A 115,343-nucleotide genomic window follows, 5' to 3' on the forward strand; every position below is an offset into this window, starting at 1 on the left:
CTTCGGCTGAAAGAGCCTCCTCGCAATGACGACAAGTGGTATCGTCATTGCGAACTGAGGAAATGGATTGAGTGTTGGAGTGAAGCAATCTATGCTGCAAGGCATTAATGATTTAAAATGAATAAATAGCAAAAAAGATTGCTTCGTTGGCTGAAGAAGCCTCCTCGCAATGACGAAAAGTGGAATCGTCATTGCGAACTGAGGAAATGGATTGAGTGTTGGAGTGAAGCAATCTATGCTGCAAGGCATTAATGATTTAAAATGAATAAATAGCAAAAAAGATTGCTTCGTTGGCTGAAGAAGCCTCCTCGCAATGACGACAAGTGGTATCGTCATTGCGAACTGAAGGGTTGGGATTGAGTGTTGGAGTGAAGCAATCTATCCTGCAAGACGTTGATATTTTAAAAATGAATAATAGCGAAAAAGATTGCTTCGTTTGCTGAAAAAGCCTCCTCGCAATGATGATAAGTGGAATCGTCATTGCGAACCGAAGGTTGGGATTAATTGCTAGCGTGAAGCAATCTATCCTGCAAGACGATAACTGATTAAAAGTATATAATAGCAAAAAAGATTGCTTTCCCGAAATTCGGGACGGGCTGTCGTGCCGCCTCGCAATGACGGACAATAATAAGTATGATAAACCGCGAAACGATAGATAAGATAATGGATACCGCCCGGATAGAGGAGGTAGTAGGGGATTTTGTGCACTTAAAAAAACGCGGAACCAGTTTAATTGGTAACTGTCCTTTTCATGGCGAAAAAACACCTTCCTTTCACGTATCCGTAACCAAAGGCATTTATAAGTGTTTCGGTTGTGGCAAGGGTGGCGATTCGGTGCGTTTTATCATGGATCATGAGAAATACTCTTATCCGGAAGCACTTAAATTTTTAGCCAACAAATATAATATAGAAGTAGAGGAGGCTGAACTTTCTCCGGAGGCAGCGGAAGCGCAAAGTGCAAAAGAAAGTCTTTACATCGTATCTCAGTACGCTGCGGCTTTTTTTGTGAAACAACTTTGGGAAACGGATGAAGGTAAAGGGATTGGTTTAAGTTACTTTAAGGAACGCGGATTCAGGGAAGACATCCTGAAGAAGTTTGAAGTCGGTTATTCTCCCGATGTTTGGGATGCTTTAACACAAAACGCAACCCACGCCGGCCATAAACTGGAATTTTTGGAATCAACCGGTTTATCCATTAAAAATGATAACGGGAAAATTTACGATCGTTTTCGCGGCCGGGTGATGTTCCCCATTCATAATTTTACCGGTAGAATTATTGGCTTTGGCGGCAGAACGTTAAAAACCGATAAAAATGTTCCGAAATATCTAAACTCGCCTGAAAGCGAGATCTACCATAAATCGAATGTTTTATATGGCTTGTTTCATGCCAAGAAAGCCATTCGCGATTCAGACAACTGTTACCTGGCAGAGGGTTATGCCGATGTGCTCTCCGTTCACCAGGCCGGAATAGAAAATGTGGTAGCCTCTTCGGGTACCTCCTTAACGGTAGAACAGATCAAGCTGATTGGTCGTTTTACGCAAAACATTACCATCCTGTTTGACGGGGATGCTGCCGGAATAAAGGCCTCACTTCGTGGTCTGGACATGATTTTGGAAGAGGGGCTCAATGTTAAAATTGTTTCCTTTCCCGATGGGCACGATCCCGATTCCTATATGCATCATGTGGGGGCGGGCGCATTTAAAACTTACCTCGAAAATAACCGGAAGGATTTTATCCTGTACAAGGCAAATGTTCTCCTGAAAGACGCTGGTGACGACCCGATTAAACGCGCCGGGATTATTCGCGACATCGTAGAAAGTATTGCTAAAATTCCCGATCAGATTAAGGCTTCTGTTTTTATTAGAGAGAGCAGCAGTTTACTCGAGATTGAAGAAAGCGTATTGCTTTCAGAATTAAATAAAATCCGTTCCGGGAAGGTTAAAAAGAATTTTGAGAGCAACCAAAGGGCTCATGCACAAAGCAGTCAGCCGCAATCCTATTCATCAGGTGCACCAGAACCGCTTGGGCCACCAGATGATTTATGGGATGATAATGCCGGGCCTTCCGGATATGGAGAACCCAAGGTTGATACTGATGAGATCCAGGAGAAAGAAATAGTAAGGTTGCTGCTGGCCTACGGACATGAGTTTGTGAACTGGGACAGTATTGATGATATGTACATTGGCTCTTTCGTCATGCAAAATCTGGCCGATGTTGAATTTGAAAATCAACTTTGTAAAAGCATTATCGATTACTATAAGTCGGAAATTGATAATGGCAGATTACCTACGGCCAATCATTTTATCAAACATGAAGATCGCGATATTGCTGATTTAGCGATTACTTTATCCACATCTGAATATGCATTAAGTGAAAATTGGCTCAATAAGCACTTAATTTATGTAAAGGATGAGTCCATGAATCTCAAAGCCACTATTCTGGGAGGAATCTTCCACCTGAAGAAAAGGAAAGTCGATAGGATTTTAACCAACCTTTTAAAAGAAATTAAAGAGGAAAAAGATGCAGATAATCAAATGATCCTGATGCAAAGATATAGTGTAATTAAGGGCGTGGAAAGAGAGATTAACAAATTTTTAGGTTCGGTAATTGTAAAGTAAGGATTGAATAAAAGAAGGATTAAATTATTGAATGATAGAATAAAAGAAGGATTGAATTATCGAATGATTGGATAAATGAATGATAGAATGTAGAATCGGGATACACGAACATCCAATATTTATCATTTTTATTATACATTTGAAATAAACATTCACTCACTCATTCAATAATTCAATCATTCAAAATTCACTCACTCACTCATTCAAAATTCACTCAATCAATAGTTCCTTATGGCTGTTCACAACGACTTAGGCAAACATGGTGAAGCTATTGCTAAGGACTACCTGGAAGCCAATGATTATGAGATCCTCGATGAAAACTGGACATATGGAAAGGCTGAAATCGATTTAATTGCCTACAAAAATAAAATTATGGTTTTTGTGGAAGTAAAAGCCAGAACTTCTGTTGCGTTTGGTGAACCCGAAGATTTTGTAGACACCGCCAAACAAAAGCAGCTGGAACTGGCCTCTGCAGAATACATCGAAATCATGAATCATCAAAATGATATTCGTTTTGACATTATTGCCATTACCTTTACAAAAAATAATACGTACACATTAAACCATATTGAAGATGCTTTTTGGCCTGAAGACTAAACAAATCTGCACATTTATCCTTTTTGGAATTATCCTTGCCTTTTTAGGCTCTTGTAAAGACGATGCGCCGAAAACTTATCGGTCTTTGATTTCTCCCATGATGGGACTTAACGTTGCATCGGGAAATGATTTTGAGGTTAAAGCCCTGTTTGGTAAAGAAGGAAAAGTAGATTCCGTAATTTACCTGATGGATAGTACCAAGGTTACCGCCAAAACCGATACCATGGCCATAAAAATGAAAACTGCTGGTTTAAAATTGGGTAATCACTTAATTACGGCTAGAATTTATGGTGATGGAAAATCAGAAGATCTTACCTCTAATGTGAACATACTGGCTGCCCAGGCACCGGTAGAATACAGCTATAAAATAATCAAAACACTTCCTCATGATACGTCTTCATATGTAGAAGGCTTGGAATATCATGATGGATTTTTCTATGAAAGTGCTGGCGATTATGGTCATTCCAGTTTACGCAAGGTAGAACCCGCTACAGGAAAGGTTGTGTTAAAGGCAGACCTTGATCAGCGGTATTTTGGAGAAGGAATGACGGTGGTAGGCGATAAAATCATCCAGTTAACCTATCGTGAAAAAACCGGATTTGTTTACGATAAAAAGACTTTTAAAAAATTATCAGAATTTACCTATAATGAAGGCACGCAGGAAGGTTGGGGATTAAATTTTGACGGTGAAAAAATACTGAAAACAGATGGTTCCAATACCATATTCTTTTTAGATAAAAACAACTATAAAACCATTGGCGTGATTGATGTTTTTGACAATAAGGGAGCGATTCAACAACTCAACGAATTGGAATATATTGACGGGAAAATTTATGCCAATGTTTATACAACAAATCATATCCTCATCATTAACCCGGAAACTGGTGCAGTTGAAGGTAAAATCAACCTCAGCGGCTTACTGGCAGATGATTATTTCAAAACAGATGATGCAAGGGCTAATAATGTGCTGAATGGAATCGCTTACGATAAAGCTTCTAAAAGACTATTTGTAACAGGCAAAAAATGGCCGCACATTTTTGAAATTAAAATATCAAAGCAATAAAATATTTCAGTGTACGATTCAATAAAAAAGCCAGAGTCATCTGGCTTTTTCATTATTTGTCCTTTTTCTTTGATTCAATTAAATAACCATTAAAGTTAATGGGCTGTTTATTGTTTCCGCTGGCAATTAAGTTTGCATAGCCATTTTCGGTTACGTTCAAAGTAAGCCTGAAATTCTCCCGTGAAACATCCTTCGTGTTAATCTGTATAGTGTATGCCCCCTTTTTGTTTTTCGATTCCTTATAGCTGAAATCCTTTGAGGTAAACTTAATGCCGCCTTCATTCGGATTCATCGGCGCGCTGAAGGAGCGGCCATAATAAGGTAAATAAGCAACTACGCTATCCTTGGTTACTTTTAAATCATACTGACTACCGGTTAAATTGATGGTTGCGCCGCCCTGATTCCCAGGCATGCTGGATAAAATCCTGGAAACATCCATATTGGCCAAAGGCATGGCTGAATTGGCTACGAAGGTGTAATTTTTTTCACTCAATATTTTTACAGTAGTTTCTTTATTTGTTTGTGCAAATAACTGTAAGGCAGATGCAGTTAAGGCAATGCTCAAAATCAGTTTTAAAAGTTTCATATTGCTGTTTCTTAATGATATAACAATTTAAAGATGTATGGGTTTGAAAGATTCCATAAACAGGGTACCAAATAAAAAAGCCATCGCATTTTACAATGCGACGGCTGTATATGAAATCATCAATGGAAATGATATGATTATCTCCAGGCTTTATACTGATTGATTAAGCCATTGGTTGAACTATCATGACTTTCTACTTTTTCACTGCCGTCTAATTCAGGAAGAATCTTCTTCGCCAGTTGTTTTCCTAGTTCAACTCCCCACTGGTCGAAACTAAAAATATTCCAGATTACCCCCTGAACGAAGATTTTGTGTTCATAAATAGCGACCAAACTGCCTAATGTATATGGTGTCACTTTCTTCAAGAGAATAGAATTGGTAGGACGGTTGCCTTCAAAAACTTTGAATGGGGCAATTTTCGCAATTTCTGCTTCTGATTTACCATCTTTTTTCAGCTCCTCCACTACCTCTTCTTCCGTTTTACCATTCATTAAGGCTTCTGTTTGGGCAAAGAAGTTTGAAAGTAAAATCGGGTGATGGTCACCCAATGGATTTAAGCTTTGTGCAGGCGCGATAAAATCAGCAGGAATAATCCGAGTGCCCTGGTGAATCAATTGATAAAAAGCATGCTGGCCATTTGTTCCCGGCTCACCCCAGATAATGGGGCCAGTTTCATAATCCACCTCATGGCCATTTCTATCTACATGTTTACCATTGCTTTCCATATCTCCCTGCTGGAAATAAGCTGCAAAACGATGCATGTATTGATCATATGGTAAAATTACCTGCGTTTCTGCATTGTAGAAATTGATGTACCAAATACCCAATAAGCCTAAAATTACAGGCAAGTTGTTTTCAAATTCTGCAGTTTTAAAGTGATTGTCAGTGGCGTGTGCACCAGCAAGTAATTCTTTAAAATTGTCAAAGCCGATACTTAATGAAATGGATAGACCAATGGCGCTCCATAAAGAATAACGACCGCCAACCCAATCCCAAAATTCAAACATATTTTCAGTATCAATCCCGAAAGCAGATACATCTTTGGCATTGGTTGATAATGCTGCAAAATGTTTCGCAATGTCGCCTTCTTTACCACCTTTTTCTAAAAACCATGATCTGGCAGAGTGTGCATTTGTCATGGTTTCTTGTGTGGTGAAAGTTTTGGAGGCCACTAAAAATAACGTGGTTTCAGCATCTAATCCGGATAAGGTTTCCGCAATATGTGTTCCATCAATATTGGAAACGAAATGTATATTTAAATGATTCTTATAGTGCTTCAAAGCTTCAGTCACCATTACCGGGCCTAAATCTGACCCGCCAATACCAATATTTACTACATCTGTAATGGCTTTGCCGGTGTAACCCTTCCATTCGCCACTGATAATGCCGTTGCTGAACTTTTCCATCTTGGCCAATACCGCATTTACATCCGGCATCACATCTTTACCATCCACCAGGATAGGGGTGTTACTTAAATTTCGCAAGGCGATATGAAGAACCGAACGATCTTCAGTTTCGTTAATTTTATCACCAGCATACATTGATTTTATAGCTTCATCCAGTTTGCATTCACGTGCCAGTTGCATCAGCAAAGCTAAAGTTTCATCGCTAATGCGGTTCTTGCTGTAGTCTAATAAAATATCTTCAAAAAAAACAGAAAACTTGTTGAAACGATCTGCATCTTCAGCGAAAAGATCTTTAATGCTTTTCTGGTTAATATCAATAAAATGATCGGCTAAATACTTATAGGCCGCTGTTTCTGTAAAATTTATTTTTGGTAACATAATCTTTGTTTTTTGTAAAAGTAATAAAGCAAAAATTTAAAATGGTCTTTTTAATGTTCAAAAATCATTATGATTAACTCCCCTGCGCTCATTTGTAGCAGTAAGCGAGTAAGGGAGGTTGATTATTGTAATTTCGGGCAAAAATGTATAGCTTAGGTTATCTTAAACTAAACTGCAGTTCCGCTCATGAAATACATCTATCTCGCCGGCTTGTCATTCCTTTCGCTCAACTTATTTGCTCAGAAATCACCTTTAAAAGAAGAGGTTGCTAAAAAAGCTAACGCGATTGAACAAAAAGTGATTACCTGGCGGAGAGATTTTCATGAACATCCCGAATTGGGCAATACAGAGGTCAGAACCGCTGGTATTATCGCTAAACACCTGGAGTCATTGGGCATTCAGGTGACTACCGGTGTGGCCAAAACAGGTGTGGTTGGGGTGTTAAAAGGTGGTAAACCCGGGCCCGTGGTGGCCTTGCGTGCAGATATGGATGGGTTACCCGTAGTGGAAAGGGTTGATCTGCCTTTTGCTTCAAAAGTTAAAACACAATATAACGGGCAGGAAGTTGGCGTAATGCATGCCTGTGGTCATGACAGCCATGTGGCCATACTGATGGGGGTTGCAGAAGTATTGAGTACCATAAAAAAAGATATTCCCGGAACGGTGAAGTTTATTTTTCAGCCTGCTGAGGAAGGCGTACCTGCCGGTGAAGAAGGCGGGGCAGCTTTAATGATTAAAGAAGGTGTTTTAGAAAATCCAAAAGTTGATGTGATTTTTGGCTTGCACATCAATTCTCAAACTGAAGTTGGAAATGTCACTTATCGTCCGGGCGGAACAATGGCTGCCGTGAATGATATGAAGATTACAGTCACTGGTCGTCAGGCACATGGCGCATACCCATGGAGTAGCATTGATCCTATTGTGACTTCAGCTCAGATTATCAATAACCTTCAAACCATTGTCAGCCGAAACCTCAATGTAACCGAAAATCCTGGTGTAGTGACTATTGGTGCTATAAATGGAGGTATCCGTTCTAATATCATTCCGGAAAAAGTGGAAATGCTGGGCACGGTTCGTAATTTCAGTCAGGAAGATGAAGCCATGTTTATCGCGCGCATTAAAACCATTGCCACCAAAACAGCAGAAGCAAATGGTGCAACTGCAGAAGTAAAGATCCCTTACAGCAACCACTATCCGGTTACTTTTAATAATGTCGCCCTCACGGAAAAAATGCTGCCGAGTATGCAGGCGACTGCCGGCAAAGATCATGTATTATTGAGGCCACCGGTTACCGGAGCCGAAGATTTTTCATTCTTCCAGGAAAAAATTCCTGGACTATTTGTGTTTTTAGGTGGTATGCCCAAAGGTAAAGATCCTTTAAAAGCCCCTTCGCACCATACACCCGATTTTTACCTGGATGAAAGTGGTTTTGTATTGGGCGTTAAATTACTTTCCAACCTTACGCTTGATTATTTGGCGATGAAAAAATAAAAAAGTTTAATTCTGCATCACTTTAACTGATTTTACCGTAACGTTTCGCTTTGATCCTCATCTGGCTATGCCTGATGCTCAATCCGATTTTATATATTTGCCACTATGACAAAAGAAAACTTGCAGGATTTAAGGGACAGAGTAACGTCCCTGAGGAGGCATCTTTGACGTTGATGAGCTCCTTTACGCCATTCGCGAAGAAGAAAAATTAACCATGGCACCCGATTTCTGGGATGATCCAAAAAAAGCAGAAAAAATTCTGGCTGAAATCAGTTCCAAGAAAAAATGGACAGATGGTTTCAATGATACCCATAATGCTGTGGAAGATGCGGCGGTGATGCTGGAGTTTTTCCAGGCTGGCGATGCTTCAGAAGCAGAAATGAAAGAACAGTTTGAAGCCAGTACCAGGGCCGTTGAAGAACTGGAACTGAAAAACATGTTGCGCAACAAGGAAGATCAGCTTTCTGCAGTGATGCAGATTACCGCTGGTGCAGGTGGAACAGAAAGTTGCGACTGGGCTTATATGCTCATGCGGATGTACATCATGTGGGGTGAGAAAAACGGATATAAAATAACGGAACAGGATAGTCAGGAAGGGGAGATTGCCGGGATTAAATCGGTTACCCTCCAGTTCGACGGTGATTTTTCTTACGGATACCTGAAAGGTGAAAACGGCGTTCACCGTTTGGTGAGGATTTCACCATTTGATTCGAATGCCAGAAGACACACTTCTTTTGCTTCGGTATATGTTTATCCTCTGGTAGATGATACGATTCAGATCGACATTAATCCGGCTGATATTGAATTTGAAACCTTTAGGGCGGGTGGTGCCGGCGGACAAAACGTAAACAAGGTGGAAACAGCCGTTCGTTTATACCACAAACCTTCAGGCATTATTATTAAAAACCAGGAGTCGAGATCGCAATTGCAGAATAAAGAAAACGCCATTCGTTTATTAAAATCTCAGTTATATGAGGTAGAGGAACGTAAACGGAATGAAGCCATTGCAGCGGTAGAAGGATCGAAGAAAAAGATAGAATGGGGTTCGCAGATCAGGAGTTATGTTTTGGACGACAGGCGCGTGAAGGACCACCGTACCAATTACCAGACCTCTAATCCTGATGCGGTTTTAAACGGTGATATCAACGACTTTTTGAAAGCTTATTTAATGGAATTTTAATCCTGGAGATTTGATTAGCTAAATTTAAATCTTTGTATATTTGATTAGCAAGTATTAATATTAATTAAATCATTATGAATACATTAACGATAGAATTAACCAATCAAAAAGCCTATAAACTTTTAAAGGAATTAGAAGAGTTACATCTTATTAAGGTAATCAATGATTCAACTAAAATATCCACTCTTCGAAATCAAATTAAAAGTCCGATGAATACTGAATCTATTGATGCGCAATTAAATCATTTACGTGAGGAATGGCACAGAGATATTTAATTGATACATCTGCTGCCATAAAATATTTAAATGGAACATTCCCATTAAAAGGTTTAATCTTTATGGATGATGTTTTAGATGTTGAATCTGTATTGTCATTTATCTCAGAAATAGAATTGCAGGTATGGAATCCTATTAATCCGGATGATATCAATATTTACAGGCAATTTGTTTCCAACTCCATTATCTTATTTCTGGAAAATGGGATTATTGCCGAGACGATAAGAGTTAGAAAAACTTATCATCTTAAATTACCTGATGCATTGATTGCTGCTACCTGTTTAATTAATAATCTAACGCTAATAGCTGACAATGATAAGGATTTTGCTAAAGTTGAATCTCTAATATGTATTAATCCAAATAATTTATAAAACAGTGAATAGACTATTCTTAATTTTGATCATTTCTCATTGTATTATTATCACAAAAGCCCAGGAAGTTATTCCCCTTTACGCAGGAAATATTCCTGGTGCAAAACCAACCCCGTCAGATTATATAGAAAATACTGAAGTCCGTGCCAATGGTACTTTAAGTATTACGAAAGTCTCAATACCAACATTAACGGCTTTTGAAGCACCAAAAGATATTGCTACGGGTACAGCGGTAATCATTTGTCCGGGTGGTGGTTATGGCGCTTTAGCTTTTAGTCATGAAGGCATTGATGTGGCCAAACGTTTTAATGCCATTGGTATTACCGCTTTTGTCTTGAAATACCGTTTGCCAAGTGATCAGATCATGGCGGAGAAAACCTATGGCCCCTTGCAGGATGCGCAGCAAGCCATTTATCTGGTGCGGAAAAAGGCCAGGAAATATGGCATTAAAAAGAATAAAATCGGCATCATGGGCTTTTCAGCCGGTGGGCATTTTGCTTCAACCCTGATTACGCATTATCATGATATAAAAATTGCCGACCCTGAAAAAATTGATCTCCGGCCAGATTTTGGCATATTGGTTTATCCGGTAATTAGTTTTGAAGAATCTGTTCATACCGGAACAATGAAAAACTTACTGGGCGATTACCCGACAGATAGTTTGAAACATTATTTCTCAGCAAATAAAAACATCAATAGGAAATCTCCGCCGGTGTTTTTCGTTCATGCAAAGGATGACAACGCGGTTCCTTATGCTAATAGTATTTTAATGCATGATGCTTTGAAGAGCCATGGTATATCTTCTGAAGTTTATCTTTATGAAAAAGGTGGTCATGGCTTTGGCCTCATCAATAAAACCTCAGATGTGGATTGGTTTAATTTAATGGCAAGTTGGCTTAAAAAACAAAAGTATTGACATTTGGCAATTGATAAAGCTTTGAATTTATGATTGCGATGTATGCAGGTGATTATTTGTGTTAATTTTTAATATATTTGCGGCCAGTCGTTTACGCCTCAGTTTATAAAAATGAATAACCAAATTAAATACATCATGGTGGCTTTCGTTGCCATTATTTCAATTGCAAGTTGTAAAAAAGAAATTGATTGGGACGGTTTAGGGCCGAACACAAGTCCTGAAAGTAGTAATGGTGGAGCTACCTCTGAATATTTCATTACTTTTAAGGCAGATGGTATTGCTATAACTGAAAAGGAAGTTTCAGCAGTGAGAAATACAAGTTCAACACCTAGATCATTAACCATTTTAGGTACTATGGCTAATGGCACAGCGCCAAGACTTAAATTCTTTAGTAATGAGTCAGTTATCGGATTTTCGCCGGGATTAAATACAGGGAATAGCGATTACACCTATCCATTTTCATATGTAGAATATACAAATGCATCAAACGCTTTATATTCGACTATTAATGATAGCGAAGGTATTTATTTCTTTTATTCTGATGTGGCATACACTAATGGTGGTATAATAAAGGGATCGTTTAGTGGTCAGGTAAAAGGAACAAATGGTGCTATCATTAAAATTACTGAGGGCAAATTTAATTTAAAATTCAGCAATTAGATTTATTATTGATGGGGTAACGCTTCATGAATTGTCTGAAGTAAGCCACCACTATAAGGGTCATCATTCAATTCCCAGAACATAATCCCGTTCAGTTTTCGATCGATAACGTATCTGGTTTTTAGTGATATAGATTTCTCATCATCAAATGTAACCAAACGTTTGGCGGTGGCATTGTAATAATATGGTGCTTTAGCCACATCATCCCAATAGTACTGATAGCCACTGTCTTTACTGAAAAAGGTTTTGTAATCTCTGGATGAAACACCATCCAGAAATTTAGTAGGCTGATATAAGCCATGATTCGCATCCGTGGTATTCTCAAATATTCTTCCATAGAATGCCGCACCTAAGGCAATTTTATCTGGCGGAACACCATATTTGATCATTTCTTTAATGGCATAATCTGCTGATGACTGTTGCTGCGGCGTAGAATAAAGTGGCGTATGGTGACCGCTGATTTTGGCATAACCGCCTACCAGATCGTAGCTCATTAAATTAACACGATCAACCAATGGCATCACTTTTTTCCATTCAAAGCATGAATCCAGACAGTTTTTATTGCCACCGGCAGCAAAGCTGATTTCGGCTTTCCTGCCCAGTTCATCTCTTAAAGCCTTAATCAGCAAGGTGAAATTTTGTTTATCTGCTGCCATGTATTTGTGCCCTGGATAACCTTCAACTGCCGGGTATTCCCAGTCGATATCAATTCCATCAGCTTTGAAATAATTCAATAAGGCTTTTGTAGTTTGGGCAAAAGTTTTCCGGCCACTGGCCCGGCTAAAAACTTCGGAGCAATTCGGGCAGGCACTCCAGCCGCCCATGGCAATCATCACTTTTAAATCGGGATTTCTTTTTTTTAAATGTACCATTCTGTCAATTAAAGCAGAATCTTTAGCAGAACTGATGTAAAGGCTATCACCTTTTAAGTGACCAAAACTATAAATCAGGTGACTGATCTTTTCAACCGGAAAACTATCGATCACTGTTCCATTACCCGTATAGTAGGCAATCACATTCGGTTTAAGAGGTTTTTGAGCAAAAAGACTGGTGCTGAAAAATATTGCTGTAAAACTAAAAAAGGTTAAAAAAAGTGATTTAGACTGCATCCTGAAAATTTTAATGGGTATTTGGCTCTTCTTTTAAAATATCTTGTAATTCATTTAGTTCTGCTGCTTTTTCTGTTGCACCGGCATTTTCATAAGCAGAAATCAGGTTTCTGATCACCCTGCGAATGATATCTGTATTGCTGCAGGGCTTATAATATTCTGGCAACGGCTCTAAATTGAGCTGACGCAGAAACTGGTCTACATCATGCTTGCCAAAAATATTGCCCCGGTTAAAGGCATTAATATAGAATAAAACACTATAATCCGTTCCTTCCTGTTTGCTGTCGTCAATATAACCTAAAATAAAATGTTGAGGCAAATTGATACCATAAACAGGTAAATCCAATTTCTGGGCAAGGGTAGAATAAATGATGGCCAGTGAAATCTGGTTGCCTTTTTTACTTTCTAAAACCTGGTTTAAATAAGAGTTTTGTGGATCATGGTGGTTTTTCGTATTGCCGCCAAAGCCATATTGCTGGTACAATACATGGTTGATGAGTTTAACCTTTTCTACAGAACTCATCTCATATTGCAAACCCAGCCAGATATCGCGTTTGATTTCTTCCATCTGGATGATGATTTTTTGTTCATCCAGATCAGGATATTGATAGCGGTTAATAATCATGGCACCTTGAAGCAGATCAAATGCACCGCTCAGATACCATAAATTTAAATCTTCTTTAACCGTACTAAACTGAATCTGGTGAACGATATTTTCGATGCGCTCCTGTAAAAGCCCATCAAAAGACTGCTCCCAGGCATTTTCCAGATAGTGGATCACTTCACCACCATATTCCAGTAATTTTTTTTCTACATGATGATAAACTTCTTCATCAGGATCATCAAGTAATTTAACTAAAGCACTTATCTCTGTGATATTTTCCATAAAACATATAACCTGTATGCGGCGATTAATTACTTTTGCAATATGCTATTTCAATTTATTACCGATTATCTTAAACACCAATTAACAGCTAAAACCAGACACGGTACACACTCACCCTTTGTGTACAAGCTTGCAGATGAGGTAATTTACGATTTTACCGACAAATCTGAATACAAAACAATAGAAGCGCAAAGAAAAAAACTTTTTTCTGACGAATCCACTATAACCGTTACTGACTTGGGGGCCGGTTCTCATCTCAATAAAAATCGTACAAAGAAAGTCAATCAGATTGCACAGAACGCACTTAAGAGTCCGCGTTTAGCCAAATTGATATATCGTTTGGCAAAAGATACCGGGCCTAAAACAGCCATTGAACTGGGCACCTGTTTAGGTATCACTACTTCCTATTTATCCAAAGCCTGTCCGGAGGCTGAAATTATCACGATTGAAGGTTGTCCGCAAACTGCTGAAGTTGCCCATCAAAACTTTAAAGATCTTGACCTGCAAAATGTCGAACTTCATGTAGGAAACTTTGACCTTATCCTGCCAGATATTATCGCGAGGCAACCGAGTCTGGATTTCGTTTACATTGATGGCAACCATAGAAAAGATGCCACTTTGAATTACTTTAAATGGTGCCTGCCGAAAGTAACTGAACATTCATTGCTTATTTTTGATGATATTTACTGGAGCAAGGGCATGAAAGAAGCCTGGGAAGAGATTAAAAGCCATCCGGATGTGACCGTAACGATCGATTTATTCTGGATTGGTTTGGTTTATTTTAAGAAAGGTCAGGCAAAAGAACATTTTAAATTAAAATTTAAACAGTGAACATCGAACCGAAATTAAAGGGCATTCAAAAGTTATCTGCTTTATATATACTGCTGATTAGTTTGCTGGCAGGTATTGCTGGCTATTTTATTGCGTTGCCGCTTCAATTCGGAACTTTAACCCAGATGATGTTTGGCTGGGATCTTTTTTGCCTGGTTTTAATCAGCCTGCACTGGTACATGTTTTTTCATACTTCTGTAGCGCAAACCCATTTAAAAGCCGTTAAGCAGGATGAAACCCGGGGCGAGATCTTTGCCGTTGTGGTGGTTTCTACCTTCGCAGGCTTGCTTGCCGTGGTTTTATTATTAATTGATCAGGATATCAAGCCATTTGACCTCATCATCGCCATATCAGGCATGTTCTTATCCTGGTTTTTGGTGCATACTACCTTCAGTATGCGTTATGCCCATCTTTATTACGAAACCATTGATCAGGGCGATGCCCTGAAAAAAGGCTCCGGATTGGATTTCCCCGGGAATGAAGCACCAGATTTCATTGATTTCGCTTATTTTTCTTTTGTTCTCGGCATGACTTTTCAGGTTTCTGATGTGGAAATTTCTTCCCGGAGAATCCGCCGGCTTTCGTTACTTCACAGTTTAATTGCTTTTGTATTTAATACAGTTATTGTGGCATTGACTATAAATGCATTGGCCGGGTTAGGAAAGTAAATGTTTGTTGTATGGTTATAGGCATTGCAGCTTTTCTGGTTTGATGATGCAAAATTCTTTATTTTATTGGCCTTTCTATACAGATGATCTGAAAATAGTGGCATCCTTTATGACCTGTTCTTCACCATTTCTGGTCTGGTTGATTACCTTTTGGGTAACCGATGGGTTAACAAAGGGTAAGCAAGGGGTTAACAAAGGGTAAGCTAAGGGTTAACCAAGGGTACAGAAAAGGTTAACAAAAGGTAATGCAATGTCGAACAAATGGTAATAACAGATTCATGCAGCTGATATCTAAGGGAACCCTTACTGAAATACAGGATAGATGCTTGTTTTTCGGTTTGACATAAATGTCTTAGATTTTTCAGCGTAAATCGATTTCATCTGCGAGAGACGTCTTGCTAATATTAAAATGAATCCCTCTTAGCAAACTATGTTTACTAGTTTTTAACCTCTATGGTCACTTTTAAAAACCTTTGATAAAACTATATAGCTTATAATTTGAGTTCGATGATGAAATGCGCTTTAGTGAGATTTGAAAAGGTTTTTTGGGTCAAAGCGAAAGTCGCCTTGTACTAAAATTTGCTGGCTTTCGCTGCCAGACAGTTTAAATGGGTATTATCCTATACTTTATAGTGGCTTAAAATGTTCATTTGCTGGCAGAGTTGAAGAGTAGCTAAAGTTAAGCTTATCTCAAAAAATGTAATGAATTCTTTCGTGATATCAACCTTCCTCTACAAATGGATACTTTTCCTACACTTTAATTAAACCACTACAATTTAGCTAAGGAATAAATTTCGTAGACCTTAATTTTTAAAAAAACTGATTTACGTTCGTCACTCCAAAACAGTAGAATATCACTTCATATTGCACGTTCGTCAAAAAGATCAGACCATAATTATTCTTTTTTACCTTCTTTGTTTTTGATTGTCAGGCTTGCTGAATGATAATTATGGTTCGAAGAACGTAGAAAACATTATATAAACTTTTATGAAATCTAAATTTATTTTCTTTTTTCTGTTTGTACCCTTTTTAGCTTTTAGTCTAACACGGGATAATGCGGGTTCACAAGGTAATGCTGGTGCCGTATCCGGATTTTTTGAAACGTATAATCCAATTAATTATCCTGCTGGTGCTGGAAGTTGGTGGCATTTGTTAGATGTTAGGCATAGCAACGCAGAAAATAATTATGCCATGCAATTTTCTGGCAGCTTCTTCGATCAGAACCTATTTTTTCGGAAAACGAATAATAATGCCGGTCAGCCCTGGTCTAAAATACTATTGCAAACGGATGGTAAATCAATAGTGGACGGACAGGCATCATTTTCTTACGGTAATACCAATATGGGTGGTTACAGCTGGACCAATGCGGTTCTCAATACAAACAGCATCGAGATCGTAAATAATAACAGCACGGTTAATCATTCTTCACCTACGCTTGCCTTTCACCGTTATGGCAGCGGTGGGCCACAATTCAGGCTTGCTGCCGATGGATCAAATGTACTTTACCTGGAAAGTTCTGGCGAAAACTCGGCAAGATCACCTGCGCCTTACGGCGGTGGTCCGAACAACTATTTCAGCAGACTTTATGTAGATGGTGGCATGGTTACGGCCGGAAATATAGGCATCGGAACCTCAAGCCTTACCGAAAAGTTAAATGTGGAAGGTAAAATCCAGGCACGGGAAATTAAAGTGGAAGCGACCAACTGGCCGGATTATGTATTTCTACAAGATTATCAATTGCCTACACTTACTCAGATAGCTAAACAAATCAAGCTTAATGGCCACTTTCCGGATATACCATCCGCAAAAGAAGTGGAAGCCAATGGGATTGCGCTGGGTGAAATGGTGATTTTACAGCAAAAGAAAATAGAAGAATTAACCATTTATCTTATTGAATTAAATAAGAAAGTAATCAGCTTAGAATCGGCAAAAAGAAAGATAATAATGATGTCCACAAAAGATTTAAGGTTACTAAAGTAGATTACTTTACTATCTAATACTTTTTCGAGAATTGAATAACATTAGAAAATAAAACATACAACGTTAAATGAAAATTATGAAATTGCATCTTATTTTATTATTTCTTTCAACTCAGCTTTTCTTAAACGAAATTTGTATCGCTCAGGTTGATCTTCCAAAGATTATTCCTCCATCTCCAGATGTAGCGAGCTTGCTTAGATATGCTGAAATTCCTGTAGCACATAGTACGGGTGTTCCAGAGATAAACATTCCTATATATACGGTTAATGCTGGCAAAATTTCCTTACCAATAAGTTTATCATATCATGCAAGTGGTATAAAAGTTAGAGATATAGCGAGCATTGTTGGTTTGGGATGGTCTCTTAATGCCGGTGGAACTATTGCCAGGACAGTTCTTGGCAGAAGAGATGAGAGCGAAGATTATGTTGCACCATATAAAACCACCGATGAGTTACAAACAGCGAGAAGCCTTGTAAATGGTTATAGCGACGCTATAGATCTGATTAACAAATATCAAAACATGAATAAAGGCAATTTCGAAACTCAAAGTGATAGGTATGCTTATAATTTTAATGGAAAGAGTGGTATTTTTAGATTTGACTGGCTTAATGGAGATGTTCACCTTATTCCTTATGCACCATTAAAAATTACTAAAGAGTACATCAATAATGTTGTTTCGCCAACAAATTTATATTATGTTATCATAGATGAAAATGGAACTAAATATTTCTTCCAAAGCGGTGAAGTTACCTCTCAGGCTGGAATGAATCCAACAACTGCATGGAATCTTACAAAAATTTTGTCCGTAGATGGTAAGGATGAAATAAGACTTTATTATTCTACTGGTGAAGCTATTGTCCAGGTTTCAGAGTCCGTATCTGTTATTAAAAATCCAGGGAATAATGGATCACAAGGGCGACGTGTTGATCCTTCAACTAGCTTTTTAAGAACTCCAATAACCAGTCAGTATTTTCCCCAAAGATTGGATAGTATTGCCACAAACAATGCTCTAGTAAAATTTACTTATCAAGCAGATCGGCAGGATGGACGAGAGATGCGTCTTATCAGTATTTCAGTTAATGATAGAATATCTGGATCGCCTATAAAAAGCGCAAATTTTGGTCAAAGTTATTTCGGTACTAAGGAAGAACATACATTGAGATTGCGTATGGATCAATTACAGTTGCAGGGTGAGGCCAATACTGCTCCGGAAAATTATGCTTTTAGCTATAACAATAATGTTCCTCCAGGTTATTATTTCACCAGCGGCTATTTATATCCAGGAGGAAGCTCATTCCCTCCGTATATATTAGAAGATTATTGGGGCTACAGCGGTAGCGGTAGTGGTATACCAAGTGAGTTTTTAGGTTTTTTGAATTCATCTGAATTATCTCTTTATGGTGGGAATAGAAATCCCAGTACTATAAATATGCAAGATTGCATTCTTCAACAAATTACCTATCCATCTGGTGGACATACAGTATTTGAATTTGAATCTAACCGGACTAATAATCAGATGTTTTATAATTATCCTAATCAAGTTAACGCAAATGGTGGCATCGTAGGTGGTTTGAGGATAAAGCGGATTAAAAATTATTCTGATGCGACTTCATTAGCATTTCAAAAATCATATACTTATGACGCAATAGGCTCAGAACAAACGATTTCATCTATCCAGTTCTCTTATAAACAACCTGTTACGTACTATAGGTCAGATATGTCTCAAGGTGATTTTTATGGAGTTGATTATATTGGAGTAATTGTAAATGATGTTGCAATTTCTTCCAGTTTTTATCCACTTTCCATAATGGGATCTTCACCGCTTATTTATAATCAAGTTTCCGAATATCAAGGAACGGTTGATGATAATATTGGTAAAACTATATATACTTACACTATTCCGCCAGCGACAACACTTCAGTCATCAAATTTACTTAGCAGTCCGAGGTTTGTTAATGAGTTTACATTGGATAGGGGAATAAATAATCCTTTATTACAGACGAAAACAACTTTTAAAAAGGTTAATGGAGATTTTGTAAAAATTAACCAGTTGGAGAATAAATATTCTTTTAAAAGGACAAATGAATTTTTGACGGGAATCAGGGTTGATAAAGAAATGCAATTCACGGATTTAACTGGATATTATAGTCCTGATAGTTATGATACTTCTTATTTTTGGGATTATTTAAATTCCTATACATGGGAGGCTACTAAAGGATATGAAGATGTACCTGTACTCGATTCGACAATCACAAGTGATTTCTCTGATATATCGAATCCTATAATTCAGAAAACCAGCTTCAAGTATGAAAACCTGACACATTTACAGGTGACTCAAAAAGAAGTTTATGATGGTAAAGGTGGTAAGATTATTACTTTATTTCGATATCCTCATAATTTTTCTGACCAACAACCATATTCTGATATGGTGAATAACTATCATAATTGGTCTCAGCTCATAGAAAAATCTGATTATAGAAATAGTACGGATCCGGCAAATCTCATTGAAGCTACCAAAACAAACTTTATTGATTGGGGCAATTTGATTATTTCCCCAGGTTCTGTCGAAACTATGGGGAGAGGTGAGGATTACAAAACAAGGCTGTCATTTCAAGGATATTTCTCAAATGATAAGATCAAGGGATTTTCAATTCATGGGGGGGCTAGAACAAGTTATCTATATAGTTACAATTCCCAATACCCGATAGCAGAGATTAAGAATGCTGATTATGCAGTTATTGAAAGTCTTTTAACCACAACCTCTATTGAACTATTCAGCAATAAGGTTAACCCTGACAAGGTGGCTATTGATTCTTTCTTGGCACCATTGAAAGCAAACCTACCTAACGCTTTTATTACCACCTACACCTACAAACCTTTAATTGGCATGACCAGCATGACGGATCCGAAAGGGATGACGACAACCTATGAATACGATGATTTTGGTCGTTTGAAATGGGTAAAGGATCAGCATGGTAATATTGTAAAGGAAAATACTTATCACTATAAAAATTAAGGCCTCATGAACATACAGATTAAACAGTTGATTACGGGTTTTTTCCTGCTCATCTGCATGCAACAGGTGAGTGCCCAGTTGGTAGTTAGCCAATATAACAATGAGTCGCAAATCAGTGCGCCAAGCAGCGTTACGCTGGTGAATGGTTTTCATGCCACCGGAAATGTCCGCATCTTCACGACAGGGATTACTTATCAGAATTGCGATGCGCAGGTTTCAAACCCAAGTAATGACCAGAACTATATCCTGACGCGTACTTTTCGCGAACCAAATGTGAACAATAATAATGTAGGCACTATCCGCGGAATCTGCGGGGAAAACCAGACGATCCAGTATTTTGACGGTCTGGGCCGGCCTTTGCAAACGGTTCAGTTAAATGGGACTTTAGCAGGACATGATTTGGTTCAGCCATTCGCTTATGATGCTTTTGGCCGTGAAACAATCAAATACCAGGCCTATTCGGTATGGCAGAACAAAGGTGCTTATCGTTCAGACGCAATCAGCGGTGGTGGCCAGGCTGGTTATTATACGAGTCCCCCTTCTGGCATCAAGGCTACTGGTACACCTTTTTCACAGACAGTTTTTGAGGCCAGTCCGCTGAACCGGGTACTGGAGCAGGGCACCCCGGGTGATGCCTGGCAGCCTGTGGCAAACAGCAATGCCGGGCATACCCTAAAAATGGAATATGGAACGAATACATATAATGATGTAAAACTCTGGCAAATTAATAGCACCGGTAACGGAGCGGTTGCCTCGGTTTATTTACCAGGAAAATTGTATAAAACCATCAGTAAAGATGAAAACTGGACCTCAGGCAATGCCGGTATTACCGAAGAGTTTAAAGATTTTGAGGGTCGTGTGGTATTGAAACGGGTATGGGAAAGCAATGATAAAAGCCTGAGTACCTATTATGTTTATGACGACCTTGGTAACCTGCGGTATGTGCTTCCGCCTGCAGTAAATGCAGGCAGTGACCGTTCGGCTGAGATCACCAGCTTTGATGAAGGAGGGGATGCTTTTAATGATTTCATTTATGGTTATCATTATGATGGCAGAAAAAGGGTGATCAGGAAAAAAGTGCCTGGCAAAGGATGGGAAGAACTAATTTATAACCCACTTGACCAGGTGGTATTTACCCAGGATGCGATTCAGGCCGGAAGCCAGGAGCGTTCATTTACTAAATATGATGCTTTAGGTAGAGTAACAATGAATGGAGTAGAAAGTGGCCATGGAAGAACACGTGAGAGCATCCAGGAAGAAATCAACAATTACCAGGGTGTTTATTATGATTCGAGAAGTACAGCCAATCCTGAGGGTCATGGCTATGATTATGCCAGTACGCCGGCTTACTGGCCAAAGATGCGGGTAGATGTGGTTAACTATTATGATAATTATGAAAATATACCCAATCTTCCAAACAATGAATCTGGCAGTTATAGCGGTATGACTAAAGGATTATTAACTGCGCAAAAGGTTAGGGTTTTGGGGACAGATGATTTCCTCTGGACGGTAAACTATTACGATAATGAAGGCAGGGTGGTTAAGGTCTATAAACAGCATTACCTTTCAGGAAGCATTAGCGCATCGAACTATGATGATATTACCAATAGCTATAGTTTTGTTGGCGAGCTTAATTCAAGTACCCGGGTTCACCATGCCAATGGTGCTGCCACTACGATTACAGACCGTTATGAATATGATCACACCGGGCGCCAATTAGCTACCTTTCAAAAGATCAACGATCAGGCAGAGGTTGTTTTAGCACACCAGGTTTACAATGAATTAGGGCAGTTGAAAGAAAAGAAACTACATAACGACCATCAGTCAACAGCATTTGCCTATAATGAACGCGGCTGGATGACGGGAAGCAGTAGCAATGAATTCAGTATGGAACTGCGGTACAATGAGAATATCACAGGTGAGGCAGATGCGCAGTTCAATGGCAACATTGCCAACCAGCTTTGGGGGCAGGGAAACAGTCTTCCTTACAGTTTCAGCTACAGGTATGATAAACTGAACAGGCTTAAAAAAGGGATTACGGCAGGCCTTACCAACGTGATGAGTGAGCAGATGGAATATGATGTGATGGGGAACTTCAAATGGCTATCACGAGATGGTGGCAATGCAAATCACTATGATTATCCACATGGGAACCAGTTATGGTATGTGGCCTACGTTACCAATGGTTATGCCTATGATGCGAATGGCAACGCCACCACCGATGGACGATCTGGTTATTCTATTCAATATAATCACCTGAACCTGCCAAAGTATATACCTGATGTCAAACTTACGTATACCTACGATGCTACGGGTAGGAAGCTAAGTAAAAACAGCAATGGCTCGTTTCGGAACTATATTGATGGAATTGAGTATAAACCTGACGGTACTATTGATTTTATTCAGACAGCTGAAGGCTTAGCTCAGAATAATGGAGGAACCTATACCTACCATTACAATCTTTCCGATCACCTTGGAAATGTGAGATATAGTTTTGATGTTGCTAATGGAGTGATGGGAAAATTAGAGCAAACTGATTATTATCCTTTTGGCATGAAGAGAAATACATTTGCAAGTGGTGCAAACAATAAATATCTTTACAATGGTAAAGAGATGCAGGATGAGCTGGGCCCTCCCGGACAGGAAGGTCATTATGATTACGGTGCAAGGTTCTATGATCCGGTAATTGGAAGGTGGAATGTTGTAGACCCACTTTCTGAAAAAATGAGGAGGTATAGTCCTTACGTTTATGGGTTTAATAATCCTATTAGGTTCGTTGACCCCGATGGGATGATGCCTAATGATTGGGTAAGGGGTAAAAATGGTATTTACTGGGACAAGAATGCGACATCGCAATTTACTACAAAATCGGGAGAAGAGTACATCGGTTCTAAATGGTCGGATGTTCAAAATTATATCGCTAGTAATACACCACAGCAGGATGGACCGAGGCTAAGTGCAGGAAAACCAGTTTCTAAGGCAGAAATGGTTCGAAGAGAGCTGGCTTATAATCAATCTCAACAGGTAATCGACTATCAGGATATGTCTCAGCCGACCACGAGTTTGGCCATTGGTAAAAATGTAGTGGAGTTCTTTGCTGTTGAATATGCTGGTGCTAAAATTTTAAGCGGAGCAAGCAAACTGTATGAAACATTTAGGGGCTCATCTGGAGTTTTGGACGGGTCATTTTCTGTTTCTAATTGGGCAGGTTATCCAGCTGGCGGAATACAGCCTTCTGGGCCATTCAGATTGTTAGAGGGTGCAGAATATACAACAGCAAGGGAATTGGCAAATTCCACGAATAGGGCAATGCGCAAAGCTAATCCAGAAATGTTCAAAGGTTTACAGATACACGAAATACAGCCTGTGAAATTTGGAGGAAGCCCAACCGATATCTCAAACAAAATATTCTTAACACCTGCTCAACACGCTCAATATACAAATTATTGGAATTCGATGATGAGGAGTATTAAATAAATAAGATATGGGAATAGTAGACAAAAACAATCCACCTTTGGATAGTGAGATAAGTTCTTTTTTAAGCAAAATAGACTTTCAATTACCAAGTGGGTTTATAGATTTTTTTAAAGATGCCAATGGTGCAGATGTAAGTACAGATGATAAATTCGTAGCCTTGTGGGCTTTGACAGATATGGTGCAGTTAAATAAAGAATATAATGTTGAAGAATATGCTCCTGAATTTTTTGTGTTTGGTTCTGATGGCGGGGATACTGCATATGCAATAGAAAAAAGCACAGGAGATATTTATGAGATGCCGTTTATAGGTATGTCAAAAGAAGAAGCAAAATATATTAGTAAAACATTTACTGCTTTCATTGAAGAATTATAGTTGATTTGAAGATTGAATAACACAAAAGCCACTTTCGGGTGGCTTTTGTGTTAAAGTACTATTTAGCGAATGCCTTTTTTGTCTTGAAGTTCTGTATGTAGGTATCGATTACGTTGAAGAGAACTGACTGTGTATCTGCATCCATTTTCTGTATATCGTTGATGCGTTCCACGGTTTCCTTTTCGTAGGATGCGTTCTCGCCCTCTCCAATCAAAAAATCCACCGTTACCTCGAATGCTTTGGCCATCTTTGCCACCATCTCTATGGATGGCAGGTTCTCGTTTCGCTCGTACTTTCCGATGATTTCACGAGATGCCCCAATCTGCTGTGCAAGGTCGCCCTGCGACCAGTCCCTGGTCTTTCTGAGCGTGATTATCTTGCTTCCGATGTTTAATGTATTACTCATATCCAACCGTTGTTACAATGAAAATGTAAATATAAGAGAACTTTATTGCATAAAAAAGTAAGGTGTTAGTTGCGTAAATGAGAAATAGTTTATTGTTTTGTGAAACAAGTTACACATCAAAATCTTTTTAAACTTTTTTTTGTACGATGGTCAAACTCATTTCAGAAAATCCGGAGCTGTTAATCTACATCGATGGAAAAATCCATATCACGGTACTTGGCGGAATAAAACTAACTGGATTGGACAGGTTAAAAGTGACTTTGAAACTGAGCCTAACAGGAAAGTCAAACACGGCCTACCGCCACAACCTCGACCTGTACAACGGCATCCAGACAGAGCAGTTGATTGAGAAAGCCTCTGAAATGTTGGATGTGAGCACAAGTGAAACCAGCCAAATCATCAACAGGTTGATAACCGAACTGGAAAACTACCGGGCGCAACGATTGGAGGAAATGAAGCCCAAACAGCCCGAAAAAAGGGAGCTATCAGAAGCGGAACGGAGACAAGCAATAACCTTTCTAAAATCAGCAAATCTTTTACAGCGTACAAAGGAAGCGATAAAATTGAGCGGACTGATTGGCGAGGAAACCAACAGCATGATTGCCTACCTGACCTATACGAGCAGGAAACGCCACGTACCATTGCACCTGATGTGCCTTGGCGCAAGTGGAACAGGTAAAACTTGGCTACAGGAAAAAGTATCTGAACTGATGCCGGAGGAAGATAAACTAGAAATTACCACGCTCAGTAGCAACGCTTTTTATTACTTCGGACGTGAGGAACTGAAACACAAACTGCTATTAATTGAAGACCTGGACGGAGCAGAAAGCGTACTCTATCCGTTAAGAGAGCTACAGAGCAAACGAAAAATAAGCAAGACCGTTACACTTAAAGACAACAAAGGTAACCTTAAAACGGTTACGCTAAATGTTGAGGGTCCAGTCTGCGTGAGCGGTTGTACCACCCCTAGCTGGCGCACGCGTATCGCGTGTGAGAGATGAATAAAGTTGTAGCAAAAATGTCGGGCTTTACTATTTACTTTGCGAAAGCTCAAATCTGCCTATGAGAGAAGTAAGATGAACCATAAACTATGCTATTTTTTAAAAAGCCTCCGCTATACTAATATAAAATCCACTCTGGCGTTTTTCATTGGCCCTTTTTTCACCAATACCATAATCTAAACGGATACTGATACCTTTTTCCGGATCAAAGAAATACCTCAAACCTGCACCGTAATTAGGTTTAAATGAACGGATAGAAAAATGATCAATGCCCCAAACTGTTCCGGTTCCTCCGAAGGCTGTCGCACCAAAACGGTTACTGTACCGGTACCGCAATTCGGCCTGAAAGGCCAGGAGGTTTTCATCACGGTAACGTCCGCCATAATAGCCGCGCATCATTTCATCATTGCCCATTTGCGGAAGAAGGTAAACAGGTGTGTTTTTACCCATAACGGTATTGTATAAGCCCTGCATCCCAATGGCAAAACTTTTATTTAATTTCCAGAAGTTCCGTGCATCAATTTTGATCTGGCTGCCGGTAAAGTTGTCTGTTGAGAAAACAGCGGGCGCATATTGGTACGTACCCCTTATAAAGAAGCCTTTTGTGGTGTAATTATTATTGTTTCTCGAATCATAACTTTGTGATACGCCTACATAAAAAACACTTCCTGATCTGTTATTATAATACGCATCACGACTAAAAATGCCATCAGCTACCAAATCGCGGTATTTATAATTCTCAAAACCTAAAGAAACGCCCGTATAGGCTTTCGGTAACAGTTGTTTCTCGGCCTGAAGCAATATTTTAATCTGTTGCTGGATGAGTTTGTCTTCATTCGTTTCTTCGGTGCTGTTTCCAATACCATAAAAATTAAAGGGCATCCGTTTGAAACGTAACTCTCCTATATAATGTAGCGTATTACCTTTGCCCCAGATGTCAATCATGGAACTCATGTTATAGGCTTTCAAAGTAGAATAGTTCAGGTTAAGTGTAATTGATGAAGGGCGGTTAAGCGTATCCTGCCGGTCAGCATAAAAGCCAACAATAGCACCCACGCCAAACTGAAATCCAGTTTCCTGGGCATAACCAAATGAAGGGATGGGTAAAAAACTCGCTTTTCTCAGCGTATCTTTCTCGTTAGAAAGCATTTTTTTTATCAGTTTCATTTGAGCCAATGCGCTTCCACACAGGATTACAAATACTAAGAGGAAATAAATTTTTTTCATCGCCGCAAATTAACTGAATTTTTATTTAAGATTTATTGATTCGTGGGTCAATGGTTCATTAGTCCTTGTTCTTTATTCCTTACTCTTTGCTCTTTCTTCCTTGCTCCTTACTCTCTGTTCCTTACTCTTTGTCGCATAAGATGATTTACTTTGCCTGCCTTGCGAAAAACTTTGCAGCCTTTGCGGTTAAATTTCAAGCTAAATGCCTATTTTTGCGCCAAATAAGACAAAACAAAATGAGCAATACAAGAGGACCGATATCTCAGTTTATGGAGCGCAATTACCTCCATTTTAATGCTGCTGCTATGATGGATGCGGCTAAAGGTTATGAAACGCATTTGGATGAAGGTGGTAAAATGATGATCACGCTCGCTGGTGCGATGAGTACTGCAGAATTGGGTATTTCCCTTGCGGAGATGATCCGCCAGGATAAAGTAGCCATCATTTCTTGTACAGGTGCCAATCTGGAAGAAGATATTATGAACCTGGTTGCCCACTCACACTATAAACGCGTACCCAACTATCGTGATTTAAGTCCGCAGGATGAATGGGATCTTTTAGAAAACCATTACAACCGGGTTACGGATACTTGTATTCCGGAAGAAGAAGCCTTCCGTCGCCTGCAAAAACATATTCATAAAATCTGGAAAGATGCAGATACGGCTGGAGAAAGATATTTTCCGCACGAGTTTATGTACAAAATGCTTTTAAGTGACGATTTGGAGCAGTATTATGAAATTGATCCGAAAAATTCATGGATGCTGGCTGCAGCAGAGAAGAACTTGCCGATTGTTGTTCCGGGATGGGAAGATTCTACCATGGGTAACATTTTCGCCTCTTATGTGATGAAAAAAGAGTTACAGGCTACAACCATGAAAAGTGGTATTGAATATATGGGCTGGCTGGCCGATTGGTACATTGCAAACAGTGGCGGCAAGGGCATCGGATTTTTCCAGATTGGTGGCGGTATAGCCGGTGATTTCCCTATCTGTGTGGTGCCGATGTTATATCAGGATATGGAAATGGAGAATATTCCTTTCTGGAGCTACTTCTGCCAGATCTCAGATTCTACTACCTCATACGGATCTTATTCAGGTGCGGTACCAAATGAAAAAATAACCTGGGGTAAATTGGATATCCATACGCCAAAATTCATTGTAGAAAGTGATGCGACGATTGTTGCACCACTAATGTTTGCCTGGATATTAAAACAATAAGAAGTAAAACTGAATAATACAAATTGATTCGGTGATGCCCATTTATGATCATGATCAAAATGGGCATTTTTATTGCCTGAATGGCTAGAATCGACATTTGTTTAGAATGATTATAAATTGTATTTCCGGTCACTATTATGTCATGGGATTTATTAATAAGTTATACTTTTGTTCAAGTTTTGATGGGGCTATCTTGGTTCAGGCATCAATTTCACAACAAAAAGTAAATTAAATAAGTATAAAGTGTTCATTATGAGAGATATCTCGATGATTTTAAAAAGCGTTTGGAAGTCGTTATTCGTATTTTCAGCAGTTTCTGTAATAGCGGTTTCGACTGTTAACGCGCAGGATGCTAAAGAGGGGAGAACGCTTTTCAAGGCTAAATGTTCGTCATGCCACGCCTTAGATGCGAAATTAGTCGGTCCGGCCTTAACCGGAGTAACCGATCGCCATTCAGAAGAATTCCTTTTAAAATGGATTCCTAATTCTCAGGCGTTAATCGCATCCGGTAATCCGGAAGCTGTTAAATTGTACAATGAAAACGGAAAAGTTGCCATGACTTCTTTCCCTGAATTAGACGAAGCTAAAGTAAAAGATATCTTAGCCTATATTCAGGAAGGTGAGCCGAAACCGGTTCCTGGTACTGGAGATGCTGCAGGTGCTTCAGCTAAAGATGAAGGTACTTCAGGTTTATCTATCGCAGGTATTGTGGCCATTGTGGTTATCGCCATCGTGATTTTGGTGATTTTAGGTCGTGCCAGCAAATTATTGGAGCGCTTAATTCTTCAGAAACAAGGCATTGAGATTGAAGAGGATGTACCCTTGAAAGTGGGCGTTCGTAAAATGTTTAAAAACAAGAAGTTCGTGATGTTCTTCATCTTGTGTTTAATCATTGCATTAGGTTCATTCGGTTGGATGGGGATGTGGAATACAGGTGTTCACACCGGTTATCAGCCAGTACAACCCATTAAATTCTCTCATGAATTGCATGCCGGAGTTAACCAGATTGATTGTCAGTATTGTCACAATGGTGCCTTTAAATCTAAAAATGCAACCATTCCGTCATTAAACGTTTGTATGAACTGCCATAAAGCGGTACAGGCAAGAGATAAATATGATGGTGAGATTTCTCCGGAGATTAAAAAAATCTACAATGCTTTGGGTTATGATCCTGAAACGCAGAAATACGATGAAAGTAAATCAAAACCAATGGAGTGGGTGCGTGTGCACAACCTGCCTGATTTTGCTTACTTCAATCACTCTCAGCACGTAGTGGTTGCAGAGGATGCCATTCGTAAAGCAAAAGGTTTACAACCAACTGAACCAGTATGTTTTGCTTGTCACGGTCCGGTTAATACTATGGAAGAGATTTATCAATACTCTCCGTTAACCATGAAATGGTGTATTAACTGCCATAAGGAAACTGATATTTCCGGACAGAAAAATAATGCTTTCTATGTGAAGGTAATCGAAGCGCACGAGAAAATTAAAAAAGGCGAAAAAGTTACCCCGGCATTATTGGGTGGTTTAGAGTGTGGTAAATGCCACTATTAATAGATAGAGTTTAGTAAGAACGTTCGAATAAACAGTAATATAGCTTAAATGGAAAGCAACAAAAAATACTGGAAAGGCTTAGAGGAGTATAACAATACACCCGATTTTGTTAAGAATAACAAAAACGAATTTGCCGAGCCACTTCCAATAGAAGATGTTTTAAATGAAGCAGGGTTGAGTACCGTTACCCCACGCCGCGACTTTTTAAAGGCGTTAGGTTTTGGTTTGGGTGCAGTTACTTTGGCTGCATGTCAAACAGCCCCGATTCATAAATCTATTCCTTATCTGGTAAAGCCTGAGGAGGTTACGCCAGGTATTCCCAACTATTATACCTCAAGCTTTAATGGCCAGAGTATCTTAGTGAAAACAAGAGAAGGCCGTCCGATCAAAATTGAACCAAATCCTAATGCAGGTGAGTTCAATTGCGGAACAGACGCCAGAGCACAGGCTTCAGTTTTAGATTTATATGATGTATCTAAACTTAAGGCACCGGTGCTTAAAAATGAAGAAACCACCTGGGCTAAATTAGATGGTTTTGTTAAAACAGAACTGGCTAAAGCACAGGCTTCAGGTAAAAAGATTCGTATTGTAGCGTCAACTGTAAACAGTCCTTCTACCAATGCAGTTATTGCACAATTCATTACGAAATATCCTGCTGCCAAACTGGTTCAGTATGATGCGGTTTCTTATACCGGGATCATTCAGGCCAATCAAAACAGTTTCGGAAAAGCGGTTTTACCAAAATACAATTTTAATCAGGCAGATTTAATTGTGAGCTTTGGTGCAGATTTTCTGGGCACATGGATCAGTGGTGAAGAGTATACTGCGCAATACACTTCAAACCGTAACTATAAATCTCTAGCAGGTAAAAAAATGAGCCGCCACATTCAGATTGAAAGTGGTATGAGCTTAACAGGTACCAATGCAGATACCCGGGTTCCGGTAAAATTATCTGAAGAGGGACCTGCTTTAATTGCTTTATATAATGCCATCACCGGTCAGTCACTGCCAGGTGGTACGTTAGGAAACAATACCACTGCTGATAAAGTAATTAAGTTAGCTGCAAAAGAATTAACTCAAAATAAAGGTAAAGGCCTTGTGGTTTGTGGTTCGAACGATGTTTCTACTCAAATCCTTGTTAATGCCATTAATGCTGCAATCGGCAGTTATGGTACGACTATCGATTTAGATAATCCTTGCTATTTATATGCAGGTAATGATGCTGAATTTAATGGTTTAGTGGCCGAAATGAGTCGTGGTGAAGTTGGTGCAGTTTTATTCTTAAACAGCAACCCGGCTTATGACTACCTGGATACAAAGAAATTTGAGGCTGCATTGAAAAATGTTCCGGCTAAGATTTCTTTTGCAGACAGGGCTGATGAAACGGCTTCACTTTGTGATGCCATCGCCATCAACCACAATTATTTAGAATCCTGGGGTGATGCAAATGCTTACGAAGGATATTATTCGATCGTTCAGCCAACCATCAACCCGGTTTTCAACAGCCGCCAGGCAGAAGAAAGTTTACTGGTATGGGCTGATGCTTCGGTAAAAGATTACTATCAGTTTGTGCGTAGCAACTGGGAAACTAAAATGCTGCCTGCACTTGGTTTAAAATGGAACGATGTACTGGAAAAAGGTGTGATCAATGTGGCACCAAAAACTGCTGCAGCGTATTCATTCACACAATCTGTAGCACCTGTTGCAGCTTCAATTTTAAACAGAAGCAAATCTTTAGCGAAAGACATCGAGTTACAGGTGTATGAAAATATCCCAATGCGCGATGGTAAAAATGCCAATAATGCATTCTTACAGGAGTTACCTGATCCGGTTTCTAAAGTAACCTGGGATAACTATGTGGCCATTGCACCAAAATACGCTGAGAAATTAAAAGTTAAAGAATTTGACGTGGTTACTGTAAAAGGTACAAACGGATATTCAATAGATTTACCTGTATTGATCCAACCCGGACAAGCACAGGGAACTGCATCCATCGCATTGGGTTATGGCCGTACTAAAGTCGGTAAAGCTGGTAACGAAGTGGGTAAAAATGCTTTCCCTTTTGTTTCTTTTGTAAACGGTACCATGCAGTATGCTACTTCAGTAACCATTACGCCAACAGGCGGTTACTATGAGTTGGCGCAAACACAAACACACCACTCTTTCGAAGGTCGTGCAGTAATTAAAGAGGCTACTTTCAAAGAATACTTAAAAGATCCTGCTGCCGGTAACGAAAAAGGAGAGCACAAAGATTATGATCTTTGGGATCAGTATGAGAAACCAGGAAATAACTGGGTAATGGCCATTGATCTGAATGCCTGTACGGGTTGCGGATCATGTGTAGTGGCTTGTAATGTTGAAAATAATATTCCTGTTGTAGGTCGTGACGAGGTTCGCCGCCGCCGTGAAATGCACTGGATTCGTATTGACCGTTATTACAGTTACGAAACAAAAGATGGTGATGTAACCAGGGAAAAAGAAATTGCAAAACTGGAAGACCTGGATCATGTTTCTGTTGTTCACCAACCGATGTTGTGTCAACATTGTGACCACGCACCTTGTGAAACGGTTTGCCCGGTATTGGCAACAGTACACTCTTCTGATGGTTTAAACCAAATGGCGTATAACCGTTGTGTAGGTACCCGTTACTGTGCAAATAACTGTCCGTACAAAGTTCGTCGCTTCAACTGGTTCAACTACTGGAATGATTCACGTTTTGATAACTATTTAAATAACGAGTTTACACAATTGGTTTTAAACCCTGATGTCACTACACGTTCACGTGGGGTAATGGAAAAATGCTCGATGTGTATTCAGCGTATCCAGGCAGGTAAACTAACAGCCAAATTACAGAAACGTCCGTTAAAGGATGGTGATATTAAAATGGCTTGTCAAGAAGCATGTTCAGCAAATGCAATTGTGTTTGGTGATGCAAACGATCCTAATTCAGAAGTTTCAAAAGCTTTACGTTCTGAGCGTATCTATTACGTATTGGAAGAAATCAACGTGAAACCAGGTATCGGATATATGACTAAAATTAGAAATACAGATCCATCAGTACAAGCGTAAGCTTTAGCATAAAGAAAATACAAATTATGTCAGGACATAACGAATCAATACTTAGAGAACCATTAATTACCGGCGATAATATCACGTATGCTAAAATTACGGATGATATTTTAGGACCGGTAGAAAATAAGCCAAATAAAGCCTGGTGGATTGGGTTCATTTTTGCCTCATTAGGTGCTTTACTTTGGGTAGTAGCAGTAAGCTATACTTTCTGGAATGGTATCGGTGCATGGGGTTTAAATAAAACTGTTGGATGGGCTTGGGATATCACCGGTTTCGTGTGGTGGGTTGGTATCGGTCACGCTGGAACATTAATTTCAGCAGTACTATTACTTTTCCGTCAAAACTGGCGTAACTCCATTAACCGTTCTGCAGAGGCGATGACGATCTTCGCCGTTATTTGTGCCGCTACTTATGTGGTATCACACATGGGCCGTCCGTGGTTAGCATACTGGGTTTTACCTTTACCCAACCAATTCGGTTCACTTTGGGTAAACTTTAACTCCCCATTGGTTTGGGATATGTTTGCCATCTCCACTTATTTCTCTGTATCCTTATTATTCTGGTATACAGGTTTGTTGCCGGATATTGCAACCATTCGCGACCGTGCAGTGGGTACACGCAGAAAAATCTATTCTATCTTCTCTTTCGGATGGAGTGGAAGTGTTAAGACATGGCAACGTTTCGAAGCGGTATCATTAATTTTAGCCGGTATCTCTACACCACTGGTACTTTCGGTACACACGATTGTATCCATGGACTTTGCAACATCCGTAATTCCCGGATGGCACACCACGATCTTCCCTCCGTACTTCGTAGCTGGGGCCATTTTCTCCGGATTTGCGATGGTGTTAACTTTATTGTTGGTTGCCCGTAAGGTATTAGGCCTTGAAAACTACATCACCATGTTCCACATTGAGTCGATGAATAAGATCATCATCCTAACCGGATCTATCGTTGGTGTGGCATACTTAACAGAATTTTTTATTGCCTGGTATTCTGGTTCAGAATATGAGCAATATGCCTTCATCAACAGATCTACCGGTCCTTACTGGTGGGCATACTGGATGATGATGACCTGTAACGTTATTTCACCGCAATTACTTTGGTTCAAGAAGATCCGTTTAAGCATCCGTGCCACCTGGATTTTATCGATCGTGGTAAACATCGGTATGTGGTTTGAACGTTTCGTAATTATCGTCACCTCATTACACCGTGATTATATTCCTTCAAGCTGGGCCATGTTCTATCCAACCTGGGTTGATGTAAGTGTATTTGTGGGTTCAATCGGCTTATTCTTTACATTGTTCTTATTATTCTTAAGGGTATTGCCTTCAATTGCTATCGCGGAGGTTAAATTGTTATTGAAATCTGCAAGTGAGCAGGCCAAAATGAAGCAGATTAAAGAAGGTCATGAGAATAAAGAATACGTTGCTGAATACGTAGAGTCTTTACAGAAATTTGATAGTGTTAAACAAGAAGATTACGCAAAAATATAACAATGAGTAATATCAAATATATTTTAGGCAGTTTTGGCGATCCTGATGAAATGATGCATGGCATCGAAAAGCTTCAGGAAAATAACATCAGCATTCATGATGTATACACCCCAATGCCTATCCACGGAATAGAAGCCAAATTGGGAATTAAAAGATCCAGAATTGATATCGCAGCATTTTGCTTTGGTATTACCGGAACCTGCGCAGCATTTGCATTGATTTATTTCTGTGCGGTGATTGATTGGAAAGTTAATATTGGTGGTAAACCATCCTTTGCCTTACCGGATTTTATTCCGATAATGTTCGAGTTGACGGTACTATTCTGTGCTTTCGGTATGGTATTAACCTATTATGCATCTACGCATTTGTTTCCGGGAAGAGCACCAAGGGTAATGGATCTTCGTGCAACTGATGATCGTTTTGTGATCGCAATTGATGCAAAAGACAATGCAGCACATACAGTTATTGATGGATTATTAAAAGATGCAGGTGCTTTAGAAGTAAAGTATAATGAAAGGAAGTACATTAGCTATGAATAAGAATAAATTTGTTTATACGGCGTTTTTAGCTATTGCTTTTGCAACTACTTTCACCGCTTGTAAAGATAAACGCAGTACTGGTTTGGAATATGCCAGAAATATGTATGATCCGATTGCTTTAAATCCGGATCAGCCAGTTGATACGGCTCACGTACCTAGTTTTAAAGGTCATGCTGCCCAGTTGCCACCGGCAAATACAAAACCTGTAGGTTTTACAGAGTATGATGAATATCCGAATACTAAAGAAGGATATGAGGCCGCAGGTGTGAGCATGGTAAATCCACTACCGGTTGATACCCTGAATCTTGCAGCGGGTAAACATTTGTTTACTGTATTTTGCAGCCCTTGCCACGGTGAAAAAGGAGATGGACAAGGCCACCTGGTTAAGATTGAGAAATTCAGCGGTGTTCCTGCTTATCAAACAGGCGCTTCATCAAGAGGGGGTAACATGGTAGATCTTACCGCCGGTAAAATTTATCACACCATCACTTACGGTGTAAATAACATGGGCTCGCATGCTTCACAAATTACACCAACAGACCGTTGGAAAGTAGTGATGTATGTTCAACAATTACAAAAAGGACAATAGTAAAGCAGAATATAAATGGGAACTCACAATATTAATTTTAGTGAACAATTTGAGTTTACAGGGAAAGTAAAAACTTTAAGTATAGTTGGTATCGCTTTAGGTATCGCTGCTGTTGCTTATGGTTTTATTGCCGGCGATAAAGTGATGCATGAGCGTACTTTTGCCAACCTGTTGCTTATGGGATACTACTTTGCATGCGTTTGTATGTCGGGTATGTTTTTCCTGGCTGTTCAATACGTCGCACAGGCTGGTTGGTCTGCATCTATTTTACGTGTACCACAAGCAATGGCTAAAACTTTGCCAATTGCAGCTGTAATACTGGTTGTAATTATTTCAGCAGGTTTATATACACATAACTTATATCATCATTGGCATGCTGATGGATTAACCGATCCAAATAGCCCTAATTATGATTCATTGATTGCCGGCAAAGCCGTTTTCTTAAATGTACCATTCTTTTTAGGTCGCCAGGTTGTGTTTTTAGGTGTATACAGCATCTTTGCCATGCTTTTTGTTAAGTTATCATACAATGAAGATTTAGCAGGAGGTTTGGAATCATACAGAAAAGGATTTAAGAATGCCTGTATCTTTTTAGTGATTTACGGATTTACCACACCGATCTTCGCTTTCGATACCATCATGTCTTTAGAGGCACACTGGTTCTCTACCATGTTCGGCTGGTATAACTTTGCAGCGATGTGGGTGAGTAGTTTAGCCACTATCGCCATCATCCTGATCTTATTAAGAAGAGCGGGATACATGCAATGGGTAAACAATAGCCACTTACATAACTTAGGTCAGTTTATTTTTGGTTTCTCTATCTTCTGGACTTACGTTTGGTTTGCACAGTTCTTATTGATCTATTATGCCAATATGCCTGAAGAAACCGTTTATTTCTATAAACGTTTTGAATACTACAAATTTTGGTTCTTCTTAAACCTGGCGATGAACTTTTTAGCTCCTGTTTTATTGTTAATGGACAGGGATAACAAAAGAACAGATGTGAAATTATTGTTCGTATCTATTGTTGTGCTGTTGGGCCACTGGGTTGATTATTATCAAATGATTATGCCAGGTGCAGTTGAGGATGGACACAATGGATTTGGCGTGGTTGAAATCGGAACTGCAATTGGTTTCGTAGGATTGTTTACCTTTACGGTTTTAACATCATTGAGTAAAAAGCCTTTGATTGCGAAAAACCACCCATTATTACAGGAAAGTTTGCATCACCAACTTTAGCAGGTGATATTATAAGGGCAAATATTTATATTATTATTATAATTAGCAGTACAGCGTACTACTTTTAAGAAAATGAGTTTAAGAAAGTTTATCACGAATAAAACGACCGCAGCTTTGGCAGTACTACTTACTGTTTTTGCGAACACGAGCGCATTTGCGCAGGAGGCATCAGTAGCAGGTGCAGCAGCGGCACCGAAAGTTGATATGGGTGAGGTTTATAAATCAGTAATTTTTTATATTCTGATTTTCCTGGCCGTATGTTTATTCATTGCAATTATTGGTAAATCAATAAAAGTATATGAATTAAGCCGCGAAGCACAAGGTAAACCGGTAGGCATCAACTGGAACAGGGTACATGCCAGTTTATTTGCCTTGTTTCTGGTTTTAGGTTTATACGGTGTGTATTGGGAATATACCGTACATGGTTCAATGTTATTACCGGCTGCAGCTTCTGAGCATGGTAAGAAAATTGATGAAATGTTTAATTTAACTTTAATCATTACAACCATTGTATTTATCGCTACGCACATCCTGTTATTCGGATTTTCTTATATCTACAGGTATTCTGCTAAAAGAAAAGCTTACTACTACCCACATAATAACACCATTGAAAAAATCTGGACAATTGTTCCGGCTTTAGTGTTAACGGTATTGGTGCTGATGGGTTTCTTAACCTGGAGATCAATCTTCTTTAAAACTGAAGATCCAAACCATAAGCCTTTGCAAATTGAAGTTACTTCAGAGCAGTTCAAATGGTCTATCCGTTATCCGGGTGCTGACGGAATTGTTGGAGATAAGAACTATAAACTGACTACAGCAACAAATCAGTTGGGAATTGATTTTAAAGATATTCACTCCCGTGATGATGAGATGGCAGATGAAATGGTTATTCCAGTTGGAAAACCGGTTAAACTGATCTTAACCAGTAAGGATGTGATTCACAGTTTTTATATGCCACACTTCAGGGTACAATTGAATACTGTACCGGGTATGAAAACCTTCTTTGAGTTTACGCCAACCAAAACTACTGCTCAGATGCAGCAGGAAACAAATGATCCGAACTTTAAGTTTCTTTTCCTTTGTGCGAAAATCTGTGGATCTGGTCACTACAACATGCAGAAAGTTGTACGCGTAGTTTCGGATGCAGAATACAAAACGTGGATAGCTGAACAGAAAACATACTTAAATGATGATTTGAGAAAACAATTTAATTTGCCGGTTGCTCCTGCTGCCCCTAAAGCAGCATCAGATTCAACAGCTAAAGATTCAGCAGCTGTGAAACCAAACCAAATGGCTTTAAATAAATAATATACCGCAGAGCGAAAGAATTATGTCAACAATAGCATTACACGACGAACACAATCACGATCACGCTGATCATGGACACCACAAGGAAACGTTGATTTCCAAGTATATCTTCAGCATGGATCATAAAATGATTGCTAAGCAATTCCTAATCACGGGTATAATCATGGCAGTGATTGCGATGGGCTTATCAATATTATTCCGTATTCAACTGGCCTGGCCAGATCAAAGCTTCCCCTTCCTGGAAACATTTTTAGGAAAATGGGCTGAAGGCGGACGTATCAAGTCTGATTTTTATTTAGCCCTGGTTACCATTCACGGTACCATTATGGTATTCTTTGTGTTAACCGCTGGTTTAAGTGGTACCTTCAGTAACTTATTGATTCCATTACAAATCGGCGCCAGGGATATGGCTTCGCCATTCTTAAACATGCTTTCATACTGGTTCTTCTTTATGGCTTGTGTGATCATGATGTCTTCATTCTTCATTCAAACTGGTCCGGCATCAGGTGGATGGACAGTGTATCCGCCATTATCCGTAGTGGCTAAAGCCATGCCGGGATCTGGTATGGGTATGACTTTATGGTTGATCAGTATGGTACTTTTCGTTGCTTCATCTTTAATGGGTGGTATCAACTATGTCAGTACCATTTTAAATATGCGTACCAAAGGTATGGATCTTTGGAAAATGCCATTACCGATCTGGGCTTTCTTCTTAACCGCTATTTTAGGTATCTTATCATTCCCTGTACTTGTAGCCGGGGTGGTTTTAATGGTATTCGATCGTAGTTTCGGAACGAGTTTCTATTTATCAGACATCGTAATGGGTACTGATATTTTACCGAATGAAGGTGGTTCTCCAATTTTATGGCAACACTTATTCTGGTTCTTAGGTCACCCTGAGGTTTATATCGTAATTATGCCTGCTTTAGGTATTTCATCGGAGGTCATCTCAGTAAATTCCCGCAAGCCTATTTTTGGTTACCATGCCATGGTTTACTCCTTAATTGGTATTACCGTATTATCATTCATTGTATGGGGACACCATATGTTTGTAACCGGTATGAACCCATTATTAGGTGGTGTATTTATGATTACCACATTGATCATTGCGGTACCTTCAGCGGTAAAGACTTTTAATTATTTAGCAACGTTATGGCGTGGTAATATCCGTTTCACACCGGCCATGTTATTTGCCATTGGTTTGGTATCATTCTTTATCTCTGGTGGCTTAACCGGTATTTTCTTAGGAAATGCCTCTTTAGATATTAACTTACATGATACTTATTTTGTGGTTGCCCACTTCCACCTGGTAATGGGGTCTGCTGCGATCTTTGGTATGCTTGCTGGTGTTTATCACTGGTTCCCAAGAATGTTCGGTAGAATGATGAATGCTAAATTAGGTTACCTGCATTTCTGGTTAACCTTCATTGCTGCCTACCTGGTATTCTTCCCGCTTCACTTTTTGGGTTTAGATGGTGTACCGCGCCGTTATTATGCTTTCACTGAATTTGAATTCATGAAGAAATGGTTAACAGTAAACATATTTGTAACCTGGGCTGCTATTATGGCTGCACTTGCACAGGTAGCATTCCTATTTAACTTCTTCTACTCGATATTTAAAGGTAAAGTAGCTCCTCAGAACCCTTGGGAAGCCAATACTTTAGAGTGGACTGCTCCGGTAAAACACATTCACGGAAACTGGCCTGGAGAAATTCCAACGGTTTACAGATGGCCTTATGACTATAGCAAACCTGGTCATGATGCAGACTTTATTCCGCAAACGGTTCCTTTTTCTCAAACCATGAGCTCTAATTTACCTCATGATTTTGAAGGAAATGCAGAAGCCGAAAAAATACAGCAGGACTGGGAATTGGCTAATCCTGTTGAAGAAAACAAGGGCTAGTTAATTAGTCTTCAATACAATTTAAAAAGGGGTATCTGACTAAGTTTCTGCTTATCCGGATACCCTTTTCACATAAAAAGGTATATGATCAGCAGATCAGAGCAAAATTTTATCAGGATTAACTTTATAACCATTATTGTTACATTATTGGTTATACTGGCGGGCGGTATTGTCAGAAGTACAGGTTCTGGTATGGGCTGTCCTGACTGGCCAAAGTGTTTTGATCGGTACATTCCACCTACTGACATTTCGCAGCTTCCGGCAAATTACCAGCAGAAGTATGTTGAGGGAAGATTAAAGAAGAATGAAAAGTTTGCCAGGTACCTGGAAAGCATGGGTAAAACCGAATTGGCTGATCGCATCAGGCATGACAAAAGTATCACCATCCCTGAAGAGTTTAATCCAACCAAAACATGGGTAGAATATGTAAACAGGTTGGTCGGTGTAATGGCGGGTTTATTTTTGTTGCTGACACTGGTTTTTTCGTTTACTTACCGGAAGCGTGCCAAGCGCATCATTGTCTTAAGTATACTCAATATTTTTGTGGTAGGGTATCAGGCCTGGTTAGGCTCAATTGTAGTTTCCACTAATCTGGCACAATGGGTGGTAACGGTACACATGCTTCTGGCGCTGGTTATTTTAGCGATATCGATTTATACTTATAGTTATGCCAAGCAACTAAACAAAACACCTTCGGTAATTATGTACCGGATACTATGGTTGAAAGGATTTTTATTGTTTACAGTGGTATTAAGCATTCTTCAGATCGTGTTGGGTACAGAGGTTAGAGAATCTGTTGACGTTGTGGCTAAGTCACTATCAGGCGGATTAAGAAGCAGCTGGATATCCAGGTTGGGAGACATATTTTCTCACCACCGCGATTTAGCGATTCTGGTGATCGTCGCCAATGCCATCGTATATAAAATGGTGATCGATCGTTTTAGTGGTAAGGCGGCACCGTTGTTAACCGCACGATTTATTTTAGTAACGCTTCTTATTCAATTATTAAGTGGATTTGCACTGGCATATTTAGCTTTTCCACCGGCAGCGCAGGCCATACATATTTTGTTTTCTACGTTGTTATTCAGTTTACAGTTTTATCTCTACCTGTTGGTTTACCGGACAAGTACATATAAGCAATAATATTTAAGGAAGTTGAAACAATTTTTTTCAGATTTTTCTAAGCTCATTAAATTCAGGCTATCGTTTACGGTAGTGTTTTCTGCATCGATCTCATTTTTAATCGGACAGAAAATGCAGGTTGGCAGGGGACACATTCCGTCAATTGACTGGGCAAATTGGGGGATATTGATTGCCGGCGGGTTTTTGGTTACCGCAGCGGCCAATTGCTTTAATGAAATTATTGAGAAGGATTTGGATAAACTGATGACCAGAACAAAAGACCGCCCGATGCCTGCCGGCAGAATGACCACCGGACAGGGATTAATAATGGGGGTATTTATGGCTTTTCTAGGTACCTGGTTATTGGGTAAGCTGAACCTGGAAACCGGTTTGTTATCTGTGTTTTCCATTTTGTTATATGCATTTGTTTATACGCCTTTAAAGCGGAAATCGCCGATAGCCGTTTTTGTTGGTGCTATTCCGGGCGCTTTGCCACCATTGATTGGTTACCTGGCTGCTTTCGGAAGCCTGAAAGCAGAGATGTTTCATGAGGTTGATTACTGGGTTGCTGTTGTGTTATTCATGATTCAGTTTGTTTGGCAATTCCCTCACTTCTGGGCCATTGCCTGGGTATTGGATGACGATTATAAAAAGGCGGGTTTCCGGTTGTTACCCACCAAGAAAAGGGATAAGACATCGGCTTTGCTTACCTTCATCAGTACATTAATTTTGATTCCGGTAAGTTTACTGCCAACTATTATGGGTTTCGGTGGTTATTATGTGGCTGGTTTATCCTTAATTGCAGGCCTGATATTTAGCTGGCTCGCTTTTAAACTGTTAATGAACAGGGAACTGGCAGACGCCAGAAAAGTGATGTTCTGTTCATTTTTTTACATTCCAGCTGTACAGCTGGCTTTATTATTAAATTTTATAGCACAATAATTTTATGGTTCTAACAATGGAAAAGATCCAAGATACATTTGATCCAAAACCCCGGAAATTTATCGTCTGGCTTTTTGTGGTATCATCTACCATCATGTTTGGTGGCTTTACCAGCTATTACCTGGTATTTGCTGCATCAAAAGGTAAAGGCCATGGCTTGGTGTTACCTGATGCATTTATTTACAGCACGCTGGTGATTATTGCGAGCAGCATTACACTCGTGCTGGCTTCAAAAGCCATGCGAAAGCTAAACTTCAGCCTTCAGCGCAACATGCTGTGGTTAACGGTTATTCTGGCTGTTGTATTTGGCGTGATGCAGTTTAACGCCTGGAGCAGTATGGTTAGAACCGGTGCAACACTGGTAGGCAATAATGCCGCTATATCCTTTATCTATGTGGTATCGGGTTTACACTTGCTGCATATTATCGGCGGTGTTGGATTAATCATTAATGCATTGGTGGGCAGCTACAGAAATATTTCTCCGGCCAAAAGCAATTACCGGATGGAAATCGCTTCTATTTTTTGGCATTTTATAGATATCTTATGGATATATCTGTATGTTTTTTTACTTTTGAACCGTTAAATTTGTTAACAAACTATTATACTATTTCCAAATGAATTCAGTATCACAATTAGATCAAGTTAAAACCGGGCCATGGAATGGTGGCCGTTCTCCGTGGTCGGTAGAATATGGCAAAATCATGATGTGGTTTTTCCTTTTGTCAGATGCTTTTACCTTTTCTTCTTTATTAATTTATTATGGCGCACAACGCTTTTCTAAATTAACATGGCCTGATCCTGATTTGGTTTTCCAATCAATTCCAGGTATTAAAGATACTGGTGCACCATTGGTATTTGTGGGTATCATGACTTTCATCCTGATCATGAGTTCGGTAACAATGGTTTTAGCGGTTGAAGCTGGTCATCGCCGTGCAAAGAAGGAAGTGATCTGGTGGATGGTGGCTACCATTATTGGTGGTTTCATGTTCCTGGGTTGCCAGGCACTGGAATGGACACACTTACACCACGAAGGTTTCTGGTGGGGTCAAATTCCAACAGCTGAAGAATTGAAACACTTATTTACCGGTGATGTATCTTTAGTGGCGGCACAACAGTTTGCTAACTTATTTTTCACCATTACAGGTTTCCACGGTTTTCACGTATTCAGTGGTGTGGTCATCAACATCATTATTCTGATCATGACCATTAACGGTACTTTTGAAAGAAGAGGCCATTACTTAATGGTAGAAAAAGTGGGTTTATACTGGCACTTTGTTGATTTAGTATGGGTGTTTGTATTTACATTCTTCTATTTGGTTTAATTTATCATTTCTAAACATATTATCATGTCAGAACATCACGCACATACAGAAGGACACGAAGAGCATGCAGGTTTATCCAAAGGTAAAATCTGGCAGGTTTTCGGTATCCTTTTATTAATTACGATTATTGAATTTATCGTAGCCCTTTGGGTTTTGCCTAATGGCTACTTGTCTCACGCTATTGGGAACTTTGTTTATATCGCTTTAACCTTAGTTAAAGCTTTCTACATCGTTGCATACTTTATGCACTTAAAGTATGAAAAATTAGGATTACAGCTTTCCTTAACCGTATCATTCATTTTCATTATTTACTTTATTGTTTTAATGTTAATTGAAGGTGGATTTTTAAATATCCACATGATGAATCATTAATGAAAGGTAACACCATCAAAAAACTTTTAATCCTGGTAAGCATTCTGGCTGTACCGGGATTTTTATTTTTTTACTTATTGCCACACTTTGCGAAGAACCGCTACAAAAGTCTTCCTATTTACGGGGAGAAAAGCGTTGCATCCAGTTTTCATACGGTAAGAGGTGAAAAAATACCAGATACCATTTATCACCAGGTACCAGATTTTAAACTGATCAATCAGGATCAGGACACGGTTTCATGGTCGGCCTTTAAAAATAAGATTATCGTATTAAACCTATTTTATACCGGCTCCAATAATACCAGTGTCGTTCAGTACATTAAAAAGTTATCTGATGGTTATGAAGAGAAACCACTGGTACGCTTTATCAGTCTTTCGGTTGATCCATCTGACCAGACAAAAAACAAGGCATATGCTGCTACATTTCATGCTAAAGCGGATAAGTGGAGTTTTTTGGCAGGAGATAGCAGTGTGACTTATCCACTGATCAGAAAGGGTTTATTACTTGATGTGATTGAGGATGACAGAAAAGATAAGCCCAGTTTTATTTTTGGAAATAAGATCATACTGATTGATGTTCAACACCGCATCAGGGGAATGTATGAAAGTGACAGCCCTGAGGCTACATCCCGTTTGGAGGATGAAATAAAAGTACTCATTGCCGAATACTTACGGAATGTTAAAGACGGCAGGTAGGGGGCTTTAGTTAAAAGTCCAAAGTTCATAGTCCAAAGTCTTTAGTCAAAAGTCTAAAGTTGGTGATGGCATATAGCAACAAATAATAAAAAGATTTATATACGCATGGAAAATAGCCCAATTGAAAAAAAGTATAGCAAGTGGATCATCATTTTATCCATCTTCATACCTGTTGCAGTGGCCTTTTTATTTGTGGTGAAGCTTAAGGATTTAGGTATAGATGCGCCAACTCTTCCTTTTTTACCACCCATCTATGCCACCATTAACGGCATAACCGCCGTGTTACTGGTTATTGCTGTTTGGGCTATTAAAAACGGTAAAGTTAACCTGCACCAAAACTTAATGAAATCGGCTATCGCCTGTTCCTTATTATTCCTGGTGATGTACATTGCTTACCATATGACAACACCTTCTACTAAGTTCGGAGGGGATGGAACGATAAAATATATTTATTTCTTTATTTTATTAACTCATATTCTGTTATCTATCGCCATTATACCTTTGGTATTGGTGACCTATGTAAGGGCACTGGCCGAAAGATTTGACCGGCACCGCAAAATTGCCAGAATCACCTTTCCATTATGGCTTTATGTGGCCATTACTGGTGTAGTGGTATATTTAATGATTTCGCCATATTATCAATATTGATACGATTTTAATTTTTAGCTTATTTTTAGTGAAACATTAGCCAATATTATGTATTATTGGCTAATGTTTATGCCATCCTGATAGGGATGAATAAATATATCTCTTTTGATATCCCTCGTGATTTAATTAACTAAAACGAATGATGACCAATTGATATATGGCCTTTAAGGATAGTGAAAAAGAACGGGAACTGCTTATGGCAATTGTTGGAGGAAGCGAGAAAGCATTTTCTATTCTATTTTTTAATTATCTCTCTGTTTTACAGTCTTTTGCGTTTAAGTTTACTAAATCTGAGCATGCTGCAGAAGAGGTTATTCAAGATGCCTTTTTGCGTATATGGCTAAACCGTGATAAACTGGAACACGTTGATAATGTAAAAGCCTATCTCTATAAATATGTATCAAATGAATGCTTAAGCTTTCTCAGAAAAAAAATCAAGGAAGAGAAAGCCATAGGTTTTTTAAAAATTCGTCATGCCGATCAGGACAATGTGACCCTTGACGCCATCCACCTCAATGAAATAAATCATATTATTACTGCAACAGTATCTAAATTACCAAACCAACGCAGAAAAATTTATGAATTAAGTAGGGTGGAAGGTAAAAGTATTCCTGAAATAGCCGAAATTTTAGGCCTATCTGCCAGTACTGTTAAAAATGCACTTGTTATTGCTTTAAGAAGTATTCGGGAAAGCTTAGTTAAACATGGAATATCTCTTTTTTTAATTTATTTAATCAAGGGGATTCATTAAAATACAAAAAAAATAATTTTTCGATAGTCCTGATTTGTCCTTTGTGCTTCTTAGTATCAGATCTATGGAAGAAAGAGTATTATTTCTGATAAATAAGTTTCAGTCTGGCCAAATGTTGGAAGCTGAAAAGACTGAATTACTTCTCTTTATAGAAGATCATCCAGACGCCGTAAGTGAAGAAATATTTAATTTACTCATGGCCCATGATCTGGTGCATACCAATGATGATGAAATAAATATTAGTCATCATAAATGGGATTCAATCCTTCAGAAAATTGTATCTGTAGATCAATTAAAATACCAGCAGAAACCTCCTATCTCACTTTATTACAAATGGGCGGCAGCAGCTGTCTTAATTCTGGCTTTAACATCCATATTCATTTATAAAATACGAGAAAAGTCACCTGTTTTTACTACTGACATTGCGCCTGGTGGAAACAAGGCAATACTTACCCTGGCTAGCGGAAAAAAAATCTCATTAAGTGATGTTGCTAATGGAGATGTGATTAAAGAAGCTGGCCTTTCCATTTCAAAAACAGCTGATGGTCATTTGGTTTACCATGTGATGAATGAGGATCAGTCTACAGGCGGCAATGAAACCAATACCATTACAACACCAAACGGAGGTGAATGGCAGATACACTTGCCAGATGGCAGTGATATATGGTTAAACGCCGCATCCTCACTGGAATATCCATTAAATATGAGTAAAACCTCCATACGAAGTGTGAGATTAAAGGGGGAAGCATATTTTGAAGTGGCTAAAGACAGTGCTCATCCGTTTGTTGTAGAAACAGAAAAGCAAAAATTAGAAGTATTAGGTACCCACTTTAATATTAATAGCTATGCAGATGAACGCACAACCAGAACAACGCTATTAGAAGGTAGTGTTCGCATTTCCTCGCGCACTAATTTAGCAGAATATGGAATTTTAAAGCCTGGTGAGCAATCTGTATTATCAGCTCAGGGAATTAAAATCAATACGGTAGATACTGATGAATCTGTTGCCTGGAAAAAGGGATATTTTATGTTTAATAATGAGAAACAGGAAAGTATCCTCCGTAAAATATCAAGGTGGTACAACATCAAAGTGGAATACGCAGACGAAGAAGCAAAGGATGTAATGTATTACGGAACAGTAAGCAGATTTGATAAAATTTCTCAGGTGTTACACAAGTTTGAACAAACCGGTGAGGTTCGTTTTGAGATGCAAGGCAATAAGCTTATTGTTTACAAAGATTAAATCAAAAAGATGAGGACGTAACTAACCCTTATCTATAAAAATATTACTAACTATCAACCTTAACCTAAACCAAAAAACTATGTACAAACTTCGACAACACCACTAACATTCAAAGGCCAACTAAATAAAAAAGGAGTGCTTGCAACACCCCTTTAATTTTGCTGTCTGGCTATTTCGGTAACCCGGAACCAAAAATCAATTATTTCCTGAATAAACCATGATACCACATGATGTGCTTAAACAATAAGTGTGTATCGATAAAAAACAGACTATTAAATGTACAAAATTTATATAAGAATTTTATGTACGCATCGCCGCTACATACCTAAATTGCTATTGATGATGAAGTTAATTACGGTCATATTACTGGCCTCCCTCATGCAGGTTAGTGCAGCTTCGTTTGGACAACTGGTTACGTTAAATGATAAAAACGTAACACTGGAAAGAATGATTAAAGAAATTAGAAAGCAATCTGGTTACGATGTTTTACTATCAACAAATAAGCTTAAAAGTACCACTACGTTTAACGCTAACTTTAATCAATCAACCATAACAGAAGTGATGACAAAGATCATTGCCGGAAGGGATTTAAGCTACTCTATTGAAGATAAAACGATCTTAATTAAACCAAAAGATAAGTCAATCTTAGATAAAGTAGTCGATTATTTTGTCGCTGTAAAAGTAACAGGTAAGGTTAAAGACAAAAGCGGTAATGCGCTTCCTGGCGTAAGCGTTAGAGAAAAAGGTGCATCAAATGCGGTTTCTACTACTTCATCAGGAGAGTACACCATCACCGTAAAAGAAGGAGCGACACTCGTTTTTAGCTATGTTGGATATAAATCAACAGAAGTTGAAATCGGAAGTCAGACCACCATAAATGTAACTTTATCAGAAGATGCTGAACAGCTTAGTGAAGTAAATGTAGTTTCAACTGGTTATCAGGACCTGAATAAAAAGTTATTTACAGGTGCCGCCACAGCACTCAAAGCTTCGGATGTGAAAAGAGATGGTATCAATGATGTGAGCCGAATGCTGGAGGGGCGGGTTGCAGGTGTTTCTGTACAAAACGTATCGGGTACGTTTGGCGCTGCACCAAAAATCCGTGTTCGTGGTGCAACCTCTATTTCCGGAGATAATAAGCCATTATGGGTAGTAGATGGGATTATCCTGGAAGATGTTGTAAACATTTCCAATGAACAATTATCCACTGGTGATCCTTCAACTTTGGTTGGATCTTCCGTAGCCGGGCTAAACCCTGATGATATTGAAAGTTTCAATATTTTAAAGGATGCAGCCGCTACAGCCCAATATGGCGCAAGAGCAATGAATGGTGTGGTGATCATTACCACTAAAAAAGGTAGAAATACACAAGGGAAACCTGTTATTTCTTATACAGGTAACTTTTCCAGTTACATGAAACCCTCATATGATAATTTTGATATTTTAAATTCTGCAGATCAGATGAACGTTTATCTGGAAATGCAAAATAAGGGTTGGTTAAATCATTCCAGTTCATCACGTAGTGCAAATGGAGGTGTGTTTACCAAGATGTACAATGAAATGTATAAATATGATGCTGCAACCGGAACGTATGGATTAAAAAATGATGCACTTAGTCAAAAACAATATTTGCAACGTTATGCGGATGCCAATACAGATTGGTTTGATATCTTATTCAAACAGTCTTTCATGCAGGAACATTCAATAGGGATTTCATCAGGTACTGAAAAATCAAAGATTTATGCTTCAACGAGTTATTTGCAGGATAATGGTTGGACTGTTGGCGATAATGTGAAACGTTTTACAGGCAATGTTCGTGGAAACTTTGAAATTAATGACAGATTAAGTATTGAGCTCATTACGCAGGGATCAATCCGTGACCAAAAAGCACCAGGTACATTGGGTAGAAACGGTAATCCGGTTTATGGAACATATGATCGTGATTTTGATATTAACCCATTCAGTTATTCATTAAATACCAGCCGTGCTCTTACTGCCTTTGATGCAAATGGAAATCGTGAGTTTTTTACCCAGAACTACGCACCCTTCAATATTTTACATGAGTTGGAAAACAATACGCTTGAACTTAATTTAATTGATTTTAAGGTTCAGGGTGGGGTAAGATATAAAATCACGAAAGATTTAAAGTATTCATTTGATGGAGCATACCGTTATGCTAAAACCAGTCAGGAGCATAAAATTACCGAAAACTCCAATATGGCTGAGGCTTACCGTGCTGGTATAAGTCCAAATGATGCAACAGTTAGATCGAACAATAAATTTTTATACCGCAATCCTGATGATCCAAATGCATTACCGGTTAGTGTATTGCCTTATGGAGGTTTCTATAAAACCAATGATGATAATATCGTAAATTATTATGTTAGAAACAGTTTGGAGTATGATAAAACTTTTAACGTAGATCATTTGGTCAACTTTTTTGCCACTCAGGAAATGAGATACATCAACCGTCAGAATAAAATATTTGATGGTTATGGATACCAATATGATAAGGGCGGTATTCCGTTTATCGATCCAAATATTGTAAAATCAAATGTAGAGGGTGGTTTTAATTATTATAGTATGGGCTATCGTTATGAACGATACTTAAACTATTCATTAAGGGGCGCATATTCTTATAAAGGCAAGTACAGTATTAACGCTACAGGGCGTTATGACGGATCAAATCTTTTGGGTGAATCACCTACAGCAAGATGGTTGCCTACCTGGAATGTCTCCGGCGCATGGAATATTGATACAGAAAATTTTATGCAATCTGAGCGGATTAAAAAGATCATTAACCGGGCTACCCTTCGTGCTACTTATGGGCTAGTTGCAAGCATGGGTACAGCTCAAAATTCTAGTCTTGTGTTAAGAAGTATGGCCACACGCAGGCCTTACATACCAGAAAAAGAGACCAAATTATATATCGATGGGCTGGAAAATTCTGAGTTAACATTTGAAAAAGTCCATGAGTTAAATCTTGGCTTGGATTTAGGGTTATTTAATGACCGGTTAACCCTTACTGTAGATGCCTATCAGAGAAAGAGTTTTGATCTAATTGGCGAATTTAGAAATGGCGGCATAGGAGGCGAAGCAGTAAAGCAAGCCAATTATGCAGATATGAAATCAAACGGTATAGAAGCATCTCTTGGCGCTCGTATTTTAAAGACAGGAAACTTTAGCTGGTCATCACAACTCATTTTTGGATACAATAAAAATGAAATCACAAACCTTAAGAACCAGCCATTAATTTTTGACTTAATTGGACCAGATGGGGGTGCTTTGGAAGGTTATGCCCAACGCGGTTTATTCTCGATCGATTTCAAGGGATTAGATCCGTTAAACGGTTCTCCAAAATTTCTGAATAATGAAGGGGTGGTTAGTGGCGATGTTTATTTGCAGAGCAATGTGGTTAAGTATTTAAAATATGAAGGACCAATTGATCCGAAATATACTGGTGGTTTCTCCAATACATTTAAGTATAAAGATTTTACACTTTCTACACTGGTTACTTTTGCTGCAGGAAATAAAGTACGTCTTTCTCCAGCTTTTAAAACGAGCTATACCGATTTGGATGCTATGCCTAAAGCTTTTTTAAGCCGTTGGGAAATGCAAGGAGATGAACTTAAAACCAATGTGCCTTCTATTTTAGATGCACTTGAAGCAATTGACTTTAGAAGTATTTATGCTTATAATAATTATAACTATTCTACAGAACGTGTGGCAGATGGAGGCTTTGTAAGAATGAAACAAGTCATTCTTAGCTATAATATTCCATCAAAATATACGAAGAAGCTTGGATTGACTAATTCTTCAATAAGTGCTGTCGGTAACAACTTATTCTTGATTTATTCAGATAAAAAGTTGAATGGGCAAGATCCGGAATTCTTCGGATCGGGTGGTGTTGCATTGCCAATACCACGTCAGTTCACATTGTCTTTAAAAGTAGGATTCTAAATAAAAAATCATGAAAAAAATATTTATATCTATTGTTGCCCTTTCTCTTCTTTCAACCATGGGGTGTAAGAAGTTTTTAGAGCAATCTCCAGATCAAAGAACACAATTAAATTCAGTTGATAAAGTAGCAGAATTATTAACCAGTGCTTATCCGGAAGGGAATTATATTGCTTTTACGGAAACATCATCAGATAATGTAGAAGATAAAGGTCCGGGTATAGGTGATGAAAACAGGGAAATTGTTTTTCCTTACTATTGGAGAGATAATGACAATTATACTGAAGATACACCTACTAATTATTGGAACGCCTGTTATACTGCAATTGCAGCAGCTAATGCTGCACTAGAAGCTATTGGTAAGGCACCTGATCAAACGGCTTATTTACCTTATAAAGGTGAAGCATTGCTTGCCCGAGCGTATGCTCACTTTATGTTGGTTACGCTTTTCTCCAAAACGTATGAGGCCGGTACCGCTAATGATTCTCCGGGGGTTCCATATGTAACTTCACCAGAGAAGGTTGTAGTTGGCCAATATTCCAGAGGTACTGTTGCATCCGTATATGCGAATATAGAAAAGGACTTAACCGAAGGGTTGCCGCTTTTAAGGAATACGGCATATAAAATTCCTAAATATCACTTTAATATTTCTGCAGGAAATGCGTTTGCGGCGAGATTCTTTTTGTTTAAAAAAGATTACGATAAAGTAATTCAATATGCAAGTGCCGTATCTCCGGGAAATTCATTTGCAAACATTTTGAGACCATGGAATACTCGATATAATACTTATACCCTGGATGAAATGTACTTGTATTTTACCCAAGCGTCAGAGCCATCTACCTTATTATTAATTGAGACCGCTTCATCATGGGCAAGAACCCTAACACCTAGGTTTGGTTATGGGCAGATCATTAATAATGAAGTTTTTACCAATAATGTTACCGGAGCCCGTTGGTCATATAAATCAGCTTATTATGGGCAACCACATTATAGTATGCTGAAATGGAAAGAATATTTTGTGAAAACAAGTCCTAATGCCACCATTGGAGAACCATACACGATAGTTCCTGTACTTACAGCAGATGAAACCTTATTAAATAGGGCAGAAGCTTATGCCTCATCAGGACAAAATACATTGGCCCTACAGGATCTGAACACCTATGCCAGCACCAGAATTTTAAATTACAGTGCAACTACTCATGCCATAACATTAGCTAAAATTGCCGCTTTTTATGGTATCGCAGATCCCAAAGAAGGGTTAATCGCCACTGTCCTGGATTTTAAGAAAAAAGAATTTACTCAGGAAGGTTTGCGCTGGTTTGATATTTTAAGGTATAAAATACCTGTAACGCATCGTGTTTATGCTGTAAATGGTTCATTTACAACCATGGAGCTTACTGCTAATGATCCAAGAAGATTATTTCAACTCCCTACACAAGTTACACTTTCAGGTATTAACCAAAATCCAAGATAATTATGAAAAAAACATTTAAATATGGATTGGTTGCATTAGCCATGTTTACAATCCTCACATCCTGTAAAAAGGAATCTAAGCTGAATGCTAATCTGGATGCGATAGACCAAAATATAATAAAAGATAAAAATTCGACTGATATCTGGTTAGATCAAAACTTTTTGAATCCGTATAATATTGAAACCAAATATCGGTTTGACCGTTTTGAATTAGCATCAGGAAAGAATATTACTCCTCCCGCAGTAGAACAGGTAATTCCTGCAATGGAAATGGTTCGTGATGTGTGGATCAGACCATATGAAGTTGCCGGTGGAGGGGATTTTATAAAAAAAATCTCACCAAAACAATTCGTTTTAGCTGGTAGTGCAGAATATAACAGCAATGGTTCTATCACTTTAGGTACAGCAGAAGGCGGGCGTAAAATTGTTCTTTATGTGATTAATTCGTTTGATAAAACGAATATCAATTCTGTGAAACAGATGATCCAGGTGATTCAGCATGAGTACACGCATATTTTGAATCAAACGGTGGATTTTTCTCCGGAATATCAAACCGTATCTCGTGGTGGTTATGAAGCCAACTGGACTCAACGGCCACTTTCCGAAGCATATTCTTTGGGTTTCATCACACAATATGCCAGGGTATCGCCAATAGAAGATTTTGCAGAGCAGTCATCCAATATGTTAATGTTGGGGAGGGTACAATATAATGCCATTGTAGCCACTACACCTGCAGATGCTCAGGTTAAACTGAAGAAAAAAGAACAATATGTGGTAGACTATTTTAAGACTGCATTTAACATTGATTTCTATCAGCTACAGAAGGAAGTTCAGAAGGCATTATTTAAAGTATCTCCTCCTGTTTTGTCGAGGTTAACTGGTTATGGAGTAGGCTATACTACATTATATTCGAACCCTAGCACAGACCCAAATCAATCTGCAGAATTTTTAGGGTTGTGGAATGCCGCAAGAACTTCTATGGCTGCTGGTGGCTTTGTTCTTAAAGATTTCTTAATGACTTTTAAAGCAAATAATGTAATGACATTGAGATATACATTTACAAATGCTACAGGAACTACGACTTATTTTGCCGATGCCGATTATACTTTAGCACTAAATGCAAACACTGGCTTAACTACATTTACCTTAATGGCGACTCAACCAACTGGAACTACGTATAGTAACATGGGAGTAATTAATGCCCGAATGGCAGGGGTGAACAGTTACTTTTCAACGGGATCATTCAGGGCGAATTGGATTAATCAAATTATACCAGGCGAAATTGGATACTTAGGTTCACTAGGCGCATTTTATAAAACCACAAATGCTAACTCCTATTTTTATGGAACAATGGGGCAATAATTTAAGGGAAATCAACATGAAAAAAATATTAATATATACACTTTTTTCTCTTGCCTTATTTACGGGTTGTAAAAAGGAAGAGGTATTGATTGATGGCAAAAGACCTGAAGAAAGGGTTTCTACTGCTGTAACAAAATATAATAGTGAATTAACCGGGAGTACAAACGGCTGGAAGGCATTCCTATACCCGGAAGGCGGAGGTGGCTATTCATTCTACTTTAATTTTACCAAAGATAATAAAGTGAGTATGTATGCTGATCTGGATGTTGATCCGGCTAGAGAAAGTATGGAAAGTACATTTCGGGTAAAAGCATTACAAAATCCAACATTATCTTTTGATACTTATAGTTACTTACATATTCTGGCCGATCCTGATCCCAATACCTTTGGTGGCGTTGCAGGTTGGGGACTATATTCCGATTTCGAATTTACATTTGATAAACAGGTAGGGGATTCCATTATGTTAACCGGTAAGCTGTTAAAAAGCAAATTGGTTTTGGTAAAGGCAACGGCAGCTGAAAAAAAGCTTTATGATGAAAAAGGTTTACTAAATGCTATTCAAACATCCGTAGATTATATTGATGCTAACAATAACCTATATTTTACGCTTGTTGACGCTATAAAGGTTCAAACTTCTATCAACTATTTCCAAAAATTGATAACCCTAATCTGGGATAACGGTAATGCTGGCGTAACTACAACTTCAACTGGCTTTGCTTTTACCTTAACCGGAATAAGGTTTAAGGAACCTTTAATATATAAAGATAAAGCCATTAGCGAGTTCACCTGGGATCCGGCTAAGCAGGTATATTTTACCACAGTAGGCGGAGTAAGACTGGAAATCGTTTCTTCAACAACTTCAATTTATCCTTTACACTTACTTTTAGGTATCCAATATTCCGGAATTATTGTTCCGAATGGTACGAATTACCCAGGATGGGGAACAGAATTTATTACCCGAAGAGCAGCCGCAGCAGCAGGTACACTTACATCAGGATATAATTTAAGATTAGATCGAATGGTCTTTAATTTTAATACCATAAATAATACCATGTTGTTAAGTGCTGATGTTTATCAGGGTGCAAACAGGTTTGTTGCAGATTTTCCATATACTTTTACTAAAACTACAGCAGGTGTATATAAATTTACAGGATCAGCACCAACAGGGAATGCTGCTTTAATTGTAACACAAATGGCACCACTTACTACACAACGCATTAATGCAGATACTTTCACACTTGCCTATTTTACAAATCCAACAACGGGGGAGATCTTAGGTCAGTTTAAAAGTGTAGAACATCCAAACTTTACATTCTCCGGCTCTTTACAGTAACGACGTATAACTTAAATAATTTGTACTTAGCGGCTGTGTCAAAAGTCATTTTTTGACAGGGAGTGCCAAATTAAATTCTAAAGCTGTTAAGCTTGCAATTATAGGAGGCTATTTTCGATTTGAAAGTAGCCTCTTTCTTGATTGATAACAAGGTTTGCGAAATTTAATTCCGTTATGTAATTATGTTTTACTTTTGATACCCTCTCTTTTGATGACCTGATTTTTAATTAACTACCGCCTTTAGATGTGTCCTAAATTTCTACAAGTTGTGGAGAATTACTACAGTTTGTGGAGTGTATTATGATCTTCAATGTATGTGCTACATGAAAATTTTTGTAAAACTTTTCCACATTTTTATCGTATATATTTGGTTTTACCAATCTGGAAAGGCGAATAACCTGAGTTTTTCCACTTTTTTAAAAATTTTACCATACATTATTTCTTGCTTAATGTGCTGCTGGCTTGATATTTGGTTAAGGTTTGATATGGTAGCGTAAGCTATAAAGAACCAATTTTAACCAAAAACCCTAAAACTATGGCTTTCAAAGCTAGATTAAATTTTTCGGGCAAGGAGTACGATGTACTTCATTGCGCCTATGCGTTAAACCGTGATGTAGATGCTAAAGGAAGACCCTCTTCCGGAGTTTACGGCGGTACCATTGATATTGAGATTGAGTCAACCGAAGACACCTCCATTATCGAAGCGATGGTAAACAACCAGTACAAACCCATTACCGGAACCCTTCTGATTAAGAAAACGGAAGAAGATGCCAAAATGAAGGAGGTTAATTTCGAAGATGGCTACATTGTCAAGTATTCCGAAGGAATTAACATTGTAGGTGATCACCCGATGACGCTTAAATTCCAGATCTCGGCCAGAAAGCTGAAACTCGGAAATGCAGAGCATCTAAACGATTGGCCTAAAGCGTAAAAGAGGTAGAGGATAAAAAGGTTGAAGGTATAAAGGTTAATTAAACGCCGGATGCTCATGACCATGCTATTCACCACACGCCAGCCGCTAACCACAATTCATTTTTTTAAAAACATTTAAAACTTACCAAAATGGCATTTAAGACCAGATTAACATTAGGTTCAAAAGAATTTGATGTATTACAGTGCAGCTTTTCATTAAACAGGGATGTAGACGCTAAAGGCCGTCCATCATCAGGTGTATACGGTGGTACCATTAACATCGAAATTGAATCAACTGAAGATACTTCAGTCATCGAATCAATGGTGAATAACCAATACAAACCACAATCAGGAACGATTGTCTTCAAAAAAGGCGAAGAAGATGCTAAAATGAAAGAACTAACTTTCGAAGATGGCTATATCGTTCAATATAGTGAAGGTATTGCCGTGAATGACAATACGCCAATGACACTTACTTTCGTGGTATCAGCAAGGAAACTCAAACTGGGTAATGCAGAACACGAAAACGATTGGCCGAAGGCATAGTCTGCTTCAGGCAAAAAATAATATAGTTAAAGCGATTGGTATAAACCAGTCGCTTTTCGCTATCCGATTTTATTTATAACAGATTAGTCCATCTAAATTATTCGTTATTTTGATGTCCCGTCCAGGGACCATCTGAAGTTGATGCTTTCTCATTGCAGTTAACCCTATCTGCGATGGCAAAACATTCATATTTTTAGCGGTTATAAGGTGGACATTAAAGAAGCAACATTTATTTAAACCCGGCACGGTACGTGAATCAAATGAGTTCTTAAAAAGAACACCACATTCCTTTCTGAATAAAGTTTCAAGTAATTGTTGAACCACTGATTTATCGTCAATATGGAAAAGAAACTCCTTGCAGAAATCAATATTGAAGGCAAAGAAATTACACACTTTGCTTCTTTCAGTTTAAAACAGGCTTTTAATGATCATCATCATTTCGAACTTCGTTTTAACCACGACCATATGGGTGCGCCCGGCCTGATCAGTTTAGATGATAGCCGCGATTTTGTAGGTAAATCCTTAACTGCATCTTTTGGCCATTCGCAGGAAGGCATGCAGCATTTTATAGGGATTGTTGCCAAAGTAGAACTCTCGCAGAGTCATGGCTACCATGGGGTATTAATTGTAAGCGGCTATAGCCCGACGATTTTAATAGACCGTGGACCAGACCTGGGCTCTTATTTAGATAAAGATTTAAATGAGATTGTAAAACTGGCCACCAAAGATACGCCGGCCAACGATTTAAAGGTGGTGGCAAATGCAGACAGAGATACCTCAATCGACTACCTCATCCAATATAAAGAAAGCGACTTCGCCTTTCTTAACCGCCTTTCGGCAGAATACCATGAGTGGTTTTTCTATGATGGCAAACAACTCAATTTCGGCAAGCCCGATGTACAAAACGAAATCTCTTTATTTTACGGGCGGGATGTTCAGGAAATGCAGTATGCCATGGAAATCGGGCCGATCAAAAATAAACGGTTCTCCTATAGTCCAAATCAGAATGAAATGCTTCAGGGCGAAAGCACTGGAAAAACGGATGGATCGACACCAGATTTATCACATGCCATCAAAGCATCAAACCTTACTTACAGCAAAACCTTTAATCAGCCCGCTTTAATCCGGGTAGATAATTCGAACGATATCAAAAAGCTGGTCGAAAATGAGGAAAAGGCCAATACCAGCGAACTTTTAAAGGTTACCGCCAGAGGCGACAATGCAGAACTGAGCATTGGCAGCATTGCCGAAATTACAATGAGTCTTCGGAAAGAATTGGCATTTACCACCGAAAGCTTAGGTAAATTCCTGATCACGAGCATCAATCACCACATCAATGAAAACGGTAAATACCACCATACCTTTGAGGGAAGGATAGCTACCACCGAACGTATTCTGGTTAAAAATTTCGAAAAACCACAGCCGGATATGCAACTGGCAGATGTGATTGACAACAATGACCCGCAAGGGCAGGGACGGATTAAAGTAAGGTTTAAGTGGGAATGTTTAACCAATGATGTTACCGAATGGTTGCGGGTAGTTACGCCAAGTGCCGGAACAGGTGAGCGAGGCAGTAACCGGGGTTATTTTGCCATTCCTGAGGTCAATGACCAGGTGATGATCGCCTTTGAAGAAGGCAACATCGCCCGTCCGGTGGTGATGGGCAGCGTATACCACAGTTCGAGTGTGGATAGCAGCCCGCTGATTAAAAATCATCTCAAAAGTATCATCACCAGAAGCGGGCATTTACTGGAATTTGATGATAGCGAGGGCACACAAGGGATTAAGCTGACCGATATGCACCAAAACATTATCTACATCGATACCAAGGGCAATAACATTACCATAACTGCCCTGGAAAACATGACGCTGAATTGCAAGAATATGCAGATTAATGTAGGCGAGAATATGGATGTGCAGGTAGGGAAAGATCAAAGTTCTAGTATCGGAAATAACCAAACCATTTCAGTAAGTAAGGATATAAATACCACGGCAGGAAATAATTATTCATTAAGTGCTGCAGGAGATATCCAGGAAAATTCCGATCATAGAAAAGAATTTGTTTCCAAAGACTTTGTTCGCCAATCCGATACCTCAAATGAACTGGCAAGTGCCATTAGTATCTTTAGTCAGTCTGAAAATATGACCTTACAAAGTGGTAAAACGGTAGAAGTAAACAGTGCAGAAAAATCCAAAATGTTTTAAACATGGCTATTCAGAAAACCAGTACAAATATGAGCATCCGGGTTAAATCTGCCTATGAGTTAACCGTTACCGGAAATATGCAGAAAATGGCTGCCAAAGTTAATATTGAGGCAAGGCGGAATAATTTAATATTAGCCAGTAATAAGAAAGTTGTTGGGCAAGGTGGAAAATCAAGTTAAACATGGCGAACGTAAAATTTGGAAATTATAGTCCATCGGAAGAACCTAAAGATTCGGTTCAGTATGTGTATTACACCCGGGAAGGCGAATATCTTGGCGGCATAGCCGGAAGTGCTAAAATTTATATCACTACGAAAGAAAAATACGATCAGGCCAGTGCAGCAAAGAATTTTGAAACTGTAAACGACGAAACGCAATTGCTAAAATATAATGAAAAAGCAATTATGCATGGTGATTTTCGCTATATCGCTTATGTGGTTAGTCATGAATCTGGCGATGAGGATATTAAGGAGTTAAGATGTGTGGCTTTTGCAAGTTATAACCGCTCGGTTTCTAAAAAGAAAACCTGGCGGGAACTGCTGGCATCCAGCTATTCTTCTGTACCTAATAAAAAAGAACTTCCGGATAAGAATGAAAATAAATCTAAACTGGCCAGGTATGCTGTAATTGATGTTTTACGTGGAATCGAAGACCTTACTGATGGTGCTGAGTTCTGGGATGGAACTGACTTTTTAGCCTGGGGAAATTCTGAACAAAATCCATATAATAAACTTGGCCAGAATAAATTTGATGAGTATAAGTTTATCGAAATACCAAAGGGTATCTATGATGATTTTGTAGCTGCTCAGGGTACAACAACCACAACCTATGGAGATTCAGGTAATCATGATTTGAAAAAAGATGCCGGAACCCATGAACATATAAAGGTAAAAGACAAAAAAGGAAATGAAAAATCGAAGATACGTTATTCAATTCCCGCGGCAGATTTTAACGATCAGGAACACTGGACGAGCGGAAACTTTTATTATGAAACCACTGCAAAAACTGCAAACGGTATTTCTGCAACCATCACCGCAGGTAAGAGTATTTTCTGGAAAATAACCCCTACACGTTTAACTTCAGAAACACCAGTAACACCATAAGATGAGTAAACTCGTAAACATATTTATATTTAACATACTCATTGCTTTGAGCTGCGTAGGGCAACAAATTAAAATGCCGACCACCCAGTATCGTGCTGTTTTAATTACAAAAACCGTTGTATCAAAATCTCCGAACGCAAATGAACGTAGTGTTAGTAAAATTTTATACACCACCACGCCATCTGGTGACGAATATTTTACCTATTTAATAGCAGATGGTTCGGTTTCTGAAGCAACCAGTTATAAATTTATTGACACTAAAAACGGTCTTTTCTTTATTTCGAATAGGCTGTTTTCAAATCAGGGTGAAACAGATAGCCTGCATATTGCATTTGATGATCGCAAACACATGGTTTTAGTGGGTAAAGCTGATCAATATGTTTTATTTCCTGCAAACTACAGTACCTTTAAACAGCAGGTCAATCAGAAACATCAGGTTTTGAGTTTGTTGAAATTATTGGAAGATAATATTGGTAATTATCCAATCGAAAGCCTGCTTCCGTTGATGATGGTTTCCAAACAGGATAAATTTGGGAAGCAGGTTCAACAGGCTAAGATCACTACACCAAGAAGTCAGTCTGATGAAATTACAGATACCTGGACGTGCATTTACAATTATAATCAGGCTGGAAAAATCGTTTCTGTTAAAGCTTCTTCAGGTCAGGAGGTGCGTTTTGATAAAACGGTAACCTACAACACCGGCGGGATTGCCATTAAAGTGCATCAGAATATAGAAGACCGGCAGATTACGGATCGAAAGATGGCTTTTAATCCTCAACAAACTGGCGTAATAAAATGGACAGACCGGGTATTGGAAACAGGTCAGAATGTTCAGACAGACCTGGTCACTACCCTGATGAGAAGAGATATTCAAGCAGTTAAAAAAGCAAATCTGTCTCAGGCGGAGGTATTAAACTTAGTTAAACAAATGAAGTAAATGAATGAAAGCTTTCCATCTAATATAACGAAAAATATGCATCGTTAAATTCAGATAGCATTAGTGAGAAAGTTTAAGGATGGTAATTAACATTTTCTAAGTCATGAATTATAAAAGTTTATTATTTGATGATACCCATGTTGTTCAACAGGAGCAAAAGCCGGCTGAAAAGGTTGAAAAAGGCAATCAACCCATTCAGTTTGACGGGAATTTCGGGCTTGAAAGAAGATTAGGGAAAAATGGAGAAAAACAACAATATGGCTTAACCATTCTGTTTGAGGAAGACGGCAAATCGAACGAGATTAAATACGAGTTATCTGTAAGTTATCTAGGATTGAGTGATGAACATACCTTTTTATATCAAATAGACCGAACCAGCCCGGTTTATATTAATGAAATTATTCCTGATTTACTTGCGGATAAGCTGGCTTATGAGGCAGGGAAAATTTTTTATCCACTCGTCGTAGAAACCAGAAAAGATGGGAAATTTTTATCCGTTAAAAATAGTGAAGCGATCAGGAAAAGATGGATAAAGGCTAAAGCAGGTATTGAGGATTATTTTGAAGGCGTTTATGCAGCCAAATATATCCGTTTGATGGATGAACGTTTGGCTGACGATCATTTTATACAAATTTGTTTCAGGGACGATTGGTTTATTCAGACCTATTTTCAGTCGATTTACAAAAACTACCTGAAGGATTTAAGTGTGGAGGGAAATTTATTATTTCCCAACCTCGAACCTGTCGCATTGGGTTATAAAACAACAGAAACGGTGAGTCCACGTACCAATCATTTTGGTTCAATTATGTTACAGCATGAGGGGTATCTGGAGCAGGATGAAACGCAACAGGCAACAGGTGGTTATCAGGCCAAATACATCTTAAGTCCGGCTTCAAAAGCTGTACAAATCATCATTGCCGAATGGTGGATTAAAGAAATAAGCATGAAAAAGGTAACCTTAAAACTATTTACAATGGATAAACTAGATCATGAAAAATTACCGACAAATATATCGGCATCATCTATAGAAGGTTTAGTGTTTTTAGATGGCAATAAGACAAACAAAAGTAATAAAGGCTTTTGGAGTAAGTGGTTTTAAGCAACAAAAAATAAGAATGTTATGGCTGAAAAACATATTGTAGTACAGGGTGCAGTGTGCATGTGCAACTTTGGTACAGCTCCGGATAAGTTAAAAGTTTTAACCAATCAGAAAGATTATGCAAATGATGATCAGGGAAGCAAAAAACCGATAGCTACGGATAAAGATATCGGTACAACTTTTGAAAAAAATATGTTTGGTTCCTGCTCAAAAATGTATAATAAACCCTGTACGGCCTCGGTAACGAAGTGGTCTGGCTTTTATGAAGAAACTATGCTATCCAATGGTGGAAAAATTCTGCTGGAAGATAGCAAGGCAACCTGTCCTATTGGTGGTACCGATTGCATAAAAATTATCAAGCATGGGCAAACGGCAGAGCCGACCGCTCAAAATTTTGAAAACGTTAACGATGAAGTACAGAAAGCGCTTAACCCCATGATCGCACCCCGGGATCTGCAGGAAACGGATGAGGTAAATGATGGCGTTATTGACGGTTAATTACGATCAGGCTAAAAAAAGATGGCAAAAAAAGGCATAAAAAAAATAGTTTGGAACGGAGAAGGCACGGTTTATAGAGATAAATCTGTGCCCGGGCGTTCTATTGTGATCGCAGGCGGAACAACCGTGGGCTTTAAGGTAGGCGAATGGTTTCCCGGTACAACAGAAGCCGAAAAAAATAAGCAGGTTACCTGGTTTAGGCAATCTCATGATAAAAAGGTAGATTACTTTAAAGATACCCGGCCGAGTGCAAAGCCTTATACATTATTTATATCCAAGGCACAGGCAGGGAAAGTTGGTTATTACATAGAAGCTAGTTTAACTGGTTTTAAGGATTTATCAGGCGAAACCGGTTTGTTTGTACGGGCCTATAGTCCGCCGAGGGTAGTCAGTTCTTACTGGAAGGAAGATATTGAAGGAAATAATAATCAAATTTATGTAGGAAATCCTACACAATACAATGTGCCCCTTCATTTACATTTAGAATTAGAGGGCTTAAGCGGGTACAATTGCACCGTACATATTTATAATTGTGAGTTTAATCTATTTGGAGATAATAACCAGAAAATAAGTAAAACCTATACTCAAAAATGTATAAATGGCGTCCTGGATGTTCACATCAGTGCCCAGGATGTATTGCAATGGCGGAAGCAAATTGGGGCAGAAAAGCCTGTTGAACAGTTTTATGTCATGCTGACTGTAGAAGGCAATACAGGCTATGTGAAGGATACCACCCCCAAAGGTGACTTAAAACATGCCACGCATTTGTACATTAAAAATAGTTTCGGTAAATTAATCAATAAAGTGGTGCCCTTACCGAAAGGCAATAAGCCAATTGTGATTGGCGAAGAAGAAAAAAAACCGATTAAGTACGATCCTTGTTCTTTTACTCAGATTAATATCCATGACAGAGAGACGGTTAAAACAGTGTTTAACCATCTGGATCCGCATAAAATGGGCGTTTCACAGAAACCATTTTCTTTCGGCTTAAATATTTTTTATGGTACCGATCAATACGAGGTGCCTGCAGCTAATAAGCAAATGCTGAATAACGTTATAAAGTACCTAAAAATAAATTCAAGGGTAGAAGTATTGATAGAATCTTATGCAGATATCAGGAAGGATTATGCTTATAATGATGATTTGACCGAGAAAAGAGCAAATGCAATTTTGAGCTATTTCTATACACATGGAGTCCAAAATAAACTCACTGCATTTTCTTATGGTGAACGGAAAGCAAAGCAGTTTGACTATATCACCAATGAAGACCGACCAATCCATAGAATAAACCGTAAAACAGTACTCACCTTTAAGGTAAATAACTTAAATACTGTTTTTTATAATACCATTACCCCCAATATAGAAGATGCCGTTGATCTTGCCGTTTTTGTAAAAAATTATGTAACAGAAGGTTGTATGATGGGGGATGATAAAAAACAACGACATGACCATACCAAGATTAAGAGCAATGTTTTAGTGAACCTTAATGATTTTGAGCCTACCAATGAAATCCCGCTTAATGGCGATGAAAAAAGCAGAAAAGCAGACCTGAAAATATTTTCATTTGAAGGGGATATGTTTCCAACGGCAATTGGATTAAAGCCGAATAGGTATGAATTGGGTATTCATTCCTGTGCCTATTTTCAGAATCCAAATAAGGCCACACTGGTGATCAACGCCTTTACCGATGCTTTGTGGATTTTACAGGCCACTTACGATTTTGATGGGGATTATCCGATCGTTTACCGCGGTAAGGCCGAACCTATAAGCGTAATCAAGGGAATTAAACAGCTGGCGGCAAGGGCAAGGTTTTATATTGATAAGTACTTATCCGTTATAAAATACTTCCCCATGGGCAGTAGTTATGAAACAATGATAAACCTGGCTTTTGACTATTTTGTTTCGGAAGCAGAAATGTATGGAATAGGCTACGCAAAAAAATGGAATTATTTGGGCGGCAAATTTAACAAAATACAAAACTATACAGATGCTAACCGGGATTTGGTAGAAAAAGGGATTTTAACCCTTACTGTTTTAGTTATGGTGGTGGAGTTAATTATTGCTGTATTGACTATGGGCGAATCTGCTGCTACCAAGTTGCCTAAACTTAAAAAAGCGATCAGACTGCTTAAAAAAGCGGAAGAGATCAAAAAAGAGGTTGGAGATTTGGGCTTTGATTTTATATTTCCTAAAGTTGCCTTTACTTACGGCACCTATTTAGAAAAGCATGAAGATTTGGTGCATTACGTTACAGAGTTTAATGTAAAAGCCGAACCAGTAATTGGTATAAAGTTTGATAAAACGCTTAGTCTAAAAGACCTGATACAAAGAGCACTTACCAAAGAGAAAGTAACAAATAAAGATGGCAAGGAAGAATACGAGTATAACGATGATTTTAAAGATCTTAAAAGGGAAAAAATAGACGATAAGGATCCGTTAAAAAATAATTTTGAGAAAGCATCCAGAAACTTTGCTAAAAAGCAGGTGGAAGGACAGATTGGAGAAGGCTTGCAAACTCTTTTAGATAGGGCTGGTGTTGATGCAAAAATCAGACTTATGTTTAGTGGCAGCATTAACCAGGAATATAAAATTAAAATATCTTCTCCTGCTCCTCATGAACAGTTTGCTGGTAAGGTTAATATCGCAAATACCTTAAAACAATCCTTTAGCAATAGTGCCGGAAAAGTAATTGGAGAAAACGCTATTAAAATGGAAGGACAACTGATGGCGAAAGGAAGAATTCAATTGGTAAACTGCGTACCTTTTGTGCCATTCAGTGTAAGTAACTTTCTTGGTCGCTTTGTAGCACCGATTGATGCTAAGTTACAAGCAAGTCTTGAATCTCATTTTGTACACACCCGCACCTATGGTGCAAACGAGGCCGAAGGCCTGTTTTATCAGGATGAAATTTATTTTTCGGGGATTAAGGGGATGGTTAAGTTAGGAGTTAGTAGAGAAAATGTGGATGGGGATGCTTCCTGGGATAAAAAAGATGAACATAATCTCATTGATACTAAATTTCATTTATTTAAAGATAAAAACTTTACAATGGCAAAAATTAATTTATTTTATAAAACCAATAATTAGAAATGAAAATCAAGTTCATGATATTTTTATTCCTCCTAAGTTTAGGAGCTTGCAAACAAAAAAGTAAATCTATGGATAACATAACACCTCCTATCACAGACTCCAACAAAGAAAAAATCACCGCACATAATTATTTGGAAGAACAATTAAAATATATTAAGACCTCTTCAAATGAACCATTATATTATATATATGTCAATCATGAGCAGTGCTTTTTCGAAATTTTAGTAAATGATGTTCCAAGATTTCAATATTTTGAAGAAGGATCTATAATGACCCCGATAAACTTAAACAACTATATTAACCGTTCTGGAAAACAAACTATTACCTATCGCTTGTATCCTCAAACTACAAAGAGACTAAATCACCTTACAGAATATACCAGTATTAAAATCGAATTATATGAAAGAAACAATGCCGATACTGTAAATGGTTTTGAACATCAAAAATTATTATTAACTCATCGTTCTGCCACCAAGACAGATGGAAAAACATTTATAGGTGATGGCAAAGATTATTACGAATTCAGCTTTGATTTCGATGCCAAAGTTTTATATCAATTAGAGGGTTGGGAAAATAGTAAAGACCTGAGTAAAATGGATCAGAAAGAATTGCTGTCAAAAACAGAGGAGGCCTATCGATATTATTGGCATTTGATTAAGGATAAGAGAATGGATGATTATTTTAGATTAAGATTTAGTGGTTATGTATCAGAGGCGATTTCTACCTATATGAATAAAGAAATGATTATTCAAAGTGGACCAGAAGATAAATTTATGTTTAGTGAGCCTACATTCAGACTTGAGCCTTTGAATAATTACAAAATGCACTTATATGGAAATGGAAAAATAGTTTGTTTGGAACAAACAAGTGAAGATTTAAGATTAAAAAATAAAACACCTATTTGGGGGAAATATAAAACGGCTGAAGATGAAACAAGAGTTAGATTTAATAAATTATACCTCCATATCCCAAAAGGAAAAGATACTTTTGAAATTTTATAAAAGTTAGGAGATAGGTCAAATAGGCAGATGAGGATGGTAATGTAAAAGGTAAATAGTACAAGGCCTTACAACCATGTCCCTAAAAGAGAAACTAATTTTGAAGTAATACAATAGTATATGATTGATAAATAGAGATGCCAGGCCAAATGCTTTTTAGCATAAAGTATAAAAGGGATAGTATAAATTTGTAAAAACTTAGATACTGTTTTACATATATAAAATCAGTTCCTATGAAACAAGAGTTGTAAAGTAACAACAATAATGGTTAGTAGCTTAAATAATAACCTTAAAATTCAAAACTTTTTTTGCAATATTGTTACTCTTGATAGTGTCTTGTAATGGACAAAATAAAGAATTGCAGAAAAAAGTAGACGATATACGATCATATAACATTTTCAAAAAAAACTATTATTTGAAAAACGCGCTCTTCTTGAGATAAAACAAAAGACTTAGTAGAGATATTTGATGCTTGAATTCAATAAAATAAGCAAGTAGATATAATTTACCAGATTCTATCTCCATGTCTCTAAAAGCAATGAATTTCGAAATAATTTGAGATTTTATAGGAATAAAATGAAGATTGATATTATTTGCCTGTCATCCTTACATAGTAAATGTGACAAGTAAAATATTACTGATATCCCTAAAGCAGAAAATACATTCAAAATTTATAACGATGATGAGAACACTATTTTTTTGTTTAGTTGCTTGCTTGCTGCTTAACTGTGATGCCAATAGGAATACTGTTGAACAACCTCCTATTACTGATGCTAATCTTGATAAAATTACAGCACAGAACTACATACAGAAAGAAATTAAGTTTGTTAAACCTTCTGAGCAGGGTATAAAATATTATTTTAGTGTATCGAACAATGAATGCTCCTATGAGTTTTTGGTAAATGACATACCTGTTTTTAGTTTTGATGATGAGGCTGCGGTAGGGTATCCGGTTTGCATAAATCCATATATCAGTAAATCTGGCAAGCAGTCATTTACCTATCGTTTATACCCAAAAAAATCAGATACAGACAGCGCTAAGTACCTGGTCGATGCCACCAGCGTAAAAATTAAGTTAGTTGGCCGTAACGAATCAGACAGGATAAATGCTTACAAAAACGAAAAACATATTTTTAGCCATAAGTCTGCCACAAAAGCCGACGGAAAAACATTTATAGCCTCTGGTAAAGATTTTTATGAATATACCATCACGTTTGATGCTGAGGTTCCATATACCATTCATGATGATATAGATAGTGAAGACCTTCGCAAATTAGACCAAAAATTATTGTTGGCCAAAACGGAAAAAGCTTACCATTATTATTGGGAATTGATTCGGGATAAAAAAATTAATGATTACGCCAGACTTGGGTTTAAAAGCGATATAACCGAAGTATTGTCTTTGTATATGGATAAAGAAACTTTGCAAGCCAAAAGGGAGGAAGAGAAAGAACTTTTCTTATTTCCCGGATTTAAAATTAAGCCCATGGAAAATTATCGTATGAAGCTTTATGGCAATGGTAAAATGGTATGCCTGGAACAAACAAATGAAAATAGAAAGTTTCGGAAGAGATCTCCAATATGGGGAGAAATTAAGGGTGAATATGAGGATTCAAATGTATTTTTTTACAAATTATACCTTTATATCCCAAAAGGTGAAGACACTTTTAGGATTTTATATAAAAGTGCAGGGTTTGACTCTAATCCTTTCTTTTAATTTGAGGGAATGTGGATAAATGTTTATAAACTTTTAAAAGGTCAGCATACCTTAGTTGTATGCAGTAAGGTTTTATAAACAAAAAATAAAAACTGCGTATTACCCTAGTTGCAGAGAATGATGATATTTATAGAACATTTGGAAAGTTTATTTGAAACAAGCGCCAATATACCATTGATGAAAATTAAATTATGAAATACTTATTTTTTATCTTAATGGGAATGACTATCATCTCCTGCCGATCACAAACCAAAACCGATCTTCTACCCTTAAAATTTGATGCAAATCTTTCAAGCTTTATCCAAAAAGATAAAGAACTAAAAAAGGGTCAAGATCCTAATCTGGGATTGTTAAGTTATACAACAAATAAACTAGATAATTATGCAATAGGTAGCGTTAAACTCTTAACATATGCCTTTCCTAATGGAAATCTGGCTGATTATAATAACCTAACATTGTTTATTACAGATAAAATAAAAAATAATTATTTAGGATTCAAGTATAATTCTGTAAATCAGGAAGAAACAAAGTCTATCCTTGACTATTTAAAAAAAACATATCCCGATTATATTCAGTCTGATAAAAAAGAAAGTGGTGAATCTTATTTTTGGGAAATATCAACACTAAATGCATGGATTTTTAGTTATCAGTCGATTTCAATTGATAAGAATAATAATAATTTTTTTAGTACCGATTTTATTCTTGTAAAAAAAGGAACACGGATGGAAAATAGTAAAGACCCTAAAGTGATAACTATAAAGGAATATTACAAAATGATGTATCCAGATTTACTCAAATAAACTTTGAAAAAATATCACTTTAAATTTTATTTGCTAAATCCTGGAATATGATATTAATTAATATCTCAATAAATAGTGCTTTAATAGGATTTTATCAGATTAATTTAAATTTTTAAAAAAATGTTTTTCTGGCGGGAATTAAATATTAAAATTATTTGTGCTCTTATTGGTATATCAATAGGATGTAATACTTCAAAGCCCATACAAATAGATGATATTAGTAATTTAAAAAAAATCGATTTAAGCAGCTATCAAAAAACAACCATTGCCGGAATTAATTATTACCTTTTGCCATTTGAGCAAGATTACACCATAAATCGTAAACCTTTTCCTAATGCAGAAATTGACTTCTACAAGTATAAAGAACGTAATAGGGTAGTGATACTAGAGATGCAGCAGCCTAAAAAGGTAATTGGGTTTTCACTCCAGCTAGTAAATGATCAGGATGCGAAAACAATAGTTAGCAGCCTGCAATCCAAGCATAATCTTCAATTTACAATTGATACAATACACAAAATAGATTATGGTTATAACTTCGAAAAAAGAAAATTCCAAAACTTCAACATAACCTATGTTAATTTAATACAAAAAGATAATGCTTTATATGACATAAGGCAGCAATTAAAAAAGAACCTTTCAAAAACAAATTAGCAATAAAACGATGAAACAACCATATTATCAATTAGATTTTAGTGCATCATCATGTAAATTCCAGATTAAAGTAAATGATATCGAAATTTTGTCAATGAATTTGGATGGGCAGACTGCCACAGATATTCCTATTAACGCAGCTGTTTTTGGAAGTGGCTTACAAAAAATAGAGGTTAAAGGTTATCCTTTGGACGACAAAAAAATTCTAAATCCGGAAGCTTATATCAGATATAAGATCGTAGAGCAAAATGTAGAAAATGGGCAGTTTATGTTTGTCTAAGGCTCAGAAAAATATCAAACACCGAAAGTCAAAGTAGGGGAGCCATTTATTTATCACACCACTAACTTTATTGCTGAAGTACCTTATGAATTACAAAGTTGGAATACTTTACGTAATATCAAAGATTTGAAAACGGATATTAAACCCTTTTTAATCAAGGCATATCAACGTTTGATTAAAAAAGCAAAGGAAGGCGATTATAAACCACTTATTGAAGTTATTAAAATCGTTGAAGCTAGAAATTCAAAAACCATGTACTTAAGTGAGCAAGAAACTAAGCAGCGTATAAAAAGTATTTTGGATGATATAAATGACGGATTTGAAATAATGGATTTGGAAGGTGGCCAGGTTTTATCTTATGCAGGTGATGGTAAATTGGTTCGGCTTGTTAGAACAGACGGAAACTCAGCGTTAGCATTTTCAAATAGCAAAACAAGTGAAGAATTAATACTCGATATTTGGTTTTGTTTGCCTAATGGAGAAAGTGATTTCGTTGTTTTTTAATTGAGGCATTCCAGAAATCTGTTAGAGACTTATATAGTAGCGAAGCGTTAATTACAAAAGCTGTATAATTAGTAATCATAACCAGAAAATAAGTAAAACCTATACTCAAAAATGTATAAATGGTGTCCTGAATGTTCACATCAGTGCGCAGGATGTATTGCAGTGGCGGAAGCAAATCTGGGCAGAAAAGCCTGTTGAGCAGTTTTATATCATGCTGACTGTGGAAGGCAAAGATTATTATGAATTTAGCCTTGATTTCGATGCGAAAGTGCTATGTTCTTTTAGAAAGTTGGGAGAATAGTAGAGATATTAGTAAAATGGATCAAAAGAAATTATTATCTAAAAGTAAGAACACTCCTGAACAATCTTCAGGCAGATTATAAGAATAAGGATTATTTACATTTTTGCAATGGCCTTTAAATCCTCGCCTCATCAGCAGGGGTTTTTATGACATAATTTTTAAGCTGCTCCAGTCGTTAAATCTGTATATTTGTGAACATGAAAAGGAAAATGATTTTTGTCTTATTTCTGGCGTTGCTCAACTTTGGTATTGCAGCACAAGTGAATGCCCAATGTGCCATGTGCAGCATCAATGCTGAACAAGGCAATAAGAATGGTAATACGGTTTCTGCCGGTTTGAATACAGGTGTACTCTATCTTTTAGCCATTCCATATCTCATGGCCGTGGTGGTTGGTGTGGTGTGGTATAAAAAATACCGCAAAAAGAATGTTCACCTGGACATGAAGAAAGAGCCCTTTCATTTGAACTAAGCCATGGCCGATCAAACATCCAAGCTTTACGCCATTGTGCATTGCAAATGCCCGCATTGCCGCAGAGGTGATATTTTTACAGGCAGCATGTATGGCTGGAACATTCAGCATACAAAAGAAGTTTGCAGGCACTGCGGACAAAGGATTGAAATTGAACCAGGGTATTTTTATGCGGCCATGTACGTGAGTTATGCCATGAATGTGATTGAAATGTTGCTGGCCAGTTTGCTTACCTACCTTATTTTTGGTCCCTTAACGGATGATACCTTCTGGCATTATCTTATTGTGATTTTTGCGGGCTGTTTTATTCTTTATCCGCTCAATTACCGGTATTCGAGAATTATATTACTGCATATTTTGTCGCCAAATATTAAGTACAAGCCGTATTATGATAAATGATAGGGTTAGTTGGAGATTTGGTAAGTTGTTTATAGATAGTGGCTTAGTCAATTCAATCCAACTCGTCAGCTGACCAACTTCACACCTTGCCAACACTACAGTTTACCAGATTAATATCTCAACAATGTTAAAAAAAGAAACTTTAAAATTTATAAAAGATGTGGCCAGCCACAATAACCGTGAATGGTTTGCTGAAAATAAAGCTAAATATGAGGAAGCCAGGGAAGACGTTTTAAACCTGGTTGCTGCACTTATTCCGGAACTTTCTAAAATAGATCCCACGATTTCGGCTGATACGGATGCGAAGAAAAGCCTGATGCGCATTTACAGGGATGTTCGTTTCAGTAAAAATAAAGATCCGTATAAAAATAATTTCGGGATCTGGTTTTCCGCAAAAGGTAAGGGCGGGAACGGACCTGGCTATTACCTGCATATTCAACCGGGCAATAGTTTTGTAGCGGGTGGTTACTGGATGCCTGAAGCGCCGGATGTTAAACTCATCAGGCAGGAGATCGATTACAATATCGGTGATTTTAAAGCGATCATCAATAACAAAGACTTTAAAAGTCATTTTAAATTGGGTACATCCAATGCATTAAAGAATGCTCCTAAAGGCTATGATCCGGCTGATCCGAACATCGAATATTTAAAACTTAAAAGTTTTGAGGCCACAATGAAACTGGATGACGAAGAATTTTTTAAGCCCTCAATCGTTAATAAGTTAATAATTTCTTTTGGTACGGTACAACCTTTAGTTGCATTTTTACGGAGCGCTATTGATCAGTAACCACAATTATTGAACTTGCTACTTAATACTAACATCTTAATACTAATATGAAAAACACCTTCTTCGCTTTTGCTGTTCTCCTGTTCGTCTCTTCCTTAAACTCATGTGTTGTTTTATCTCCGAAAAAGTATAAAGCCTTATTGGGCAGCAAAGACTCGTTGTATACTGCTTTCAATGAAGGACTGGTTAAGATAGAAAATCTCGAAAAAGAGGTATCCAGACTTAAAAAGGATACCACTATGATGGCCGAAGAATTGAGAGATCTTCAAAACAGCTACAATGAAGTAGATGCGAATTATAAAAAGCTTAAAAACAATTCCACTACTGAAATTACCAAATTATCTGGCGATTTAGCCGCAAGAGAAAAGCGTTTAAAAGAAGTTGAAGAAGTATTGCGCAAACGTGATGAGGCCACAAACTCGCTAAAAGAAAAGTTACAGCAGGCATTATTAGGCTTTACCAAAAGTGGCTTAACGGTAGACATTAAAAATGGTAAAGTCTATGTTTCTTTAACTGATAAACTGTTGTTCCCTTCGGGAAGTATTATTATTGATGATAAAGGTAAACAAGCCCTAACCCAGCTGGCCAATGTATTAAAGCAACAGCCGGAAATTAATATTGCAGTGGAAGGGCATACCGATAACCAGAAAATCAATAACCTGGGGCAAATTAAAGATAACTGGGATTTAAGTGTATTAAGGGCCACATCAGTTGTCCGTTATTTAACTGAAAATGAGAAGGTAGAAAGTGTAAGGATGACGGCTACCGGAAAAGGAGAATATCAACCACTTGGTGCAAATACCACTGCTGAGGGAAGAAGTAAAAACAGAAGAATAGAAATTGTACTGTCACCAAAACTGGATGAACTCTACAACCTGATCAAATAAAAATATGCCAGGCCTGTTGATCACCATCAACAGGCTTTTTTTATTCACGGTATGATTTTAATACTTTGAAGGTTTGTTCAAAATCTCCACCATTTAAGTTTGTATAATCCGGCATGGAAATTTTATGTCGTGATAAAAAGTTTAACAGCTGCTTAATGACGTTTGATACTTCTTCTGATTCTTCACCGTGTTTAAGGGCGTCTATTTTTAACAGGTAAAGGGTTACCTCCATCGTTTTGAAATCGGATTTTTGTGCTATTTTTAAGCCCTCATCGCATTCCACAATTGCCTGTTCATAGTGGTGAATACAATTATAAAAGCTGGCTTTAAAAACAAAAAAACCAACTGAAATAAACGGTGTGTAGTAGGTGTATTCGCTCCTGATAATTTTATCTACAAAATTAACGATCCTTTGTGCTTTCTTGTAATAATTCAGTTTTAGATAAGTATGGCCCAAGTGAATGAGCAGGAATGGTGAAAATACAGAATTCCTGATATGAAAAATATTGGGGTATTTATTCAGGATAGCCATAATGAAACGGTGGCATTCTGCATAGTTTTTCTGTGCAAACAATGTAATCAACACCAGCCGGTAGGAAAGAATTTCTGCCGTGGTAAGTGCTTCATTCTTTAATGGATGTGTGCGGTCAATCTGATGGCAAAGCTTAATAATTTTATCTTCAATTGCCCGCCCTTCATTTGGTTTGTTAATCAGGTTGTTATAAAAATATAAAATCAGGTCGTAAGGGTTAATAGGGAAAAGTTCATTCAGCCTTTTATATTTTCGCTTTAACAACTGCATGGTATTCACCAATGAGGCTTTATCGATATCAATTAATAAGATATTGCATTCTATAACGTGCAACATAATTTGCACATCCTCATTTAATACATTATCAGAAATATGTTTAACCGTCTCCTTGTATAACCTGCTCATGGTTCTGCCTGAAGCCAGCAAACTGATAAAATCTTCGCCAATGCTCTGTTTATTGAACATGGCACTTGGCTTGCTCAGTTCATATTTTGCAACACTGCAAATGAAATCAAAGGCTTTGTTTTTTTCTTCATTAGTAAAGGGAAGTGTTAAGATATTTTTGAGTTCGGAAATCTCATTTCTGATTACACAAAATCTGACCGCCCAATTTAAAATATTGTTTCTTAAGGGGGTTTTAGGCAAAAAGTGTTGTAATATATGTTCAAAAAACGCTTTGCTCGACCGGTATTTGAAAGTTTCGGTAATCTGGATAAATACGAAATACGTATAGATATCATTATTTAAAAAACGAACGATTTCTGTAGGTACAACCGTGCTTAACCTCTTTTCTTCAATTAAGATACCGGTATACAATAATTCTTCATAGGCTTCAGGATAGCTGTCAATATAGCTCAGTACGTTTTCTTTAGCTACTCTTAAACCTTTGTTCCCTATGGAAATATGCTCGGTTATTTTTTTTAGCAGAAATATTTTTTCGGTACTTTTTTTAGCTAAAAATATTTTTTTCTCCAGAAAATAATTGATCAGCTCGTAGCATAGCAACGGATCTTCAAGTTCCAGTGTTTTAATCTCATTGGAAAGCTTAAAATATACCTGTAGCCAGAAAGGGGTTTTGAATTGTGTGATTAATGGCTGGCTAATATCATCTATGGTAACCTGCTTTTTCTCAATATGACTGAGTGTATGTAAAATTTCATTGTTATTAAGCGGTGGAACGTTGCATAACGTATCTTCATCATAATATACGCCGGTATACCATGATTTGGTTAAAAATGCCGATCCGGTTAAAACAGGCTGCAGGTTTATCCAGGTGTGGGTACGTAAACTGATGACCGTTTTTAAGAAGTTATTCTCTTCAATGCTGTACAGAAAATCTACAAATAACTTAAACCGGTTGCTGTTTGCAATGTAATCATCGATGCCGTCAATGATAATAATAAATCGGCCTTCTTTCAGGTTGGGGTTATTTTTAAAATAAGTGACTAAATCACTCACACTGGCGAAATTGAATTCTTTTAAAAACCATTCCTTTAATGTTAATCCCGCCTGAATGGTGGTCATGATAGCATAGGAATTAATCATTAAAACAATATCATTTTTATATAGTGCATGGTCAGCATGGAAAAACTGCTCTACCAGATGGGCAACCAGGATAGATTTGCCATGACCAGGCTGGGCACTGATGGTGGCAAACTGATAATTGTTTTTTAGAAAGTAATCAAAATCCGGGTAATAGAAACTTCTTTTTGCCGTAAACTCAAACGGTACGCCAGAATTATTTTTCTTGTTAACCAGGGATGAGTCTGTAATGGCTTTAGCCTTTAGTTTTAAGGTTTGCCATAAACTCTGGTCAGCTGTAAGGTTATCTCTTTTATCTTTCGTAAAAGCGTCCCAGTCTGCATACCCGATATATTGCGATAAGCTGTTTAAAGTGAACAGCGAAAATTTATGCAGCGTATTGGCAAAACCAAAGAAACGTTTGATAGTGGTTTCACTAACGTAGTTTTTAGTTTCCTGAAATACATACTCAGAAATTACTTTACAATGTGCCGGATCAATATTTCGCAATCCTGATTTTGTAAGTACAAACTTCCTGAGTTCAATGAGGAGTTCGTTCGAGTTCATTAATTATAGAGATGATGACTTTGCTAATGTCATCAAATTTTAACAATAGGAGAAATGAATTAGGTAACAATAACGCTTATGAATAAAATGAATAGGATAGCTTATTGAAACAATGAATAGAAATGGATAAGTCAGGTTAAAGTCACGAATGTAGATTTGTCACTAACATTTCCGAAGGATCACCCGAAGGAATCAAACTAAATAACGCCTGAAATGATGAAAATTTTTACCTATCTATCTGTAAGCAGGATAACACGACATGTGTTAACATTTGCATTCATCGTTATAATAACGCTGCTTTATTCCAAATCTTATGGGCAAAGTAAAATTTATGCTAGTTCAGTCACAACATCAGCTAATGCCACAAGCCTTACAGGGTGTGGCGCTTTAGGTTTAAGCCCCTGTTCGGTTACTACCGTAGATAATGCGGCGAATGCGATTACTCCTGATGATAATACTTTTGCAACGGTGAAGTCATCAGGTGGTATAGCTTTAAATATTCTGGCTTACAGTGGTGAAATGGAGTTGAAATTTCCATCTAACATTCCGGCCAATACGACCACTTACATTAGAATAGATTCTGATCCTGATCTGTTGAATGCCTTGCTGGGTGGTAATTTAGGCGGTTTACTGGCCAATGTTTTAGGGAACGTTGTTTTAGGCAATCATAGTTTTTATGTGGCGGCAAAAAATGCGGCAGGTACAATTGTAACTGATGGAGCCAGCAGTGGACAGTTTACCAACAGCAACCTTCGCCTGGTTAAAGATGGTTTGGGCAGGTTTTATGTAGCCATTACACCAAACCAGATTTATGACCGTGTATTGATCAGAGACATTACCAATGCCGCTTTGTTGGGCACAAATAATACAACTAAAGTTTATTATGCATTTCATACCTCAGGAACTGATCCTTGTGCACAGGCATTTTTAACCAGTTTCGAAGGGACTGGAATTTCCCTGGATGCATTGCGCCTTGGCAATTCAGGTGTGATTAACAGCGACCGGGCAATTGATGCTGACCAGACCAACTTTTCGCAGATCAGTTTGGGCGTTGCTGCTGTAGGTGGAACAGCCAGTCAGATTTTTTATTTTACCACACCTTCCAACGCTACTGATGACTTTAATTTAAGATTCAAAACGTCTACTGCGCTGTTAAACCTCGGCCTTTTAAATAATATCAGGGTTACGGCCTACAATGGGAATGAAGAAGTTTATACACAAGCTTTAAATCCGAGTTTATTAAACCTGGAATTGCTTACCCTCCTGAACAGCGGATCAATAGTTAACCTTCCGTTTTCGCCCGGGCGGCCCTTCGACAGGGTAAAGGTCACCCTATCTTCTCTTTTAAATGCAAATTTAACACAGTCAATTGACGTGTATGGTTTAACCCGTTCTGCAGGCCGGCCAACTTTTACGGCTCCTGCCAGTAATGCGGTAGCGGCATGTTACAATGTTCCGGCAGTATTAACCGCAACTACAAACAGTGCAAATGAATTGATCTGGTATGAGGCTGTTGAAGGTGGATCACCATTGGCTACGGTAGCATTTAATGCAGCGTTTACCACACCCGCTTTAACCGCGAATAAAACGTACTATGTAGCTGCCCGCCGCCTGAACTGTACCACCGAATCAACAAGGGTTCCGGTGGTGGTTACTGTAGATCCACAGATCAGTTTTGCAGGTGCAACTTTAACAAATGCAACCAGCCAGTCTGCTTACAGCAAACAGATCAATCCGGCAACTGGTGGTACACCTGGTTTTACTTATGCTTTAGCCGCAGGAAGTACATTGCCAGTGGGATTAACACTTTCACCATCAGGTAATATTACCGGTACACCTACGGTTCCGAACGTTTATAATTTTTCCATTGTCGCCACTGATGCGAAGGGCTGTAATGTAACGGTGCCATATACGCTCACTGTAACTACCGCACTGACGTTAACTGCCGCTGCTTTGCCAGAGGGAATTACAGGTACAACATATCCAACACAAACCATTCCTGCGGCAGCAGGAGGTACAGGGCCTTATACCTATGCCGTTGTGAATCCGCTTCCTGCAGGCTTAACTTTTAATCCCGCAACAAGGGAAATTACAGGAACGCCAACTACACCGGGTGTTTATACCATTCCGGTAACTGCCACTGATGCCAATGGAAATACCATCACCGCAAATTATACGGTTAAAATTACAAATCCGTTCCTGTTACCTGCTGCAACCTTAGCCGTTGGCACAACAGGTACGGTTTATACACCACAATTTATTCCGTCGGCAACAGGAGGTACTACACCTTATAGCTATACTGCAACTGGTTTACCTGCCGGCTTAACTTTCAATCCGGTTACCCGGGCCATTACCGGTACCCCAACTGTTGCCGGTCCATTCACCGTTGCGGTAACGGCCACAGATGTAGATGGAAAAACAGTGACTACAAATTATGCGCTTACGGTAATTAACCCTTTGTTATTGCCTTCTGCAACGCTTGCTGATGGTACTGAAAATGTGGCTTATGCGGTTCAGACGCTTCCGGCAGCAACCGGCGGTGTAGGATCCTATACTTATCTGGCCGGTAACCTTCCGGCTGGTTTAAGCTATAATCCGTTAACCAGACAATTAAGCGGTACACCAACTCAGGCAGGTAATTATGCTATCTCCATAACTGCAACAGATAGTGAAGGCAGAACGGCTACGGGCAACTATAGCATCAGGGTTGTTGGAACACTGACTTTACCATCCTCTACTTTACCAAACGGCATTGTCGGAACGGGTTATCCGGCTCAAACCATCCCTGCTGTAAGTGGTGGAACGGGGCCTTATACCTATGCGGCTGTTAATCTTCCTCAGGGTTTAAACTTTGATCCTTCAACAAGAGTAATTTCGGGCACACCCACACAGGGAGGAGTATTTAACGTACAGGTTACGGCAACAGATGCCAATAACAATAAGGCCACCACATCTTACAGTATTACGGTAGATGTAAATGCGCCGGTGGTGGCATCTACAACGGTTTGCTCGGGTTCGGTTGCTTCATTAACGGTTAGTAATGTATTGCCAAATGTTTCTTACCGGTTATATGGTCCGGCAGGAAATTCAGTTTTACAGACCAGTACTTCAGGTGTTTTTACCACTCCGGCAGTTACCGCTCAAACTACTTTTTTTGTGGAAGCCTTCTCTGGTTCGGCAGTAAGTGCCAGAACTGCTGTTACGGTCTCGGTAAATCCGCCTGCTACATTGGCTACGGTAACCACAAGCAGTCTGGTTATTAATGCAGGGCAAACGGCTACCCTTTCAGCTACTGCTGATGCCGGAAATACCATTACCTGGTATGATGCGGCTACGGGCGGAAATCAGGTTGGAATTGGTGGTTCATTTACCACGCCGGCATTACAGGCCAGCACAACTTATTATGTGCAAACAACCAGTGCTGCGGGTTGCGTAAGTGTATCCCGGGTTCCGGTAACCGTTACTGTAATTGTTGGCGGAGGCAATACGGCATGTAATACCGCCAGCAGTCAGAATACAGGTATCAATGGCATTTGTTTGCTGTGTGCCGTGAATGGTGCCGGCAACTCTACCGATGCCGATGCAAGTAATTTTACCCGGATTTCGCTGGCTGTTGGTGCCGGTGCTACAGGTTATCAGCAATTGATTTTTCCTGCTGCAGGCATTGCAACAGATAGTATCCGTTTAGATTTAGGATTACCGGGAGGACTGGCAGATGTTAATGTTTTAAATAATATTACAATAAGTGTATTAAACGGAACTACCGTTGTCAGAACCGTTCAAATCAATGGAAGTTTATTGAATCTTACTTTATTAGGTGGAAACAGATTTACCGCTACTGTGCAGGCAGGTGGGGTTTACGACCGTGTTCAGGTAAGCTTCGGTGCTTTGGTTTCTGCCTTGAGCAGCTTAGATGTTTACGGTGCCACAGTGATCTATCCAAATCCAACTATAACAGCAGGTGCCCAGTCTATTTGTGCCGGTGGCACCGCTACTTTAGCGGCAACAGCAAATGGAGGTACAACACTTACCTGGTTTGATTCCGCTATTGGCGGAACACAGCTTGGTGCCGGCGAAACTTTTACTACGCCAGCCATTGCTAACACTACTACTTATTATATCCAGGTAAACCGCGCAAATTGTGCTAATACTACACGTATTCCGGTAGTGGTGACGGTAAATCCGCCGATTATATTTTCGGGTACAACCTTAACAAACGCAACTATTGCTTCACCATATAACAGGCAACTTCCGGTGGCAAGCGGTGGTACACCAGGTTTTACCTATGCCCTGGCAGCGGGAAATACTTTGCCTGCCGGTTTAACTTTATCATCAACTGGTCTAATCAGTGGTACGCCAACCGCAACAGGAACACCAACATTTTCTGTGGTGGTTACGGATACAAAAAACTGCAGTGTAACGGCTACTTTTAATTTAACTGTAACTCCGGCAATAGCGCTGGCACCTCTGGTATTGGCTGATGGAGTCACCGGAACAACCTATGTTCCTCAAACCATTCCGGCTGCTACAGGTGGAACTGGCCCTTATACTTATACGGCCAATAGTCTTCCTCCGGGATTGACTTTTGACCCGACAACAAGAGAAATTACAGGCATACCTACGCAAACCGGCACCTTTACTATTCCGGTTACGGTAACCGATGCCAATGGAAATACCATTACGGCTAATTACTCGATAAAAGTTACAGATCCGCTGGTTTTACCTCCTGCAACTTTAGCCAGTGGAGTTAAGGGAACTGTTTATCCTACGCAGGCTATTCCATCAGCAACTGGTGGAACAACACCATACACCTATTCAGCTACGGGCCTTCCATTGGGCTTAACTTTTAACCCTGCTTCAAGGGAAATTACGGGTACGCCTGGCGAATCCGGTATTTTTAGTATACCTGTAACGGTAACAGATGCAACGGGAAAAACCGCCACGACCAATTACAGCATTTCAATCCTGGATCCGTTGGTATTGCCACCGGCCAGCCTGGCTGATGGAACTGAAAATGTAGCTTATCCGGTTCAGAATATTCCGCCAGCTACTGGTGGAGTGGGGCCATACAGTTATGTAGCTATTAATCTTCCTCCAGGCTTATCATTTGATCCGGTAACCAGAAACGTTACGGGTACGCCAACTCAGGCCGGTAATTATGTTGTTTCGGTAACGGTTACAGATAGCCAGAACAGAACTGCAACCAATAATTATGGCATCACCGTAATCGGTGCATTAAACTTACCAACTGCAACCCTGCCAAATGGGGTAGTTGGCAATAGCTATCCGACAGTAACCTTACCTGCTGTTACGGGTGGAACCGGACCATACACTTATTTGGCCGCCAATCTTCCGGCAGGATTGTCATTTAATACGACAACAAGAGAAATTACAGGCACGCCAACGGTGGGTGGTACATTTACCATTTCCTTAACGGCAACTGATGCAAACGGCAATAAGGCGACTACCGGTTATGGCTTAACGGTCACCATAAATGCGCCAGCTGTAGCTGCTGCTACCGTCTGTGTAGGTTCACCTGCAACTTTAACGGTTAGCAATTTGCTGTCTGGTGTGACCTATAATTTATATGCTTCTACAGGAAGTGCGCCACTGGCGACCAATACTACAGGTACATTTACTACCCCTGCTATTACTGCTCAAACTGTATTTTATGTGGAAGCGGTATCCGGCACAGCAATTAGCCCGCGTACAGCTGTAACTGTTGATGTTAATCCGCCTGCAACTTTAGCCACTGTAACAACCAATAGTCAGGTAATTAATGCCGGACAATCTACTACTTTACTGGCCACTGCTGATGCGGGAAATACCATTGCCTGGTTTGATGCACCAACAGGTGGTACACAGGTAGGCACCGGAACTTCTTTCATTACCCCTGTTTTAAGCGCTACTACTATCTATTATGTTGAAACCACTAACGCCGCAGGCTGTGTAAGTGCAAGTCGTGTTCCGGTGACGGTTACAGTCATCCCAAGTGGTACAGGTACGGCTTGTAATGCAGCGAACAGCCAGAACAGTGGCATTACGGGTATCTGCCTGTTGTGTGGTATTACGGGTGCCGGTAATTCAACAGATGCTGATGCGACAAATTCTACCCGGATTACCCTGGGTGCCGGCGTAGCTTCAACAGGATATCAACAATTAATTTTTCCAACAGCTGGTTCTGCTACCGATAGCGTACGATTAGATCTGGCTTTGCCAGGTGGATTATTGGATCTTCAGTTATTGAATAATGTAACGGTGAATATCCTGAACGGAACAACGGTTGTCAGAACAGTTCAATTGGGTTCTTCCTTATTAAATCTTCAGTTATTAAGTGGAAGCCGCTTTGCTGCAACATTAGCTGCGGGTGGTGCATTTGACCGGGTTGAAGTTCGAATTGGTGCTTTGGTTTCTGCCGTAACCAGTTTAGATATTTTCGGTGCAACAATAGTATACCCTAGTCCAACCATTACCGCTGGTGCACAAACGATTTGTGCCGGTAGTACCGCTACACTTGCGGCTACGGCTAATGCAGGTACCACGCTAGCCTGGTATAATGCACCATCCGGTGGTACCCAGCTGGCTGTTGGCGGAACGTTTACCACACCGGCTTTAACAGCAACCACTACTTACTATATACAAGTATCAAAAGGTTCTTGTCCAAATACATTACGCATTCCGGTTACGGTAACTGTTACACCTGCACTGGCTACACCAGTAACAGCGGCAGCAGCCACCTACTGTGCAGGTAATCCTGCTACTTTATCGGTTAACAATCCGGTTCCTGGCGTTACCTATAATTGGTACGACGCTTCGGCTGGAGGTAATTTATTATTTACCGGTGAAGTGGTAACTACACCAGCATTAAATTCAAATACAACTTATTATGTAGAGGCGGCTCAGGGTAGCTGCGTAAGTGCAACCCGTGCAACTGTTTCAGTAACAGTGAATCCTCGTCCGGTGCTACCTGTTGTTACGGCAAGTGCATCGACAATTACATCCGGTCAAACCGTTATTTTAACGGCAACGTCTACAGATCCTGCGGTTACCTTTAACTGGTACAATGCTGCAAATGCAACTACACCAATTTATACAGGTGCTACTTATGTTACACCGCCGTTAACCGCCACCACCAGTTATTTTGTGGAAACAGTTTCGGCTAATGGATGTACATCTGCCGGCAGGGTGCAGGTAACCATTACTGTTGATGGTAACAATACAGCTAATCCAGTTCCCTGCGAAGCTGCGATTGCCCAAACCAATGGTGTTACCGGTGTAGCCTTACTGGCAGGCGTATTTAATCCGGCATTGGCGATTGATAACGATACCGAAACAGCCTCATCACTGGTATTGCCAGTGGGTGCATTAGGCGCTTCGGTTTACCAGAGAGCAAGTTTTGGTACCGTTTCCAACGCCGGTGATACGGTACGGGTTTTGGTTTCCTCACCAGGCAGGCTGCTTTCACTCAGCTTATTGGGTAATGCGCAAATCACGAGTTACCTTGGAACCAACAGTAACGGCGATTCAAGATTCCTAAACAACAACCTTTTAAATGTTCAGTTATTAAATGGTGATACACAAGCATTGGTAACATTTGTACCTGCTACGAGCTTTGATGCCGTAGAAGTACGGTTGAATGGTGGTGCTTTGGGTGTACTGACTTCCATTAACTTTAATTATGCCCAGCGTATTCTGGTGGCACCGGCAGTGGTTTCACCAAATGTTACTGCTTGTGCGGGTCAGACTACGCAGCTGGTGGTTAATAATCCATCATCAAGCTTAACTTACAGGTGGTATGATGCTGCAGGAACTTATTTAACGGGTAAAGACGGGATCATTTTTACCTCGCCTGTATTAACTGGTGATACCCGGTTTTTTGTAGCTGCGGTATCGGCATCAGGTTGTGTAAGTGCCAGAACGGTGGTAAACGTTACTGTTAATCCAGCTCCCGTGGTACCAGAATTATTGGATCCTGATGTTACGGCTTGCTTAAATACAACCGTGGTATTCCAGGTAAAAAATCCGGTTGCAGGAACTATTTATAAATGGTATGATGCTGCAAACATTTATCAGGCAGGTTTAGATGGTACAACTTTCACCGTGGCGAATGTAAACACTAATACCAGCTATACTGTAGAGGCCGTGAACAGTTGCGGTGCTGCATCTGCCAGAACAACGGCAACCATTACTATAGGTAATATTGATGCGCCGGTAGTTACGCCATCTGCAATTACCATTTCAGAAAATTCTGTTGCTTCCTTAACGGCAACATCAAGTACTGCAGGCGCAACGATTAACTGGTACACCAGCGCAACAGCAACTACGCCCATCTTTACCGGAACCAATTATGTAACCGACCCGTTATCAAGCAATGCTACTTTTTATGTAGAAGCAACCATCCCTGGCGGATGTACCTCAACCAGAACAGCGGTTGTGGTTACGGTGATTCCGAATGGAACTCCTATACCAACACCTTGTGGGGCAGCAACTACCCAAACCAATGGTGTAGCCGGTGGAATAACCATTGGTGCAGGTGTCATTAATCCGCTTCAGGCCATTGATGGTAATATTAATACCGGATCAAGTCTGGTTATTCCGGTTGGATTATTAGGTTCATCTGTATTCCAACAGTTGGGTTTCCCAGGGTTATCTAATGTTGGTGATACCTTGAGGGTAAAAATTACCACTCCAGGTCAGCTGATTTCTGTCGGGTTACTGTCAAACCTAACCTTAACAACTTATCAGGGTACTGTTTCAAATAACGATGCCATTGCTATTTCCAATCCATTAATCAATTTGAGTTTGCTGAACGGAGGAAATTCTGCCATACTTACTTTTGTGCCAGCCAATCGGTTTGATGGTGTTGAATTGAGATTAGGCTCAGGATTACTCGGGGCATTAAATGCTGTGAATTTTGATTATGCACAGAGAAGTATTCTGGCTCCGGCTGTAACTTCGACTATAGTTAACGCCTGTCAGGGCGCTTCGGCTACATTAAGTGTACAAAACCCTCAGCCCGGAATTACTTATAAGTGGTATTTGGGTGGCGTATATCAAACTGGTAAGGATGGAACAACATTTGTAACTGATCCAGCATTGGCGGCAGGTACCTACGAATATGCCGTAAGTGCCAGTGCCAATGGTTGCGAAACCGTTAAAGTAAAAGTTACGGTAACCATTTTGGCTCCTCCTGTGCCACCAGTGCTTTCTTCAACCAATCCGGCAAGTACTTGTATCAATTCATCAGCTACGCTAACCGTTGTTCCTGTAGCGGGCAACACTTATAACTGGTATGATGCTGCTGTAAACGGCAATATGTTGGTGACCAATAACAGTAGTTTTGTAACGTCTGCGAGTTTACCTGCCGGAACTTATGATTACTATGTAGAAGCTGTTAATGCAAATGGCTGTAGCAACCCAACCAGAACAAAAGCCACTATCACCGTTCTTCCGGTTGCCCTGGCATCTGATATCACCGTTACAGGAAATACAGCATTATGTACATCAGCTACCACAACTTTAACTGCTGCAAGTACAACTGTTCAAAATCCGGTATTTACCTGGTATAGTGATGCCGCTTTAACGCAGGTGGTAAGTAATTCGGCCGTATTTACTACGCCAGCCATTACGGGCATCACCAAATATTATGTAACTGTAAGGGGTGATAATAAATGCGCCAATACGCCAGGAAATGCGCAGGAAGTAACTATTACCACCAATCCGGTAGCAACAGCTTCCGATCTGATTCTGACCGGGCCCACATCTATTTGCGGAGGTTCAACGGTTACTTTATCAGCAAGCAGTACAACCGTAATTAATCCGGTGTTTACCTGGTATAGCGATGCGGCTTTAACCATTCCGGTAAATACAACAGCTCAATTTACAACGCCTGTGTTAACCGCTTCTACCACTTATTATGTAACGGTTAAAGGCGATAACAGATGTGAGAACACTGCCGCATCAGCCAGGGCAATAACCATAACGGTAAACCCTTTTGCTACCGCTGCAGATATTAACCTGAATGGAATCACTTCAATTTGTCAGGGTTCAACCACTCAGCTATCGGCATCAAGCACTACCGTAACCAACCCGGTTTACACCTGGTACAGTGATGCTGCTTTAACTTCAGTAGCTTATGTTGGTGCCTCATTTACCACACCAGTATTAACCAATACAACCAGTTATTATGTAACGGTTAAAGGTGATAATAAATGCGAGAATCCGGCAAATGCGGCTGAACTGATTACGGTAACGGTAAAACCATATGCTACAGCAGCAGATATCACCGTGGCAAATACGCAAATCTGTGCCGGTTCGACCACCATGCTAATGGCTTCGAGTTTAACCGTAACCCAGCCTGTATTTACCTGGTACAGTGATGCCTCCTTAACCAGTGTGGCATTTGTAGGACCAACCTTTACCGTAAATGGCTTAACCGCCACTACCACCTATTATGTTACCGTTAAAGGGGCCAATAAATGTGAAAATACCGCGGCTGATGCTAAGGTAGTTGTGGTAACCGTAAATCCGCTGGCTACTACAACTGATATAATCGTGAATGGTAATACCAATGCCTGTGCCGGGGGAGGTACTACCCTAACAGCAAGTTCTCCAACGGTAACCAATCCGGTATTTACCTGGTACAGTGATGCCGCCTTAACCAATATCAATTTTATTGGCAGTGTTTTCACCACACCAGTTTTAACTGCAACAACCACCTATTATGTAACCGTTCGCGGGGATAACAAATGTGAGAATGCTGCAAATACAGGTAAACCGGTAACCATCACCATTACACCAGTGGCGGGTACAGCAGATGTTGCTGCAAATGATGCAAGTATTTGCCAGGGTAGTTCAGCACCATTGGTGGCAAGTACTACAACAGTGACCAACCCGGTATTTACCTGGTACACTGATGCAGCACTCACCACTGTCGCTTTTGTAGGTGCAAACTTTAATACCCCTGTATTAACGGCCACCACGCGATATTACCTGACCATTAAAGGCGACAACAGGTGTGAAAGTTCAGCATCTACCGCCAGGGTAATTACTGTAAATGTGAATGAAGCAGCAACAGCGGCCGATATTGTCCTATCTGCACCAGCGGTGCTATGTGGTTCAGGAACTGCAATCCTTAACGCCAGTTCAACCTCAGTGGCTAATCCGGTATTTACCTGGTACAACGATGCTTCACTGACCAGTGTTGCCTTTGTCGGTCCGATTTTTAACACACCAACCCTAACCGCAACCACAACATACTATGTAACGGTTAAAGGCACCAACAAGTGTGAAAATACGGCGGCAGGAGCAAAACCAGTTACCATAATCATTAATCCACGGGCTGTACAAGCCGATATTACCGTGAATGGATCAAGATCAATTTGCGGAAGCGTGGCCACTGTATTAACCGCAAGCAGCACTACCGTAACCAACCCGGTATTTACCTGGTACAGTGATGCAGCCTTAACATCAGTAGTATTTACCGGTAGTGTGTTTACTACTCCGGTATTAAACGCCAATACTACTTATTATGTAACCGTTAGGGGCGATAATAAATGTGAAAATGCATCCGGAGGTGCTTTAGCGGTAGCACTGACGGTTATGCCAATTGCAAGTGTGGCAGATGTTTCCGCAAATGATGCAAGCATTTGCCAGGGTACTTCAGCGGCATTAGTGGCAAGCACCACCACGGTAACTAATCCAATATTTACCTGGTATACAGATGCGACGCTAACATCAGTAGCTTTTGTTGGAGCAACATTTAACACACCATCATTAAACGGAACCACAAGATATTACCTGACGGTTAAAGGCGACAACAGATGTGAAAGTACTGCTGCTACTGCCAGGGTAATTACTGTGAATGTAAATGAAGCGGCAACAGCATCAGATATTACTTTATCTGCGCCTGCAATAATTTGTGGTTCAGGGACAGCAACCATTAATGCCAGTTCAACCACGGTAACCAATCCGGTATTTACCTGGTATAATGATGCTTCATTAACCAGTGTTGCCTTTGTCGGTCCGATCTTTAATACACCAGCATTAACAGCCAGCACTACTTATTATGTAACCGTTAAAGGCACCAATAAATGTGAGAATTCAGCGGCAAATGCCAAGACCATTACGGTTAACGTAAACCCACGGGCAGTGCAGGCTGATGTTGCCGTAAGCGGAAACAGGTCTGTTTGTGGAAATGTTGCTGCAGTATTAACCGCAAGTACGAGTACGGTAACCAATCCGGTATTTACCTGGTATAGTGATGCTACATTAACCTCACCAGTGTTTGTTGGCAATGTGTTTACCACACCAGTTTTAACAGCCAATACCACTTATTATGTAAGTGTGAAAGGCGATAATAAATGCGAGAATGCTTCGGGTAATGGTTTAGCCATAGCCGTTACGGTAAACAGTGCACCAGATAATCCGGTGGTTGCCAATACCGGAACAAGCATTTGTTCCGGAGAGACCACACAACTGGTCATCAGCAATGCGCAAACTGGTGTTACTTACGAATGGTATAGTGCTGCTACAGGTGGAAACCTATTATTCACCGGCTCAACTTACAACACCCCAGCTTTAGCCACTACTACTGATTATTATGTAACAGCAGTAAATGCAGGAGGCTGTAATAATAATGGCGGCAGGGTGAGGGTTACAGTAACTGTAAATCAAAAACCAGCTGTTCCGGCGGTTAACGCTGCCAATGTAAATGTGTGTATTGGGAATACAGCCGTTTTAACGGTAACTAATCCGCAAGCAGGTGCAGTTTACAACTGGTATACTTCGGCAACGGGTGGTACAATTGCGGGTACGGGTGTTTCATTTACCACGCCAGGCATTAGCACCAATGTTACCTATTATGTGGAAGGAGCAAATGGATCATGTATTTCGGCCTCAAGAACTCCGGTAAATGTAGTTGCCTTACCAGTGCCAGGTGCACCTGCATCAGCAACTGCGGCTAATGGAATAATCTGCGCGGGCAGTAATACCATATTGACTGTAAATAATCCGGTACCGGGTATCATTTACAGATGGTACAATGTAAGCGTTAATGGAAATGTTTTAGGTGAAGGCCCTACGTTTACCACACCGAATATCAGTGCAACCACCATCTTTTATGTAGAAAGTATCGCAACTGGTGGTTGTGCCAGTGCTACGAGAACGCCTGTTACGGTAACGGTTCTTCCGGTATTGGCTACGCCTTCAGTAATAGTGCAAGCTACTACTCCAAATAGTATAACCTTCGCTTGGCTAGCTGTAAATGGAGCATTGGGATATGAAATTTCTACTGATAACGGCTTAACCTGGCAAGCCACTGCCGGAACGAGTTATCTGGCTGCAGGTTTAAAACCAGATCAAAGCGTTGCCATTATCGTAAGGGCAAGAGGTCAGTTGGCTTGCCAAACGAGTGCGAATTCGAGTCCGGTAACTGCGAGAGCCACTAACCCACTTGGAAACCAGATTTATATTCCAAATGCATTTACGCCAAATAATGATGGTAAGAATGATACCTTCCTGATTTATGGAACAACCATCACATCAGCCAGAATGTCGGTATTTACGCAATGGGGACAGTTAATCTTCCAGTCTGATAATATGGCTAATGGTTGGGATGGAACATTTAAAGGCATAAACCAACCGATTGGTGTATATGTGTACATGGTAGAGGCTGATTTTGCCGATGGCACCAGCACCATGAAAAAAGGAACAGTAACGCTAATTAGATAATGATGAGCAGGATAAAATATAAACAGACAAAATTAAATACCATGAAAATACCATCGTCTTTAAGATCATTGCTGGCAATGCTGAGTTTGCTACTCTGTACCTCCGGGTTATTTGCACAAACTGATCCGCATTTTTCACAATATTATGCATATCCCCTTTGGCTAAATCCTGCACTAACGGGTGTTATTGATGGTGATTACCGTGCATCAGTAAATTTTAAGCAGCAATGGGGTGCTTTAAACAGTTCCTTTTTAACCGGTGGGGCATCCTTTGATCTGGCACCCAGAAAAAACTTTGCATTTGGCGGTACCATCCTGAATCAACGTGCGGGTGAACTTGATTTTAATTACCTCACCGCCCTGGTATCGGGTTCATATCGTTTAAGATTTGGACGTGAAGGTTTGCAAACCCTCAATTTTGGTTTGCAGGCTGGCATCATCAACAGGAGTTTCGATTATTCGCAAGCCAGATTTGGTAACCAGTTCAATCCGATTACGGGTTATGATGGGGGTATGGTCAGTGGTGAAACCTTTCAGTCGCAATCCACATTGGTGCCTGATGTTAACTTTGGTGTGATGTATTTTGATGGCAATCCCAATCAGAATGTAAATGTTTTTGTTGGCGCCAGTGCCGCACACTTAACCCGGCCAATTGATCGTTTTACCGGAACTGAATCCAGAATCCCGATTCGGTTAACCGGGCACGGTGGAGCCAGAATCCGTGCTTCAGATTTTTTAGATCTTGTGCCGAACGCTTTGGTGATGTACCAGGGAAATACCAATGAAATATCCTTGGGCGCTTATGCCCAGCTTAATGTAAGTCAATCTTCCAATATCTTATTTGGAGGCAATTACCGTGTTAAAGATGCCGCAATTGCCTTTGTAGGTTTACAACTCAGCAATATGGTATTTGGCTTAAGTTATGATGTCAATACTTCCAACTTTAACCGGGCATCCAACAGTAACGGAGGTATTGAGCTGTCTATTTCTTTAATCGGTCGCAATGGTATTATTGGTCCGAATTTCTTTTGTCCACGATTATAATTGATCATCAAATGAGAAAAATATTATTGTTTTTATTATTGGCAGTTGGGGGGTTAGCTAAAGCGCAGTATGTTGTAAATTACAAAAGGGTTGCAGATACCTATTTTGAAAATAAGGATTATTATGCGGCATCTACTTTTTATAAAAAGGCATTGAGAATTACAGGTGATAGTACTCAGGCCATTCTGCCTTATGGAAAAGAACGCAAGGGTACATCAGATGAAAAAGTGATTGAAGATTATGAAGGATCAATTTATAATTTGGCAGAATCAAGCCGGATGTACCGCGAATTTGCCGAGGCTGAGAAATATTATGCTATTGCCATTACCTTTACCAATACCCGGTATAGAAAAGCACTTTTTTATTATGCAGAAAGCTTAAGGGCAAACAAAAAGTTCAACCCGGCAATTGCAGCTTTTGAATCATTTATCAGCAAAAATCCCAACGATATTTTGGTTAAAGATGCGCATAAAGAAATTGCGTCCTGTAAATTTGCAATCGAAGAAATGCGGTTCCCGAAGATGGTTCAGGTTAAAAAGATGCCTGCAAACGTTAATGGGTTAGGCTCTAATTATGCTCCGGTAAATATTAATCAAAATTTTTATTTTACCTCCTCAAGGCCCATCAATGTAGCAGGCAAGCGCGACGTGGTAAAAACCGAAACAGGTGAGGTACAGGTTTCAACCAAGGCCAATCCATTTTTGAATACCCTTTATACCACTAAAAATGAGTTGTCATCCAGCGAAATTTCAGTGAGAATGATGGGGATTAATTTACCAAGAGAGATGGAAGTTGCTGCGGCAAGTTTTTCACCTGATGGAAATACAGTTTATTTTACGGCATGGAGAGAAAAGGAGCGGTATTCCATTTATTCTTCCAGAAAAGATGACAATAAATGGTCAGATCCACAACCGGTAGGCCTGGAAGTAAACAGTAAGGATTTTAATTCACTACAGCCGTTTGTCACCAAAGATGGTCATTTTCTGCTTTTCTCATCCGATCGTACCGGTGGTTATGGCAAATTAGATCTGTGGTACTGCGCCATTCGCAGCGACGGATCTTTGGGGCAGCCGGTTAACCTGGGTCCAACCATTAACACAGAAGATGACGAGCGCGCACCTTATTATAATCCCTCCTCTAAAAAATTGATTTTCAGTACGGATGGCAGAATTGGATTAGGCGGGTTAGATTTTTTTGAGTCGGATGGTGACCTCATTTCCTGGTCTGAACCTAAAAATATGGGTTATCCGTTCAATTCATCAAAAGACGATTTATATTTCACTGCTATTGATGCTGATGGCACGAGGGGATACATCAGCTCGGATCGCGAATCGTCCTGCTGTTTGGAAGTATTTGAAGTTAAAAAGGAATTTATTTCAGTAAGTGGTCTGTTAACCGATTGTAAAACGGGTTTACCTATGCCTAATGCAACGGTAATTTTTACCAATGCAGAAGGAACACAAAAGGCAATAACCGGTGCCGATGGAAAATATCATTTTAAAGCAGATTCCAGGCGGCCGGTAAAATTATCATTTGTCAAGGAAGATTATTTTTCGATCACAAAAAATTATCCTTATGAGGAATTGGCAAAAGCCGATACCCTGATCAATAAGGATTATTGCCTGAGCCCTTTCAAAATCGGTATTCCAATTGCGCTGGAAAATATCTACTATGAATTTGACAGTTCAGCATTAACGGAGCCATCTAAAAAGGTACTTGATTACCTTATTCCGGTGATGGAAGATAACCCTGCAATGGAAATAGAACTGGGATCGCATACCGATAATGTAGGTACAGAAGAATACAACCTTGATTTATCAAATAAACGGGCACAATCCTGTGTCGATTATTTGGTGAGCAAAGGAATTTCCTCCACCAGAATGACTTCCAAAGGTTATGGAGAAACCACGCCAATTGCACCAAATGAAATCGGCCGGGGAAGAAGAAAGAAAGATAACCCGGATGGACGAGCCAAGAACCGAAGAACGGAGTTCAAGGTAACTAAAAAATAAACGCTATCTCATTTAACCCGTTGATGGCCACTTTCATTGATATGTAAGTGGCTTTTTTAGTTTTAATACTCGCTGATTTCTCATTAATCTTTGTATTTTTCGCTGTCTATACTATTTTATGAAACTCCATCTTCACCCGACAATTGTTTTCAGAACCCCTGTTTTTTCTTACCAAGCCGGTTTACAGGCTTGCTGGGCAGAATTGAAAAATGCGATCTCCGTCTCATCAGCCGATTTTTATGAAACAATAAAAGATATAGAAGTCAAAGATTTAGAGACGTTGCCACCCAGAATTTATTTTACCATATGGAAATATTTTAACAGGGCGAAATACCGCTCTACGCCATATGGCACCTTTGCAAGTTTCAGCATTTTAAATGATGCCATCAAAAATGAGGCAGGCGATTTGCAGATAACCGATAAACAAACTGTTCATCGCCTTATCGACTGGCCTTACCGCAATCAGCTCAGTCTTGACTTCGAAGACACAATTAAACAAAATGGATGGCTGTTGAGCAACAGCAGCTTTTATGAAACTTTAAACGGCATCAGGTATATTTCCTGTGCGGAAGGCGTTTTTGAACTCGCCGAAATTGATCGAGACGATTTCATTATACAGATCCTGAATGCCTGTTTAGTGCCTGTTCAGGTTAAAGATCTGGTTGATCAACTTCAGCCGGATGCAGCGCGTGTACCAGAGTTGCTTGGTTTGCTAAAGGATATGCACGACCTGCAGCTTCTTTTTGCTGAACATGATCCCAATATCATTGGTGAGGATTATTTTAAAAGACTCAGCCTGGAAGTAACCGAAAATATACCCCAATACCTGATTGCAGAACGTAAGGTTAATGCCGGAGGCATACACAGGAATCTTTTAAAGTTTATTCCTAATATGCTCATGTTATTGCAGCAAATTATACCAAAGGAAGAAAAAGCCGCTTTAAAAACCTTTATTCAGCAGTTTAAGAAAAAGTTTGAGCAACGTGAAGTTTCACTCCTGGTGGCCCTTGATCCGGAAATGGGTATTGGTTATGATGAACTGGAACAAAGTAGTGATGGCGATGATCTTATGGTACATTTAAACAGTAAACAGCGGAATAATAAAACCACTGATGATTTAAAGGCAAGATTAAAAAAGGCACTTTCCCTGGAAAGTTTTGAACGTGGAAAAACTGTTTTCCTGAATGAACTTGACCTGAATCGGATTGAAAAACCAGCCGTTTTGCCAAACTCATTCAGCATGTTGATGCATATTGCGGACGAACAAATTATCATCGACCAGATCGGTGGGGTAACCGCAAATGCATTAACCGGTCGCTTTACCATGGCAAGTCAGTCCGTAGAACATTTTTGTAAAGAGATTTCAGCAATAGAAAAAAAGGCGAATCCTGATGTGTTGTTTTTTGATGTGGCTTATATGGTAGAGGCTAATGTAGATAATATTAACAGGCGGAAACTGGTTTATGACCATCAATTATCTATCCTTAACTTTGATACATCAGCAAATCCGCTTCAGGTGAGTGATATTCTGATTTCAGTAAGAAATAACCAGGTTATCCTTAGGTCTAAATCCTTAAACAAACGTTTGATGCCGCGGATGGCTTCAGCATATAATTATACCAGGTCAGATCTTTCAGTGTTCAGGTTGCTTTGCGACGTACAACATCAGGGAATCCAAAGCAGTTTATCACTTCCTTTAGAAAATATTTTCCCTGATCTGGATTACTATCCTAGATTGCAGTATCAGAATATCCTATTGAATACCCAAAAATGGCGGATAGAAAAGAAAAAGCTTTTTCCTGACAAAGTCCAGCTTACTGTAAGTGCGTGCCGGGATTATCTAACGGGTATAGGCGTTTCAGCATATTTTAAAACCGGTTTATCAGATCAGACGCTGTGCTTCAGTTTATCCGTTGATGAGGATTTGCAGGCCTTTATGCAACTGATGCAAAAGCATAACAACATTTACCTGGAAGAAGTAATCTTACCAAAGCATAATATAGTGGTAAATGAAACAGCTAAGCCTTACCTCGCTCAATTTATGCTTAGTTTTACCCATAATGAGCTGGTTTATCAGGGTATGTCAGCATTAAATGCAAATAGCGACGTACCTGTCCAGCATATTTTTCTGCCTGGTCAGGAATGGTTGTATTTTGAGTTGTTTTGTCATCAGCATCGCGCCGATGAAATCCTACTTCAGGTTATTGATCCTTTTTTGCAGCGGCACAAAGGTGAAATTAACGCCTGGTTTTTTATCCGCTATAATGAAAATGGGAATCATTTAAGGTTCCGGGTAAATCTTTTTCGTGCGGCAGATGGTCAGAAACTAAGCGCTGCTTTTGCGGATATGCTCTCACCTTATGTTATCGCCGGGTTAGTATCAGATTTTTACGCTAAAGCCTATAAGCGCGAAATTGACCGGTATGGCAGCGATCTAATCGCAGCGGTGGAAGCTCATTTTAGTACAGACAGCAACTTTGTACTGAGCCTTATGGCAAGCCAGGCTGATTCTTTTGGTAAATACAGGTTATGTGCAGCGATTATAAATCAGTTGGCGCATCAGCAGGTTTTTGAAACGGATGAGCTGAGGAGGGTGATCAGGCTAACATCCGATGCCTTTAATGAGGAACATCAGCTGGATGCGGCCGATTTTAAACAACTGAATCAGCACTATCAGTCTTATAAAAGTACTGGGGGGGAAGCATTGGACGAAGATCAGCAGTTGTGTTTTCAGCAGATGGTTCAATCGATGGTTACGCTGTTAAAAAAAACGGAGTCAAACCGGCGGATAAGACTTTTTACTGATTTAATGCATATGCATGTCAACCGCCTTTTTAGTAAAAATCAGCGCATGCATGAAATGGTGATGTATTATTTTTTATTAAAAGATCTGCAGCGAAGTAAAGCTATCGGGTAATGTTCAGTTTAGCCATGGGGTTAACCACGTTTACGGATATTTCAGTAACATAGCGGTTTAAGGGGTCAGTATAATGTTTAAAAACATAATCATCCTTATAGAAGTTTTTTAACCGGTTGGCCACATTTTCCAGGCCTACATGATGGCTTTCATGTTTGCCTCTCACATCATTAATCATATTAATGGTGCTGATCATTAAGGTATTCAGGCTGTAATCTATTTTAATCACTGCGGGTTGGGTAGAGTGGGAAACATTTCCATGTTTAAAAATATTTTCTACAAGGGTAAGCAGAATAAGCGGTGGAAACCGCAGTCCAAATAAATCTCCTTTTACTTCAAGGGACAGATTGATGCTGTTTGCCGTGCGTAACTGATGTAAATTGATTAAATGTTTAATCTGCTCTACCTCTTCACTTAAAGGTACCATTTCTGAAGCTCCGGGTTGTTTTAAGGCATAACGCATCATTTCTGATAAATTCATAATGGCATCTGCAGCCAGCGGAGCCTTCTTACGGGTATCATTGTAAATAAAATTTAATGTATTAAACAGAAAGTGGGGGTTGATCTGACTACGCAAAAAATTATTCTGCGATTGTACCAGGTCATTTTCCAGGTTCTGCTTCTGGATCTGGCTGATTAAGTTTTGCCGCTCTAATTTTTCAACCTTTTTCTGGTCTTCGAATGATTGAATGATGTATACATAGCCTGTAGCAAAACCAATAAAAAGCAAGGATCTGTAAATACAGGATAAAATAAAACTTCTGTCAAAAATGCTTAACGCGTTTGAGTCTATAAACTTAAGTTTCTCAAAGGCTATTACCAATACTTGAGTAGTCAGGATATACGTGCAAACCACCAGTACAACCAGCAACAGGATTTTTATGATTTTAACAGAGTTGCTGTTGTCATTTAATATCTTCTTTAAGAGATGTGCCTGTAAATAAAAGGTGAAAATGTTGATGATATATACGATAACATAAACTCCGGGTTCCCGGAATTTGGATATAAAACCTAAAATAAATACATCATAAAAAATATAAATACTCCAAATTAATAGGTGAAGTCTGTAGTTTTTATAATAGGTTTTAAGGTTAAAGGAGGTCATTTTTGATTCGTTAATCTATTAAATTATGGATTTTATCTGCTAAAATTAAGGTTTTGTGTAAAAAAGTGGTTGCCCTGAAGTTTACCCTGCACCTTTACATAAATAATAAGAACATTTAATATAACTTAAATAAAGCGAATATGAAACCACAAGGCCATTCTAAAATTACAAAAAAAACTGTTTTCATTTACAAAGCCGTTAAAGTTCAGGATAATTTTGCTACTCATCCAACCGGTGATATGAGCCATAGTATTGCCACAAGTTTTATTGTAGCTAACTAGTATCGGCATTACCTTCTTTGAAAGGTTAAATAGGCTTCATTGATTCAGCTATATATCAGGTACTGAAGCCACCTTTGAAGAATAAATTTAAACCGGAAATTATCCATTTAACCGGAAAACCAGAATAGCAATAATATTTCATTTGCGTTACTGGTTCCTGTTTGATTTGAGTAAGCTGTTTTGTACATAGGTAAAGAAGGCTTCTTTATAACCTTCACCTATTTGAATTACTTCATTATTAATCAGGCGGATAATGTTTCCATCTACCTTTTTGATCGCGGCTTTGGCTACAATATTTGATTTATTTACCCGGATAAACGGATGTCGTTCTAAAGCCTTATCGATCTCCTTTAAGGTTAGGTAAGTAATATGGGTTTCGGTACTGGTAATGATCTGTATATAATTCTGTAATGCCTTGATGTAAAGTATTTCATCAATGGCAATATTGGAAAAAGCATATTTATGGTCGCCTTTAATATAAAGAGCTGCGGCATGATCTGGTTCTTTAGCCGTTCTGCTGTGATTTGCTTCTTTTTTAAGAATCCGGTCAATGCCCAGGGCAAATTTTGCAAATGATATTGGCTTTAATAGGTATTGATCCGACTGTACATCAAAAGCCTGCAGCGCATAATCAGGATGCGCTGTGGTAAAAATCAGGTACTTTGCTTTTTCTCTGATGTTTTTAGCTAACTCCAGGCCATTGATACCAGGCATGTCAATATCCATAAATAACAGGTCTATATCGTCACTTAAGCTTAGTTCTGTTAATGCCTGAATAGGACTGGTAAATGTCTTAAATATAGTTAAGCCTGGCATTTCCGCGATATGATCGGTAATGACCTCAATTGCATGTTGTTCGTCGTCAATAACAACGCATTTTAGATTCATGATAGTTATATAATATGGCCTGTAATGATTTCAATGCAAGATAAATAAAAAACGGCTTGTATTTATCTTCCCCCCTTAAAAAAAACGTAACATCGGTTTCGTCTAAAAATCTACGGGTTTCGTGTAATAAACTGGTAGGTTCATGTAAAAAAATATCCAGCTGATCATATTTTTCCAATCTTTAAGATGTTTGCCAAAAACAAATGATTGAGATGACTGATCTTTAAAAGATCATCATTTTAATTAACTAACATCTGCCTGCCCAAGCGCTTGTGTAGCCTGTTAAAAATATCATTTTAAACAGGCCATACAACACTGGGTTTTAGGGTAGCAAAGCATATAGTAATCTGGCAAATACAGGACTAAAGCATTTAAAAAATGCTATTGATAAAGATACCTCTAAACATATATACACATCATGGAACTTAAAGACGAAATAGGGCAATTTGCTGTCAGGATCAAAAAAATGCTCCCACAAGTTCAAACAGAAGATTTAACCCGGAATGCATTGGTAATGCCTTTCATTCAAATACTAGGCTTCGATCCTTCAGAAGTTCAGTCTGAAGCAGTAATGGATTTTGGTGTAAAAAAAAGTAAAAAAGTTGATTATACCATTATGAAAGATGGAGAGCCAACTATTTTAGTAGAATGTAAACACCATGAAGACAGCCTGGATATTCATGATTCCCGTTTGTCGAAATATTTTCGTAAAACCAAAGCTAAATATGGCCTCTTAACCAATGGCCTGGTATACCGTTTTTACACAGAGAAAATGGTGAGATCAAAGAAAAACCAGGAGCCATTATTTGAATTTAAATTAACTGATACAAAAGCTGCAACCATTGCCAAAATGATTGAAGAACATAAAGACTACTTTAATGTTGATCAAAAAAATGTAGCCAGCTAAATACTTTTACGCATACCTTAAAGTTCCCGAAAAATTCTATAACATGAGGTCCTGATCAGTCAGGACTTTTTTTATGCCTGGCTAAAAATAAAAAGGGAGAAACCTTCCGATTTCTCCCTTTATCAATCATGAATAAAGCTTAAATTAATGCTACGCTTCTGCTCACAAATGCGGTTAATTCTGCACCTGTTAACATACCCTGAGCCAATAAAGCCAAATCTACAGCCTGTTTAGCCAGGTTGCTTTGTTCTTCGCCTTCAGCTTTCAGAATTTTACTTACCAATTTGTGGTTTCCATTAATGGCTACCTTGTAGTTATCAGGCATCTGACCATAGAAACCCATTCCGCCACCCATGGCCGCCATGTCTTTCATGCGGCGCATAAATTCATCCATCGTAATCGTTACCGGTAACTCATCCGGATTTAATGCAATTACCTCTACCTGCATGCCTGGTTTGGTAATTGCCTTTTCAAAAATAGCTGTTACTTCTTTAACCTGATCTTCAGATAATACATGTTCATTCACTTCATCTTTTTCAATCAGTTTATCCGCAACACTGGAATCTACCCGTTTGATCGATGTTTTTTCCAGTTTTTGCTCCATCTGGTTAATAAAGTGATTGTCTATTGGTGAATCTAATACCAGAACATCATAATCTTTCTTATTAGCCGATTGAATAAATGCATCTTGTTTGGCTGCATCATTTGAGTACAAATAAACTACCGTTCCGTTTTTATCGGTTTGCAGAGGTGCAACCTTTTCTTTGTATTCATTTAAGGTGAAAAGTTCATTTTTAGTGTTGCCAACCAACGCAAAATCTTTTGCCTTATCATAGAATTTATCTTCACTGATCATGCCGTATTTAACGAACAAGCCAATATCTTTCCATTTATCTTCAAAAGCTTTACGGTCTTTTGTAAATAACTCCGCTAATTTATCAGCAACTTTTTTAGTAATGTAGTTGTTGATTTTTTTTACATTACTATCTGCCTGTAAGAAACTGCGTGATACGTTTAACGGAATATCAGGTGAGTCAATTACACCATGAAGCAACATTAAAAACTCCGGAACAATATCCTTCACCTCATCGGTAATGAATACCTGGCGGGAATATAATTTGATTTTGTTGCGTTGCATTTCGAAATCGTTTTTCAATTTCGGGAAGTATAATACGCCGGTTAAATTAAAAGGATAATCAACATTCAGGTGAATCCAGAATAAGGGCTCTTCACTAAACGGATATAATTCGCGATAGAAGTTTAAGTAATCCTCATCTGACAAATCTGCAGGTGCTTTTGTCCAGATCGGGTTAGTGGTATTGATGATGTTATCAACTTCAACATCTTTATATTTTTTCTTTCCTTCTTCATCTTCGCCATCTTCGACAGATTCTGTCTTCGTACCAAACTGAATGGGAACAGGTAAGAATTTAGCATATTTATTCAGGATTTCCTGTAATTTCGATTCTTCCAAAAACTCTTCTGAATCTTTATTAACATGAAGGATAATATCTGTACCCCGGGTAGTTTTGGTGCCCTCGGTTATTTCAAATTCTGTGCTGCCATCACAAACCCAGCGCGCTGGTTCTGCACCATCCTGATAAGATAAGGTTTGGATTTCTACCAAATCAGCCACCATAAATGCCGAGTAAAAACCTAAACCAAATTTACCGATGATTTCATTGGCATCTTTAGCATCTTTAAATTTCTCTACAAACTCACTTGCGCCAGAAAATGCCACCTGGTTAATATATTTTTTAATTTCTTCGGCAGTCATTCCCAAACCATTATCACTGATGGTGATGGTTTTAGCTTCTTTATCTACAGCCACTTTTACCAAGGGCTGTCCGACCTCGCCGTTAAACTGACCTAATGAACCCAGTCTTTTGATTTTCTGAACCGCGTCTACAGCGTTTGAAACCAACTCGCGGAGGAAAATCTCGTTATCAGAGTATAAAAACTTTTTAATTATCGGGAAAATGTTCTCGGTGTGTATGGAGATGTTTCCTTTTTCTTGAATGCTCATATGTAAATAAATTGTTTAATCTACTACCTGCATATCAATGCTTGTTCCAAATGAATTTAATTGACAAAATGACAGTTGAATAGGTGCCGCCAATGAAGTTTCACATGCTGATAAATGGCCTTAAAACAAAAACCCAAAAAACGGTTGGTTTTTTGGGTTTAAATAATATGAAGTATTGATTTAGTTTAAGTGAAAACTAGGTTTATCTTCTTCTAATGAAAGAATTTTGGTGATTTTTTTCAGGAGTACATCCATTTGAAATGGTTTCGAAAGGAAATCGTCCTGGCCGTAATTCAGTGTGGTAAAATCTTCAGGATTATAAAGGCCTGAGATCAGCAGAATTGGAATTTTGGAGGTACTTTCGATGGATTTTAACTGCTCACATAAAACACGACCATCAATATGGCCAAGTGATATGTCGAGCAAGATCAAATCTGGTTTAAAACTCTCAATGCGGTTAAATACCTCTTCACCATCATTAAGTGACGAAACTTTGAATCCGCCGATTTCCAGTATTAATTGTATGGTTTCTAAAACCTCAATGTCATCATCTACTACCAGTATTCTTTTCATATGTTCTAATCCATTTATTTGCTGCTAAAAATATAACAAAATGTATCTTGTTAAGTTTACAATCTTAAAAATATTTTAACAATAAGTTTATACAGTCAGGGGTTTTTTAAAAAAAAATCAGCTTGCCTGGCGTGCAATTCCTTCCTTCTGAAGGATGAAATGGAAGAGATCTTCTATGGGTTTCTGCAATATTTTGCCCGCTTTGATTCCATTATCTGCTAAAACCTCCATCAGGGTATCCTGGTAATAGTAGGCTATGGAACCCACAAAATGGCAGGGAACATCTCTGTATTTCGGATAATCCTTAATGTTGGAGTCTACAAATTCCTGGAATCCGGTTTTTAAAATATTCTGAATAAAAGGATGGTCGCAATGGCTGGCCATAAAACGGCTGAAGCCGGCCAGGTAAATATTAGGGAAAGGCTTTTGGTATACGTTAGTGATAATTTGCTCCTTATCTGCCGGGAAAGCTTTTTTGAATGCTGCAGCCAGACCTGATGGCATTTTGTTGTATAAATAAGCCAGCAATACTTTTTTGCCAAAGAAGGTGCCTGAGCCTTCATCACCTAAAACGTAACCAAGACCGTGATGGCCATCATGAATCTTTTTGCCGTCAAAATAGCAGATATTAGATCCCGTGCCTAAGATGCAATTTAAGCCTTCTGTATTTCCGCAGGTGGCATATACCGACCCGAGCAAATCATGATCTACGGAAATAAAGGCATTTTGAAACACTTCAGATAATCCATTGGAAACCACTTCATGTTTATCAGGGGAGGAGCAACCGGCACCAAAAAAGTAAATTTCCTTTACCTGATCAGCATATTGTATTAAAGTTTCATTTTTCGAAATCAATTTCGAAATTTCCTGTTCACTCAAAAAATAGGGGTTTATTCCAGTGGTATTAAATCTTATGGTTTCGCCATTAAGATAACCCATCCAATCTGTTTTTGATGAGCCACTATCTGCAACAAGTATCATGGCAATAAATATAAATATTAATTAGAGAATATTATACTTGCAATAATTTCGTTACTTCTAAATAGGGTTGATTCAATATCCGTTTACCTAATATTATTTGATTCTTATACTGATAAACCTTAAAATTATTGGGTCGGCATTGGGATATCTCTGCCAAAGTCTTTAATATAACGAATCACACTTCTTATTTCGCAATCACTTAAAGTATCCATCCTTGCTGTTTTAAAGTCTCCATTTTTGCTACCAACCTTTATGTTTTTAGTAAATGCATAATCAATTAGCTTTAGGCTATCCATAGCTGCCAGGCCTCTAAAAGTAATTGAGCCATTTTCATCTACTTTTCCATCGATTAAAGCTAAATGGCAAACTAATTTCCTAAATCAATATTTCCGCTAATTTCTTTTAGTGTCGTTTCGGCTAACTTGGCTTGAAACTGCATTTCGATGAACCGATTCTGTGCTTCGATGGCATTGCGTTGGGCCTCACGCAATTCAAGCGGGGCAATGCTTCCTAAACGATATTTAGCCAGGGTAATATCTAAGTTTTCTTTAGCCAGGTCAACGTTTCGCTGTTCCAGCTTAATCAGATCCAGATAAGTACTGTAGTTTTGATAGGCCGTTAATAACTGGGAATTGACATCGAGCTTCGTTTTTTCAAAGTTGAGCTTTGACGTCTCAATATTAATTTTCGCGTTACGCTCATTCTGGCGTTGTAAAAAACCATTAAAGATATTCAAACTGGCTGTTACACCATAGGTAAAGCCATTCGCGGCAAACTTCTGGTTAAAACCTGTCGGACTGGTACTATTGGTGCGGCTGTAGCCTGAGTTTAAACTGATGGCCGGATACCTTGCACCACGGATGGCCTTTAAATTTAATGATGCTATCTTCTGATTGATAAATGCATTCTGTAAATCAGGATTTTGCTTTGCTGCAATTTCAGCCTGCTTGCTAAAGAGGATTCCGGTATTGACATCAATTTCATTCCCTACAGAAAACTGGCTGCTGATATCACGCACCATCAGTTGGTTTAGGCGAACCTTAGCCACCTGTAAGGCATTTTTAATTTGCAGATAACTGGAGGTATCTGTATTGTAATCTACCTGTGCTGTTAAAACATCAAGCTTTGATCCCCGGCCCAGCTGCAGTTTGGTGTTTGCGATATTGGTTCGCAAAACAGAAACATCCATGGCACTATCGGCTGCTACCAGCAATTGTTGCTGCCGTACAACATCATAATAGGCGGTAATTACATCCGAAACCGTAGTTAAAATATTAAGTCTGGCGTTTACCTCTCCTTGTTTTTGCAGTTCTTTTAAACGATCATAATTGGCGAACATGGTAAAACCATCAAAAATGGTCCAGTTTAAATCTGCACCCAAATCGTTATTTGTACTTCTTGCACCGCGGATAACCCGGTCTTCTCCGGTAACCGGAGTTTGGCGGGTATTCTGAATACTTCCGCCATTGCTGTATGTTCCGATTACATTGGGCAACATGCCTGCATTGCCAATATTGGCATTGTTCCGGGTAATAGACAGATCATTCCTGCTGATTTTAATGTCGTAATTGTTTTGCAAAGCAACCGTAATGGCTTCCTGCAAACTGAGCTTTTCCTGTGCAAATCCTGAAATTGACAGGCTTAAAAGGATGATGAATGTTTTGATCTTTATGCTCATCTTAATGTGCTGTGTTTAAGGCTTCTTCTTCGAAGCGATGCGCATCTTTTAATTGTTTGTTGGGTTTGTACGGCTTTGCCCAATAGGAATATATGGCTGGAATAACAAACAGTGTTAGTATCAGTGAAAACATCGTTCCGCCAACAATCACCGTTCCCATACTCATCCTGCTTTTTGCTGCAGCACCCAAAGCCAAAGCAATAGGCAGGGCACCAATGGCAATGGCTAAACTTGTCATCAAAATCGGCCGCAAACGCGAAACAGATGCCTCGCGGATGGCTTCTGCAATGGGGACGCCTTTTTCTTTCAACTGATTGGCAAACTCTACTATCAGGATACCATTTTTCGTTACCAGGCCAATCAGCATAATGGTTCCGATCTGGCTGAAGATATTCCAGCTCTGACCACATAACCACAGCGATAAGAACGCGCCTGCAACTGCCATTGGTACGGTCAGAATAATGATGATCGGATCTTTGAAACTTTCAAACTGTGCTGAAAGAATGAGGTAAACCAATAACAGGGCTAAGCCGAAAGCGAAAAAAGTGTTTGAAGAACTTTCCTTAAAATCCCGTGATTCGCCACTTAAATCTGTTGAAAAAGTTTCATCCAGGATTTTTGCTGAAATGGCGTCCATCGCATCAATCCCTTCACCTATACTTTTGCCAGGGGCCAATCCTGCAGATACGGTAGCGGCAATAAAACGGTTGTTCCGGTATAATTGCGGCGGACTGCTTTCTTCTTTCGCTGTCACCAGGTTGTCCAGCTGTACCAGTTCACCTTTATCGCTACGCACATACACAGAACTTAAATCCAGCGGATCTTTCCTGTCGCCACGGTCAAACTGACCGATAACCTGGTATTGTTTTCCATTCATAAAGAAATACGAAAAACGTTGTCCGCTTAAACCTAAGTTCAGGGTTTGTGCAATGGCAGAGATAGAAACACCCAGGTTTTTAGCCTTATCCCTGTCAATGGTGAGGTTAATTTCTGGTTTATTAAATTTCAGGTTAACATCAGAAACGGTAAAGGTTGGATCTTTTGCCACTGCATCCATAAACAAAGGGATTTTCTCTCTTAGTTTGTCAAAATTTTGTGCCTGAATGATATAGCTGATTGGTAAGCCACCCCTGCGGCCTACGGAAATAGTGGGTTGCTGGTTAACAATTGTTTTTCCTTCACTGTATTTTTTGGTAATTCTGGTCAGCATATCAGCGATGTCTTTTTGCGATCGCTCCCGGTCTTCAGGATTAACCAATCCCATCCTTACAAAACCGGAATTTACCGAACCGGAACCTCCAAACCCAGGTGAGGTAATGGTGATGTTCACGTTTTTCTCTGGAACAGAATCAATAACCAGCTGATTCAGTTTCATGATAAACTGATCAGTATAGGCAAAAGATGAGCCTTCGGGTGTGGTTGCACTGATGTTAATGGCACTTCTGTCATCATAAGGCGCAGTTTCTTTAGGTAGCAGTTTCCAGAATAGAAAAATCAGTCCCATACAAACCACAATGATGGGAATGGAAAGCCATCGGCGATCTAAGAATTTATTCAGGTTTGATGCATATGAATCATTTAACTTAACAAAATAAGGCTCCGTCCAATTGTAGAATCTGGAAGGCTTATGTCCGCCCGGTTTCATTAAATAAGCATTTAACATTGGGGTAAGGGTAAGCGATACGAATGCCGAAATTAAAACGGCTGCGCCAATTACCACGCCAAATTCTCGGAACAATCGCCCTACAAAGCCTTGTAAAAAGATTACTGGTAAAAATACCGCTGCCAGGGTAATGGAAATGGAAATTACTGCAAAGAAAATTTCATTTGAGCCTTTAATCGCTGCTTCAAAAGGCGACATGCCTTCTTCAACTTTCTTAAAAATATTTTCGGTCACTACAATACCATCATCAACCACCAGCCCCGTGGCCAGCACAATAGCCAGTAAGCTTAAAACATTGATGGAAAAGCCGAAGGCATACATAATAAAGAAGGTAAAAACCAATGATACCGGGATATCAATGAGTGGCCGGAAAGCAATGGCCCAGTCTCTGAAAAACAGGTAGATGATCAGAATCACCAGTAGGAGTGATAAACCAATTGTTTCGGCAACTTCCGTTACCGAACGTTTGATGAAAAGCGTATTATCCAGGGCAACTTTTAGTTTAATATCCTGGGGAATATCAGCTTTTAACTTATCAAAACGTTTATAAAATTCTTTGCTGATGTCAAGATAATTGGCGCCGGGTTGAGGGATAATGGCTACTGCAACCATGGGCTTGCCGGATTCCCTTAAAATGGTTTCTTCATTTTCCGGACCCAAAACAGCATAACCCACATCTTTTAATTTGACGACCTGGTTACTGTCTGATTTTAAAATCAGGTTGTTGAACTGGTTTTCATCGGTTAACTTCCCAAGCGTCTTAACCGTTAATTCTGTGGTGGCACCGGTAATTTTTCCTGAAGGTAATTCTACATTTTCATTATCTAATGCTGTTACAATATCCTGTGAAGTTAAACCATATGCGCTGAGTTTGTTGGGGTCCATCCAGATTCGCATGGCGTATTTCCGCTGGCCCTGAATCTGCACACTACTTACGCCCGGAATGGTTTGAATCCGGTCGGCAATTACATTTTCGGCAAAATCACTCAATTCCAGCGTATTTCTTTTGTCGCTTTGAATGGTCATGGATAAAATCGGATCGGAGTTTGCATCTGCTTTGCTTACCACAGGTAAACCGTCAATGTCTTTTGGCAACGTTCTGCCGGCCTGCGAAACTTTATCCCGGACATCATTCGCTGCCTCTTCAATATTCTTATCCAGGTTAAACTCAATGGTGATATTACTGGTACCCTGATTACTGGAAGAGGAGATATTCCGGATCCCATCAATGGAATTGATGGATTTTTCTAAAGGTTCTGTAATCTGCGATTCAATAATATCAGAATTGGCACCGGGGTAAGAAGTTCTCACTGATACAACTGTTGGGTCAATGGAAGGATATTCCCTTACACCCAGGAAGGTATAGCCGATAATGCCGAAAAGCACAATCAGCAAGTTCATTACGATAGCCAGTACAGGCCTCTTTATACTCGTGGTAGAAATACTCATATCTATTGTTTAACCAGATGAACTTTTACCGGTGCATCTTGCTTTAGTGCCATTGAACCGGTGGTCAGTACGGTATCACCAACATTTAAACCTGATGTTATGACTATATTTTCATCAGTACGCGTCCCTGCTTCTACTTTTACCTCCTTCGCCTTGCCATTTTTCTGGATATATACAATCTTTCCCTTTAAAACCGGCACAACAGCCTGGTTAGGAATCAGGATTGCATTTTGCAAGGTATTTAAGGCCAGTTTGATTTTGGCGAAAGATCCGGGCAATAAAGCATTATCGGCATTTGGTGCCAAAGCCCTGATTTGTAAAGTTCTGGTGGCAGCATTAATTCCGGGCTCTATGGCATACACTTTTCCGGTATTTTCCTTAGCTGATCCATCAGTAGTAAAGGTAATGGTTGAACCGGATTTGATTTGACCCGCATATTTCTCCGGAATGGAAAAGGTAATTTTAATGGGATTGGTACTCACCAGATTGGCTATTACGGTTGATGGCGTGATATAAGTGCCCTCAGAGATGCTGCGCAAACCGATTCTTCCGGAAAATGGGGCCCGGATGGTGGCTTTCGCCAGCTGAGCCCTAACCAATTGTGATTGCGACTGCAACGACCTGGAATCGGCCAGGGAAGTATCATATTCTTCCTGACTGATCGCACCTTTTTCCAATAGCTGTTTAGCCCGGTTCTCATTTGTCCCGGAAAGTTTTTGTTTCGTAATGGCTTCCTGCAACTGTGCCTGGAGATCCCTGTCGTTTATTTTAACCAATACACTGCCCTTAGTTACCTGAGTGCCTTCTTTAAAATAGATGCCTGTTACCAGACCCGAGATTTCACTTTTTAAAACAACAGATTCATTGGCGTCAATGGCGCCAGTTACTTCCAGATCGTTATCAAAAGAGGTTGGTTTTACTATAATTCCGTCAACAACCAGTGCTGGATTTTTAGAATTGCCACTTTTACCGGTTGTACCCGCACCTTTTCCATCTATTTTTTTGTTTGCGTTAACTCTGTAATAAACCAGATAGGCCAAGCCCAGAGCCAAAACAGCATAGATAATATACCTTTTCTTCATGTTTATATTTGTGTAGTACCCCTTAACCTGCACTAATGTTATTTTAATGCCTGCTAATAGAGTGTAAAAATATCCAAATAGTTTAGTCCTAAATTTGTTGTATTAAGGATGTTACTTAGCTTTGAGTATTTATTCCTGAGTCTTCATTCCATCGTCTTTAGTAGACTTGCGACTGCAGACTTTGTACTCAAGACTATCAGCTCATGACTTCAAACTAAAAACTCCCAACAATTTTACACCTCTTCGCCGTTTTTAATTCGAAAAACTAAGCAATAAATATAAATTTGTGGCAAATCACATTAATATGTTTATTAAAAAATCAATTTTAGGTTTAGTTTTATTACTAACATGTATTATGGCAGCGAAGGCGCAGGTAAAAATTGGCTTTGAAGTTTCTTTTAAAGAACCACAGGCACATTATGCAGAAGTTCAGATGAATATCTCTGGTTTGGTTAAAGATTATGTTGATGTTAAAATGCCGGTTTGGACACCAGGATCTTATCTGGTACGTGAATTTGAAAAAAGTGTAGAGGAATTTAAAGCCACTGCATCCGGCAAAGCCGTAAAGGTAGAGAAGGTAAGAAAAAATACCTGGCGCATTTTCTCGGCAAAATCAGCCAATATCAAAATCAACTACCGTGTTTATGCATTTGAAATTTCTGTGCGTACACCATTCATAGATGAGTCTCACGCTTTTTTATCGCCGACAGGGATTTTTATGCATCCCGATGGCATGATCAAATCGCCAAGTACAGTAAAGATTATTCCGTTTAATACCTGGAGTAAAGTGTCTACTGGTTTGGAGCCTGTTGCCGGTCAGCAGTTTACTTACAAAGCCACTGACTTTGATATTTTATACGATAGTCCCATTGAAGTAGGCAACCAGGATGTTTTTGAATTTATGGCAGCGGGAGTACGTCACGAGGTAGCCATGTATGGCGGCGGAAACTACGATAAAGAAAAGCTGAAAGTAGATATGGCTAAAATTGTGGAGGAGCCTACTAAAGTTTATGGTGAAAACCCCAACAAACATTATGTTTTTATCGTGCATAATTTTTTAAGGGGCGGCGGCGGCTTGGAGCATTTAAATTCTACCACTTTGGGGGCAAGCAGAAATGCCTATAATACTGAAGCAGGGTATAAAGGTTTCCTTGCCCTGGTGGCGCATGAATATCATCACCTATGGAATGTAAAGCGTTTACGTCCGGTGGCTTTAGGCCCTTTCGATTATGACAATGAAAATTACACCACCAATCTCTGGGTGGCAGAGGGTTTTACCTCTTATTATGAAAATAAATATATGCAAAGGGCTGGCTTTAATGATGCGGCTCAGTTTGTAAATGATCTGGCAGGTGCCGTTGGTACAGTGGTGAATACACCTGGTGCCAAATACCAGTCGGCAGCATCATCCAGTTATGATGCGTGGATTATTGGCTATCGTCCAAATGAAAATTCAAAGAATAATTCCATATCCTATTACAGTAAAGGTGAGGTCATTGGTATTTTGATGGACCTGGAAATTATTAACGCCACAAAAGGAACCAAAAGCCTTGATGATGTGATGAAAGCCATGTACCTGCAATGCAAAACATTGAAACGTGGCTATACCGATGCAGAATTTAAAGCCATGGTGGAAAAAATTGCAGGAATCAGTTTCACTAATTTCTGGGCAAAGTATGTGAATGGCGTGGATGATGTGGAATATCAGAAATATTTTAAAATGGCTGGGGTAGATGTTACCACAGAAAATGCTACACCAGGTAAACCGGTAAGTGGTGCTTCCGGCCAATTAACCAACAACGGTACTCTTAGTGTTACTTCAGTAACCAGAAATTCGGCAGCCTGGATAAGCGGTTTAAATGTAAATGATGAAATTGTTTCTTTAGATGGTGTTAGTGTTAACGATGCTTTGTCTAACATTAAATTAAGAAGTCCGATGATTTCACTGGAAACCTTGCCACTGGTTTCAAAGAAAAATATAGGTGATGTGCTGAAGCTGAAGGTAATGCGTGATGGTTTGGAAAAAGAAATTGCTTTAACATTAAAGGAAAATCCAAGTGTGCGTTTAAAAGCTACTATTAATGAGCATGCCACATCTGAGCAGAAAGCGGTATTTGCTAAATGGACGGGGAAATAAGTTTGGAGTTGTGAGTTTATCGTCCACAAAAAAGTCCTGCAAGAAATAAATCTAGCAGGACTTTTTTATGAAATCATTTTCTAGAAAGTGAAACGAACGCCTAAGCCTACATCACCGCTATAAAAATCTGTATCAGGTGTTAATTGTAAAGTAGGAACCCAATCCAAAGATAAATTGATTGGAGCACCTCTGAATTTATAATCTAAACCTAAAACACCGTTTAATCCTAAATAAACATCGCTATCAAAGCCCTTTACTTTGTATGAACCAATGGTACCACCACCGCCATAATACCAGGTAAGGCCATCAGCACCATTAATTGGATTGTAAACTTCATACAAACCAGTTAATCTTAAATAGTCTACGCCCTTTGAGCTTCTGAAATTACCAATTAACTCCAACATAGCACCTTTATTCAGGCCAGTTTTAAAACTCACACCATTAGCTGTTCCAAAACGACCACCGATTGCGTTTTTGTAATTTTGTGCTTTAACCGTTGTTGTTGTAACAGCAAATAAAGCAATGCATCCTAAAATTGTAAATAACTTCTTCATAAATGAGCTTTTTAAAATTAATATTTTTTTTAATTACGATCTGCCTAACAACTTTAATGCCGATTATGTTTTGAGGGTAAAAAAATTAATGTTAAAAAACAATGCTTGCATAGTAATTATGGAATTCTTAAGTTTAGTCAAATATTTCAGGTAATGAGCTTTGTGCTGGTTTTCCGGCTTTAGGCAAAATTATTTGACAAGAAACATATACAGATGTGAGGTCTTTTATGTTGATTTTTTTAACTTAACCAAATATATTGATGATATGGCTGCAGAAATTAAACGCGTTTTCGATCTATTAAAGTACAGCTTGGAAAAACCTAAGGATGATTTTGTTAGTGGAAAAATTAAAGGGAAATGGGTCAATTATAGTACAGTCGCATTTTGTGAGGCTGTTGACCACCTGAGCCGCGGATTAATCAGCGTGGGGATGGCTAAAGAAAGCAGAGTTGCAGTCATGTCACATAACCGCCCGGAATGGAATATCACTGATTTTGCCATTAACCAAATTGGTGCTTATCAGATTCCGCTTTATCCAACCCTGGCCGAACATGATATTCAGTTTATCTTAAAGGATGCAGAAGTTTCTATCATTTTTATTGCTGATCAGGAATTATACGAGAAGATCAAACCTTGTGTCAATGAGGTAAATCCGGATATCAAAATTTATAGTTTTAATCAAGTTGAAGGTGTAGAAAACTGGAAAGTATTAACTGATCTGGGTAAATCTGCCATCGATATTGATCTGGATGAATACCGCAATAAAGTTGAACCGGAAGATATTCTGACCCTGATTTATACCTCCGGCACCACCGGAACACCTAAAGGCGTGATGTTAACGCACAATAACCTGGTGTCGAATTTTGTGAATTCATTGGTGGTGATGCCGAATGGCGTAGAAAAAGGATTAAGCTTCTTACCCCTGTCGCACATTTTTGAGCGGATGATTATTTATCTGTACCTGTATAACCATACCGCAGTTTATTATGCTGAAAGTATGGAAACCATTGTAGCCGATATTCAGCATGTTAAGCCTAATGCGTTTTCTACCGTGCCACGCTTATTGGAAAAGGTATATGATAAAATTATGGAAAAGGGTAAAGCCCTGACAGGTATTAAAAGAGGAATCTTTTTTTGGTCTGTGGCTTTGGCTGAACAATATACTATTGATGCCGGAGCTTGGTATAACTTTAAATTAAGTATTGCCAGAAAACTGGTGTTTAAAAAATGGCAGGAAGCTTTGGGTGGAGAAATCGTAGTGATTGTATCCGGTGGAGCTGCTTTAAACCCACGTCTGGCCCGGATTTTCTGGGCCGCCGGGATGCCTGTCTTTGAAGGCTATGGCTTAACGGAAACCTCTCCGGTAATTACGGTAAACCGCTTTGGTGGTACCATGTTTGGAACCGTGGGTGAGGTCATTACCGGCGTGGAAGTTAAAATTGCGCCAGATGGTGAAGTGTTAACAAAAGGCCATCAGGTGATGAAAGGTTATTATAAACGTCCCGATTTAACGAATGAAGCGCTTGACCAGGATGGATGGTTCCATACCGGTGATATCGGAGAATTGGTAGAGGGTAGATTTCTAAAGATTACTGACCGCAAGAAAGAAATGTTTAAAACCGCAGGTGGGAAGTATGTTGCCCCGCAAATGCTGGAAAATAAATATAAAGAATCTATTTTTATTGAACAGATTATGGTTTTAGGTGAAAATAGAAAATTCCCCTCAGCTTTGGTTGTCCCTAATTTTGAAACCTTAAAATCGTGGGCAAATAAGAAAGGCATTGCCTTTACAAATCCGGAAGATCTTATCAGAAATGAGCAGGTTTTAACGAAATACAATGAAGTAATCGAAGCATCAAATGTTTCCTTTGGTAAATGGGAACAGGTAAAAAGATTTGCTTTATTACCGAAAGAATGGAGCATTGATGGTGGAGAACTTACACCAAAATTAAGTTTGAAGAGAAAAGTAATTACAGAAAAGAATATAGATATCATCGAAAAAATATATAAGGATGCAGAAAACTATAAAGCCCCACATTAAGGTATTATCAGTTTTTATCACCATTACCACTATCATTTCGGGTTGTGTAACCGGGCAGCTTGGTAAAAATAACAGTGGCGAATATAAAAACGGAATGGTGGTTTCAGCCCATCCGGAGGCCTCTCAGGTAGGTGTTGATATTTTAAAGAAAGGTGGCAATGCCATAGATGCCGCAGTGGCCGTTCAGTTTGCATTAGCCGTAGTGTACCCAAACGCAGGTAATATCGGTGGCGGAGGTTTTATGGTGTACCGCTCTGCCAAAGGTGAAATTAATACCCTTGATTTCAGGGAAAAAGCTGCGGCAGGAGCAAGCAGGGATATGTATCTGGATGCATCGGGAGAGCCAATTGTAGATAAAAGTTTGTACGGACATCTTGCTGCCGGTGTTCCCGGATCGGTAGACGGGATGGTAGAAGCCCATCAAAAATATGGACATTTAACCTGGGCACAGGTAGTTCAGCCAGCCATACAACTCGCGCAGAATGGTTTTAGCATTACAAAAAGGCAGGCAGCAGAATTAAACGGCCTGCATCAGAAATTAATGATGTTTAATCCGAATGGAACTGCTCTCGTAAATTTAGAAAGTACCTGGAAGGAAAATGATTTGCTGGTACAAACCGAACTGGCCAATACGCTGAAACTGATTCAGGAAAAAGGACGTGCCGGTTTTTATGAAGGGCCTGTGGCCGATGCTATTGTAGCCGAAATGCAAAGTGGGAAAGGCTTGATCACCAAAGAAGACTTACTGCATTATCATGCCAAATGGCGCAAACCGATTACAGGTGATTACCGGGGCTATAAAATCATCACCATGCCACCCGTTTCGAGCGGAGGTATTGCCCTGGTACAATTACTGGAAAGTGTAGCGCCGTTTCCACTTAAAAGATGGTGGCATAATCAAGATTCAACCGTTCAGGTAATGGTTGAAGCAGAACGGAGGGTTTATGCCGATCGTGCAACACATCTTGGTGATCCGGATTTTTATCAGGTGCCGCAAAATCAGCTCCTCAGTCCCGAGTATAATAGAAAACGAATGGCCAACTTTAGCTGGGCCGCTGCCACACCAAGTAGCCAGGTTCTGGCTGGAAAAATAAATGGGACTGAACATGAAGAAACAACTCATTTTTCCATCGCAGATCATGATGGAAATGCAGTATCCGTTACCACCACGCTTAATGGTTCTTATGGTTCACTGGTTGCTGTAAAAGGTGGTGGATTTCTGCTAAACAATGAAATGGACGATTTTTCAGTCAAACCAGGGGCACCGAATATGTACGGACTGATCGGTGGAGAGGCAAATGCCATTGCGCCAGATAAAAGGATGTTAAGTTCGATGACACCAGCTATTGTAGAGAAAAATGGAAATTTATTTATGGTGGTGGGTACACCGGGTGGGTCAACCATTATCACCTCCGTTTTTCAAACCATTATTAATGTGATTGATTTTGACATGAATATGCAACAGGCTGTTTCAGCCAGGAAATTTCATCATCAATGGTTACCGGATGAAGTTTATGTAGAAAAAGATGCCATGGATAGCCTGTTGATGGAAAAACTAAAAGCCAAAGGTTATAAGTTGGTACCCCGTGGGCCGATTGGCAGGGTAGATGCCATTTTAAGAACCAAAAACGGAAGCTATCAGGGGGGAGCCGATCCCCGTGGAGATGATCAGGCCATTGGGTATTAAGCATTAAAAATATGATTAATTTTTTAAAACAATATTTTTGGTATGGCAATTGCTATTTAAGGGAAACGCTTACAAATTAAAATATCGAACATGAAATTAAATCTATTTAAATCTTTACCGGTAGCATTGGCCGGTTTGTTTATTGGAACTGCTGCTTCGGCACAGGAACCAGTTACCTCAACTACACCTTTCAGAACTTGGTCTATTGGTGTTAATGCAGGTGCTTTAACGCCACTTTCTCCGCTAGGTGGTAAAAATGATTTTAGCAATAACAAAACGAGTTTTGGTTATGGTCTTTACATTAAGAAACAATTTACACCTTATTTCTCTTTACGTTTAGACGGGGTAAGAGGTAAATTAAAAGGCGATAATACTGAAGCTTATGACAGTGGTGTAACAAATAACTCTTCGGTTTCAGCTTTTGATACGCAATTAGAATATTCGGGTAGTTTAAATGCTGTTGTTAACTTGTTTAACATCGATATGTTCAAGAAAGAGAATGCTTTGCAACTTTATACATCTGTTGGAGCGGGCTTGGCTGGTTACAAACCAACAATTACAACAGCAGCTGGTACTTCATTGTATGCAGGTGATAAAACAATTAGCGAATTAATTATCCCGGTAGGCCTCGGTGCTAAATTTAAAATCTCAGATGCTGTAAACTTCGATTTAGGTTGGACAATCAACTTTGTTGATGGCGATAACTTAGATGGTTATTACAGAGGAAGCAATGACAAATATAACTACGCTTATGCTGGTTTAGAATTTGCTTTGGGAAGTGGAAAACAATTGGCTTTCCACAATCCGGTTGCTTTAACTTATGATGAGGCATTAAAAGCAAAACAAACTGCTGATGCATTAAAAGGTGATCTTGATGCTCAAAAAGCTGAAAATGCAAAATTGCGTTCAGATATGGCTGACATTTTAAAAGATTCAGACGGTGACGGTGTTGCTGATAAATTGGATAAATGTCCGGATACACCATCAGGAACAGTGGTTGATGGTTCAGGTTGTCCGTTAGTGGCTCCAAAACCTCAGGTAACAGTAATTACTGAAGAAGATCGTAAAGTGGTGAGTGAAGCCATTAAAAACTTAGAGTTTGATTTAGGTAAAGCAACTATCCGTTCTAAAT

General features: G+C 39.1%; 84 protein-coding genes (1 of these 84 running past the window's edge). 67 read left to right on the forward strand and 17 right to left on the reverse strand.

Annotated features, from left to right (window positions below):
* A partial coding sequence (locus tag CBW18_RS21570; RefSeq protein WP_216359251.1) for a hypothetical protein occupies positions 1 to 336 on the reverse strand: 336 nt, incomplete at its 3' end.
* A gap of 297 nt (positions 337 to 633) precedes the next feature.
* Between CBW18_RS21570 and dnaG the strand changes: the two genes are divergently transcribed.
* The 3 genes from dnaG (at position 634) to CBW18_RS15230 (ending at position 4,279) form a co-directional block, all read left to right on the forward strand.
* Positions 634 to 2,619 carry a DNA primase gene (gene dnaG, locus CBW18_RS15220; RefSeq protein ID WP_088302184.1) on the forward strand — a complete coding sequence of 662 codons (1,986 nt, stop codon included), beginning with the start codon at positions 634 to 636 and terminating at the stop codon, positions 2,617 to 2,619.
* Positions 2,620 to 2,850: 231 nt separating this feature from the next.
* Entirely contained in the window at positions 2,851 to 3,216 is a 366-nt protein-coding gene (locus tag CBW18_RS15225; RefSeq protein WP_088302185.1) for a YraN family protein, read from the forward strand.
* A complete protein-coding gene (locus tag CBW18_RS15230) occupies positions 3,194 to 4,279 on the forward strand; it encodes a glutaminyl-peptide cyclotransferase (protein ID WP_088302186.1) in 1,086 nt (361 codons plus the stop codon). The genes CBW18_RS15225 and CBW18_RS15230 overlap by 23 nt, the downstream gene beginning before the upstream one ends.
* A 52-nt stretch (positions 4,280 to 4,331) precedes the next feature.
* On the opposite strand, the gene CBW18_RS15235 is transcribed toward CBW18_RS15230, so the two are convergent.
* Positions 4,332 to 4,865 carry a DUF4251 domain-containing protein gene (locus tag CBW18_RS15235; RefSeq protein ID WP_088302187.1) on the reverse strand — a complete coding sequence of 178 codons (534 nt, stop codon included), beginning with the start codon at positions 4,863 to 4,865 and terminating at the stop codon, positions 4,332 to 4,334.
* Between the two features lie 137 nt (positions 4,866 to 5,002).
* A complete protein-coding gene (pgi, locus tag CBW18_RS15240; RefSeq protein WP_088302188.1) occupies positions 5,003 to 6,649 on the reverse strand; it encodes a glucose-6-phosphate isomerase in 1,647 nt (548 codons plus the stop codon).
* A gap of 186 nt (positions 6,650 to 6,835) precedes the next feature.
* On the opposite strand from pgi, the gene CBW18_RS15245 reads away from it, so the two are divergent.
* The 6 genes from CBW18_RS15245 (at position 6,836) to CBW18_RS15270 (ending at position 11,542) form a co-directional block, all read left to right on the forward strand.
* Positions 6,836 to 8,140, forward strand: coding sequence for an amidohydrolase (locus tag CBW18_RS15245; RefSeq protein WP_088302189.1), 1,305 nt, complete (start codon positions 6,836 to 6,838; stop codon positions 8,138 to 8,140).
* 105 nt (positions 8,141 to 8,245) lie between these two features.
* Positions 8,246 to 9,320, forward strand: a protein-coding gene (gene prfB, locus CBW18_RS15250; protein WP_216359252.1) for a peptide chain release factor 2 whose coding sequence is annotated in 2 segments (ribosomal slippage) — positions 8,246 to 8,305 and positions 8,307 to 9,320 — 1,074 coding nt in all. Because the reading frame shifts where the segments join, the coding sequence is not laid out codon by codon here.
* A gap of 74 nt (positions 9,321 to 9,394) precedes the next feature.
* A complete protein-coding gene (locus CBW18_RS15255) occupies positions 9,395 to 9,595 on the forward strand; it encodes a hypothetical protein (protein ID WP_088302191.1) in 201 nt (66 codons plus the stop codon).
* Entirely contained in the window at positions 9,577 to 9,966 is a 390-nt protein-coding gene (locus tag CBW18_RS15260) for a type II toxin-antitoxin system VapC family toxin (protein WP_088302192.1), read from the forward strand. The genes CBW18_RS15255 and CBW18_RS15260 overlap by 19 nt, the downstream gene beginning before the upstream one ends.
* Positions 9,967 to 9,970: 4 nt before the next feature.
* A complete protein-coding gene (locus CBW18_RS15265) occupies positions 9,971 to 10,882 on the forward strand; it encodes an alpha/beta hydrolase (protein WP_088302193.1) in 912 nt (303 codons plus the stop codon).
* A 111-nt stretch (positions 10,883 to 10,993) separates the two neighbouring features.
* Positions 10,994 to 11,542 carry a hypothetical protein gene (locus CBW18_RS15270; RefSeq protein WP_088302194.1) on the forward strand — a complete coding sequence of 183 codons (549 nt, stop codon included), beginning with the start codon at positions 10,994 to 10,996 and terminating at the stop codon, positions 11,540 to 11,542.
* 5 nt (positions 11,543 to 11,547) lie between these two features.
* On the opposite strand, the gene CBW18_RS15275 is transcribed toward CBW18_RS15270, so the two are convergent.
* The gene (locus CBW18_RS15275) at positions 11,548 to 12,651 is read right to left on the reverse strand and encodes a glycoside hydrolase family 18 protein (RefSeq protein ID WP_088302195.1); all 1,104 of its coding nucleotides are present in this window, start codon (positions 12,649 to 12,651) and stop codon (positions 11,548 to 11,550) included.
* A gap of 10 nt (positions 12,652 to 12,661) precedes the next feature.
* A complete protein-coding gene (locus CBW18_RS15280; protein ID WP_088302196.1) occupies positions 12,662 to 13,537 on the reverse strand; it encodes a transglutaminase-like domain-containing protein in 876 nt (291 codons plus the stop codon).
* A 42-nt stretch (positions 13,538 to 13,579) separates the two neighbouring features.
* Between CBW18_RS15280 and CBW18_RS15285 the strand changes: the two genes are divergently transcribed.
* The 6 genes from CBW18_RS15285 (at position 13,580) to CBW18_RS15310 (ending at position 23,882) form a co-directional block, all read left to right on the forward strand.
* Entirely contained in the window at positions 13,580 to 14,368 is a 789-nt protein-coding gene (locus tag CBW18_RS15285; RefSeq protein WP_088302197.1) for an O-methyltransferase, read from the forward strand.
* Positions 14,365 to 15,036 (forward strand): DUF1345 domain-containing protein, encoded by a 672-nt coding sequence (locus tag CBW18_RS15290; protein ID WP_088302198.1) that lies wholly within the window; start codon positions 14,365 to 14,367, stop codon positions 15,034 to 15,036. The genes CBW18_RS15285 and CBW18_RS15290 overlap by 4 nt, the downstream gene beginning before the upstream one ends.
* 987 nt (positions 15,037 to 16,023) lie before the next feature.
* Positions 16,024 to 17,016 (forward strand): hypothetical protein, encoded by a 993-nt coding sequence (locus CBW18_RS15295; protein ID WP_088302199.1) that lies wholly within the window; start codon positions 16,024 to 16,026, stop codon positions 17,014 to 17,016.
* Between the two features lie 67 nt (positions 17,017 to 17,083).
* Entirely contained in the window at positions 17,084 to 20,032 is a 2,949-nt protein-coding gene (locus CBW18_RS15300) for an RHS repeat protein (protein WP_088302200.1), read from the forward strand.
* A 6-nt stretch (positions 20,033 to 20,038) separates the two neighbouring features.
* A complete protein-coding gene (locus tag CBW18_RS15305) occupies positions 20,039 to 23,509 on the forward strand; it encodes a DUF6443 domain-containing protein (protein WP_088302201.1) in 3,471 nt (1,156 codons plus the stop codon).
* Between the two features lie 7 nt (positions 23,510 to 23,516).
* Positions 23,517 to 23,882: an SMI1/KNR4 family protein gene (locus tag CBW18_RS15310; RefSeq protein ID WP_088302202.1), complete on the forward strand. Its 366-nt coding sequence runs from the start codon at positions 23,517 to 23,519 to the stop codon at positions 23,880 to 23,882.
* A gap of 58 nt (positions 23,883 to 23,940) precedes the next feature.
* Here the strand turns inward: CBW18_RS15310 and CBW18_RS15315 are convergent, their stop codons facing one another.
* On the reverse strand, positions 23,941 to 24,288 hold the full coding sequence (locus CBW18_RS15315) for a helix-turn-helix domain-containing protein (protein ID WP_088302203.1): 348 nt from the start codon (positions 24,286 to 24,288) through the stop codon (positions 23,941 to 23,943).
* Between the two features lie 146 nt (positions 24,289 to 24,434).
* Here CBW18_RS15315 and CBW18_RS15320 point away from each other — a divergent pair, with 146 nt between their 5' ends.
* Complete coding sequence (locus CBW18_RS15320; protein WP_088302204.1) at positions 24,435 to 25,289, forward strand: hypothetical protein; 855 nt, start codon at positions 24,435 to 24,437, stop codon at positions 25,287 to 25,289.
* Between the two features lie 99 nt (positions 25,290 to 25,388).
* Here the strand turns inward: CBW18_RS15320 and CBW18_RS15325 are convergent, their stop codons facing one another.
* Positions 25,389 to 26,516: a polymerase gene (locus CBW18_RS15325; RefSeq protein ID WP_088302205.1), complete on the reverse strand. Its 1,128-nt coding sequence runs from the start codon at positions 26,514 to 26,516 to the stop codon at positions 25,389 to 25,391.
* Positions 26,517 to 26,752: 236 nt separating this feature from the next.
* Between CBW18_RS15325 and CBW18_RS15330 the strand changes: the two genes are divergently transcribed.
* The 41 genes from CBW18_RS15330 to CBW18_RS15525 all read left to right on the forward strand — a co-directional run bounded on the left by CBW18_RS15330 (position 26,753) and on the right by CBW18_RS15525 (position 72,836).
* Positions 26,753 to 27,733, forward strand: coding sequence for a deoxyhypusine synthase family protein (locus tag CBW18_RS15330; protein ID WP_088302278.1), 981 nt, complete (start codon positions 26,753 to 26,755; stop codon positions 27,731 to 27,733).
* A 252-nt stretch (positions 27,734 to 27,985) separates the two neighbouring features.
* Positions 27,986 to 29,287 carry a c-type cytochrome gene (locus CBW18_RS15335; RefSeq protein ID WP_088302206.1) on the forward strand — a complete coding sequence of 434 codons (1,302 nt, stop codon included), beginning with the start codon at positions 27,986 to 27,988 and terminating at the stop codon, positions 29,285 to 29,287.
* Positions 29,288 to 29,335: 48 nt separating this feature from the next.
* Complete coding sequence (locus tag CBW18_RS15340) at positions 29,336 to 32,356, forward strand: TAT-variant-translocated molybdopterin oxidoreductase (RefSeq protein ID WP_088302207.1); 3,021 nt, start codon at positions 29,336 to 29,338, stop codon at positions 32,354 to 32,356.
* Positions 32,357 to 32,382: 26 nt separating this feature from the next.
* A complete protein-coding gene (gene nrfD / locus CBW18_RS15345; protein ID WP_029286948.1) occupies positions 32,383 to 33,855 on the forward strand; it encodes an NrfD/PsrC family molybdoenzyme membrane anchor subunit in 1,473 nt (490 codons plus the stop codon).
* A 2-nt stretch (positions 33,856 to 33,857) separates the two neighbouring features.
* A complete protein-coding gene (locus CBW18_RS15350; RefSeq protein ID WP_029286947.1) occupies positions 33,858 to 34,394 on the forward strand; it encodes a DUF3341 domain-containing protein in 537 nt (178 codons plus the stop codon).
* Positions 34,366 to 34,983: a cytochrome c gene (locus CBW18_RS15355; protein WP_088302208.1), complete on the forward strand. Its 618-nt coding sequence runs from the start codon at positions 34,366 to 34,368 to the stop codon at positions 34,981 to 34,983. Before CBW18_RS15350 ends, CBW18_RS15355 begins: the two co-directional genes overlap by 29 nt.
* 15 nt (positions 34,984 to 34,998) lie before the next feature.
* A complete protein-coding gene (locus CBW18_RS15360; RefSeq protein WP_088302209.1) occupies positions 34,999 to 36,222 on the forward strand; it encodes a quinol:cytochrome C oxidoreductase in 1,224 nt (407 codons plus the stop codon).
* A 72-nt stretch (positions 36,223 to 36,294) separates the two neighbouring features.
* A complete protein-coding gene (locus CBW18_RS15365; protein WP_088302210.1) occupies positions 36,295 to 37,530 on the forward strand; it encodes a cytochrome c oxidase subunit II in 1,236 nt (411 codons plus the stop codon).
* Between the two features lie 22 nt (positions 37,531 to 37,552).
* Positions 37,553 to 39,433, forward strand: coding sequence for a cbb3-type cytochrome c oxidase subunit I (locus CBW18_RS15370; protein ID WP_172406547.1), 1,881 nt, complete (start codon positions 37,553 to 37,555; stop codon positions 39,431 to 39,433).
* A gap of 84 nt (positions 39,434 to 39,517) precedes the next feature.
* Positions 39,518 to 40,576: a heme A synthase gene (locus CBW18_RS15375; protein WP_088302212.1), complete on the forward strand. Its 1,059-nt coding sequence runs from the start codon at positions 39,518 to 39,520 to the stop codon at positions 40,574 to 40,576.
* 12 nt (positions 40,577 to 40,588) lie between these two features.
* Positions 40,589 to 41,497, forward strand: a complete 909-nt coding sequence (gene cyoE, locus CBW18_RS15380) for a heme o synthase (protein ID WP_088302213.1) — start codon at positions 40,589 to 40,591, stop codon at positions 41,495 to 41,497.
* 16 nt (positions 41,498 to 41,513) lie between these two features.
* Entirely contained in the window at positions 41,514 to 42,080 is a 567-nt protein-coding gene (locus CBW18_RS15385) for a cytochrome c oxidase subunit 3 (RefSeq protein WP_088302214.1), read from the forward strand.
* Between the two features lie 31 nt (positions 42,081 to 42,111).
* Positions 42,112 to 42,819 (forward strand): cytochrome c oxidase subunit 3, encoded by a 708-nt coding sequence (locus CBW18_RS15390; RefSeq protein WP_088302215.1) that lies wholly within the window; start codon positions 42,112 to 42,114, stop codon positions 42,817 to 42,819.
* Between the two features lie 24 nt (positions 42,820 to 42,843).
* A complete protein-coding gene (locus CBW18_RS15395) occupies positions 42,844 to 43,191 on the forward strand; it encodes a cytochrome C oxidase subunit IV family protein (protein ID WP_088302216.1) in 348 nt (115 codons plus the stop codon).
* Positions 43,191 to 43,886: an SCO family protein gene (locus CBW18_RS15400; RefSeq protein WP_088302217.1), complete on the forward strand. Its 696-nt coding sequence runs from the start codon at positions 43,191 to 43,193 to the stop codon at positions 43,884 to 43,886. The genes CBW18_RS15395 and CBW18_RS15400 overlap by 1 nt, the downstream gene beginning before the upstream one ends.
* 105 nt (positions 43,887 to 43,991) lie before the next feature.
* Positions 43,992 to 44,534 (forward strand): DUF420 domain-containing protein, encoded by a 543-nt coding sequence (locus CBW18_RS15405; protein WP_088302218.1) that lies wholly within the window; start codon positions 43,992 to 43,994, stop codon positions 44,532 to 44,534.
* 157 nt (positions 44,535 to 44,691) lie between these two features.
* The gene (locus CBW18_RS15410) at positions 44,692 to 45,285 is read left to right on the forward strand and encodes an RNA polymerase sigma factor (RefSeq protein WP_088302219.1); all 594 of its coding nucleotides are present in this window, start codon (positions 44,692 to 44,694) and stop codon (positions 45,283 to 45,285) included.
* A 64-nt stretch (positions 45,286 to 45,349) separates the two neighbouring features.
* Positions 45,350 to 46,528, forward strand: coding sequence for a FecR family protein (locus tag CBW18_RS15415; RefSeq protein WP_088302220.1), 1,179 nt, complete (start codon positions 45,350 to 45,352; stop codon positions 46,526 to 46,528).
* A gap of 339 nt (positions 46,529 to 46,867) precedes the next feature.
* Positions 46,868 to 50,488, forward strand: a complete 3,621-nt coding sequence (locus tag CBW18_RS15420) for a SusC/RagA family TonB-linked outer membrane protein (protein WP_253249057.1) — start codon at positions 46,868 to 46,870, stop codon at positions 50,486 to 50,488.
* Between the two features lie 10 nt (positions 50,489 to 50,498).
* Positions 50,499 to 51,959 (forward strand): RagB/SusD family nutrient uptake outer membrane protein, encoded by a 1,461-nt coding sequence (locus tag CBW18_RS15425; RefSeq protein WP_088302222.1) that lies wholly within the window; start codon positions 50,499 to 50,501, stop codon positions 51,957 to 51,959.
* A gap of 2 nt (positions 51,960 to 51,961) precedes the next feature.
* Positions 51,962 to 53,320: a putative zinc-binding metallopeptidase gene (locus CBW18_RS15430; protein ID WP_088302223.1), complete on the forward strand. Its 1,359-nt coding sequence runs from the start codon at positions 51,962 to 51,964 to the stop codon at positions 53,318 to 53,320.
* 16 nt (positions 53,321 to 53,336) lie between these two features.
* On the forward strand, positions 53,337 to 54,653 hold the full coding sequence (locus CBW18_RS15435) for a DUF4302 domain-containing protein (protein ID WP_172406548.1): 1,317 nt from the start codon (positions 53,337 to 53,339) through the stop codon (positions 54,651 to 54,653).
* Between the two features lie 535 nt (positions 54,654 to 55,188).
* The gene (tssD, locus tag CBW18_RS15440; RefSeq protein WP_025141859.1) at positions 55,189 to 55,584 is read left to right on the forward strand and encodes a type VI secretion system tube protein TssD; all 396 of its coding nucleotides are present in this window, start codon (positions 55,189 to 55,191) and stop codon (positions 55,582 to 55,584) included.
* A 131-nt stretch (positions 55,585 to 55,715) separates the two neighbouring features.
* Complete coding sequence (gene tssD / locus CBW18_RS15445; protein WP_088299806.1) at positions 55,716 to 56,111, forward strand: type VI secretion system tube protein TssD; 396 nt, start codon at positions 55,716 to 55,718, stop codon at positions 56,109 to 56,111.
* 339 nt (positions 56,112 to 56,450) lie between these two features.
* Positions 56,451 to 58,316, forward strand: coding sequence for a type VI secretion system Vgr family protein (locus tag CBW18_RS15450; protein WP_088302225.1), 1,866 nt, complete (start codon positions 56,451 to 56,453; stop codon positions 58,314 to 58,316).
* A gap of 2 nt (positions 58,317 to 58,318) precedes the next feature.
* Positions 58,319 to 58,495, forward strand: a complete 177-nt coding sequence (locus CBW18_RS21445) for a hypothetical protein (RefSeq protein WP_172406549.1) — start codon at positions 58,319 to 58,321, stop codon at positions 58,493 to 58,495.
* A gap of 2 nt (positions 58,496 to 58,497) precedes the next feature.
* Positions 58,498 to 59,418, forward strand: a complete 921-nt coding sequence (locus CBW18_RS15455) for a hypothetical protein (protein WP_088302226.1) — start codon at positions 58,498 to 58,500, stop codon at positions 59,416 to 59,418.
* Between the two features lies 1 nt (position 59,419).
* Entirely contained in the window at positions 59,420 to 60,355 is a 936-nt protein-coding gene (locus CBW18_RS15460) for a hypothetical protein (RefSeq protein ID WP_140418692.1), read from the forward strand.
* A gap of 103 nt (positions 60,356 to 60,458) precedes the next feature.
* Positions 60,459 to 61,454 carry a hypothetical protein gene (locus CBW18_RS15465; protein ID WP_088302228.1) on the forward strand — a complete coding sequence of 332 codons (996 nt, stop codon included), beginning with the start codon at positions 60,459 to 60,461 and terminating at the stop codon, positions 61,452 to 61,454.
* Between the two features lie 21 nt (positions 61,455 to 61,475).
* Positions 61,476 to 61,952, forward strand: coding sequence for a DUF4280 domain-containing protein (locus CBW18_RS15470; RefSeq protein ID WP_088302229.1), 477 nt, complete (start codon positions 61,476 to 61,478; stop codon positions 61,950 to 61,952).
* Between the two features lie 21 nt (positions 61,953 to 61,973).
* Positions 61,974 to 65,039, forward strand: a complete 3,066-nt coding sequence (locus CBW18_RS15475) for an OmpA family protein (protein ID WP_088302230.1) — start codon at positions 61,974 to 61,976, stop codon at positions 65,037 to 65,039.
* 71 nt (positions 65,040 to 65,110) lie between these two features.
* A complete protein-coding gene (locus CBW18_RS15480) occupies positions 65,111 to 66,043 on the forward strand; it encodes a hypothetical protein (protein ID WP_140418693.1) in 933 nt (310 codons plus the stop codon).
* Positions 66,044 to 66,659: 616 nt separating this feature from the next.
* Positions 66,660 to 67,757, forward strand: coding sequence for a hypothetical protein (locus CBW18_RS15485; protein WP_140418694.1), 1,098 nt, complete (start codon positions 66,660 to 66,662; stop codon positions 67,755 to 67,757).
* Between the two features lie 191 nt (positions 67,758 to 67,948).
* Positions 67,949 to 68,557, forward strand: a complete 609-nt coding sequence (locus CBW18_RS15490; protein WP_140418695.1) for a hypothetical protein — start codon at positions 67,949 to 67,951, stop codon at positions 68,555 to 68,557.
* A gap of 120 nt (positions 68,558 to 68,677) precedes the next feature.
* Positions 68,678 to 69,208, forward strand: a complete 531-nt coding sequence (locus CBW18_RS15495; RefSeq protein ID WP_088302234.1) for a hypothetical protein — start codon at positions 68,678 to 68,680, stop codon at positions 69,206 to 69,208.
* 10 nt (positions 69,209 to 69,218) lie between these two features.
* Positions 69,219 to 69,488, forward strand: a complete 270-nt coding sequence (locus CBW18_RS15500) for a hypothetical protein (RefSeq protein ID WP_088302235.1) — start codon at positions 69,219 to 69,221, stop codon at positions 69,486 to 69,488.
* Between the two features lie 126 nt (positions 69,489 to 69,614).
* Positions 69,615 to 69,992: a hypothetical protein gene (locus CBW18_RS15505; protein WP_088302236.1), complete on the forward strand. Its 378-nt coding sequence runs from the start codon at positions 69,615 to 69,617 to the stop codon at positions 69,990 to 69,992.
* A gap of 498 nt (positions 69,993 to 70,490) precedes the next feature.
* The gene (locus CBW18_RS15510; RefSeq protein WP_088302237.1) at positions 70,491 to 70,763 is read left to right on the forward strand and encodes a hypothetical protein; all 273 of its coding nucleotides are present in this window, start codon (positions 70,491 to 70,493) and stop codon (positions 70,761 to 70,763) included.
* Positions 70,764 to 70,766: 3 nt separating this feature from the next.
* A complete protein-coding gene (locus tag CBW18_RS15515) occupies positions 70,767 to 71,162 on the forward strand; it encodes a DUF983 domain-containing protein (RefSeq protein ID WP_088302238.1) in 396 nt (131 codons plus the stop codon).
* Between the two features lie 124 nt (positions 71,163 to 71,286).
* Positions 71,287 to 71,949, forward strand: coding sequence for a DUF2461 domain-containing protein (locus CBW18_RS15520; protein WP_088302239.1), 663 nt, complete (start codon positions 71,287 to 71,289; stop codon positions 71,947 to 71,949).
* A gap of 47 nt (positions 71,950 to 71,996) precedes the next feature.
* Positions 71,997 to 72,836 carry an OmpA family protein gene (locus CBW18_RS15525; RefSeq protein WP_088302240.1) on the forward strand — a complete coding sequence of 280 codons (840 nt, stop codon included), beginning with the start codon at positions 71,997 to 71,999 and terminating at the stop codon, positions 72,834 to 72,836.
* Positions 72,837 to 72,876: 40 nt separating this feature from the next.
* Here the strand turns inward: CBW18_RS15525 and CBW18_RS15530 are convergent, their stop codons facing one another.
* Positions 72,877 to 75,456 carry a hypothetical protein gene (locus CBW18_RS15530; protein ID WP_088302241.1) on the reverse strand — a complete coding sequence of 860 codons (2,580 nt, stop codon included), beginning with the start codon at positions 75,454 to 75,456 and terminating at the stop codon, positions 72,877 to 72,879.
* A 213-nt stretch (positions 75,457 to 75,669) separates the two neighbouring features.
* Between CBW18_RS15530 and CBW18_RS15535 the strand changes: the two genes are divergently transcribed.
* From CBW18_RS15535 to CBW18_RS15550, 4 genes are all read left to right on the forward strand, one after another.
* The gene (locus CBW18_RS15535) at positions 75,670 to 89,187 is read left to right on the forward strand and encodes a putative Ig domain-containing protein (RefSeq protein WP_088302242.1); all 13,518 of its coding nucleotides are present in this window, start codon (positions 75,670 to 75,672) and stop codon (positions 89,185 to 89,187) included.
* A gap of 41 nt (positions 89,188 to 89,228) precedes the next feature.
* Complete coding sequence (locus CBW18_RS15540) at positions 89,229 to 90,230, forward strand: PorP/SprF family type IX secretion system membrane protein (RefSeq protein WP_253249058.1); 1,002 nt, start codon at positions 89,229 to 89,231, stop codon at positions 90,228 to 90,230.
* 11 nt (positions 90,231 to 90,241) lie between these two features.
* Complete coding sequence (locus CBW18_RS15545; RefSeq protein WP_088302243.1) at positions 90,242 to 92,242, forward strand: OmpA family protein; 2,001 nt, start codon at positions 90,242 to 90,244, stop codon at positions 92,240 to 92,242.
* Positions 92,243 to 92,360: 118 nt separating this feature from the next.
* On the forward strand, positions 92,361 to 95,159 hold the full coding sequence (locus CBW18_RS15550) for a lantibiotic dehydratase (protein WP_088302244.1): 2,799 nt from the start codon (positions 92,361 to 92,363) through the stop codon (positions 95,157 to 95,159).
* On the opposite strand, the gene CBW18_RS15555 is transcribed toward CBW18_RS15550, so the two are convergent.
* A complete protein-coding gene (locus CBW18_RS15555) occupies positions 95,149 to 96,264 on the reverse strand; it encodes a sensor histidine kinase (RefSeq protein ID WP_088302245.1) in 1,116 nt (371 codons plus the stop codon). The two genes, CBW18_RS15550 and CBW18_RS15555, sit on opposite strands and share 11 nt — an antisense overlap.
* A 140-nt stretch (positions 96,265 to 96,404) precedes the next feature.
* Here CBW18_RS15555 and CBW18_RS21450 point away from each other — a divergent pair, with 140 nt between their 5' ends.
* Complete coding sequence (locus tag CBW18_RS21450; RefSeq protein ID WP_172406550.1) at positions 96,405 to 96,545, forward strand: hypothetical protein; 141 nt, start codon at positions 96,405 to 96,407, stop codon at positions 96,543 to 96,545.
* A 147-nt stretch (positions 96,546 to 96,692) separates the two neighbouring features.
* On the opposite strand, the gene CBW18_RS15560 is transcribed toward CBW18_RS21450, so the two are convergent.
* Positions 96,693 to 97,433: a LytTR family DNA-binding domain-containing protein gene (locus CBW18_RS15560; RefSeq protein ID WP_088302246.1), complete on the reverse strand. Its 741-nt coding sequence runs from the start codon at positions 97,431 to 97,433 to the stop codon at positions 96,693 to 96,695.
* A gap of 418 nt (positions 97,434 to 97,851) precedes the next feature.
* Here CBW18_RS15560 and CBW18_RS15570 point away from each other — a divergent pair, with 418 nt between their 5' ends.
* Positions 97,852 to 98,340 carry a type I restriction enzyme HsdR N-terminal domain-containing protein gene (locus CBW18_RS15570; protein WP_088302248.1) on the forward strand — a complete coding sequence of 163 codons (489 nt, stop codon included), beginning with the start codon at positions 97,852 to 97,854 and terminating at the stop codon, positions 98,338 to 98,340.
* A 139-nt stretch (positions 98,341 to 98,479) separates the two neighbouring features.
* Here CBW18_RS15570 and htpG read toward each other — a convergent pair whose 3' ends face one another.
* From htpG to CBW18_RS15600, 6 genes are all read right to left on the reverse strand, one after another.
* Positions 98,480 to 100,366 carry a molecular chaperone HtpG gene (htpG, locus tag CBW18_RS15575; protein ID WP_216359253.1) on the reverse strand — a complete coding sequence of 629 codons (1,887 nt, stop codon included), beginning with the start codon at positions 100,364 to 100,366 and terminating at the stop codon, positions 98,480 to 98,482.
* A gap of 180 nt (positions 100,367 to 100,546) precedes the next feature.
* Entirely contained in the window at positions 100,547 to 100,939 is a 393-nt protein-coding gene (locus CBW18_RS15580) for a PleD family two-component system response regulator (protein ID WP_088302249.1), read from the reverse strand.
* Positions 100,940 to 101,056: 117 nt separating this feature from the next.
* A complete protein-coding gene (locus tag CBW18_RS15585; protein ID WP_253249059.1) occupies positions 101,057 to 101,920 on the reverse strand; it encodes an N-acetylglucosamine kinase in 864 nt (287 codons plus the stop codon).
* Positions 101,921 to 102,287: 367 nt separating this feature from the next.
* Complete coding sequence (locus tag CBW18_RS15590) at positions 102,288 to 103,598, reverse strand: TolC family protein (protein WP_088302250.1); 1,311 nt, start codon at positions 103,596 to 103,598, stop codon at positions 102,288 to 102,290.
* A 1-nt stretch (position 103,599) separates the two neighbouring features.
* A complete protein-coding gene (locus CBW18_RS15595) occupies positions 103,600 to 106,710 on the reverse strand; it encodes an efflux RND transporter permease subunit (RefSeq protein WP_088302251.1) in 3,111 nt (1,036 codons plus the stop codon).
* Positions 106,711 to 106,712: 2 nt separating this feature from the next.
* A complete protein-coding gene (locus CBW18_RS15600) occupies positions 106,713 to 107,792 on the reverse strand; it encodes an efflux RND transporter periplasmic adaptor subunit (protein WP_088302252.1) in 1,080 nt (359 codons plus the stop codon).
* A 355-nt stretch (positions 107,793 to 108,147) separates the two neighbouring features.
* Here CBW18_RS15600 and CBW18_RS15605 point away from each other — a divergent pair, with 355 nt between their 5' ends.
* Complete coding sequence (locus CBW18_RS15605) at positions 108,148 to 109,929, forward strand: M61 family metallopeptidase (protein WP_253249060.1); 1,782 nt, start codon at positions 108,148 to 108,150, stop codon at positions 109,927 to 109,929.
* Positions 109,930 to 110,009: 80 nt separating this feature from the next.
* On the opposite strand, the gene CBW18_RS15610 is transcribed toward CBW18_RS15605, so the two are convergent.
* Complete coding sequence (locus CBW18_RS15610; protein ID WP_088302254.1) at positions 110,010 to 110,483, reverse strand: hypothetical protein; 474 nt, start codon at positions 110,481 to 110,483, stop codon at positions 110,010 to 110,012.
* A gap of 265 nt (positions 110,484 to 110,748) precedes the next feature.
* Between CBW18_RS15610 and CBW18_RS15620 the strand changes: the two genes are divergently transcribed.
* The 3 genes from CBW18_RS15620 to CBW18_RS15630 all read left to right on the forward strand — a co-directional run.
* Entirely contained in the window at positions 110,749 to 112,524 is a 1,776-nt protein-coding gene (locus tag CBW18_RS15620; RefSeq protein ID WP_088302256.1) for a long-chain fatty acid--CoA ligase, read from the forward strand.
* Positions 112,496 to 114,211, forward strand: coding sequence for a gamma-glutamyltransferase (gene ggt / locus CBW18_RS15625; RefSeq protein ID WP_088302257.1), 1,716 nt, complete (start codon positions 112,496 to 112,498; stop codon positions 114,209 to 114,211). The genes CBW18_RS15620 and ggt overlap by 29 nt, the downstream gene beginning before the upstream one ends.
* Positions 114,212 to 114,301: 90 nt before the next feature.
* Positions 114,302 to 115,343: the 5' portion of a DUF6089 family protein gene (locus CBW18_RS15630; RefSeq protein ID WP_088302258.1), read on the forward strand. It continues 272 nt past the right edge of the window; the window shows 1,042 of its 1,314 coding nt (coding positions 1-1,042); the start codon lies at positions 114,302 to 114,304; the stop codon falls past the right edge of the window.

Origin of the sequence: Pedobacter sp. AJM (assembly GCF_002197755.1) — a bacterium.
In the GTDB taxonomy this organism is placed as follows: Bacteria; Bacteroidota; Bacteroidia; order Sphingobacteriales; family Sphingobacteriaceae; genus Pedobacter.

Coding starts and splice junctions, on each gene's coding strand:
- CBW18_RS15610 (WP_088302254.1), bottom strand. CDS start 110,483: ATGAAGAAGTTATTTACAATTTTAGGATGCATTGCTTTATTTGCTGTT.
- CBW18_RS15600 (WP_088302252.1), bottom strand. CDS start 107,792: ATGAAGAAAAGGTATATTATCTATGCTGTTTTGGCTCTGGGCTTGGCC.
- CBW18_RS15390 (WP_088302215.1), top strand. CDS start 42,112: ATGAATTCAGTATCACAATTAGATCAAGTTAAAACCGGGCCATGGAAT.
- CBW18_RS15460 (WP_140418692.1), top strand. CDS start 59,420: ATGAGTAAACTCGTAAACATATTTATATTTAACATACTCATTGCTTTG.
- CBW18_RS15470 (WP_088302229.1), top strand. CDS start 61,476: ATGGCTGAAAAACATATTGTAGTACAGGGTGCAGTGTGCATGTGCAAC.
- CBW18_RS15525 (WP_088302240.1), top strand. CDS start 71,997: ATGAAAAACACCTTCTTCGCTTTTGCTGTTCTCCTGTTCGTCTCTTCC.
- CBW18_RS15370 (WP_172406547.1), top strand. CDS start 37,553: ATGTCAACAATAGCATTACACGACGAACACAATCACGATCACGCTGAT.
- CBW18_RS15260 (WP_088302192.1), top strand. CDS start 9,577: ATGGCACAGAGATATTTAATTGATACATCTGCTGCCATAAAATATTTA.
- CBW18_RS15560 (WP_088302246.1), bottom strand. CDS start 97,433: ATGAATCTAAAATGCGTTGTTATTGACGACGAACAACATGCAATTGAG.
- CBW18_RS15555 (WP_088302245.1), bottom strand. CDS start 96,264: ATGACCTCCTTTAACCTTAAAACCTATTATAAAAACTACAGACTTCAC.
- CBW18_RS21450 (WP_172406550.1), top strand. CDS start 96,405: ATGAAACCACAAGGCCATTCTAAAATTACAAAAAAAACTGTTTTCATT.
- CBW18_RS15230 (WP_088302186.1), top strand. CDS start 3,194: ATGCTTTTTGGCCTGAAGACTAAACAAATCTGCACATTTATCCTTTTT.
- CBW18_RS15465 (WP_088302228.1), top strand. CDS start 60,459: ATGAATTATAAAAGTTTATTATTTGATGATACCCATGTTGTTCAACAG.
- pgi (WP_088302188.1), bottom strand. CDS start 6,649: ATGTTACCAAAAATAAATTTTACAGAAACAGCGGCCTATAAGTATTTA.
- CBW18_RS15410 (WP_088302219.1), top strand. CDS start 44,692: ATGGCCTTTAAGGATAGTGAAAAAGAACGGGAACTGCTTATGGCAATT.
- tssD (WP_025141859.1), top strand. CDS start 55,189: ATGGCTTTCAAAGCTAGATTAAATTTTTCGGGCAAGGAGTACGATGTA.
- CBW18_RS15455 (WP_088302226.1), top strand. CDS start 58,498: ATGGCGAACGTAAAATTTGGAAATTATAGTCCATCGGAAGAACCTAAA.
- tssD (WP_088299806.1), top strand. CDS start 55,716: ATGGCATTTAAGACCAGATTAACATTAGGTTCAAAAGAATTTGATGTA.
- CBW18_RS15335 (WP_088302206.1), top strand. CDS start 27,986: ATGAGAGATATCTCGATGATTTTAAAAAGCGTTTGGAAGTCGTTATTC.
- CBW18_RS15355 (WP_088302208.1), top strand. CDS start 34,366: ATGAAAGGAAGTACATTAGCTATGAATAAGAATAAATTTGTTTATACG.
- CBW18_RS15315 (WP_088302203.1), bottom strand. CDS start 24,288: ATGAGTAATACATTAAACATCGGAAGCAAGATAATCACGCTCAGAAAG.
- CBW18_RS15545 (WP_088302243.1), top strand. CDS start 90,242: ATGAGAAAAATATTATTGTTTTTATTATTGGCAGTTGGGGGGTTAGCT.
- CBW18_RS15620 (WP_088302256.1), top strand. CDS start 110,749: ATGGCTGCAGAAATTAAACGCGTTTTCGATCTATTAAAGTACAGCTTG.
- CBW18_RS15580 (WP_088302249.1), bottom strand. CDS start 100,939: ATGAAAAGAATACTGGTAGTAGATGATGACATTGAGGTTTTAGAAACC.
- CBW18_RS15495 (WP_088302234.1), top strand. CDS start 68,678: ATGTTTTTCTGGCGGGAATTAAATATTAAAATTATTTGTGCTCTTATT.
- CBW18_RS15305 (WP_088302201.1), top strand. CDS start 20,039: ATGAACATACAGATTAAACAGTTGATTACGGGTTTTTTCCTGCTCATC.
- CBW18_RS15400 (WP_088302217.1), top strand. CDS start 43,191: ATGAAAGGTAACACCATCAAAAAACTTTTAATCCTGGTAAGCATTCTG.
- CBW18_RS15510 (WP_088302237.1), top strand. CDS start 70,491: ATGAAAAGGAAAATGATTTTTGTCTTATTTCTGGCGTTGCTCAACTTT.
- CBW18_RS15430 (WP_088302223.1), top strand. CDS start 51,962: ATGAAAAAAACATTTAAATATGGATTGGTTGCATTAGCCATGTTTACA.
- nrfD (WP_029286948.1), top strand. CDS start 32,383: ATGTCAGGACATAACGAATCAATACTTAGAGAACCATTAATTACCGGC.
- CBW18_RS15585 (WP_253249059.1), bottom strand. CDS start 101,920: ATGATACTTGTTGCAGATAGTGGCTCATCAAAAACAGATTGGATGGGT.
- CBW18_RS15415 (WP_088302220.1), top strand. CDS start 45,350: ATGGAAGAAAGAGTATTATTTCTGATAAATAAGTTTCAGTCTGGCCAA.
- CBW18_RS15515 (WP_088302238.1), top strand. CDS start 70,767: ATGGCCGATCAAACATCCAAGCTTTACGCCATTGTGCATTGCAAATGC.
- CBW18_RS15300 (WP_088302200.1), top strand. CDS start 17,084: ATGAAAATTATGAAATTGCATCTTATTTTATTATTTCTTTCAACTCAG.
- CBW18_RS15235 (WP_088302187.1), bottom strand. CDS start 4,865: ATGAAACTTTTAAAACTGATTTTGAGCATTGCCTTAACTGCATCTGCC.
- CBW18_RS15350 (WP_029286947.1), top strand. CDS start 33,858: ATGAGTAATATCAAATATATTTTAGGCAGTTTTGGCGATCCTGATGAA.
- CBW18_RS15395 (WP_088302216.1), top strand. CDS start 42,844: ATGTCAGAACATCACGCACATACAGAAGGACACGAAGAGCATGCAGGT.
- CBW18_RS15255 (WP_088302191.1), top strand. CDS start 9,395: ATGAATACATTAACGATAGAATTAACCAATCAAAAAGCCTATAAACTT.
- CBW18_RS15420 (WP_253249057.1), top strand. CDS start 46,868: ATGATGAAGTTAATTACGGTCATATTACTGGCCTCCCTCATGCAGGTT.
- ggt (WP_088302257.1), top strand. CDS start 112,496: ATGCAGAAAACTATAAAGCCCCACATTAAGGTATTATCAGTTTTTATC.
- CBW18_RS15535 (WP_088302242.1), top strand. CDS start 75,670: ATGATGAAAATTTTTACCTATCTATCTGTAAGCAGGATAACACGACAT.
- CBW18_RS15450 (WP_088302225.1), top strand. CDS start 56,451: ATGGAAAAGAAACTCCTTGCAGAAATCAATATTGAAGGCAAAGAAATT.
- CBW18_RS21445 (WP_172406549.1), top strand. CDS start 58,319: ATGGCTATTCAGAAAACCAGTACAAATATGAGCATCCGGGTTAAATCT.
- CBW18_RS15480 (WP_140418693.1), top strand. CDS start 65,111: ATGGATAACATAACACCTCCTATCACAGACTCCAACAAAGAAAAAATC.
- CBW18_RS15285 (WP_088302197.1), top strand. CDS start 13,580: ATGCTATTTCAATTTATTACCGATTATCTTAAACACCAATTAACAGCT.
- CBW18_RS15425 (WP_088302222.1), top strand. CDS start 50,499: ATGAAAAAAATATTTATATCTATTGTTGCCCTTTCTCTTCTTTCAACC.
- CBW18_RS15295 (WP_088302199.1), top strand. CDS start 16,024: ATGAAATCTAAATTTATTTTCTTTTTTCTGTTTGTACCCTTTTTAGCT.
- CBW18_RS15550 (WP_088302244.1), top strand. CDS start 92,361: ATGAAACTCCATCTTCACCCGACAATTGTTTTCAGAACCCCTGTTTTT.
- CBW18_RS15520 (WP_088302239.1), top strand. CDS start 71,287: ATGTTAAAAAAAGAAACTTTAAAATTTATAAAAGATGTGGCCAGCCAC.
- CBW18_RS15475 (WP_088302230.1), top strand. CDS start 61,974: ATGGCAAAAAAAGGCATAAAAAAAATAGTTTGGAACGGAGAAGGCACG.
- CBW18_RS15570 (WP_088302248.1), top strand. CDS start 97,852: ATGGAACTTAAAGACGAAATAGGGCAATTTGCTGTCAGGATCAAAAAA.
- CBW18_RS15245 (WP_088302189.1), top strand. CDS start 6,836: ATGAAATACATCTATCTCGCCGGCTTGTCATTCCTTTCGCTCAACTTA.
- CBW18_RS15385 (WP_088302214.1), top strand. CDS start 41,514: ATGGAAAAGATCCAAGATACATTTGATCCAAAACCCCGGAAATTTATC.
- CBW18_RS15275 (WP_088302195.1), bottom strand. CDS start 12,651: ATGCAGTCTAAATCACTTTTTTTAACCTTTTTTAGTTTTACAGCAATA.
- CBW18_RS15330 (WP_088302278.1), top strand. CDS start 26,753: ATGAGCAATACAAGAGGACCGATATCTCAGTTTATGGAGCGCAATTAC.
- CBW18_RS15360 (WP_088302209.1), top strand. CDS start 34,999: ATGGGAACTCACAATATTAATTTTAGTGAACAATTTGAGTTTACAGGG.
- dnaG (WP_088302184.1), top strand. CDS start 634: ATGATAAACCGCGAAACGATAGATAAGATAATGGATACCGCCCGGATA.
- CBW18_RS15540 (WP_253249058.1), top strand. CDS start 89,229: ATGAAAATACCATCGTCTTTAAGATCATTGCTGGCAATGCTGAGTTTG.
- CBW18_RS15530 (WP_088302241.1), bottom strand. CDS start 75,456: ATGAACTCGAACGAACTCCTCATTGAACTCAGGAAGTTTGTACTTACA.
- CBW18_RS15590 (WP_088302250.1), bottom strand. CDS start 103,598: ATGAGCATAAAGATCAAAACATTCATCATCCTTTTAAGCCTGTCAATT.
- CBW18_RS15310 (WP_088302202.1), top strand. CDS start 23,517: ATGGGAATAGTAGACAAAAACAATCCACCTTTGGATAGTGAGATAAGT.
- CBW18_RS15325 (WP_088302205.1), bottom strand. CDS start 26,516: ATGAAAAAAATTTATTTCCTCTTAGTATTTGTAATCCTGTGTGGAAGC.
- CBW18_RS15435 (WP_172406548.1), top strand. CDS start 53,337: ATGAAAAAAATATTAATATATACACTTTTTTCTCTTGCCTTATTTACG.
- htpG (WP_216359253.1), bottom strand. CDS start 100,366: ATGAGCATTCAAGAAAAAGGAAACATCTCCATACACACCGAGAACATT.
- CBW18_RS15490 (WP_140418695.1), top strand. CDS start 67,949: ATGAAATACTTATTTTTTATCTTAATGGGAATGACTATCATCTCCTGC.
- CBW18_RS15500 (WP_088302235.1), top strand. CDS start 69,219: ATGAAACAACCATATTATCAATTAGATTTTAGTGCATCATCATGTAAA.
- CBW18_RS15595 (WP_088302251.1), bottom strand. CDS start 106,710: ATGAGTATTTCTACCACGAGTATAAAGAGGCCTGTACTGGCTATCGTA.
- CBW18_RS15320 (WP_088302204.1), top strand. CDS start 24,435: ATGGTCAAACTCATTTCAGAAAATCCGGAGCTGTTAATCTACATCGAT.
- CBW18_RS15270 (WP_088302194.1), top strand. CDS start 10,994: ATGAATAACCAAATTAAATACATCATGGTGGCTTTCGTTGCCATTATT.
- CBW18_RS15405 (WP_088302218.1), top strand. CDS start 43,992: ATGGAAAATAGCCCAATTGAAAAAAAGTATAGCAAGTGGATCATCATT.
- CBW18_RS15340 (WP_088302207.1), top strand. CDS start 29,336: ATGGAAAGCAACAAAAAATACTGGAAAGGCTTAGAGGAGTATAACAAT.
- CBW18_RS15225 (WP_088302185.1), top strand. CDS start 2,851: ATGGCTGTTCACAACGACTTAGGCAAACATGGTGAAGCTATTGCTAAG.
- CBW18_RS15365 (WP_088302210.1), top strand. CDS start 36,295: ATGAGTTTAAGAAAGTTTATCACGAATAAAACGACCGCAGCTTTGGCA.
- CBW18_RS15280 (WP_088302196.1), bottom strand. CDS start 13,537: ATGGAAAATATCACAGAGATAAGTGCTTTAGTTAAATTACTTGATGAT.
- CBW18_RS15605 (WP_253249060.1), top strand. CDS start 108,148: ATGGCAGCGAAGGCGCAGGTAAAAATTGGCTTTGAAGTTTCTTTTAAA.
- CBW18_RS15375 (WP_088302212.1), top strand. CDS start 39,518: ATGATCAGCAGATCAGAGCAAAATTTTATCAGGATTAACTTTATAACC.